The 115,343-nt window shown below is 44.7% G+C and carries 105 protein-coding genes and 2 pseudogenes (2 of these 107 running past the window's edge); 44 read left to right on the top strand and 63 right to left on the bottom strand.

The genetic code is table 11. From position 1 onward, the window contains the following. Positions 1-12, top strand: partial view of a BatD family protein gene (locus tag R7Z41_RS09090; protein ID WP_199267664.1) — the end only. 1,635 nt of this gene lie to the left of the window's left edge; 12 of the gene's 1,647 nt are visible here — the last part of the coding sequence; its start codon lies beyond the left edge, outside the window; the stop codon is at positions 10-12. Between the two features lie 125 nt (positions 13-137). On the opposite strand, the gene R7Z41_RS09085 is transcribed toward R7Z41_RS09090, so the two are convergent. From R7Z41_RS09085 to R7Z41_RS09065, 5 genes are all read right to left on the bottom strand, one after another. Continuing rightward, on the bottom strand, positions 138-2,264 hold the full coding sequence (locus tag R7Z41_RS09085) for a GGDEF domain-containing protein (protein WP_318136346.1): 2,127 nt from the start codon (positions 2,262-2,264) through the stop codon (positions 138-140). Positions 2,265-2,592: 328 nt separating this feature from the next. Continuing rightward, the gene (gene pstB, locus R7Z41_RS09080) at positions 2,593-3,342 is read right to left on the bottom strand and encodes a phosphate ABC transporter ATP-binding protein PstB (protein ID WP_005375156.1); all 750 of its coding nucleotides are present in this window, start codon (positions 3,340-3,342) and stop codon (positions 2,593-2,595) included. A gap of 60 nt (positions 3,343-3,402) precedes the next feature. Then, positions 3,403-4,266, bottom strand: coding sequence for a phosphate ABC transporter permease PstA (pstA, locus tag R7Z41_RS09075; RefSeq protein ID WP_005383923.1), 864 nt, complete (start codon positions 4,264-4,266; stop codon positions 3,403-3,405). A gap of 22 nt (positions 4,267-4,288) precedes the next feature. Beyond that, complete coding sequence (gene pstC, locus R7Z41_RS09070) at positions 4,289-5,221, bottom strand: phosphate ABC transporter permease subunit PstC (RefSeq protein ID WP_005375154.1); 933 nt, start codon at positions 5,219-5,221, stop codon at positions 4,289-4,291. A 100-nt stretch (positions 5,222-5,321) separates the two neighbouring features. Then, positions 5,322-6,143: a phosphate ABC transporter substrate-binding protein gene (locus R7Z41_RS09065; RefSeq protein WP_005375153.1), complete on the bottom strand. Its 822-nt coding sequence runs from the start codon at positions 6,141-6,143 to the stop codon at positions 5,322-5,324. Between the two features lie 331 nt (positions 6,144-6,474). Here R7Z41_RS09065 and R7Z41_RS09060 point away from each other — a divergent pair, with 331 nt between their 5' ends. Beyond that, on the top strand, positions 6,475-8,118 hold the full coding sequence (locus R7Z41_RS09060; protein WP_154203997.1) for a methyl-accepting chemotaxis protein: 1,644 nt from the start codon (positions 6,475-6,477) through the stop codon (positions 8,116-8,118). A 100-nt stretch (positions 8,119-8,218) separates the two neighbouring features. Here R7Z41_RS09060 and R7Z41_RS09055 read toward each other — a convergent pair whose 3' ends face one another. The 6 genes from R7Z41_RS09055 to R7Z41_RS09030 all read right to left on the bottom strand — a co-directional run bounded on the left by R7Z41_RS09055 (position 8,219) and on the right by R7Z41_RS09030 (position 18,320). Further along, positions 8,219-8,791 (bottom strand): DUF1566 domain-containing protein, encoded by a 573-nt coding sequence (locus tag R7Z41_RS09055; protein WP_017820503.1) that lies wholly within the window; start codon positions 8,789-8,791, stop codon positions 8,219-8,221. 1 nt (position 8,792) lies between these two features. After that, entirely contained in the window at positions 8,793-10,226 is a 1,434-nt protein-coding gene (locus tag R7Z41_RS09050) for a DUF1566 domain-containing protein (RefSeq protein WP_206970620.1), read from the bottom strand. A 25-nt stretch (positions 10,227-10,251) separates the two neighbouring features. After that, on the bottom strand, positions 10,252-12,504 hold the full coding sequence (locus R7Z41_RS09045; protein WP_206970619.1) for a proprotein convertase P-domain-containing protein: 2,253 nt from the start codon (positions 12,502-12,504) through the stop codon (positions 10,252-10,254). Positions 12,505-12,513: 9 nt separating this feature from the next. Then, the gene (locus tag R7Z41_RS09040) at positions 12,514-14,655 is read right to left on the bottom strand and encodes a TonB-dependent hemoglobin/transferrin/lactoferrin family receptor (protein WP_206970618.1); all 2,142 of its coding nucleotides are present in this window, start codon (positions 14,653-14,655) and stop codon (positions 12,514-12,516) included. After that, positions 14,656-16,653, bottom strand: a complete 1,998-nt coding sequence (locus tag R7Z41_RS09035; protein WP_206970617.1) for a prolyl oligopeptidase family serine peptidase — start codon at positions 16,651-16,653, stop codon at positions 14,656-14,658. 323 nt (positions 16,654-16,976) lie between these two features. Further along, a complete protein-coding gene (locus R7Z41_RS09030; RefSeq protein ID WP_206970616.1) occupies positions 16,977-18,320 on the bottom strand; it encodes a DEAD/DEAH box helicase in 1,344 nt (447 codons plus the stop codon). Between the two features lie 550 nt (positions 18,321-18,870). Here R7Z41_RS09030 and R7Z41_RS09025 point away from each other — a divergent pair. After that, positions 18,871-19,125 carry an Lpp/OprI family alanine-zipper lipoprotein gene (locus tag R7Z41_RS09025; protein WP_005375145.1) on the top strand — a complete coding sequence of 85 codons (255 nt, stop codon included), beginning with the start codon at positions 18,871-18,873 and terminating at the stop codon, positions 19,123-19,125. Between the two features lie 26 nt (positions 19,126-19,151). Here R7Z41_RS09025 and R7Z41_RS09020 read toward each other — a convergent pair whose 3' ends face one another. From R7Z41_RS09020 to R7Z41_RS09005, 4 genes are read right to left on the bottom strand one after another with little or no spacing between them, the layout of a single operon-like run. After that, positions 19,152-20,078: a L,D-transpeptidase family protein gene (locus R7Z41_RS09020; protein WP_005383933.1), complete on the bottom strand. Its 927-nt coding sequence runs from the start codon at positions 20,076-20,078 to the stop codon at positions 19,152-19,154. A gap of 6 nt (positions 20,079-20,084) precedes the next feature. After that, a complete protein-coding gene (gene phrB, locus R7Z41_RS09015; protein WP_053307915.1) occupies positions 20,085-21,500 on the bottom strand; it encodes a deoxyribodipyrimidine photo-lyase in 1,416 nt (471 codons plus the stop codon). Positions 21,501-21,522: 22 nt separating this feature from the next. After that, entirely contained in the window at positions 21,523-22,323 is an 801-nt protein-coding gene (locus R7Z41_RS09010) for a MerR family transcriptional regulator (protein ID WP_225477345.1), read from the bottom strand. After that, positions 22,313-23,263, bottom strand: a complete 951-nt coding sequence (locus R7Z41_RS09005) for a YbgA family protein (protein WP_005375141.1) — start codon at positions 23,261-23,263, stop codon at positions 22,313-22,315. Before R7Z41_RS09005 ends, R7Z41_RS09010 begins: the two co-directional genes overlap by 11 nt. Before the next feature lie 398 nt (positions 23,264-23,661). Here R7Z41_RS09005 and deoD point away from each other — a divergent pair, with 398 nt between their 5' ends. From deoD to R7Z41_RS08960, 9 genes are all read left to right on the top strand, one after another. Next, positions 23,662-24,372, top strand: coding sequence for a purine-nucleoside phosphorylase (deoD, locus tag R7Z41_RS09000; protein WP_005375140.1), 711 nt, complete (start codon positions 23,662-23,664; stop codon positions 24,370-24,372). 70 nt (positions 24,373-24,442) lie between these two features. Further along, positions 24,443-25,912, top strand: coding sequence for an IS1 family transposase (locus R7Z41_RS08995; protein ID WP_115386793.1), 1,470 nt, complete (start codon positions 24,443-24,445; stop codon positions 25,910-25,912). Positions 25,913-26,078: 166 nt separating this feature from the next. Next, complete coding sequence (locus tag R7Z41_RS08990) at positions 26,079-27,563, top strand: hypothetical protein (protein ID WP_005375137.1); 1,485 nt, start codon at positions 26,079-26,081, stop codon at positions 27,561-27,563. Then, a complete protein-coding gene (locus R7Z41_RS08985) occupies positions 27,547-29,130 on the top strand; it encodes a GGDEF domain-containing protein (protein WP_053307917.1) in 1,584 nt (527 codons plus the stop codon). Before R7Z41_RS08990 ends, R7Z41_RS08985 begins: the two co-directional genes overlap by 17 nt. Before the next feature lie 244 nt (positions 29,131-29,374). Continuing rightward, on the top strand, positions 29,375-29,755 hold the full coding sequence (locus R7Z41_RS08980) for a DUF3302 domain-containing protein (protein ID WP_005375135.1): 381 nt from the start codon (positions 29,375-29,377) through the stop codon (positions 29,753-29,755). Further along, positions 29,755-30,885 carry an HlyD family secretion protein gene (locus R7Z41_RS08975; RefSeq protein WP_005375134.1) on the top strand — a complete coding sequence of 377 codons (1,131 nt, stop codon included), beginning with the start codon at positions 29,755-29,757 and terminating at the stop codon, positions 30,883-30,885. Before R7Z41_RS08980 ends, R7Z41_RS08975 begins: the two co-directional genes overlap by 1 nt. A gap of 335 nt (positions 30,886-31,220) precedes the next feature. Next, positions 31,221-31,769 (top strand): ECF-type riboflavin transporter substrate-binding protein, encoded by a 549-nt coding sequence (locus tag R7Z41_RS08970; RefSeq protein WP_005375133.1) that lies wholly within the window; start codon positions 31,221-31,223, stop codon positions 31,767-31,769. 6 nt (positions 31,770-31,775) lie between these two features. Beyond that, positions 31,776-33,515: an ABC transporter ATP-binding protein gene (locus tag R7Z41_RS08965; RefSeq protein WP_225477343.1), complete on the top strand. Its 1,740-nt coding sequence runs from the start codon at positions 31,776-31,778 to the stop codon at positions 33,513-33,515. Further along, positions 33,512-34,351, top strand: coding sequence for an energy-coupling factor transporter transmembrane component T family protein (locus tag R7Z41_RS08960; protein WP_225477341.1), 840 nt, complete (start codon positions 33,512-33,514; stop codon positions 34,349-34,351). The genes R7Z41_RS08965 and R7Z41_RS08960 overlap by 4 nt, the downstream gene beginning before the upstream one ends. Positions 34,352-34,473: 122 nt before the next feature. On the opposite strand, the gene R7Z41_RS08955 is transcribed toward R7Z41_RS08960, so the two are convergent. From R7Z41_RS08955 to napG, 4 genes are all read right to left on the bottom strand, one after another. After that, positions 34,474-34,755, bottom strand: coding sequence for a YrhK family protein (locus R7Z41_RS08955; protein WP_005375130.1), 282 nt, complete (start codon positions 34,753-34,755; stop codon positions 34,474-34,476). A 206-nt stretch (positions 34,756-34,961) separates the two neighbouring features. After that, positions 34,962-36,143, bottom strand: a complete 1,182-nt coding sequence (locus tag R7Z41_RS08950; RefSeq protein ID WP_005375129.1) for an MFS transporter — start codon at positions 36,141-36,143, stop codon at positions 34,962-34,964. Positions 36,144-36,342: 199 nt separating this feature from the next. Further along, positions 36,343-37,197 carry a quinol dehydrogenase ferredoxin subunit NapH gene (gene napH, locus R7Z41_RS08945; RefSeq protein ID WP_225477339.1) on the bottom strand — a complete coding sequence of 285 codons (855 nt, stop codon included), beginning with the start codon at positions 37,195-37,197 and terminating at the stop codon, positions 36,343-36,345. Beyond that, positions 37,197-37,967, bottom strand: coding sequence for a ferredoxin-type protein NapG (gene napG, locus R7Z41_RS08940; protein WP_064376387.1), 771 nt, complete (start codon positions 37,965-37,967; stop codon positions 37,197-37,199). The genes napH and napG overlap by 1 nt, the downstream gene beginning before the upstream one ends. Before the next feature lie 395 nt (positions 37,968-38,362). Here napG and R7Z41_RS08935 point away from each other — a divergent pair, with 395 nt between their 5' ends. Continuing rightward, on the top strand, positions 38,363-38,863 hold the full coding sequence (locus R7Z41_RS08935; RefSeq protein ID WP_017820512.1) for a GNAT family N-acetyltransferase: 501 nt from the start codon (positions 38,363-38,365) through the stop codon (positions 38,861-38,863). Between the two features lie 46 nt (positions 38,864-38,909). On the opposite strand, the gene R7Z41_RS08930 is transcribed toward R7Z41_RS08935, so the two are convergent. Both R7Z41_RS08930 and R7Z41_RS08925 read right to left on the bottom strand, forming a co-directional pair. Continuing rightward, positions 38,910-39,887: a phosphotransferase gene (locus R7Z41_RS08930; RefSeq protein WP_206970624.1), complete on the bottom strand. Its 978-nt coding sequence runs from the start codon at positions 39,885-39,887 to the stop codon at positions 38,910-38,912. Beyond that, positions 39,884-40,159 carry a GNAT family N-acetyltransferase gene (locus R7Z41_RS08925; RefSeq protein ID WP_206970613.1) on the bottom strand — a complete coding sequence of 92 codons (276 nt, stop codon included), beginning with the start codon at positions 40,157-40,159 and terminating at the stop codon, positions 39,884-39,886. Before R7Z41_RS08925 ends, R7Z41_RS08930 begins: the two co-directional genes overlap by 4 nt. Positions 40,160-40,286: 127 nt before the next feature. Here R7Z41_RS08925 and R7Z41_RS08920 point away from each other — a divergent pair, with 127 nt between their 5' ends. After that, on the top strand, positions 40,287-41,033 hold the full coding sequence (locus R7Z41_RS08920; protein ID WP_042521645.1) for a flagellar brake protein: 747 nt from the start codon (positions 40,287-40,289) through the stop codon (positions 41,031-41,033). A gap of 123 nt (positions 41,034-41,156) precedes the next feature. Here the strand turns inward: R7Z41_RS08920 and R7Z41_RS08915 are convergent, their stop codons facing one another. The 3 genes and pseudogenes from R7Z41_RS08915 to R7Z41_RS08905 form a co-directional block, all read right to left on the bottom strand. Next, the gene (locus R7Z41_RS08915; RefSeq protein ID WP_225477336.1) at positions 41,157-42,116 is read right to left on the bottom strand and encodes a porin; all 960 of its coding nucleotides are present in this window, start codon (positions 42,114-42,116) and stop codon (positions 41,157-41,159) included. A gap of 397 nt (positions 42,117-42,513) precedes the next feature. Next, positions 42,514-44,142 (bottom strand): annotated as a pseudogene (locus tag R7Z41_RS08910) (methyl-accepting chemotaxis protein). A gap of 293 nt (positions 44,143-44,435) precedes the next feature. Beyond that, positions 44,436-46,796, bottom strand: a complete 2,361-nt coding sequence (locus tag R7Z41_RS08905) for a Lon protease family protein (protein WP_047102346.1) — start codon at positions 46,794-46,796, stop codon at positions 44,436-44,438. Between the two features lie 187 nt (positions 46,797-46,983). Here R7Z41_RS08905 and R7Z41_RS08900 point away from each other — a divergent pair, with 187 nt between their 5' ends. Both R7Z41_RS08900 and R7Z41_RS08895 read left to right on the top strand, forming a co-directional pair. Next, on the top strand, positions 46,984-47,481 hold the full coding sequence (locus tag R7Z41_RS08900) for a hypothetical protein (RefSeq protein WP_005375116.1): 498 nt from the start codon (positions 46,984-46,986) through the stop codon (positions 47,479-47,481). Positions 47,482-47,566: 85 nt separating this feature from the next. Next, a complete protein-coding gene (locus R7Z41_RS08895) occupies positions 47,567-49,198 on the top strand; it encodes an ABC transporter ATP-binding protein (protein ID WP_225477334.1) in 1,632 nt (543 codons plus the stop codon). Positions 49,199-49,440: 242 nt separating this feature from the next. Here R7Z41_RS08895 and R7Z41_RS08890 read toward each other — a convergent pair whose 3' ends face one another. Both R7Z41_RS08890 and R7Z41_RS08885 read right to left on the bottom strand, forming a co-directional pair. Continuing rightward, positions 49,441-51,474, bottom strand: coding sequence for a prolyl oligopeptidase family serine peptidase (locus R7Z41_RS08890; RefSeq protein WP_225477332.1), 2,034 nt, complete (start codon positions 51,472-51,474; stop codon positions 49,441-49,443). A gap of 120 nt (positions 51,475-51,594) precedes the next feature. Then, positions 51,595-52,494, bottom strand: coding sequence for a LysR family transcriptional regulator (locus tag R7Z41_RS08885; RefSeq protein ID WP_005375112.1), 900 nt, complete (start codon positions 52,492-52,494; stop codon positions 51,595-51,597). Between the two features lie 162 nt (positions 52,495-52,656). Between R7Z41_RS08885 and R7Z41_RS08880 the strand changes: the two genes are divergently transcribed. Both R7Z41_RS08880 and lldD read left to right on the top strand, forming a co-directional pair. Beyond that, positions 52,657-54,348 carry an L-lactate permease gene (locus tag R7Z41_RS08880; protein ID WP_005375111.1) on the top strand — a complete coding sequence of 564 codons (1,692 nt, stop codon included), beginning with the start codon at positions 52,657-52,659 and terminating at the stop codon, positions 54,346-54,348. Positions 54,349-54,662: 314 nt separating this feature from the next. Then, the gene (gene lldD, locus R7Z41_RS08875) at positions 54,663-55,802 is read left to right on the top strand and encodes an FMN-dependent L-lactate dehydrogenase LldD (RefSeq protein WP_225477330.1); all 1,140 of its coding nucleotides are present in this window, start codon (positions 54,663-54,665) and stop codon (positions 55,800-55,802) included. Between the two features lie 90 nt (positions 55,803-55,892). On the opposite strand, the gene R7Z41_RS08870 is transcribed toward lldD, so the two are convergent. Next, on the bottom strand, positions 55,893-56,240 hold the full coding sequence (locus R7Z41_RS08870) for a helix-turn-helix domain-containing protein (protein ID WP_005375109.1): 348 nt from the start codon (positions 56,238-56,240) through the stop codon (positions 55,893-55,895). Positions 56,241-56,541: 301 nt separating this feature from the next. On the opposite strand from R7Z41_RS08870, the gene R7Z41_RS08865 reads away from it, so the two are divergent. Continuing rightward, complete coding sequence (locus R7Z41_RS08865) at positions 56,542-57,645, top strand: mechanosensitive ion channel family protein (protein ID WP_005375107.1); 1,104 nt, start codon at positions 56,542-56,544, stop codon at positions 57,643-57,645. Between the two features lie 72 nt (positions 57,646-57,717). On the opposite strand, the gene R7Z41_RS08860 is transcribed toward R7Z41_RS08865, so the two are convergent. From R7Z41_RS08860 to R7Z41_RS08810, 11 genes and pseudogenes are all read right to left on the bottom strand, one after another. Then, positions 57,718-58,437: a carbonic anhydrase gene (locus tag R7Z41_RS08860; RefSeq protein ID WP_158156056.1), complete on the bottom strand. Its 720-nt coding sequence runs from the start codon at positions 58,435-58,437 to the stop codon at positions 57,718-57,720. Between the two features lie 141 nt (positions 58,438-58,578). Then, positions 58,579-59,493 carry a spore coat U domain-containing protein gene (locus tag R7Z41_RS08855; protein WP_225477328.1) on the bottom strand — a complete coding sequence of 305 codons (915 nt, stop codon included), beginning with the start codon at positions 59,491-59,493 and terminating at the stop codon, positions 58,579-58,581. 50 nt (positions 59,494-59,543) lie between these two features. After that, positions 59,544-61,952 (bottom strand): annotated as a pseudogene (locus R7Z41_RS08850) (fimbria/pilus outer membrane usher protein). Positions 61,953-61,969: 17 nt separating this feature from the next. Next, positions 61,970-62,725, bottom strand: coding sequence for a molecular chaperone (locus R7Z41_RS08845; RefSeq protein WP_025768578.1), 756 nt, complete (start codon positions 62,723-62,725; stop codon positions 61,970-61,972). A 20-nt stretch (positions 62,726-62,745) separates the two neighbouring features. Then, a complete protein-coding gene (locus R7Z41_RS08840; protein WP_005383978.1) occupies positions 62,746-63,243 on the bottom strand; it encodes a spore coat U domain-containing protein in 498 nt (165 codons plus the stop codon). Between the two features lie 39 nt (positions 63,244-63,282). Next, a complete protein-coding gene (locus tag R7Z41_RS08835; RefSeq protein WP_021035866.1) occupies positions 63,283-63,828 on the bottom strand; it encodes a spore coat U domain-containing protein in 546 nt (181 codons plus the stop codon). A gap of 389 nt (positions 63,829-64,217) precedes the next feature. Further along, a complete protein-coding gene (tdh, locus tag R7Z41_RS08830) occupies positions 64,218-65,249 on the bottom strand; it encodes an L-threonine 3-dehydrogenase (RefSeq protein WP_005383983.1) in 1,032 nt (343 codons plus the stop codon). Positions 65,250-65,293: 44 nt separating this feature from the next. Further along, positions 65,294-66,487 carry a glycine C-acetyltransferase gene (locus tag R7Z41_RS08825; protein ID WP_005375095.1) on the bottom strand — a complete coding sequence of 398 codons (1,194 nt, stop codon included), beginning with the start codon at positions 66,485-66,487 and terminating at the stop codon, positions 65,294-65,296. Between the two features lie 212 nt (positions 66,488-66,699). After that, positions 66,700-69,030, bottom strand: coding sequence for a putative bifunctional diguanylate cyclase/phosphodiesterase (locus tag R7Z41_RS08820; RefSeq protein WP_005375094.1), 2,331 nt, complete (start codon positions 69,028-69,030; stop codon positions 66,700-66,702). Further along, positions 69,027-69,959, bottom strand: a complete 933-nt coding sequence (locus R7Z41_RS08815; protein ID WP_005375093.1) for a transporter substrate-binding domain-containing protein — start codon at positions 69,957-69,959, stop codon at positions 69,027-69,029. Before R7Z41_RS08815 ends, R7Z41_RS08820 begins: the two co-directional genes overlap by 4 nt. Before the next feature lie 62 nt (positions 69,960-70,021). Further along, complete coding sequence (locus R7Z41_RS08810) at positions 70,022-71,431, bottom strand: aminotransferase class V-fold PLP-dependent enzyme (protein ID WP_213910488.1); 1,410 nt, start codon at positions 71,429-71,431, stop codon at positions 70,022-70,024. 541 nt (positions 71,432-71,972) lie between these two features. Between R7Z41_RS08810 and R7Z41_RS08805 the strand changes: the two genes are divergently transcribed. Continuing rightward, positions 71,973-72,488, top strand: a complete 516-nt coding sequence (locus R7Z41_RS08805; protein WP_104976434.1) for a superoxide dismutase family protein — start codon at positions 71,973-71,975, stop codon at positions 72,486-72,488. A 27-nt stretch (positions 72,489-72,515) separates the two neighbouring features. Here R7Z41_RS08805 and R7Z41_RS08800 read toward each other — a convergent pair whose 3' ends face one another. The 4 genes from R7Z41_RS08800 to R7Z41_RS08785 all read right to left on the bottom strand — a co-directional run bounded on the left by R7Z41_RS08800 (position 72,516) and on the right by R7Z41_RS08785 (position 76,272). Continuing rightward, a complete protein-coding gene (locus R7Z41_RS08800) occupies positions 72,516-73,889 on the bottom strand; it encodes a sensor histidine kinase (RefSeq protein ID WP_053303867.1) in 1,374 nt (457 codons plus the stop codon). Between the two features lie 116 nt (positions 73,890-74,005). After that, positions 74,006-74,737: a response regulator transcription factor gene (locus R7Z41_RS08795; RefSeq protein ID WP_041053947.1), complete on the bottom strand. Its 732-nt coding sequence runs from the start codon at positions 74,735-74,737 to the stop codon at positions 74,006-74,008. Between the two features lie 146 nt (positions 74,738-74,883). After that, positions 74,884-75,579: a spondin domain-containing protein gene (locus R7Z41_RS08790; protein WP_005443001.1), complete on the bottom strand. Its 696-nt coding sequence runs from the start codon at positions 75,577-75,579 to the stop codon at positions 74,884-74,886. A gap of 9 nt (positions 75,580-75,588) precedes the next feature. Further along, entirely contained in the window at positions 75,589-76,272 is a 684-nt protein-coding gene (locus R7Z41_RS08785; protein ID WP_033906705.1) for a spondin domain-containing protein, read from the bottom strand. A 551-nt stretch (positions 76,273-76,823) separates the two neighbouring features. Here R7Z41_RS08785 and R7Z41_RS08780 point away from each other — a divergent pair. The 3 genes from R7Z41_RS08780 (at position 76,824) to R7Z41_RS08770 (ending at position 78,718) form a co-directional block, all read left to right on the top strand. Continuing rightward, complete coding sequence (locus tag R7Z41_RS08780) at positions 76,824-77,297, top strand: hypothetical protein (RefSeq protein WP_225477326.1); 474 nt, start codon at positions 76,824-76,826, stop codon at positions 77,295-77,297. 77 nt (positions 77,298-77,374) lie between these two features. Beyond that, entirely contained in the window at positions 77,375-78,304 is a 930-nt protein-coding gene (locus R7Z41_RS08775; RefSeq protein ID WP_005375081.1) for a LysR family transcriptional regulator, read from the top strand. A gap of 30 nt (positions 78,305-78,334) precedes the next feature. Then, a complete protein-coding gene (locus R7Z41_RS08770) occupies positions 78,335-78,718 on the top strand; it encodes a VOC family protein (RefSeq protein WP_005375080.1) in 384 nt (127 codons plus the stop codon). 51 nt (positions 78,719-78,769) lie between these two features. On the opposite strand, the gene R7Z41_RS08765 is transcribed toward R7Z41_RS08770, so the two are convergent. The 6 genes from R7Z41_RS08765 to R7Z41_RS08740 all read right to left on the bottom strand — a co-directional run bounded on the left by R7Z41_RS08765 (position 78,770) and on the right by R7Z41_RS08740 (position 84,054). After that, positions 78,770-80,209, bottom strand: a complete 1,440-nt coding sequence (locus R7Z41_RS08765; RefSeq protein ID WP_225477324.1) for a PepSY-associated TM helix domain-containing protein — start codon at positions 80,207-80,209, stop codon at positions 78,770-78,772. Positions 80,210-80,624: 415 nt separating this feature from the next. Next, the gene (locus R7Z41_RS08760; RefSeq protein ID WP_080276971.1) at positions 80,625-80,984 is read right to left on the bottom strand and encodes a hypothetical protein; all 360 of its coding nucleotides are present in this window, start codon (positions 80,982-80,984) and stop codon (positions 80,625-80,627) included. Between the two features lie 218 nt (positions 80,985-81,202). Continuing rightward, positions 81,203-81,592, bottom strand: a complete 390-nt coding sequence (locus R7Z41_RS08755) for a cytochrome b562 (RefSeq protein ID WP_021035869.1) — start codon at positions 81,590-81,592, stop codon at positions 81,203-81,205. Positions 81,593-81,748: 156 nt separating this feature from the next. Next, positions 81,749-82,501 carry a phosphatase gene (locus tag R7Z41_RS08750; protein WP_042521750.1) on the bottom strand — a complete coding sequence of 251 codons (753 nt, stop codon included), beginning with the start codon at positions 82,499-82,501 and terminating at the stop codon, positions 81,749-81,751. Positions 82,502-82,584: 83 nt separating this feature from the next. Continuing rightward, positions 82,585-83,031, bottom strand: coding sequence for an SRPBCC family protein (locus R7Z41_RS08745; RefSeq protein ID WP_025768591.1), 447 nt, complete (start codon positions 83,029-83,031; stop codon positions 82,585-82,587). 99 nt (positions 83,032-83,130) lie between these two features. Further along, complete coding sequence (locus R7Z41_RS08740) at positions 83,131-84,054, bottom strand: DMT family transporter (RefSeq protein ID WP_225477321.1); 924 nt, start codon at positions 84,052-84,054, stop codon at positions 83,131-83,133. A 128-nt stretch (positions 84,055-84,182) separates the two neighbouring features. Here R7Z41_RS08740 and R7Z41_RS08735 point away from each other — a divergent pair, with 128 nt between their 5' ends. Together R7Z41_RS08735 and R7Z41_RS08730 are read left to right on the top strand one after the other, a co-directional pair. Next, positions 84,183-85,076 carry a LysR substrate-binding domain-containing protein gene (locus R7Z41_RS08735; protein ID WP_053307935.1) on the top strand — a complete coding sequence of 298 codons (894 nt, stop codon included), beginning with the start codon at positions 84,183-84,185 and terminating at the stop codon, positions 85,074-85,076. 73 nt (positions 85,077-85,149) lie between these two features. Further along, complete coding sequence (locus R7Z41_RS08730) at positions 85,150-86,208, top strand: S1 family peptidase (RefSeq protein WP_025768593.1); 1,059 nt, start codon at positions 85,150-85,152, stop codon at positions 86,206-86,208. Between the two features lie 16 nt (positions 86,209-86,224). On the opposite strand, the gene fliJ is transcribed toward R7Z41_RS08730, so the two are convergent. The 8 genes from fliJ to R7Z41_RS08690 are packed head-to-tail and all read right to left on the bottom strand — an operon-like array spanning position 86,225 to position 94,248. Continuing rightward, positions 86,225-86,665 (bottom strand): flagellar export protein FliJ, encoded by a 441-nt coding sequence (gene fliJ / locus R7Z41_RS08725; RefSeq protein ID WP_005384016.1) that lies wholly within the window; start codon positions 86,663-86,665, stop codon positions 86,225-86,227. A gap of 24 nt (positions 86,666-86,689) precedes the next feature. After that, complete coding sequence (gene fliI / locus R7Z41_RS08720) at positions 86,690-88,036, bottom strand: flagellar protein export ATPase FliI (RefSeq protein WP_053350026.1); 1,347 nt, start codon at positions 88,034-88,036, stop codon at positions 86,690-86,692. Next, complete coding sequence (gene fliH / locus R7Z41_RS08715) at positions 88,029-88,784, bottom strand: flagellar assembly protein FliH (protein ID WP_005375050.1); 756 nt, start codon at positions 88,782-88,784, stop codon at positions 88,029-88,031. Before fliH ends, fliI begins: the two co-directional genes overlap by 8 nt. 4 nt (positions 88,785-88,788) lie before the next feature. Then, positions 88,789-89,802: a flagellar motor switch protein FliG gene (locus R7Z41_RS08710; protein ID WP_005375048.1), complete on the bottom strand. Its 1,014-nt coding sequence runs from the start codon at positions 89,800-89,802 to the stop codon at positions 88,789-88,791. Beyond that, on the bottom strand, positions 89,771-91,522 hold the full coding sequence (gene fliF, locus R7Z41_RS08705; RefSeq protein WP_005384024.1) for a flagellar basal-body MS-ring/collar protein FliF: 1,752 nt from the start codon (positions 91,520-91,522) through the stop codon (positions 89,771-89,773). Before fliF ends, R7Z41_RS08710 begins: the two co-directional genes overlap by 32 nt. A 3-nt stretch (positions 91,523-91,525) precedes the next feature. Further along, positions 91,526-91,882: a flagellar hook-basal body complex protein FliE gene (gene fliE / locus R7Z41_RS08700; protein WP_005375045.1), complete on the bottom strand. Its 357-nt coding sequence runs from the start codon at positions 91,880-91,882 to the stop codon at positions 91,526-91,528. A 15-nt stretch (positions 91,883-91,897) separates the two neighbouring features. Then, complete coding sequence (locus R7Z41_RS08695) at positions 91,898-93,229, bottom strand: sigma-54 interaction domain-containing protein (protein ID WP_031778880.1); 1,332 nt, start codon at positions 93,227-93,229, stop codon at positions 91,898-91,900. Then, positions 93,229-94,248, bottom strand: coding sequence for an OmpA family protein (locus R7Z41_RS08690; protein ID WP_021707593.1), 1,020 nt, complete (start codon positions 94,246-94,248; stop codon positions 93,229-93,231). The genes R7Z41_RS08695 and R7Z41_RS08690 overlap by 1 nt, the downstream gene beginning before the upstream one ends. A 379-nt stretch (positions 94,249-94,627) precedes the next feature. Between R7Z41_RS08690 and R7Z41_RS08685 the strand changes: the two genes are divergently transcribed. The 9 genes from R7Z41_RS08685 (at position 94,628) to lafA (ending at position 102,838) form a co-directional block, all read left to right on the top strand. Next, positions 94,628-95,446 (top strand): FliM/FliN family flagellar motor switch protein, encoded by an 819-nt coding sequence (locus R7Z41_RS08685; protein WP_005375039.1) that lies wholly within the window; start codon positions 94,628-94,630, stop codon positions 95,444-95,446. Next, positions 95,443-95,814: a flagellar motor switch protein FliN gene (gene fliN / locus R7Z41_RS08680; RefSeq protein WP_005375038.1), complete on the top strand. Its 372-nt coding sequence runs from the start codon at positions 95,443-95,445 to the stop codon at positions 95,812-95,814. The genes R7Z41_RS08685 and fliN overlap by 4 nt, the downstream gene beginning before the upstream one ends. An 18-nt stretch (positions 95,815-95,832) precedes the next feature. Beyond that, positions 95,833-96,591, top strand: coding sequence for a flagellar type III secretion system pore protein FliP (gene fliP / locus R7Z41_RS08675; protein ID WP_005375037.1), 759 nt, complete (start codon positions 95,833-95,835; stop codon positions 96,589-96,591). Positions 96,592-96,603: 12 nt separating this feature from the next. Then, positions 96,604-96,873: a flagellar biosynthesis protein FliQ gene (gene fliQ / locus R7Z41_RS08670; RefSeq protein WP_005375036.1), complete on the top strand. Its 270-nt coding sequence runs from the start codon at positions 96,604-96,606 to the stop codon at positions 96,871-96,873. Beyond that, positions 96,873-97,649, top strand: coding sequence for a flagellar biosynthetic protein FliR (fliR, locus tag R7Z41_RS08665; RefSeq protein WP_005375027.1), 777 nt, complete (start codon positions 96,873-96,875; stop codon positions 97,647-97,649). Before fliQ ends, fliR begins: the two co-directional genes overlap by 1 nt. After that, positions 97,646-98,773 carry a flagellar biosynthesis protein FlhB gene (gene flhB / locus R7Z41_RS08660; RefSeq protein ID WP_053307938.1) on the top strand — a complete coding sequence of 376 codons (1,128 nt, stop codon included), beginning with the start codon at positions 97,646-97,648 and terminating at the stop codon, positions 98,771-98,773. The genes fliR and flhB overlap by 4 nt, the downstream gene beginning before the upstream one ends. A 31-nt stretch (positions 98,774-98,804) precedes the next feature. Then, positions 98,805-100,895: a flagellar biosynthesis protein FlhA gene (flhA, locus tag R7Z41_RS08655; RefSeq protein ID WP_005375024.1), complete on the top strand. Its 2,091-nt coding sequence runs from the start codon at positions 98,805-98,807 to the stop codon at positions 100,893-100,895. A gap of 19 nt (positions 100,896-100,914) precedes the next feature. Beyond that, positions 100,915-101,685, top strand: coding sequence for an EAL domain-containing protein (locus R7Z41_RS08650; protein ID WP_005375023.1), 771 nt, complete (start codon positions 100,915-100,917; stop codon positions 101,683-101,685). Between the two features lie 301 nt (positions 101,686-101,986). Then, positions 101,987-102,838 (top strand): lateral flagellin LafA, encoded by an 852-nt coding sequence (gene lafA / locus R7Z41_RS08645; RefSeq protein WP_005375019.1) that lies wholly within the window; start codon positions 101,987-101,989, stop codon positions 102,836-102,838. Positions 102,839-102,908: 70 nt separating this feature from the next. Here the strand turns inward: lafA and R7Z41_RS08640 are convergent, their stop codons facing one another. After that, complete coding sequence (locus R7Z41_RS08640) at positions 102,909-103,196, bottom strand: hypothetical protein (protein WP_005375016.1); 288 nt, start codon at positions 103,194-103,196, stop codon at positions 102,909-102,911. 416 nt (positions 103,197-103,612) lie between these two features. On the opposite strand from R7Z41_RS08640, the gene fliD reads away from it, so the two are divergent. The 9 genes from fliD to R7Z41_RS08595 all read left to right on the top strand — a co-directional run bounded on the left by fliD (position 103,613) and on the right by R7Z41_RS08595 (position 110,244). Then, on the top strand, positions 103,613-104,959 hold the full coding sequence (fliD, locus tag R7Z41_RS08635) for a flagellar filament capping protein FliD (RefSeq protein WP_206970607.1): 1,347 nt from the start codon (positions 103,613-103,615) through the stop codon (positions 104,957-104,959). Between the two features lie 32 nt (positions 104,960-104,991). Beyond that, on the top strand, positions 104,992-105,378 hold the full coding sequence (fliS, locus tag R7Z41_RS08630; protein ID WP_005375014.1) for a flagellar export chaperone FliS: 387 nt from the start codon (positions 104,992-104,994) through the stop codon (positions 105,376-105,378). Beyond that, positions 105,362-105,682 carry a hypothetical protein gene (locus tag R7Z41_RS08625; protein WP_005375013.1) on the top strand — a complete coding sequence of 107 codons (321 nt, stop codon included), beginning with the start codon at positions 105,362-105,364 and terminating at the stop codon, positions 105,680-105,682. The genes fliS and R7Z41_RS08625 overlap by 17 nt, the downstream gene beginning before the upstream one ends. Next, on the top strand, positions 105,679-106,752 hold the full coding sequence (locus R7Z41_RS08620; protein ID WP_206970606.1) for a flagellar hook-length control protein FliK: 1,074 nt from the start codon (positions 105,679-105,681) through the stop codon (positions 106,750-106,752). The genes R7Z41_RS08625 and R7Z41_RS08620 overlap by 4 nt, the downstream gene beginning before the upstream one ends. A 22-nt stretch (positions 106,753-106,774) precedes the next feature. Beyond that, positions 106,775-107,275 (top strand): flagellar basal body-associated protein FliL, encoded by a 501-nt coding sequence (gene fliL / locus R7Z41_RS08615; protein ID WP_005375011.1) that lies wholly within the window; start codon positions 106,775-106,777, stop codon positions 107,273-107,275. Between the two features lie 12 nt (positions 107,276-107,287). Further along, entirely contained in the window at positions 107,288-108,016 is a 729-nt protein-coding gene (locus R7Z41_RS08610) for a FliA/WhiG family RNA polymerase sigma factor (protein WP_005375008.1), read from the top strand. A gap of 10 nt (positions 108,017-108,026) precedes the next feature. Further along, positions 108,027-108,884 carry a flagellar motor stator protein MotA gene (motA, locus tag R7Z41_RS08605; RefSeq protein ID WP_005375006.1) on the top strand — a complete coding sequence of 286 codons (858 nt, stop codon included), beginning with the start codon at positions 108,027-108,029 and terminating at the stop codon, positions 108,882-108,884. Then, positions 108,884-109,879 carry a flagellar motor protein MotB gene (locus tag R7Z41_RS08600; protein ID WP_005375003.1) on the top strand — a complete coding sequence of 332 codons (996 nt, stop codon included), beginning with the start codon at positions 108,884-108,886 and terminating at the stop codon, positions 109,877-109,879. Before motA ends, R7Z41_RS08600 begins: the two co-directional genes overlap by 1 nt. 77 nt (positions 109,880-109,956) lie before the next feature. Then, a complete protein-coding gene (locus R7Z41_RS08595; protein ID WP_005375002.1) occupies positions 109,957-110,244 on the top strand; it encodes a hypothetical protein in 288 nt (95 codons plus the stop codon). On the opposite strand, the gene R7Z41_RS08590 is transcribed toward R7Z41_RS08595, so the two are convergent. The 4 genes from R7Z41_RS08590 to R7Z41_RS08575 all read right to left on the bottom strand — a co-directional run bounded on the left by R7Z41_RS08590 (position 110,241) and on the right by R7Z41_RS08575 (position 111,787). Further along, entirely contained in the window at positions 110,241-110,459 is a 219-nt protein-coding gene (locus tag R7Z41_RS08590) for a DUF6500 family protein (RefSeq protein ID WP_017634431.1), read from the bottom strand. The genes R7Z41_RS08595 and R7Z41_RS08590 overlap by 4 nt on opposite strands. 10 nt (positions 110,460-110,469) lie before the next feature. Beyond that, positions 110,470-110,847 (bottom strand): PH domain-containing protein, encoded by a 378-nt coding sequence (locus tag R7Z41_RS08585; protein ID WP_005386881.1) that lies wholly within the window; start codon positions 110,845-110,847, stop codon positions 110,470-110,472. A 112-nt stretch (positions 110,848-110,959) separates the two neighbouring features. Then, on the bottom strand, positions 110,960-111,175 hold the full coding sequence (locus R7Z41_RS08580; RefSeq protein ID WP_054576599.1) for a TIGR02450 family Trp-rich protein: 216 nt from the start codon (positions 111,173-111,175) through the stop codon (positions 110,960-110,962). A 138-nt stretch (positions 111,176-111,313) separates the two neighbouring features. After that, complete coding sequence (locus R7Z41_RS08575; RefSeq protein ID WP_064369614.1) at positions 111,314-111,787, bottom strand: HPP family protein; 474 nt, start codon at positions 111,785-111,787, stop codon at positions 111,314-111,316. 99 nt (positions 111,788-111,886) lie between these two features. Here R7Z41_RS08575 and R7Z41_RS08570 point away from each other — a divergent pair, with 99 nt between their 5' ends. Continuing rightward, entirely contained in the window at positions 111,887-112,432 is a 546-nt protein-coding gene (locus tag R7Z41_RS08570; protein ID WP_064369613.1) for a TetR/AcrR family transcriptional regulator, read from the top strand. Positions 112,433-112,516: 84 nt separating this feature from the next. On the opposite strand, the gene R7Z41_RS08565 is transcribed toward R7Z41_RS08570, so the two are convergent. Next, positions 112,517-114,955 carry a formate C-acetyltransferase/glycerol dehydratase family glycyl radical enzyme gene (locus tag R7Z41_RS08565; RefSeq protein ID WP_206970605.1) on the bottom strand — a complete coding sequence of 813 codons (2,439 nt, stop codon included), beginning with the start codon at positions 114,953-114,955 and terminating at the stop codon, positions 112,517-112,519. A 2-nt stretch (positions 114,956-114,957) separates the two neighbouring features. After that, positions 114,958-115,343, bottom strand: the end of a protein-coding gene (locus R7Z41_RS08560) for a glycyl-radical enzyme activating protein (RefSeq protein ID WP_064369611.1). The gene runs 556 nt beyond the window's last position; only the last 386 of its 942 coding nucleotides appear in the window; its start codon lies off the right edge, out of view; it ends in the stop codon at positions 114,958-114,960.

Genomic DNA, 115,343 nt, shown 5'->3' with positions numbered 1-115,343 from the left:
GAAAAGCTATAAATAACTAAATAACAATGGCAGCTCTCATGAGCTGCCAATTCTCTTATCCGGCCAAATTTTGCTTTAGCGGTTTTATCTAGAGCACCAACCGCCGCTTCTTCCCTATCAAGTTGCTCTTATGAACATCACTTACTCAACAAAACTTGGGGCTCGTATTCGTATCGCCTTACACAATTTCGCCCATGATTCTTCGCTTGATAGAGTGCCTTATCCGACAACTGATATAAATGGTCGAAATTAAAGTCTTTGCCTTTCGCTTTATAACAGGAGTAACCGACTGAAACGGTAAGTAACTCCCCTTCTGGGTTATGTCGATGCTTTATCCCCTCGCCCTCGATGCACTGACGAATGCACTCTGCTCTCAGTCGAACCTCCTCTTGCTCAGAACCAATCATGAGCAATGCAAACTCCTCACCTCCGATACGGCAAAAAACTTCATCTTCACCTTTGGTATGATGATCCAAGATATAGCCAATTCGCATCAATGCGATATCGCCTTCGAGATGACCATAGTGATTATTGAATAAGCCAAAATGGTCAATATCAATCAGGATCAGGCCAAACGACATGTCGTCTTCACACTCTAGGGCACAATATTTTTGCATCACATGTTCTAACATGCGGCGATTACCAAGACGCGTCAAAGGATCGAGCTTAGAAAGTACCTCAAGCTGTCGATTGGCTTCCTCCAACTCTTTTGTTCGGTTCTGAACCTCCAGCTCTAAGTTTTCGTTTAATTCGCGAATCGCCTCTTGAGCTTGAGTACGTTGCAATACTTCAGCTAAGCTGGACGCGAACATACGAATCACTTCACGTAACTGAGAAGTTAACGGCGCACGTGTCAGCAAATTATCAACAGCGATAAAGGCGATAGGACCACTGCTATTTGAAGTCAATACCGTCATCGCAGCCCAACCAAAGCCAACAATATTACAGTCATGATAAATAGGCATTGATTCTTCAAATGCGACTTCGTTTGGCATTGAGCGAGCCAGATTTATAAGAGAGAAATCTTGGGTTTCGCCAAAGAAGTAAGATTCATCCACCACGTTACCTTGAATATCGGTACCCCACGTTCCTTGCATGTAAGAGCAATTTTCATCAGTTAAAAACACCGCCATTCGATCAATACCAAGATTTTTAATGGCGAAAGTGACGGCCGATTTGCATACTCCACTGACAGTAGTGCAACGTGATAACTCAACCATGCTTGAATGCAACATGCGTACGTTTTGTTCTTGGCGCTTACGAATGTAAATTTGAGAGAAGAGTGAACCAAACGAGTCCAACATCTGTTTTTGATATGCCGTTATCGGCTTACGATGAATAAAGTTATCTAGCGCGAACCACCCAAACGGTTCATTGCCATCGCGTAAAATCAACATCGCATTCCAGCCCTGCCCGATGACCTTGCCTGCTGTGTATATTGGCGCGTCTTCTACAATCACTAAGTTGCTCTCAAGGCTAGATAACGCGGTGATATACTCCTCGCTAAGTTGATGTAAATCGTATTGTGTGTGAAATTCATCAATCGTAATTCCTGACTCATCCGTGCCGTATGTACCACTGAAGCTGCGCTTTTTCATATCGAGAAGCATCAGTGTAGAGCGATCAAACCCAAGTCGTTCACGTAACGCTTCGACGGCTTTGTAGTACAAGTCCTTTAAAGAATCAGGATTAGAGATTGCGAGTGCAACTTGCTGAACTAACTTCATATTTTCGATAAAGCGCTCGCGTTGGCTAATCTCATCAACATATTGCGCTTCACGAATATCTCTGTGCCTGATCTCTTTCGAGGCATTTTTTTCGGCACGAATACATTGCCAACGCGCCGCTGCAAGCTGCATTGCGTCGTAACTTTCTTCATAGATATTATGTGCCGTGCGAGCATGAACAGATTGAATCAGTAGGTAGGTACGTTTGATAGGCGTGTTGTCGAGCATCATGATGTAACTATCACCACCTAAATCTCGGGTGTGATTCCAGTTACAAGTGTTGATCGCCAGAGGTATGATGCTTTCAGAGGTGTCAAACTGACTTGCCCACTCCCAGAATGTCTCAGGATAGTTTTGGGTTGGGTAAAGCTCTCCGCGAGAGAAGCTCATCGAATGACGAGGGTTAATTGAAGGATCTTCAAAAATAGCGAGGGCTTGAGGGGAGAACAGACTCTCTAAATGATCAAAGATTGCCTCCGCTAGCAACCGATGGTCCCTCGTTGAAGACACTTTTCTTGTAAAACTTCTTAAACTCACCCTACCAACCTAATCTACTTTTTTATCCTCGATAAAAAACTACTTAGGCCATGATATGCAATCAATACGTTCAAATTTGAGCTGTTAAGTCATTCGCAAAATTATCAGACTTAGTGTTACATTCGAGAGCTCTTCAGCACTTTTAAAGCCATGTTTCACATAAGTTACATACTTTATAAACTGGGGAGGAAAGTTGTACTTATTTACAAGATTTTTTGTGTTGGTAGGCGTTATAAGCCCACGACTTAAAAAGAAAAAGGCCCCTCATTAAGAGGGGCAAAGTTACCATCGCTTATAGTTATTTAGTTATGCTTGTAAATACGGTGGATTAACCGAAATCACCATTTACGTAGCCTTGAGTACGGTCGTCTTGAGGGTTGCTAAAGATCACTTGCGTATCGTTGTGCTCGACCAGTTCTCCCATTAGGAAAAACGCAGTGCGGTCAGAGATACGACGCGCCTGTTGCATTGAGTGAGTCACGATAACGATGGTGTAGTTCTTCTTTAGCTCTTCCATCAACTCTTCGATTTTGTGTGTCGCAATTGGGTCAAGTGCCGACGTTGGTTCATCCATCAGAATCACATCAGGCTCCATCGCGATTGTACGTGCAATACATAAACGTTGCTGCTGACCACCAGAAAGACCGAATGCGTGTGATTTAAGGCGATCTTTCACCTCATCCCAAAGTGCAGCACCGCGCAGCGAACGCTCTACCACTTCATCAATTGTCTTTTTGTCTTTGATACCTTGAGCACGTAAGCCGTAAGCCACGTTCTCGTAAATGCTCATCGGGAATGGGTTTGGCTTTTGGAATACCATGCCGACTTTGATGCGAAGGTCAGCAACATCAATGTTGCCGTAAATATCTTCGCCGTCCATCGCCAATTTACCTGTAATTTTCACGCCTTCGATTAGATCATTCATTCGGTTCAAACAGCGTAGAAGCGTTGATTTTCCGCAACCTGACGGGCCGATAAGTGCAGTTACTTGGCGAACTGGAATTGGTAAGTTGATCGATTTCAGTGCTTGGTTGTCACCGTAGAATAGGTCTAGGTTTTCAATATCAAATTTGTTCATTGTCTTAATCTCTTAATTCTCGAATTCGTGTCTTTTAACGTGCGTTCTTAATTAGTGTTGTTAGTAAGTTGCGGTGTTAAAACGTCTAGCAATCAGTTTCGTTACCATGTTGATCAAGAGAACAACTACGATAAGCACTGTTGCCGTACCGTAAGCCTGATTCCATTCTTCAACGGTAAACAGTTCGGTAGTCAGTTTGTATAGGTGAACGGTTAGCGTACGACCTGAATCCAATAAAGAATCCGGAATACGTGCAACCATACCTGCTGTCAGGAATACTGGAGCAGACTCACCAATGACACGACCAATACTTAGAATGACCGAGGTTAAGATACCTGGCATTGCGCTTGGAAGAATCAAACGCCAGATAGTGTAAATCTTAGAAGCACCGAGGCCATAAGAGCCTTCACGGTAAGTTTGTGGCACTGCCATCAGCGCTTCTTCCGTTGTACGGATGATCACTGGCAGGATTAGGATACTTAGCGTCAATGCACCCGATAGAATCGAGAAGCCAAGGCCAAGAATCGCCACGAAGAAAGTCATACCAAACAGGCCGAAAATGATCGACGGGATACCCGCCAATGACTCGGTACAGAATCGGATGATTTTCACCAAACGACTGCCCACTTTCGCGTATTCGGTCAAGTAGATTGCCGTCATGATACCGAGTGGCGCTGCCACTGCGATAGAAGCGATAACCATGTAAATGGTCGCCACAATCATTGGGAAGATACCGTGCTCTTCACCTGTGCGCGTATAGTTATCAGTAATGAAGTTCCAATCTACGTGTTGTAGACCGTTTGATAGGATGTACCAGATAATCCAGAACAAAAAACCTACCGTTAGTGCTGCCGAGATCCAGACAAATGCGTTAAAGACATTATCTTTGAACTGGCGTGCTTTTTTCAGTTTTGCGCGATCCATAATAGTCACCTTTAACGAGCGATTACTTCGCTTTTTCTCGGTTTAGGTACAGTAGTACAGCGTTCAACGACATGATGAAGACCAGAAGTACTACACCTGTAGCGTAAAGTGCGTTCGCGTGAACACCACTTGCGTAAGACATTTCAATAGCGATGTTTGCAGTTAGTGTACGAGCCGAATCAAGGATGCCTTCTGGCATTGCCGGCGCGTTACCCATAACCATGATAATCGCCATGGTCTCACCCAACGCACGACCGATACCCAGTATCACACCTGTCATGATGCCTGAGCGAGCCGCTGGAACGAGCAACTTAAAGATGGTGTAGATTTTCGATGCGCCCAGTGCCAAAGAACCTTCTTTATAAGTACGAGGGACAGCGCGGATAGACGTTTCAGATACCGTAATTACCGTTGGTAGAATCATCACACCAAGAACAATGATACCGGCAAGGATAGTATTACCTGCAGGTACATCAAATACCTTCTGAATCAATGGAACGATAATAACCAGACCGAAGAAACCGTAGACCACTGAAGGAATACCGGCTAGCAGCTCAACCGCTGGACGGATGATGTCTGCTAATCGCTTTGGTGCGATTTCAGCGATAAAAATGGCGGTCAGAACACCAATTGGAACCCCAACAATGACAGCACCAGCCGTCGATACGATAGATGCCACAATCATGGTGGCGACACCATAAAGCGCAGGTGGTAACCAGTTTTGTCCTAAGACAATGCCCGATACGCCTGCTTCTTGGAATGCCGGAATACTCTCTCGAACGATGAAGTATGCAATAACGGCCAATGAAACAATGCCGATTACGGCACTCGTTAGGAACAAGCCGTGGAAGATGCGCTCTTTCCAGTCGACACGACGCTTCTCGCGTAGGCCTGACTTGCTGATAGCTCTAGCGTCAGTATTCATAAGCTTTTCACTATTTGTTGCGATGGTCATTTAAAAATCTCACGGTTCTGGGCAATGCCGTTGAACACAATGGATAGAAAAGGCTCAGCCCGAAACGTTGGGCTGAGCAAACTTTAGAGTCCCGATGGGATTAGTTAACTGAGATGTAACCTTTTTGGTCAACTAGCGCTTGCGCTTCGTCAGTTAGCATCCAGTCTAGGAATTTTTGCGTTTCTGTTGATGGCTTGCCTTCTTTGTAAAGAACAAGGAATGGACGCGCTACTTTGTAAGAACCGTTTTTAACGTTAGCTACCGTTGCATCAACGCCGTCGATTGCTAGCGCATTAACAGTGTTGTCTACAGTACCAAGAGAAATGTAGCCGATTGCGTATGGGTTAGATGCAACCATTGTTTTCAGTGCGCCGTTACCGTTTGCAACTTGAGCACGTTGAGAGATAGCTGATACCTTCTTACCAGAAATCTTCATTTTTAGAGACATGATGTCTTCAAATGCGCCACGAGTACCAGAAGCTGTGTCACGAGTAATGGCTACGATTGGCTTGTCTGCACCACCGACTTCTTTCCAGTTTGATACTTCGCCTTTGTAGATTGCAGTCACTTGCTCGGCTGTTAGACCTGGCAGTTTGTTTTGTGGGTTAACAACCACTGCGATACCATCACGAGCAACCACTTCTTCGATTAGTGTTGATTCTTTTTCAGAGTCTTTTAGATTACGAGAAGACATACCAAGGTCTGCTGAACCATTTTTCGCTGCTTTTACACCAGCTGAAGAACCAGGACCTTGAACTTCGATAAATACGTTAGGGTTCTTCTTCATGTACGTTTCAGAGAAAACTTCCATCAGTGGAGTTACGCTGCTAGAACCCACTGCAGAGATAGTTTCTTTAGCAGAAACAGGAGTCACTGCCATTGCGCCTAGAAGTGCGATTGCACCGATTACTGTCTTTTTCATCACAATTTCCTTAAGTGGCTTTATTGCCGTTGTGTTTCACTTGAACGGTGCTCACTTTAGAATTTGAATATGACAGTTGTGTTTCACTTAGTTGAACCCTCTATGACACGTTGTCATTTCTAACTATTAATTCCGCGACTTATCCCTCTCTCAATTTGAACGTAACGTTTTTATAACGTTGCCTCATGTTCAAGATGATAACCCCATCGATTTTGGTACATTTCATAACAATTAGATATGAGTAACTCATTGATTTGGCAAATATAACAATTAAAATCGAAATGCTTATTTATAAAAAAGATAATAATCAAACCGATAGAGGGTCAATCTCATGCGTCAATTTCTTAGTACGCTTTCTATTAAACTTCAGGTTTTTCTGCCTGTTCTATTCACAGTTATATTACTCATCATTGGACTGAGTGTCGGAATCGGTAAACTCGATCAAGCATTCAATAAGGTTTCGGCTTCCACCCATAAGCTAATCATTCACAAAGAGGAACTTAGCGGCATCGTAGACAACACTTACGCCATGCGCATCAAAGCCATTTATAGTCTATTTAGAGCCGAAGATGTTCAGTCTCTCAACCAAGAGCTTTCTGAGCGACAAAACAAAAACCGCGATTTTCTTAACTCCATCGACAATCTCCCTGGCGTTCAAAATGAAGTCAATGCTATGCGTAAGGCCATGAATCACTATGTTGATTTCACTCGCGTTACCATGACACCTCTGCTCACCACTAAACACTCTTCTGATTACACTACCTCTGATTTCAATCAAAAGTACGAATCTGCAATGGCTGAGTATCGATTAGCTGGCGAAGCGATGATCAACGCCATCGACAAACTATCTAAACAATTGAATCAAATCGTCACCGATGAAGTCGAAACGAATGGCGAACAACATTCAACCACGCTAACTTACAGCGCCGTCTCGCTTGCGGTGATCTTGAGTGCCGCTTCACTTATTAGTTGGGTACTCGCCAGCTACATCGTTGCGCCGATTCGTAACCTTCAAGTAACGATGCAGGAAGTCGCGAAGGGAAACTTACTAGTTAAGGCCGAAGCCATCGGGAAAAACGAAGTGTCTCAGCTGGCTCGAGATGTAAACCAGACCATAGAAAAACTGCGTGAAACTGTAAGCGCATTGGTTCGCATTAGTGAAGATGTGGCATCAGCATCAACCGAGTTAGCAACTGTTATGACTCAAAGCAGCGTCAACTCGGATCAAGAAAAGCAAGAAGTTGAGCAAGTAGCCTCGGCGATCAATCAGCTAGAGTCGACCGCAGCTGAAGTATCGACCAATGCACAAGAAGCAGATAGTGCATCAAATCAAGCACGTACGTTAACCTCACAAAGTATAAGCATGTTTGGGGAAAGTACTCGCGCAAGTGAAAAGATGGCGGAACAACTTAACGAAGCCGCTGCCGTCGTGACTTCGCTAAAAGATCAATCAGAACACATTGGTCGCGTGATCGAAGTGATTGAAGGTATTTCTGAGCAAACGAATCTACTTGCACTGAATGCAGCGATTGAAGCAGCACGAGCGGGCGAAAGTGGCAGAGGCTTTGCGGTAGTGGCCGATGAAGTACGTATGCTGGCAGCGCGAACTCAGGAGTCCACCAAAGAGATCCAAACCATTATAGAAGAGCTACAGCAACAATCTGGTCACGCAAATGAAAGTATGCATTTCAGCTTAGCCATGTTGTCAGACAACCAAGCTCTGACACAAGAAGTTAGCCAATCACTTGCTAATATCAGTAATGCTATCGCCGATCTGAACTCAATCAACACTCAAGTTGCGACCGCATCAGAAGAGCAGAAGCAGGTCACGGCTGATATCAACAACAACTTAACGAACATCTATGAACTAGTGAGCCAGAACGTCACTGGCATTACGCAATCCGCTGCTGCCGCTCAAGAGCTTTCTGGCTTAGCGGAAAACCAAAAACATCAGCTTAAGCAGTTCCAAGTTTAAATCTCTGAACAACACGATAAGCTCCAAAGGTCAGAAAAGAAAAAGCTCCGCACTGGCGGAGCTTATTAACATCTGGATTCGTGAAAATCCAACGGGGTGATTACTCCTCGTCAGTAACCAGCAGAACAGAGGAAATGTTCGTTGACTCTAGTGGGTTCCAGTTGTAAACCTCACCATTAAATGAATCAAACACCATAACGTTTGAGCCATCACCGTTTGGTGTGTTACTCCAGATGTAACCAGCATAGTCACCCACCTCTAGCGTGTAGCCACTTGCGAATGCAGTGCCGTTCATCGCAGGGCTATGGCAAGCACGTTCTGTCAACGCGACTAACTCCTTAATGTTTGGTATGCGCCAATTCTTTTTGCCAGCGAAGTCATATAAAGCATGATTACCTGATTCATTGCGGATTTGCTCAGCGGTTGATAGCGCTAACTGCCATGACATCTTAGTCGCAGCGCCATCACAAGCTTCGTTTGCCGTATTCCACGTTGAACCAACAGGGCAACGCATCCATGTTAGACCTGTTTTCAGGTCAGTTACGGTACCGCTCTCAGAATATGTATAACGCGTGTTAGGTGCCGTTTTAGCAAAGTCAGTAGAACACTCTTGTGCAGCCATTACAGTTTGAGAAGCCAAAGCAAGAGATAGTACAGTTATTAATTTCTTCATCTTATTGGCCCTTTACTGCTACTAGACGGATTGGGAATTGGAATGACGTGCCTGTGTCACGCTCTACTTTGTCAGAATAAATTTCAACAAAGCTTACGTGGCCACGGTCAGCGCCCTTCGCTGCAATCACTGCAAATTGAAGTGCACCTTCGTAGTTAGCAGGAGAGTAATTATTAAATGTGAAATCACTTAGCCAAATAGCACCTGAATTAACGTCTGGGCTGCCTTTACCCTGTTGAGGGAAGTAAGCTGTCGTCATACCATAGACATTGCCGTCGGCGTCTTTCTCTGTCTCACCTAAGTCGAGAACATCGTAGAACTCTTGGTATGTTGGTAGGCGCCAGTCACTAATGCCACATAGTGATTGCTTGTTTATATGTTCAACATATTGGCTTGTTGAACAGATGCCATCAGCAGCATCCACACAACCAACGACTTCAAGATCTTCGTAATACGGCTTAAATGTTTCAGACTCAAACGCAAATAGGCGATCTTTAAATTGAACCGAGCTCGCATCCGCACTCTTGTTTTCCCAAACAAGACCAGTACGCTCGTCCATAGTACAAGCCCAGTCAGTGGCATCTGCAGCTAAAACAGCACCTTGTGAATCTAGCTTAACGAACTTAAAGCCAGCGCCTGTCGACGTTTGCTTGTCCTCTTTGTCGAAGCCGTATTCCGCATCTTGACCAGGGTAAGACGCTTGAACCTCTACTACGTCTGCTGCTCCTTCAGCAAAATAAAGAACGGCGCCCGTATCGTTACTACCAACCGTTTGTTCAGCAACCGCTACAATTTCTTCAGCAAATGCACTTACTTCCGCTTCAGACAGAAGATCAGAGGCCAACGATTTACCTTGGAAGCTAAGATTTTGAGCAAGCAGCGCTACGCCTTTGATCATTTGCTTTGGTTGCATCGCAGCTAATAGCACAACCGTGTTTTGCTCTAGCTTGTCTAGCTCGCTAGCTTCTGCGTTAGACATCACCGTACCAGAAAGAGAAACACCGGCATCGGTGAGTTGTGCTTTCACAATCTCCTCAGCTTGAGCAACGGTTTTACCGTCAACCACAAGACCTGCGAGCAACGTTGTTACACCATTGACCGTGTTACCCGTTGCTAAGTTTTGGCCCGGAGCCGCAAGACGCAACGTTTGGTTCGAACCTTGATCAACTTGAGCAAGAATGGTGCTGGTTAGTACGTTTTTGTCGCTTGAAGTCAGGCTAAATTTACCGGCATTATCCGTTTTAGCACTCGGTTCAGTGGAATCACAAACGTAGTTTTGGTTTAAATCGATACATACTGGCGTATCAAGAAGTGTACCTACAGAAACGATGGTGCCAGCTACATCATAGGTCGGTGCCGACGTGTCACCACCAGAACCTCCGCCACAGCCAGCAAGGGCTAGTGACATAGCAACGATAGAATATTGAAACTTCATAGATTTTATCTTCTTTTGATTTTAATTAACGAGAGCGAATCACTCTCACCATTGAAAGCAGGAAAAGTCCTAACAAGGTCCAAGGCGAACCACTGCCACCTGAACCACCACCACTGCTTTCTTTAGTGGTATCAGCACTGCACTGATACTGAGCAAAGTGACTCACACCCCACTCTTTCAACACCCCAAAGTTCCCTGACACACGGTCAGACACTTCGAGACGCCAAGTACCCCAACTCGGTTGACCGACAAGTGCTTGTAACTCCTCGTCATACTGAGCGGTGAAGTAACCTTTAAATCCTTTGGTATTGCTTGATTGATGGCTAAGTAGCACGACCGATTTGCCTTGTGGAGACACTAGCGTCACTTGCAGATCTTGCAGTGAGTCATGTTCGATGTTCAGGTAAACCGCAAACGAATCATCAATCGTGCGTGACTTGTCCGATAGCGTCTGAGAGAACAGTCTGTCGCCCTGCTCCGGTAAAGCGGAATTCACTGATTGAGGCTGGATATCGAGCTCTGGCGTACCATTAACCAGCATCACCTTTTCACTCCACTGGTGAGTCTTTAGGCCTTCAGCAAATTGATAATCCAATGAAATAGAGGAATCGAATTGCGTGCCACATGTTAGACCGCTTGGTAACGCCACCTTCATTGAGGTCGAATCAGAAAGCGTTTCATCAAAGTCGAAAACGGATGCGTTATTTAGCTGCCATTGCCCTTTGATGCTCGCTTCACGGCCAGTTTGGCTCAGGCTCAAACCAACGTCTTGACCTTGTGCGATGTATCGAGCGTCATAGCGAACACGAAGAGGCGCTTTAAGTAAGTTGTGTCTGTTGAAGCTGTCCGTCAGGAATTGGGCGTAGTCTTTATTTGGGAACAAGGTGTTTGCGGCAAACACGGTCGATTCCGCCAGATCATGCATTTTCACGCCACGACCAATGCCGTACATACCTTCAAGTACAATGGCGTCAAACTCGCGGAACACGTTATCGGTATCATCACCGTATCGTTCAACCGATGCTTTAAGCGCTTGAAACAGCGGCGTTGACCATAGCTCGTCACCTAGTTCACCGCCCACACTGACATGCGCTGGATACTCTGAGCTCTCGAAGTAACGTGCTCTTTGGTTCCATAAGCTACGAGTTGTTTTGCGTGTTCCGAACACACCGTCCCAGTTGAACACCGTATCTAACTCGAATTCTTGACCACGACGCGAAGCATCCAAATATTGAGTTCGGTAGCTCGCGCTGCCCGCCCAGTAATCAGCAAAACCCTCTGCGATAGCACCAGTGTGACCGTACGCCCAATCCGGTACGATTTGGTAATGAATGCCATGCCCAAGCTCGTGTATCACTACATCAGCATCGACTGCATCCGGAGAAACACCACCGACACCCAGCATGAGTGCTTTCGGACCGTAATAGTAAGTAGAGTTATCTTTTGATAAACCGCGAGCATCAAAACGAAGCGGTTCGTCAAACAAGTCGTAAGTCAGACTTGTCAGATATTGGATCGAGCTATCAAGATGATAAAAAGCCATCAACTGTGGGAACGCATTGTCACCAAACTCGGTGCTTTGCATCTCATCAACACTGTCAAATGCTTGAACCCCTTCTGCGCTGAGAAAGTCCAACGTATCAAGTACAGGCGCTTCACCAGGTTCTGGGGCTGCAAATAAGCCCGTCGCATCCACTTGCTTCAATCTTGGGTTAGACAAATAGAACTTACCGCCGGACTGTAAAACCTCAATCGACTTGGTGACGTACTCGATCGGCTGAGGGTAATCGGATAGTGCTGACCACGTCGATTCTGGTGCCGCTTGCTGTTGCATGGTGCGAAGATCTGGGTTGAATAAAGAAACCTCAACATTAACCAGACTTCCAGAGCTCAAAGCAGGTGGCTCTTGTGCTTGCAGTTGGCGAGGCGATTCCAATTCCATTGCAACCGTTGGTTTACCGTTGCGAATGATCGTATCTTCAAGGCTCTTAAACACTCGCACAACGTGATGATTTTTATCGGTTGTTACTACTAAGGTGCGCTGTGCTTGATATTCACCGTTTACCCAAACATCAAAATTGTAATGCTCACCAAGCTGAGACTGGGTTTTGTAACGGAACTTAAGCTCGCCCGCTTCTGAGTAGTGGCTGTCTAGATAAGTTTTCGCTTGCGCTTCATTCGTTACAATAGAGTCCGTTGCGGGATAATCCCACTCTGCAGCCTGCACCGCAGGGGTACAAGCAATAAGCAGCGAAAACGCCAATGGTTTTAGCTTCATGATTTCGTCCTAGAATTCGTATTTTGCATTTAGCGTGAAGTAGCGCCCAGGCTCCGTTGAGTAACGCTTACTTTCCTCAGCGATACCCGCTACGTCTTGGTATCGGATGTACTCTTTGTCGAACAAGTTGACGATGTTTGCGCTAACACGAAGGTCTTTGGAAACGTAGTAAGTTGCGCCAATATCAAACGTATTCCACGCGCTTGTCTGCGCACACTCTGTCGCTAGGCCAAGCGTGGTCTGGCATTTAGGAACGCGATCCATAGCAGCGGCCCAGTTCCAAGCCACGTAAGCATTGAAGTCTTGGTTGGCGTATTTCAGTTGAGCGTTACCTTCGAATGGCGTAATGCTTCGAACGTATTCGCCTTCCGCGTCTTTGCCATCTACGTAGCCAAACTTAGTGCTGATGTCCCATTGTTTGGTGAGCGCGTAACCCGCAGAAAGCTCTGCGCCATATGTCTCTACGCCGTCAAGGTTTTGGTACTGTTTGATGTAATTACCAGTGCTTGAGTCAAAGCCTGTGGTCACAACATCGATGAAGTTTTCAAACTTGTTGTAGAACACAGACGCATAGACATGCGCACGACCGTTATCGAACTTGTTACCAATTTCAAATGAGTCCGAAGTCTCAGCTTCTAGGTCTAAGTTAGGTGCGATAACAAAAGGCGTCAGCGGCACGAAATCATGGTTCACGAAGCCATATGCTTTGTCATATTCCGGAGCACGGTAACCGTGGTTGTACGACACATAAACGATGTTGTTGGCAAACATTTCACGAGAAACCGACAGGCTTGGAGACACCTCTGAGCTATCCATGTCCTTTAATGGGAAGCCGCCCACTTCGCCCTCACCGTCCGGCGTTAAACGGTGCGCATCAAAGCGTAGGCCGCCAGTGATGGTCCATTTATCCAGTTCCACCATGTCTCGAACGTACAAACCAATGTTATAAGCACGAGCAGGAGCGAAAGGTTGTTTGGTCGAAGGCGTTACCCCGTTCCAATCAATCTTGGAATCGCTATCTGTGCGTTCGTAATAGTCAGTAGAAAGCTCGACACCGTAAGCCAATTGGTGCTCTGCATTTGCTGCATAAATCGTATTGGTGAAGTCACCACGGAAGCCTATTGTTTCGTCGATGAAGGTTTTGTGTTCCAGCTCGCGACGTTTGGTGATCAAACCATTGTGATCCACTTGGCGCATTAAACGATTGGTGTCTTCCACGACTTCGGTGTGACGCCAGTAAACTTTGGTATCCAACTCTTCGAACCAAGTTGGATTAATCGGTGTCACCTCCGCACCAATGTAAGCGCTGTACTCTTCAGAGGTTTCATCTTCAGCAAAGTCTTCAATATGCCAAATGCCATCAGGTTGAATGGACGGTGATCCCTCCAAACGCTCTTGATTCTGGGTGTAGAGTTCCGCTTTGGCTTTCAACATCACCTCTTCATTGAAAAAGTGGTTGATCGTATAAGCACCGCTGTAACCATCGAGGTCGCGGTTATACAAATCTTCATCAAAGTTACGTGTCTCTTGTCCTTGCCAGTATGAAACGTTAAACAAACTCTCTGTATCACCGGAACGGAAAGCTAGATTACTCGTGCCTTTGTACTTGTTGCTGATATCGGTGTAAGTACCGGAAACATCGGTGTAGAAGTCTTTGTCTTTTAAGAAATCACCCGGCTGGCTGGATTCTAAAATCACCACACCGCCGATCGCGCCAGAGCCATGCACCGAAGAACTTGCCCCTTTAATGATTTGCAGCGATTCAAAATTGGATAAATCAAAAGTATCTCGCCCAACGGCATCATTAATGTCATTCGCACCGAAGCCATCCGCAGAACGAATGCCATCACGAACGATCATAATGCGGTTACCCGTCATACCACGGATGGTAATGTTTTGCGGACGTCCTGCACCGCCCGTCACGCTTACACCAGGTTCGTTACGCAGCACGTCATATAGCTCGGTCTCGCCTCTTTCTTCGATTTGCTCGTTTGTGATAACCGCGACACTACCTGCCACTTTTGACAATGGCTGATCGATTTTATTGGCGGTTACCACCACCTCTTCCATTGAGAAAACCTTAGATTCGGCGTGCACTTGACTGGCAGCAAGTACCGAAAGTACTGCCGCTGACACTGGGGTAAGCTTCATTTACTGCTCCGCTTTAGATGTTTTAATGAGTGATAGTAGAAATGCGTATTCTTTTGCTTGTTGTTCTTGCGCTTGTCGCGGGTCCATTTGGTGGCCCGAATTAAAATTAGTTTGCAACAAGTACGGCCCGTTGCGCTCACTTAACGCTGAAACTTTAGCGAGATACTTAGCGCCTTCCCAATATGGCACGCGCTGATCGATTAAACCGACTTGAACAAACATGGGTGGGTAAGCGTCTTTATGGATATTGAGAATCGGATCGTACGCCTTCATTAACGCCAATTGTTCAGGTTTGGTTGGGTTACCCCATTCGCCATACTGCTGTGTGGTAAGCGGAAGTGAGGTATCCGACATACTTGCAACCACATCAACAAAAGGCACTTTAAGTACGACACCTGAAAACAATTTAGGATCTTGATTAACCGCTCCGGCCACCAACGTGCCACCAGCACTAGAACCGATGGCGAAAACCTCTCTATTGCCACGTTCGAATGTTTGCAGCGCCTTCGCGGCCGCGACAAAATCACCAATAGAATTGGCTTTTCGCACACCACGGCCTTGCTCGTGCCATTCATCGCCAAAGTACCCACCGCCACGGACATGGGCGATAGCGTAAATCACACCTTGGTCGAGTAAACTGATAACCTGAGGCATAAAGTACGGTTTCATCGTAAAACCATACGCGCCGTAACCGTAAATCATCACAGGAGATTGTGGGTGCAATTTGTCTTTGCGATACGCCAAAGAGACCGGGACAGAAACCCCGTCGTGCTTAATAAAAATACGTTGGGATACATAACGCTGACTATCAAAGTCTTGGTAAGCATCTTGAGAGTACAAGGATTTATTCAGCGTTTTTACATCGAACTCTTCCCACTGAGGAGGCGTAGTCATCGACATGCTTCGGATACGAATCTTGTTTGATTCAAAATCGCCCAACGTGCTTAGCCAAGCGACATGACCATCGTGTTCCAATGGCAGTATCACTTTTTCCTGACCTTGGTAAGAATACACCGTCAAAGTCGACACATTGTTTGGCTTGCTAAGTGCCACAACTCCTGCATCATAAAGGTAGAACTGTTCAAGCGGCTCACGAGGATTGGTAAAGCGTTGCCATGTTGCGCCAAGCGGTGCGAGTTCGGCTTGGTAAAGGGCGAACTTTCCTTCCAGGTTGCTTTTAAGATAAATGTAACCTTTCGCCACATCCGCGTAATATTCAACACCCACTTCAGGCTTTCGCAATGAATCTGAGACAGTGCCCGTTTCTAGATCGACAAGCTTCTGCTCTGTTGTTGACTCGTTGTTGCTTTGCAGCACAGCATAACGGCTATCTGCCGCACGATAGAAAGAAAGTAACCAATCTGACTTGGGTTCATTCCATAGGACTGTTTTTGCCAAAGATTCAGTGGAGATACTTAAGATCTGATGAGGTCGCTGAGTGCGCTTTTCCTTTGCAACGAGGAATGCCACTTTTCCGTTAGGTGATAACAATACGCCACTATCGACGTGCGTCGCCAGTTCCGTAGATTGACCGGAGAGTAAATCAACAACCACAGCACGATATTGTTCGCTGCCGTCGATATCTTCCGTGAAAAGTAGCGTGTCACCATTCACTTGCCATTGACCAAGTTGGTAGTACTGATGCGCAGATTGTCGTTCATCGAAATCGAACACCACGTTTTCTGGTGCATGTTGACTCGCACGGGATAATAGTAAGTAACGACCATCGCGACGCATTAGCGTCCACTCTCTTCCACTCACGATCGACCATGGCTTATCACCTTTGTCTGCCACCATGGTATCCCACTGCGTTAGTAGGTTTTTTGTCAACGTCTGATAACTTTTTTGGTGCTGTTCAGTTTTGTGGTTTTGTTCTGTTAGGTAGGTAAGAACTCGCTCATCTTTACGAGCATCATCTCGAAGCCAGTTGAAATCATCAGCAGCAAAGCCAGAACTAGAGGTAATTATGAGCCCTAAAAAAACATGAGTAAATTTCATATAGAGAGCGAATTCATTTATAGGATTAATACAATGGCGCGTATTCTGCCCCCAAATAAAAATGAGATCAATTATCATTTTCATAATCATGTGAGATTTTATCTAGTGTGTGAGGAAAAACGTTTGCTTTGACCGAGGTTATAAAACTTAATAACTTCCTAAATTAGCGTTCTATGCTGTTTATATACAACCAGACAGATATAAAAGCTGACTAACGAGTGAGTATGGAAAGACGCGATTTCACCTAGCGACAGACATAAAAAATCCGAGTGCGAACACTCGGATTTTTAAGAACTAAAATCAATGGGAAACTACAGCAGCTTTTACTCTTCAGAGCTCGGTGCCGCTGGTTTTTTCTTAGGGATGAAGACATCATCACCCACAGATACGTTTTTGTAGAAGCTCTTGTCACGCTTAGCTGGTTTTTTCGCCGATTTTTTCGCTTGAGGGCGAGCTTTCTTTGCGGTCGCTTTCTTATTGCGGAAATCTGGTTTAGGTGGCTTAAGGCCTTTAAACTTACCTTTCAAATCTTCGAACAATGAAAACTCAAGATCTTGTTGTAGGTATGCTTCTACACGTTTAAAGCTATCCCAGTCTTTTGGACCAACAAGAGAGATTGCATCCCCTTTATTTCCAGCACGACCAGTACGACCAACTCGGTGTACGTATTCTTCGGTATGCTTTGGCATATCGAAGTTGATGACGTGTGTCACAGTTGCAATATCCAAGCCGCGGGAAGCAACATCAGTCGTTACAAGGATCTTAAATACTGCGCGCTCAAACTGACTCATAATGGTGTTACGTTGAGTCTGGTTCAAGTTACCACTTAGTGCTACAGCCTTCAGTTTCTTTTCGTTCAGCTTTTCTGTTAGTCGCTCAGTATCATCACGCGTTGCCGTAAAGATAATAACTTGACGGTATTCAGCCTCAGAAAGAACACGAGCTAAAATTGCCTCTTTATGATCTAGGTGATCACACAAGTAAAATTTTTGCGTGATATCTTTATGTTCTTCGTTAGAAACGCCGATAGCAATTCGCTTTGGCGCATTGAGCATTTCAGCCGCGATTTCATTGACGTCTGCATGATCTAATGTCGCAGAGAACATCAACGTTTGACGACGACGATGCTTGGCTGCTTTATGAATGCGACGAAGCTCTGGTGCAAAGCCCAAATCCAACATACGGTCTGCTTCGTCAAGAATCAGCGTTTCCAAACCATCCAGATAAAGCGAACGATGATCTAAGTGATCAGCCAAACGTCCTGGTGTCGCCACGATAAATTTCGGGTAACGACGCAGAGCTTTTACCTGATCGTTAAAGTTCTCACCACCCAAAATCAGTGCTGCTTCATAAGATAGGCCAGCTAGCATAGAACGAAGCTCACCATATACTTGTTTCGCTAGCTCACGAGTAGGAGCAAGGATTACCGCGCGAGGGTCTTTCGCAGAAAACGATTTTGTCTTTAAAGACTTATGAAGCATTGGCAATACAAACGCCAAAGTCTTGCCCGAACCTGTTTTCGAAGATGCCAATAGATCCTTGCCTGCAATCGCAACAGGAATCGCCTGTTGCTGAATGTCAGTCGCTTTTTTAAAATCGTAGTGTTTTAGGTTCTTCAACAATCGGTTGTCTAGGCCTAGATCTTTAAATTGCAAAGTATTCTCCAATAAATCAGTCAGCGTCTGAGCGCTCTGTAGTGTCGTTTCCGCTCTAACGCAGCAAAAAAATAAAGCTCGGTATAATACCGCAAATCATAGGAGTATAGATAGAGATCACACAAACTAATTCCCTGTGGTAACGGTAAAACATCATTTGTGGCTCAGTTCAGAGCAAAGACTAGCCTTTTTGATGAGCAGCTGGACAGGAAGTTTAGAGAAAAGCCGTTCAAATATGCCTTCTATCCATCAACAAAACGACTTAAATAGCAGTTATTTGGGCCAATAAACTTTCATTTGTGTCAATATCGTCTAAATTATTGATATCAGGAACGTGGCAAATACACCTGCTATGAAAACTGTTGTGAGAACGAAATAAAGGATAGGTAGTTAAACTTTGTTAAGTTCAGGTAAAAGTTGACGTCAGGTACTCCATGAAATTCTTGGGTTTTTTTGACTTTTGCTACATCATGTACTGATAAAATGTAACCACATTTAACCTCGCTACTGTATAAAATAATAGTTAGTGGCGAGACTTTCACTATAAGCAAGGAGTTCTTATATGAACAAAACGTTGATCGCAGCTGCAGCAACTTCAGTACTTCTACTAGCCGGTTGTGCTTCTTCTGATGACGCAGCTACAGCAAATGCAGCAAAATTAGACGAACTAAGCAACCAAGTTAGCCAACTAAGCCAAGACGTACAAGCTCTTCAATCTGACGTTCAAAAATCAGGCGCAGCAGCAATGGCTGCTCAAGAAGAAGCTGAGCGTGCTAACGAGCGTATCGATAACATCGCTCAGTCTTACACTAAGTAAGATTTGATACCGCGTCTTAACGCCCGTTAAGGCGCGGTTATTTCGACAGGAACCCCATTCTGTGCAGCGATTGCTGCTTTAGCCTTCACGTTTTTCATACCGAATTCATCCAGCCACCACTTTAACTCTTTCGGCACTTTGAGTTCATCTTTCTCGCCATTACTACGAGTCAAAGGCTCATGTGCTTCTAAGAACACACTTCTGTCAGGCTCAAGTGTCATTTTGATAGGCTGGTTAATGATGTTAACGTCTTCGCCGTTACGAACCTTGTCAAATAACCACTCAATGTCACTTGGGTCCATACGAATACAACCCGCGCTGACTCGCATACCAATCCCAAAGTCCTTGTTGGTACCATGAATTAGGTATTCGCCATTCCCGTAAGCTAAACGCAATGCAAACATACCAAGTGGATTATCAGGCCCCGCAGGAACAACGGCTGGTAGGTCAATGCCCTTTGCTTTGTACTCGGCACGAATAGAGGCTGGAGGAGTCCATGTAGGGTTCGGTCGTTTTTGGCTGATACGCGTTGTCATTACTGGGGTATCGCGCCCTATTCGGCCAATTCCGACAGGAAATACATGGACAATATCCTCTCCTTTCGGAAAGTAATATAAGCGCAGCTCGGCTAGATTAATAACGATACCTTTATAAGGTACGTCTGGGAGGATTAGCTGTGTCGGAATAGTAAGAACATGCCCCTCTTCTGGTAAGAAGGGATCCACGCCTTTGTTTGCGGCCATTAAACCTAGCATACCCACATCGTAGAGCTTAGCGATATTTGCCATGGTTTCGCCTTCTTGAACGACGTGGTTTTCAAGGCGACCAATTAAACGGCTTCCATCCTCTGGTAATTCGTACATCTTAGCGAATGATAGACCACTCACTAAAGATAACGACACAGATAGCAGGGTACGTTTTGCGAAACTCATTGATCGCTTTTTGCTAAGCATTTCACTCTATTCCTTGGCACTTTTAAAGAGCTGTAAGGTTATCTCTCTTTCTGTCTTGTGATCAACCATCGGCTTGTGATATTCCAGTAAAGAAAAGCCCTCCCAAGTCCAAGGTTTATGGATGTATTTGTTCGGTACACTTTTGATTTCTGGTACCCAGTGGCGCACAAATTCACCATTAACATCGAACTTTTCGCCTTGGCTTATCGGGTTGAAAATACGAAAGTATGGCTGCCCGTCACAGCCCGTAGAGGCAGACCATTGCCAGCCACCATTGTTCGCTGCAAAATCGCCGTCCACCAGCTTACTCATGAAGTACGCTTCTCCCCATCGCCAATCAATATGTAAGTCCTTGGTAAGAAAGCTCGCGACAATCATACGTAATCGGTTGTGCATCCAGCCTGTTTGATTGAGCTGACGCATTGCTGCATCAACGATTGGGTATCCTGTTGTTCCTGTCTTCCATCGCTCAAAGGCTTTCTCATCATAGGACCACTGGATTTTATCCTCCCAATCGATAAATCCTTTGCCTTTGACGAGTTTTGGTTCGAAAACCAATAGGTGCTGATAAAACTCACGCCAAATGATCTCACTTAACCAAGTTGCTTTCCCTTCTGTAAGGTCATTTTGTTGATTTTCAGCATACAAACGAGCAATACACTGCCTTGGTGATAGCGCGCCAATCGCAAGGTATGGAGACAGTTGGCTAGTGCCATCAAAAGCTGGAAAGTCTCGCTCGCTTTGATACGCGTCACTGCGCTCCCGTGCAAATTCCCTAAGCTGCTTCAAAATATCATTAGTCGAAGCCAGCCAGTCTTCACTGGATTCTCGAGGATAACTAAATGTGAAGCTTGAATTAAATCGAGCCGACTCTAATTGTTCGAGTACCTTTTTATTGAGTGGCGCTTGCTCGTGAGGTTTTACTACCGTCGGCATATGGAACTGCGTTAACCAAGCACGCTTGAATGGCGTAAATACCTTAAAATATTCGCCTTGCTTATTAAGAACCGTCGTTGGCGCGTGCACACATTTGTCATGAAACAGTTCAAATTCGATATCGTGAGAAGCTAACGCTTCACTTACTTGTGTATCGAGCTCTCGTTCGTTCACCTCATAGTGAATGTTTGCCATGACAGACGTGGCTTCAAGTGTTTCCGCCCACCCACTAATCACATCTGTACAATCGGAAAACGACGGCACCTCTTTGTACAAAAAAGGAATATTAAGGCTTTCAAGCTCCTCGTTAAGACAGGCTAAGCGACGAGCAATGAGGTCTGCCTGCATCGGCGCCATGTGATGCTCCCGCCACTGCTCTGGCGTCGCGATAAAGCAAGCGACGACAGGCTGACCTGAATCCAATGCCGCTTTGAGTGCCGTGTGGTCTAACGTACGCAAGTCACGTCGAAACCATACTAAAATCATGGTAGCTCCTATCTTTTGTCTACTAAGTTAGGTGTAATTTCTCTATCACTTCAGAGCACCCCATCCGATCACCTAACTGTGCGTGAAGCATTTTGATGGACGCTACTTGTTTAGCAGCTAGTGCTTTATTGGAGAAAAGGTAGATAAACGAACCATTTTCAATGACCTCATGATCTAGTAGACCAGAAACATCATCAACCTTATCGATCAAAGTCGTGTGATACCCTTGTTCACAAAGCTTCGCTGCTTGAATCCAACTCTCAGATTCTCTGTTTTGTTCAAAACTAATGAGCAGACACTTTCCTTTGGAAGCGGCTTTGTTTTCAGAATCGATTACAAGGGCAAGTCGAGTGATCAAACAAGTCTGAAATAACCCCACCTGCAAGGATCGCAACGATCCTTTTACCATATCTAGCGCATCAAATACTGGGCTAATAAACTGATCAATAACGAGTTTTAGTGGGTACTCTCTAAGAACAGAGGCAAGTAAACTCTCTGCTTTTCCTCGATTCAGGGTAGACAGCGCAAGCAGCATGTTTTCAACTTCTTCGAGTGTGCGAACCTCGCTTTTGACTTCGACATCGGCGCTTTTTCCTAGCAGCCCCTTCACTTTACCAATCGAAATCCCCTTCGCGAGCCAGCTCTGGACTTCGCGAATCGTATCGAGATCTTGCTGGCGATAAAGTCTGTGTCCTTTTTCAGTTCGCTGAGGTTGGATCAAGTTGTATCTTCGTTGCCAAGCTCTCAGCGTAACTGGTTTTACACCCGTGATTTCTGCGACATCTCGGATCGCGTATAGTTTTTCTTCTGAACTACAAACCATAGCGTAATCTCATCTCCTGCGGATACGGTTCTAAAAACTTCTGTTTTGCTAAATACTCGTCTGGGTAAGTATTTAAGTAATGCTTAATCAATGTAAGTGGTGCTAGCAGAGGCAGCATTCCGATACGGTAGTCGTGAATCACTGTCGCTAACTCTTCTTTTTCTTCTTTAGTTAGTGAGCGTTTGAAGTACCCTTGTAAATGCATCAACACATTTGTGTTGTTTTTGCGGCTAGCCCGATTCGTTAACGCCTTCATAAGTCCTAAACGATACTCTTGGTAAAAGTCTTCAATTTCATAATTAGCGACATCGGCAACTAAGCGGCCAAGGGAGCGGTATGACTCTGGGTGGTGTGCCATTAACGTCAGTTTGTAGCGCGAATGAAAGTCGATGATTTTGCCACGAGTAGGCTCACCATCCATCGAGTCGTAAAAGTCATTTAGACAAAATACTCGAGTAATAAAGTTTTCTTTCAATACAGGGTCGTTAAGTCTGCCATCCTCTTCAACAGGCAACCAAGGCATTTTTTGCATCAATGTTTGTGTATACAAGCCAACACCTTCTTTCGCAGCACTGTTCTTGCTGTAAACCTTGACTCGCTCCATGCCACAAGTTGGTGACTTGGCACAAACGATGTAACCACAAAGCTGCTCGCTTTGAAGTTCATCTACTTTATTGGCCGAGTAAGTGAGCATATTGTCGGTATGATCATTTTCTGGATTTTTGGTTTCAACCAATGCAACACGCTCTTCATTAGAAACAAGACGAATTGTTGGACGGGGTACTGGCATACCTACGCCGACTTCAGGGCATACCGAAACAAAGTCAAAATACGGGCTGAGCTCTTTAGTCACAAAGTTGCTCACCTTATGACCAGAGTCAAAACGCACTCGTTCACCCAAAACACACGAACTGATACCTACTTTGATTGAAGATTCCATGATGACGCATCCCTATACAAAAAGTTTTGTTGTATAACTTATAGCAAGCCTTTCCAGATTGTACAAGAAAATAAGTTGTACAATTTAATCGTTTTACTTCACTCGAAAGTATTTCGATCAACCAGCTTTCAGAAAAAAGTTTGGCCCAAAAACAAAGAATTTGTGCGCGCAATCGACAAACTGCTCAAAAGCAAATCGATTGATCTTTTGGTTTCAACAGATTTAGTTATCAATAGGAGTTGCAGTTTCTAAATGCGTGGTTTTTGTGACTAAGCTCTCAAGGGGCTACTGTACGTCCCGATATTATTGCCTCAACGAAAACGAACAAGTTCAACAGAATTGGTAATAGCGTTCTATAATAGAGGCGTTTTATCAAAACAAAACTTTGGAGAGCACTTATGGCAACCCCACACATTAACGCACAACCAGGTGATTTCGCTGAAACAGTTCTAATGCCAGGCGACCCGTTGCGCGCTAAATACATCGCTGAAACGTTCCTAGAAGATGTGAAACAAGTTTGTGACGTTCGCAACATGTTCGGCTTTACTGGCACTTACAAAGGCAAAAAAGTTTCTGTAATGGGCCACGGCATGGGTATCCCGTCTTGCTGTATCTACGTACACGAGCTAATCGCTGAATACGGCGTGAAAAACGTTATCCGTGTAGGTAGCTGTGGTGCAGTACGTGACGACGTGAAACTAATGGACGTTGTTATCGGTATGGGTGCTTCTACAGACTCTAAAGTTAACCGTATCCGTTTCAACAACCACGATTTCGCAGCAATCGCTGATTACGGTCTTCTAGAAGAAGCGGTTAACCAAGCACGCGCTCAGGAAGTGCCTGTAAAAGTAGGTAACGTATTCTCTGCAGATCTGTTCTACACACCAGAAGCAGACATCTTCGAGAAGATGGAAAAACTAGGCATCCTAGGTGTAGACATGGAAGCGGCTGGTATCTACGGCGTAGCAGCTGACCTAGGCGCGAAAGCACTGACTATCCTGACAGTTTCTGACCACATCATCCGTGGTGAAAAACTAAGCTCAGAAGAGCGTCAGAAGTCGTTCAACGACATGATGAAAGTTGCACTAGAAACTGCAATCAACATCTAAGAACAAATAGTAAGTAATAATTTGCAGCCAGAGTTATGCTGGCTGCCCGAATTATCCCGAGGGGGCGATTGTGTCTAACGGCGAACTGCCAAAAGACGCAGATGGGTTACAACTCAACTTTTGTAAAACATTGGCGTGTGACAACTTTGGATTGAGTGATGCAAAGCGTTACGTTCTGCAACATGCGAACCCTAAGCGTCCGGCGATGGTATGCCGTGAATGTGGAGCTTTCCCCCCCTTACTTAATAATCGCGATGTCGTGAACGAACTTCATCGCCTGCGGCACGTCCACAGTGACGGGTTGCCTGCTTGCCGTAATGATGATTGCGACAACTTTGGACTCTCTGTCCACACTCACAAACACCTCTATCACGCTTTCGGTTACAGTGGCGATCGCCAACGTTACCGCTGTAAAGTGTGTCAAAGTACCTTTGTCGACAAGTGGTCTGGTGCCAACAAGAAGCTTCAATTTCAAGAGAACTTGATGGGTTTATTGTTTACGGGATATTCCGTACGAGAAATCTGCCGTAAGCTTAGTATTAACCCAAAAACCTTTTACGACCATGTTGACCATATAGCTAGCCGCTGCCGCCGCAAGCTTGCAACCATTGATGCGCGCTGGGTAAACCACGCGACGCATTATGAATTGGCCTCAAACTATATTGCATTGCAACCGAACAGCAATAACGGTGTATATTGGATTGTTTCTGGCGAAGCGCACTCTGGCTATATTCTTTGCCAGCACGTCAATTATTCCGCTGACGAAGAGCCAATCGCAACGCTCGATCATAATCCTTACGATGAGGTGTCTCGTTTTGTTTCCCAGGAGTACGTAGCGGAAGCAAGTGAGCCGCTTGCGGAACCTTCTCATCAACTCAGAGAGCGAATTGACCAAAAATACCAAACAATTTTGGCTCGCGGTAACGTAGAAGATCCTCTTGGTAATCTATCTGTATTTCATTACCCTTCAAAAGGGGCATTAGTCCGTCCGCCATACACCTCGTATGCACACTATTTGCACGTACTTGATATGTGCTGCCCAAACAAACGTGTATCTCTATACATGCCTCAAGATCCCCTACTACGTTCGGCTGCACTGAGCGTTTGTTTACCTCGCATTAAAGAGAAAAGTGTCGACTTGATGTACGTAGAAGAGGACGCTAGTTGGGACATGAGCACTCCCTTTGGCAAAGTCGATATCGCCTATATGAGTTGGTGGCGCGATCGTTGGGCAATCTCTAGTCAAAACGAAAACCACAAAGGCATTTGCTACCTCGCTGGCGATCAAAATGAGCCTGAAAAATGGTTTAACGTTGCGACAACTCGTCATGTGAAGTTTTATCAAAACCGCTTTCAGATTCTTTTCGAAAGCTTCATTAACGAGCCACGTCGCAAATTACGACCTGCTGGTATTTTACCTCTTTTAGATATATTCAGAGCTTGGCATAATTTGTGCTATCAGGATAAACAAGGTCTTACCGCTGCACAAAGGTTAGAAGTCTCTGATGCACCTTTGACAATCAAACAGCTCCTATCGTAGCTATTCTATTGGTAATTTAGATGTAGTAATTAGGGGTTGTAACGGTATACATTACGGCCCCTGATCGTTTACCAAAACGTTATCCGCATCGCTTTGGTAAAGAAACATGCATCTAACCACTTAATATTAGGTGTGATTTCCAGTTCGATAGTCATGGATGTGAACGTTGGATAAAAACCAAATTCAGCTAGAAGATGATCTCACTAAGCTTAAAGGCCAAATAAAATCGGCCCCTAAACATACCTTTAATATTGCGCAGCAATATCGTATCCGCGCGGAACAAATTTTATTTGTGGACGGAGAGATCAAAGCCTTACTCATCATGGCGCAATGCTGTTGGTGCCTAATGGATTACCGACAAGGCTTAAAACTCGTCAAAGACGCTTACAGCAAACAAACACAGCTTGAAACCGACGATCATCTCCCGGAAATTCTCCATCTTTTTGCACTCCAATATTGGGGCCAAGCAAAGTATTATTCCGCGCAACAATATTGGATTAATGCGCTCGAACAATCTGCTCTTGTTGATGATGTTGAAATTCAAATCGAATCTCTAATTGGGCTTGGTAATGTATGGCGCATCACTAATGAACACCAACTTGCCGCTTCAACTCATGAGTTAGCCGTTAAAGTGGCAAACAATGTTCGTATTGCTTGGTTAGAAGGCAAAGCGCGCATCCTATTAGCTTGGGACTATTACTTACTAAATAAGTTTGTCGAGATGCTTACGGTACTGGATGGAGCAACCGAAGTATTAAAAGATCATGATGACAGTACGTGGCAAGCCGAGATCTGGGACTTTAAAGGGTTAGCACTGCTTGGACTAGAACGCCTTGATGCGGCCGAAGAAGCCACCCAAAAAGCCCACCAGCTCGCCATTGAGCATGACCTCGTTTGGATGAAAGCACACTCTTTTATTAGCCGAGCAAGACTTGAGCTTTTGCGCCAAAATACAGACAGCGCTGCCAAGTTGCTACTTGCAGCAGAAGAGTCTGCACTCAGTTTCGACCACGGTGAGCTACTCAGCCAAATTTGCTTCCAACAATCACGAGTCGCTGAAGAACAAGGTGACTTTGAGTCTGCGTTTAACGCGTTCAAGAAATACCGTAAGCACGCACTCAAAATGCTCAAAGAACAAACTCATCGAATCAGCATGGATAAAGCAAGAGGCTCTAAACGCCAACTAGAGCAGCGAGCACGTAAGCTGATCAATCATATTCGCTCTCAACACGAATACGACCCTGAAAAACAGTTCTCTAATGTTGTTTCTGAGACCTACTGGTGGGAACAGTTAGTTTTGTTTAAAACGGAGCTCAAACGCTCTAACCACGCCATCATTATGATTCAGCATTCAAACCCCGAAGTTCTCGATGTTTGTACCGAGCTCGTTCATGCATTGACAACCTCCAGCGACCTCATCTCGAGAATTTCCAGTAACAGGCTAGCAATGTTAATTGCAGAAAAAGGTCAAGCAGCAGAAGAGGTCTACCGCACTGTCCAAGCGATGTTAGACATCTATCCATGGAAGCGACGCGGAATCAAAGGCCCTAAACCGATACTGTATTTGCAAGATATCCTGACCTTCCCATTCACGTTAGAACAGCTCGAAGAAAGTTATATTGAGGTAATGAAGAATGGAACAACTGCTTAGCAAGGTGACTGACGCAGGTATCGATCCTTCTTCCGTTTCAGGTGAAGAAGCGATTACGCTATGGGAACACATAGGGTTACATATTGCGTCAACAAACCGTGAGAAAGCGCATTGCTATATCATTAGCGCCGAGTATCGAAGAGAGATCAAACAGCTCAACGACAGCATTAGTGAATTGAAACAAGCGCTTGAGTTGCTTGTTTTACCAGAGGATGTAGAAGATATTCTTTCTGTGAAAGCAAGCTTGAGTGAGCGTTTAGTTGAAGTAGGTGACTACAATGCGGCATTAACCGAGTATGTTGCTTCAACCAATATCGCCGTCGAGTACGGCTATATTGATGAGTACGTATTGGCCATTATTGGAATGGGTAATTTGTGCGATGCCTATGGGGATCACCAACGTGCATTACGTTATTATCAAAAAATAGATGCTATCGATCACGCTATTGGCAGTCGATCCCTACGCCTTCGTTACAAGCTGTACATGCTTGCCTGCTATATCAGCTTGAACCGTACCGCAGACGCCAAAGAGCTATTGAGTGAATGTGAAGAACTGAGCATTCTCGTCAGTGATAAAAACCTCGCCGCACAAATTCACCTCTACCGAGCCAAATTACATCGTCTGCAAGAAGACTACCCCAATGCGTTGCTGGCTATTTCGAATGTTCAGTATACAACGGGTAGTGCCACTACATACTGGTTATCCACGATGGTCAAAATTGAGACTGCGTATTGTCTAAACGGTGTAGGGCACACTTCTTTAGCTAATTTAACGTTGGACTCCATCAGTAAAAGGATTCAAAAGCAGCTATCTCCTATCGTTACTCAGCATTTTTATAACGCGATGAGTCAAGTTTACGCCTCTCAAGGGTTGTATCAAGAAGCATTAAATTGTGAAAAAAAAGCGCATAGAATCGAATCTGATCTTGTAAAACATATTCCGATCGGTGAGTTAGGGTCTGCTCAACTACGCCGACTTTCACGCTTTGAGTTACAACTCAAACTCATTTTGTCAGAGCTAGAAAACAAAGAACTAAAAGAAACCACCAAGCAGCATAAAAATACTGTTGCTCAGCTACAGCAGGACGTCTTTACCGATCCACTTACGTCTTTACACAACCGACGCTGGTTAGAAGTTAAACTAAAAGATCTACTTCTGCACGATACTGCATTTGCATTGATGGTCATCGATATCGATCACTTCAAATCCATCAATGACGAACTAAGCCACTTGGTGGGCGACAAAGCGATCAAAAGTGTGTCACAGGAACTGGCGTCCTACTTCAGATTTAAAGGCGCATCGTGCGTACGATTTGGTGGTGAAGAGTTCCTCGTGATCCTTGAGAATACCCAACTGGAACGCGCAGAAATGCATGCCGAGAATTATCGTGAACGGATTTATCAATATGGTTGGGACGATATTCTTGGTGAACGGGGGCTGACCGTATCCATAGGGATTACCTTGCATCGAGAAGGCGAGAATACTCAGCGAACTTTTTATCGTGCAGACAAAGCTCTTTATCGCGCCAAAGCCAACGGCAGAAACCAAGTCTGTACCGAACTTTAAACCATGCCCCGGTTGACATCTGGGGCTTTGTTATACTTTTTACTTATCCTTCCTCTATCACTTCACTGTTTGTTTAAATAAGTACTCAGCAACACCTTAACTGCCAATAAACATCAGTGGATACTTACATCGCATAAACATAATTCCTACATAAAAACCGCTTGATTCATCTGTAGTTAAGACAAATACTTAAATTGTTAATTTACGTAGATTTTCCATTTCGCAATAAGCACAGGTAGGTAAGATGTTTCTAGACTATTTTGCACTTGGGTTACTCATCTTCGTTGCTTTAGTGATCTTTTACGGAATCATTGTCATTCATGATATTCCATATGAAATCGCCAAAGAGAGAGAGCACCCGCACCAAGACGCAATTCACTACGCTGGCTGGGTCAGCCTTTTCACTTTGCATGCGCTGTGGCCATTTTTATGGATCTGGGCAACATTATGGCGCAAGGAACGCGGCTGGGGTTTTAAACAACTAGAACAAGAAACACACGACATTCATCACCGCCTTGAAGAACTCATCGATGAAGTCAACGAACTCAAAAACGAAGTATCGATGTTGAAACAACAAAAGATTCAGCAAAAGCCTTTGCCTGAACAAAGTAAAGAGGACGAATAATGGACTTATTGCTGATTCTGACTTACGCAGCTCTTTGTATTGCCATTTTTAAAATTTTCAATATTCCTCTAAACAAATGGACCGTTCCAACCGCCGTACTTGGCGGCGTAGTGTTAGTGGGCACACTCGTGCTGCTTATGAACTACAACCACCCATTTACTCAATTGGGTAACCAAGTGTTCCCGACTACGCCTATCGTCTCTGGCGTGCGTGGCCGCGTGGTGGAAGTGCCAGTCCAGGCCAACCAACCGCTCAAAACGGGCGATATTCTTTTCAAAATCGATCCTGTGCCTTTTGAAGCAGAAGTTGCTCGCCTGGAAGCGAAAGTCAAAGAAGCAAGCCAAGGTGCGTTGGGCTTAGAGTCGGATCTAAGAGAGGCAGAAGCTGCTGTATTGAAAGCGCAAGCGGACAGAGATAAAGCACAAAGGGAATTCAGCCGATATCAAAGGGGCTTTGATCGTGGCGCGTTTACTGAACAAGATTTGGATACTCGACGCCAAGCGTATAAAGCGGCAGAAGCCATGTTAGACGTTGCGATTTTGCAACAAGAACAAGCGCAAATCGCTCTGGACTCTGAAATCGGAGGCGAAAATACCCAAGTCGCGCAACTTCTTGCCGAGCTGCGTAAAGCAGAGTTTAACCTAGAGCAAACCGTCGTTCGTGCGCCAACCGATGGTTACGTTACGCAATTGGCTTTGCGTCCTGGTGTTATGGCTGTGCCGTTGCCACTTGCCCCGGCAATGACCTTCGTACATACCGAAGACATTACGTACACCGCGGCATTCAGACAGAACTCATTACAACGCTTGAAGCCAGGCTTTGAAGCAGAATTTATGTTCCGCGCAATTCCGGGCAAAGTGTTCCGTGGCGAAGTCATTGACGTGATTCCAGCCATTGGTGAAAGCCAAATTCAAGCGCGAGGCGCTCTGCTTGGGACTGATGCCTTGCGCACGAGCGGACGTGTTTTTGCGAAGCTGAAAATTACCGACGACTTGAGTGGATACCACCTACCAATGGGTACTGCGGTTGAAGTTGCAGTTTATTCAGACAGCTTTACTCACGTATCAGTGATGCGCAAAGTTCTTATTCGTATGAAGAGCTGGCAGAACTATTTATACCTCGACCATTAATGAACATATAGCGCATTCATTTATCGGTAAAAATAACATCAAACAGTGTAATCAGGGGCTGACGATCAGCCCCTGATTCATTCTAGCCATCCAGATAGATAGCATTCCCACTTTTATTAATATTCTGTATAATGCGCGCCTTATTTTTAATGCTTGCTAAAACCAAAGCCAGTCAAAGGGATGCGTGAATCAAATCACACATTTCCTGAAGAAAAATAGAGCAAACAATAAGCAGCTTGGTTGTTTTGAATATATGTTACACAATCAAATAACTAACGCTTTCCGACAAAACAATTAAACGTTCTTTAAAATCGACTATTGAACTGAGGTTATCTATGAATCTTTCCGCTAAAACTGTTGTGGTTATTGCAATCGGTGCTGCTCTTTACGGTATCGGCGGCTTACCTATGTTTGGCATCCCTGTGTTTGCAAACACAACGCTAAAACCAGCAATGGCAGTATTAGCATTGTTCTCAGTACTATTTGGACCACTTGTTGGCTTCTTGGTTGGTTTTATTGGTCACTGGGTTACTGACCTATTTGCAGGTTGGGGCGTATGGCTCACTTGGGTACTTGGTTCAGGTATTGTTGGTTTGATTATCGGTCTATTCCCTTCTCTAACGCGCTACCGTTTGGAGAAAGGTGATTTCAATATGAAAGACTTCGCGTTATTCGTAGTACTTGCGCTATTAGGCAACGTATTTGGTTACGGTTGCTCTGCATTCCTCGACACGATTTTATACGCAGAACCGTTCACTAAAGTGTTTACCCAGCTTTCTATTATCGCGATCGGTAACACCATTCTTATTGCTATTGTTGGCTTCTTCATTCTTAAATCTGTCGCTAAACGTAACAAGCAAAGCCGTAACTTAACAGAGGCTTAATGTCGAATGACAATCGAATTTTCTAACTTCTCTTTTAGATATGAGTCGCTGGACAAACCGACGCTAAAAAATATCAATCTAAGGATAGAGAAAGGAGAGAAAATCGTCATTATCGGTCCAAGTGGTAGTGGTAAATCTACCCTTGGGCAATGTCTTAACGGACTGATCCCACACGCAATCAAAGGGGAAACCAGTGGAACATTGACCATCAATGGTCAAGACACCGCCCCTTTCGACATGCACCAATACACTGAGCAAGTTGGCACCGTACTGCAAGATACGGACAGCCAATTTGTCGGTTTGAGCATTGGCGAAGACATTGCATTTGCGCTGGAGAACCAGCTAACTTCAAATATCGACATGTACCCATTGGTCAAAGCCACGGCCAAAATGGTCGACTTGGAACAGATGCTAGAACGCTCACCCCACGATTTATCTGGCGGGCAGAAACAGCGTGTTTCTTTGGCGGGCATTCTCGTCGATGATGTCGATATCCTTTTGTTTGATGAACCACTAGCTGCGCTTGACCCTAAAACGGGAAAAAAAACCATCGAGATCATCGATGATCTACACCGCGAAACGGGCAAAACCATCGTAATCATTGAGCATCGTCTTGAAGACGTTCTGCATTGCTCAGTTGACCGTATTATCTTGATGGAAAGCGGCAAAATCATTGCCGATACAACGCCAGATGAAATTTTAGCGTCGCCTCTGCTAGAAGATTACGGCATCCGTGAACCGCTTTACATTTCAGCACTGAAAGAAGCAGGCTGCGCGATTGAGGGCGATGCAAAACCTTCTAGCTTAACTACCTTGCCGTTGGAGCAATATAAACCGGCAGTACAAGCATGGTTTGATGGTTCAACAGCACAACCACCTAAAACGCCAGCCGAGACTTTGCTTGAAGTCCGTGGCCTCACCTATTCTTACGACGGTGAGAAAAACGCTTTAGAAGACGTGAGTTTTGACATCAAGCGTGGCGAGTTTGTCTCTGTACTTGGCAAAAATGGCTCGGGTAAATCGACCATCACCAAACTGATTATGGGCGTTATTGAAGCGGATAGCGGCTCAATGAGTATGAATGGTCAAGATCTTAACGAACTGACCATCTTCGAGCGCAGCCAGAAAGTGGGCGTGGTGATGCAAAACCCGAATCACATGATTTCCCATCACATGATTTTCGACGAAGTGGCCTTCGGCCTCCGTAATCGTGGCGTTGAAGAGAAACAAATCGAAGCTAAAGTACTTGAAGTCCTTGAGCTGTGCTGTTTGAGCAAATACCGTCACTGGCCAATCGAAGCATTGAGCTACGGCCAGAAAAAGCGCGTAACCATTGCGTCAATTTTGGTATTGGAACCAGAGCTTCTGATCCTTGATGAACCGACGGCAGGTCAGGACTATCGAAACTACACGTCTATGCTGAGTTTCATCGAAAAGCTCAATCGCGAGTTGGGCGTAACCGTGATGATCATCTCTCATGACATGCATTTAGTGCTGGAATACACCACGCGCTCTATCGTGATTGCAGACAGTAAATTAGTCGCGGATGCACCAATGACGCAGGTATTCAGCAGTCCAGAGCTACTAGACCAAGCAAACCTCACCACAACAAGTCTGTTTGAGTTGGCTACAAAAATTGGTATCGAGGACACCAATGGCTTTATGCAGCACTTTATCAATGTAGAAAAAGCGCACCGCCAACAAAAAAGCGACGACGTAAACCAACTAGAGAAAGCGGTGGCATGAAAGACAATAAGATGAAGTTTGGTATCAACTACATCGATACCCAATCACCACTTCATAAGTTGAATGGCATTACTAAGTTCTTGCTTTTCATTGCTTGGGTAACGGTGGTGTTGACCACATTTGACTTGCGAATCATCGCGCTGTTGATCGTGCTTGGTTTAGGCTTACTGAAAATGACCAAAGTGCCCTTTCATGTCTACAAACCGCTGTTATTCGGTACAGGCACGGTATTACTGATCAATGCCCTGTTTATGTTCGCGTTAGCACCGCAACAAGGTACTGAATTCATGGGCTCATCAACGGTTTTACTCTCGTTACCCGGTAATTACTCGCTCACTCAAGAGACGTTTTTTTACCTAGTAACAGTGACGATGAAATACTTCAGCATGTTTCCAATCGCGTTGGTGTTTGTATTTACCACTCACCCGACGGAGTTTTCAGCCAGCTTGAACCGCTTGGGTGTACCTTACAAAATCGCCTATGCCGTAAGCTTAACGCTGCGCTACTTGCCGGAAGTGAAAAAGGACTTTGTTAACATCATGCACGCGCAACAAGCACGCGGAGTAGAACTGAGCAAGAAGGCTCCGTTGTTCACTCGTATGAAGAACGTCGCGAAGATTCTTGGACCTCTGATTTTCTCTAGTTTAGACAGAGCCGATCAAATCTCAAACGCGATGACGCTACGTGGTTTTGGCCGCCACTCCTCTCGCACTTGGTACAGCTTAAAACCCCTGACCAAAGCCGATATGATCTGCATGGCGGGGATTGTAGTGATAGTGATTGCGGCGATCAGCAAGCGTGTTATCGACACACAACTGTTCTGGTATCCGTTCTAAATTCTTAAGCTTCAAACAGAAGATAACGTGCTTAGTATTGCGAACACGTTATCTTCCCGCTTTCCCCTCGATAACTCGCCTGCTGGCTTCTTGCTCGCAAGTATTCAAAAGAAGCGGTGATTTCAGCGGCTCACTGATGTGCCAGAAAGTTGCTTATTCAAACGACCAACATGAACTAAACTCATCAGTTTTATCAGGGGCTTAATGATCAACTGCGCACTGCCTACAATGAAAAGCCAAGTACCACTTTCAATCAACGAATCATTCAAAAAGAAAAAGCTACCAATTAAAAACCAAATAGCAATGAGTAGGTCGTTTGCAGCACCTAACGCCTCATAGCGGCGCTGAATAACGATGTGACGGCTTCCTAGATCTAAATCCAACTCTCTGCCATGTATCTGCACTGTATAGCTCCCCTCTTATTGTTTCGCGTCAGTTATGCCCAAGTTATTTCGAAATACTTAGTTCTAAACCCTAACGGACGTAGCATGCATTGACAACCATTGGAGGGATTATCTATTTGCAATAAAAAGAAAAGGGCGCATAAGCACCCTTTTTAGCGAGTCTAATTACAGGTATTCGCTTTAATGATTAGATAGTGAGTACCAACTTAACTCCACTTCAACAAGCGAGTTTCGTTGCCTTCTTCCGGCTTCGCTGGAATATTGAGTGACAACAGCAAGCTCACTGCTGCCATACCAGCGCCGATGTAAAATACGCTCGCAGGTGAAACAAGCCAGATGACACCAAACGTAACAGGTATTACAACTGCAGCAATATGGTTAATCGTAAACGCAACGCCTGCGGTCGACGCCATATCGGCAGGATCGGCAATTTTCTGGAAGTAGGTTTTAATCGCAAGCGCTAACGCGAAAAATAAATGATCGACAACATACAATGCTGCCGCCCACTCTGCCGTTTGCACCAAACCGTACCCGACGAACACGAAGATCAAACCGACGTATTCAAACATCAACGCTTTGCGCTCACCAACAACGCCGATAAAACGGCCTATTCGCTTCGCAAACAAGAAGTTAAAGACATAGTTAATCAGGAACAGCAACGTAATATCTGCGGCGGAGTAACCAAACTTTTCTACCATCAAGAAACCAGCGAACACCGTAAAAATTTGACGGCGTGCTCCACTCATAAACGTAAGCGCATAGTATAACCAGTAACGTTTACGCAGGATGAGCTTCTTGTTCTGAGGCACTTTTGTCTTAAATTGTGGGAAGGCAAATGCCATCACCAAAATGAGCACAAAACCTAAACCACCAGCCATTAAATAGACCGTTTTAAAATCAAGTTTGAGCTGTTCGAGCGAAACCCAAATGGCGCCGTAGGTAAACAGAGAAGCCAAAGCTCCAACAGAAATAAACTTACCCAGCATTTCTGGCGCTTCTTCTTTAGATAGCCATTGTAAAGACAAAGACTGCTTGAGTGTTTCAAAGTAATGGAAGCCGGTGGACATTAACAAGGTTGTAAAAAGTAGACCGTACAAAGTGGGAAAATAACCTGTTAATGCCGTACCAAGCGTAAGCATCGCCAAAGAGACGAGCATAAAGCGTTGCTCTCGGATAAACAGCAATACAAACACGGCGGTAAAGGCCAAAAAACCCGGAATTTCGCGCACACTTTGCAATAGGCCTATGTCGGCACCATCAAAGTTTGCTTTCTCTATAACAAAGTTGTTCAACAACGCCATCCAGGTAGAAAAAGCAATGGGCACGATAATGGAAATTAACAGGAGGAAATTTTGCGGCGTTCTCCAGCCGTGCGATGAGGTAGTCATGATGTTTCCTTTAAATATGAAGGCATCATCATAGCTTTAAATGTAACAAATTCGCAATATCATTATTATTTTCAACCCAGAGCAAGCTGATATGGCTGAGGAATATTGTTATGAAGATAAACATCGCACTCAATTCCTTGGCTAAGCGCGATGTTCAAGTATCAAGAGAACTAAAGCATGAGTAAATGTGCTCAGTGGCTTAATCAATGACTTTTACTGATAGGCGATTTTTAAATTCAAACACATGTTCTGGACACACATCCAAACAACGGCCACAGCTAATGCAGTTTTGATCCATAACTCGACGATCTCCCTCTTTCAAAGGCTGCCGAAGCACTTCTGGTTCTGGGCAAACGTAAAAGCAATCCATGCATTTGGTGCAATCTTCGCGCCGAACAGCAGTAACGCGCAACAGGCTTTTTCGGCCTATCACGCCATAGGTAGCCCCCAGTGGACATAAGTGCCCACACCACCCATGCTCAACCAAGAGTAAATCCAACACAAACACTAGGGCGATTAGCACCCAACCTGCGCCCATACCAAACACCAACCCGCGATGCAGTGCCGCAACTGGATCTAACCATGTCCAAAGAATCGCGCCAGATAGCGCACTGCCCAATATCAAAACAGGGATCAGCCAATAACGAATCATGGGAGACCAACGATAGCTCGCTTTAATGTTGAACTTTCGACGCAACCACGCCGCCAAGTCTGTCACGATGTTCAACGGGCACACCCAAGCACAAAATGCGCGCGGCGCCAAAATCGCGTAAAACACCACGACAATCACTACGCCTAACAACGCATTAAACTCCGGAACATGCCCTGTCGCCAAAGCTTGAAGCACGATTAACGGGTCACTTAACGGCACGGTATCGAGCAACATACTTGATGACAGATTACCAGTTAGAATTCCCAGCGTCGGCCCAGCCATAAATAGCGCAATGATGGTGAACTGACATAGCCGACGTAAAATCAAAAACCGATGCGCGCGCCACCAACCAAGCTTTTCAAGCGCTTCTTTGCCAGCATTTTGAGCTAAATTCTTTGCCATTACTTACCTCCTTTTAGCGATTCAAGCGCACCTTCCGGCACAGGCGTCTCACTAGGGAGGATATTTTCGAGTGGTTTGTCGAGCTCTTTCCAACCAAAATTGTAGTGGCTGCCCACTTTGCCTTTCGCCAAATCCGTCGGGACGACTTTAATAGCAGCGACATCCAACACGCACGCTTGTTCACACTTACCACATCCGGTACACACTTCGGAATTCACTGTAGGGATAAGTTTGGCGTGATAGCCAGTTCGATCGTTGTGAACCATCTCTAACGTGATGGCTTCATCAATCAGCGGACAAACGCGATAACAAACGTCGCATCGTAACCCTTGCCAGTTAAGGCAAGTTTCATGGTCAATAAGAACCGCTGTACCCATTCGAGCATCATCAATATCGGTTAGTTTCGGATCCAGCGCCCCACTCGGACAAGCGACAACACAAGGAATGTCTTCGCACATTTCGCAGGGAATATCGCGTGCAGTAAAGTAAGGTGAGCCAGTCGCGACGGGTGAAAGTAATGTCGCAAGTTTCAGGGTATCGTAAGGACATGCCTGAACACACAAGCCACATCGAATACAAGCTGATTCGAAATCGCCTTCCGGCAGTGCACCAGGCGGACGAATAGGCACACCTTTGGTTTCTCGAGCTTGGCTTTGTAGCGATTGTAGGCCCAATACACACGCAGCTGCGCCAACACCAGCCGCAGTTCGAGCTGTATCACGCAAAAATCGGCGCCGACTTTGCGATATTTTAGACTGAGAGGATTTCATGCTATTTCCTCAACAAAACTCCCTTATCAAGTTAAGCATAAATAGCCCTAAACGTGTCGTTTCCCTATACCTCATAGGAGGTAACCCCATCCTCTATTGATTCAAGTCAACTGACGCACAGTGCCGTCGTCACAGTTTGACTAAATGCGTTTATTTACTGCGACATGAAATTCACCACGATACTCTGCAGTACGCGCCATTCTCAGTACAATAATTCAACACCTTTTCAATCTACTCGCTCAATTCGATGATAAATCACTACTAAAAATTCAAAAAATGACATCATAACAAGCTAATTTAAAAGGCATTTATCCATTAAACATAAAAAAACATTATCCAAATAAGAAAACTGTGGTTAGATTAAAAATTAAAACTAAAAAGCGAAGGAGAGAGGCATGGAAATTATCGTACGTCCAACGACCGTCGAAGACGCAGCGGCACTCGTAGAAATCTATTCACAACCAAAAGCACAACGTGAAACCCTGCAACTCCCAAAGCCTTCGCTCGCGATGTGGGTGGAAAGGTTGTCAAACATACCTGATGGTGTTTATAGCTATGTCGCTGAAATTGATGGTAAAGTCGTCGGAAATATTGGCTTTCACCACTCTCTACGTCCAAGAACGATGCACACGGCATCGTTTGGCATCGGAGTACATGATAGTTTCCATGGACTCGGTATTGGTAGCAAATTGATAGAAACAGTCACTGAACTAGCAGATAACTGGTTAAATGTGAGAAGAATTCAGATAGAGGTCAATGCCGATAACGACGCCGCCATTGGGCTTTATAAAAAGCATGGATTTCAAATTGAAGGTGAAGCGATTGACGGTTCCTTCCGTGATGGTGAATTCATCAATACCTATTACATGGCGCGCATCAGACCAGGCCAAAGATAAAACAAAGCCTCCTACTAATTGGAGGCTTTTCTTTTTAAACTTCGACTCACTTTCGTAAGTAAGCCAACGCTCTGCGAGTCAATGCTTCTGTGTAGGGATTGATCTTCCAGTGGTCGGGACTCCAACCTTTCACAAATCGCTGAAAGTCTGCCCAAGCCACAGCAAACAAAGGACGCCACTCACGCTCGACTTCATTAGGGTCAAGATTCGGTTGATAGACAATTAGCGCGTGTTGCAACTGAGCAAAATACGTATCCAAAACCCAAACTTCCATCTCTGCACAACGTTCTGGCTTAACGGCACTACTCATAAACAGTGCCACATCTTTCATGGCACACCCACATCCAACGTATTGAAAGTCAACCGCAGCAACGTTTGATTCTTCTTCATCAAAACAGAAGTTCGCCAATTTGGCATCACCGTGTACTAGTGTTTTAAACTTAGCTTGCGAAAGCGTTTGATCAATCAATTGAGCCGCATTTTGTAGCTCAGTGTCTTGCAATGCTTCAAGCTCGTCGGGTCTGGTTGCTAAGTGCCAGTATGTACCGATATGCCACAACTTATCAGAACGAACATTGATGTATCGCGCATGAAAGTTCGCCAACCAAGTGAGGCAGGCTTGTAGATGCTTTAGCTGTGCATCTGTGATGACTTTTGGAAAGCCCACCTCGGCGAGATCTTCCATCACAATGAGCCATTCATTCTCCGATTGGAACGTTTTTAGACCTTGTGGTACTCGGCAGCGAGTATCCACCCCTCCGGAAAAATACTCATACCAATTCACTTCCACCTGATAAGAGTGCAACTTTCTTTGATGAGAACGGTCCGTATTCCAGCCTCTAGGATGCTCTGAAGGCTTAGGGAGTTTTACATGCTTAATGATCACCGAACGAGTAGAATAAGTAACTCGGACTAACTCCCCATAGCCTCCCCATAGCGATTGTATGACTTCTACAGAGCGGTAATTACCGAGATTGAGTTCCTGGCCAATATTTTGGTAGCATTGGTGGTTGTTACTCATCATGCGATCAGATGTGACCACGTTTGGTTCTTCTCCATATAGTGAATAACATATGGGCAAACTGGTTTGATTTGATAACCGAGTGACTCAATTTCTGGCAACACCGCTTCCATCATCACTTTTCCGTACCCCTTACCTCGCAGTGCTTCAGGAACAACCGTTGATGTAATGTGCATGACATTACCCTTAAGCTGATAAATCACCTTGGCTTTATAACCCAGCTCTAAATCAACCCAGAATGTACTATTCGTGGTCTCATGAGTTACTTTATGCATATCTTGCTCTCTAATTTTTGTTACAGATTGATTGAATCAAACTATATCACTGAATAAAATCGATACCATGCGAGAGTGCTGCTTCGCCTCACGCGATTACCTTCTTACATCAGGTACGACAATTATAATGAGAAATATGAGCCCAATTGCCAGAGACGGCAAGCTACCTCTGCAAAGCAAGAAGGCACCAGAACGTCAGGCAAGTACATTAAATAGCACCGATGCAATGGCAATGGTCGAACATGGCAGTGAAGTGAGCTTAAACGTCACCACCCCCGTTGGTACAAAGTTTATTACAACCAGCACATTTGTTGGCTGTCACTCAAATAATACTGCATTGATAGAGGTTCCGAACATCTCCGATGAAGACTTGAAGTTCTATTTTCAAGAAGGCTTTTGGATCAATGTAAAAGCCTACTCTCATCGAGGTGAAGGGGCCGTTATCCCATTTCGGGCCCAATTACAGCATCGACTGGGCGATCCGTACCCAATTTTGGTGCTAGACCTACCCAACACTATGCAGGTCTTTCAGCTTCGCAAAGAAGTGCGTTACGAAGTAAATTTGAGAGCGCGTGTTTGTTTAGAAGCCTATCGAACTGAATGCGAAATAAGAGATTTATCTCGTAGTGGCTGTCGTTTTGTAACATCACCAATGAGCCGACCACTTCAGGTTGGTGACCACGTTTCATTGGATCTAACGATGCCCGGAGAAAGTCGTATGCTAGCGCCGTTGCGAGGTCGTATTTGTAATTTACAAAAATCAACGCACTATGCTCGCTACGGAATGGAGTTTGATGAGGTTGGTAAAAACAACGCTAAAAACCTCCTCAGTCACCTCAAATTTGATGGTACTAAGCTCACACTAAAAAGATAGATTTGATAACCCCTATCGCTTATCAAGAAGCTTTGAAGTGCTAGAAAACAAGAAACCCCTTACTTTTCAGTAAGGGGTTTTATTTACTAAGAATAAGGCAGTATCTTAGATAAGAGTCATGACTTAAAAGTCGTAACGTAGACCTAGCGCTAGCTCATCTTTTTCATCAGCGCCTTCGTTATCCATTAGATCGAAGTTGTATGATGCGTAGCCACGGAAGTTAGGCTTGAAGTAGTAAGTTACATCAACAGCTAGGTTTTTTACAGTATCTGCGTCTTCTAGTTCACCTTTGTTGAACGTAGAAGTGAATACAGTTTGACCCATAGTGTAAGCAGCGGCTAGTTCGTAGCCTTTGTAATCAAGAGTCTTGCCTGCAACATCTATATCCGCGCCAGTGTAGTTACCAGCGAAGTAGAAGTCACCTACAGAGTATGCAGCTACCAGCATGAACTCATCGCTGTCGTTTTGATCTGCGTAACCAGCACCTAGTTCAAAACCAGTGTTAGCAAACGCGTAAACACCAGATAGAGAGAAGCCATCTTCCTCGTTGTCTGTAAAGCCTTGTGCATCTGTTGTGCGATCAGCAAAACGGTAGCTAGCGCGTACAGCTAGTTGCTCGAATTGGCCTTTGTAAGACAGCATGTTATCTGTACGGTCAGAAACAGGCAGTTTAAGTGCTGCTGTGTTACCGTGGTAAGCCATAATGTCAGTAAAGTCAGTAAGAACCACTAGTGCGCCGTCGTTTTTACCGTAAGTTACTTCACCGTATTTGCCACCCAGACCTGCATAAGCGTAACGAGTTTCAAGATCACTATCGTTATCTACAGCACCTTCTTCTTTTGTTTTGAACTCACCTTCCCAAAAACCAACACCGTATAGGTTTTCATTGATTTCCTGTTTGCCTAGGAAGTTAAGACGGATGCGAGTACGGTCTTCTGCCTTACCATCCATCATAGAAAGACGCGCTTCAGCGCGGCCGCCCATCTCAAGAGAAGTGCCATCTTGGTTGTATAGTTCTGAAGCGACAACTTGAGATCCTGATGCCATTAGCGCCACTGCTACAGCTAAAGTTTTTAATTTCATTTTTATTTTCCATATCATTGTTTTATATGTGCTTTCTCACCAGAAAAACAGGACTTTTCTGTACCAACGAGAAAACTGGCGGCATAGTAGCAGCTGTTATTTTTCACGCAACGTGTTGAATAAACAGCGCTTATAGAAGAAAACACCACTTAAAATGACGATATGAATACCTCTCAACCATCAAGTTATCGGTTGAGTTAAAAAAAATGTTCGCGTCAAAAAAAAATTGACGAAAAAAATGTAAAAACAATATCACAAAACGTGATATTGCCCGCAAAAAAATCTTGTTAACTGACTGTTTTAGATAGACTTATTGATAATAAATCCGATTGTTACAAACAAAAAAATCCCTGAGCATTCACTCAGGGATTTAGAGATTTGATAAGTAGATGATGAATTAAAGCTTAAAGAAACTTAATTGCTCTTTCTGCTTCTCTGCAAGTAATGAAAGCTCAGTACTCGCACTTGCACTCTGGCTGATGCCCGCTACGTTTTGGTTTACAAGCTCCGACATGTTAACCACGTTGCGATTGATATCTTGAGTAACTTGAGACTGCTCTTCGGCTGCGGTTGCTACTTGCGTGTTTGAATCGTTGATGTTGGCGACCGACTCGGTAATTCCAACCAACGCCTCATTCGCTTGTTGCGTCAGCTCGTTGTTGCGGCTAAGCATATCAAGGCTGACTTGCATACTGTCATTCGCAAGCCCAGACTGCGCTTGAAGCTCTTCAATGATCGTTTGGATCTCTTGTGTCGAGTCTTGAGTACGCGCTGCTAGCATGCGTACTTCATCAGCTACTACCGCAAAACCACGACCAGACTCACCAGCTCGCGCCGCTTCAATCGCAGCATTCAATGCTAGCAAGTTGGTCTGCTCAGATACGCCGCGAATCACTTCAATAACATCGTTGATCTGTACAGATTGCTCTTTTAGACGCAAAACAACTTGCGCTGCATCGTTCAATGCTTGAGACATTTGCGCACTTGCTTCCGCACTTTCTTGGAAGATAGCCAAACCTGATTGAGCAAGTCCATCAGCTTCACGCGCTGTTGCGTCAGCAGAGGTCGCGTTATCACTCACATTATTCGCAGTACTTGCAAGCTCGTTAACCGCAGATGCAACTTGCTCGATCTCCGCCAACTCTTGTTGAGCGTTCGCTTCCGCTTGCGTCATTACTGCAGCTAATTCGGTCGATGCAGATGCAACTTCCTCACTAATACGGGTTAACTGGTCCACAGTGTTGTATAACTGCTATGCGGTTTGGTTTACATCTTTGCTCAGCTTAGAGATCTCATTGTCCCCATCGACATCTGCACGTACTGATAGATTACCCATTGCTAACTGACGCATCACTTCTTGCAGCTTTTGGATTGGTGTAACAATCATGCCAGATAGGAACCAAGCGCCTATCAATGAGAAAGCAAATACCGCTAAAACCGTCAACATAGCGTTATTTTGCACACGCTCATTTTGCTGATGACTTCTGATAGTAGATTGTTCAGCTTGCTCGTTTACATGCTTTGATAGCGTGTTAATTTGTTGGACCATTTCTCGACCAACATTGCGATACTCTTTGACAAATGCACGGTACTCGCTATCCGATTTCAAACCTTGATCGTATTGGTTGAAGAAAGCAACTGAGCGCTCTGAATATCGCACATAGGATTCAATTGCTTGGCGAACTTTAACGGCATCGTCACGGAATAGGTTTCGGGCTTCAATTGCGCTTAAATCGGCATCAACTTGCTTTAAGCCTTCTTTCAATTCGGTTAGAAAATTCTCACGACGAGAAGCATCGTAAATAGCGTAAACCGCGCTTATGCGCAGAGGGTAAATTTGGTCGTCAATACTCGCCAATGTGTCTTTGTGAAAAACCAAAGATTCTTGGTTGGAAGCAATAACATCTTGCTCTGCTTGAAGATTGTTTTTAGTAATCCAAAGAGCAATAAACAAAACAATCGCGGTAAATAATACCGGAACCAAAATTTGCGTTCGTACTGACAAATTTTTCAGTGATAACTGCATGACAGGGCCTCAGTTGTATGCGTGATGTCTATATCCAAACAAACTCGAGCAGTGCCTATAACAACGTTACTTTTCGGCAGTTTGAATATCTATGCTTCCTTGCGACGGGATAAATCCCAGACGAATAAACAAGTGGCGAATATTAGAGGTCGATCACACTTTTGTCTAGTGCAAAAACTCTCCATTTTCAATCTGTTATTGACAATATCCCGACAGTGGCGTCGGGATATTGTCGTTATGATAAATTATGTTCACTTATGATGAGATACATTCACATTTAGGACGGTTTTAGCCTATTTTCTCAACGAATTGAGCTTAGCTTGAGCAAGGCCAAAAATAGTATCGATTGGATAAGAACCTTCATCGGTTGGCTCACCAGCAACTTTCCCCGTAAACAATTCGATAGCTTCAGTAACATGGTCAATCGCCCAAATATTAAACTCGCCTTTTTCGACTGCTTTCACGATGTCGGAACGAAGCATTAGATTGTGAACATTAGAGCGCGGAATAATGACCCCCTGCCCGTCATGACGACCTTTAATTACACACACATCATAAAATCCTTCGATCTTTTCGTTTACGCCACCAATAGGCTGAGCTTGACCAAATTGATTCATCGACCCTGTTATCGCAATGTCTTGTCGGTTTGGTTGCTTTGAAAAAGCAGACACAACCGCACATAACTCAGCCATGCTGGCACTATCACCATCAACACCACCGTAAGATTGCTCAAAGGTAATGGTTGTCGTTAATGGCACTCGTGCCGTTTTACCAAATACGGAAGATAAGTAGGCAGACAAAATCATTACGCCCTTAGAGTGAATACTGCCACCCAAATCCACGCTGCGCTCGATATCGATAACATCCCCATCACCGTAACACGTCGTCGCTGTGATGCGATTCGGTGCACCAAACATGTAGTCACTAGTGCTCAATACCGAAAGTGCGTTCACTTGGCCTACGGCTTCTCCTTCGGTGCGAATCAGCGTTGTGCCGTTAATAAAGGTTTCCATTACGTTATCGCGTAATCGGCTTACTCGCATTTCTTGGTTATTGAGCGCCTCTTCAACATGCCCAATACGGATCATGTTAGAGTTAGCTTGACGAGCCACGTAGTTCGACTCTCGAAGCAAGTTGGCGATATTAGCCGAATGTAGAGATAGCTTGGATTGGTCGCCAGACAAACGTGAGCTGTATTCGATGATCCGAGCAATGGCTTTGCGATCGCAATGCAACATATTGTTGTCATGCACCACGCTAGAGATAAAGCGCGCGTAATGCAGCTCAGACTCCGGCGTACGTTTCATTTCGTCTTCGAAATCTGCCGTCACACGGAACAACTCGCTGAACTCTGGATCGTAATGTTGGAGTAATTGGTAAGTTCGGTAATCACCAAATAAGATAATTTTGATATCAAGCGGAATCGGTTCAGGATCGAGTGATACCGCCCCCGTCAATGTGACTTCTTTTTCTAGAGACGTAAAACTCAATTGACGAGCACGCAATGCGCGCTTCAAACCATCCCAAACGTAAGGCTGTTCAAGTACTTTCTGAGCATCCATTAATAGAACGCCGCCATTCGCCTTATGCAAGCTCCCTGCGCGAATCAGCGAGAAGTCGGTAAACACCGTTCCCTTGAAAGTGGCAGTCTCAATCGACCCGAAGAGTGAATGATAGTTGGGATTTTCTTCAACAACGATAGGAAATTCGCTGCTTTTACGGCTTACCAAGACGTTCACTTTATAACGACGTGGCAATTTTTTATCCAAGGATGCCGTCGCAATTTCGCCTTGCTCGCCACTTTGGTCAAGGAAGATATCTGCGTTTTCAACAATATCTTTTTGCAGCTCAGTTAAGTAGGTTTTGATTTCGGAATATTGCGCGTAATCCACTTTGAGTTTTTTGATGAAGTGAGTAATCACATCAAGCGTCACTTCATCATTGAGCTTTTTGATTTTATCGCTGTATGTCTCTTCCCACTCCGTAAGCTCACGAACCATCGAGCGCAATCGCACTTCGAGTTCATCAATAGCATCGCTGAATTGCTCTTGTTCTTTTTTGCTTAGTACATCAAAAGACTCTTCCGTATGAAGCTCATCACCGTTCATGGCGACAAACTGATAATCCCCCTGTGTAGTCAGTGTTAGGCTGATGCCTTTTTCTTTTGCCTCTCGGCTAATACGATCCAGCTCGTTTTGTTGCTTAGCTGCCAATTGATTTTTTAATCGCTCAGCGCGGCTAAAGTACATTTCATTGTCGAATGCTAGGGGTAAAGCATTCAATAATTTGCCCATTAAAGCTTCAATATCAACACGTAGCTTATTTCCGATACCACAAGGCAGCTTTAATACCTTTGGTGTACGGGTATCCTCAAAGTTCGCAACGTAACACCAATCAAACAGGGCTGCTGCATCGTGCTGGTGACGATTCAGATAGCGCAAGATCATGGTGCGTTTACCTAGCCCATTCTGACCAATGGCGTAGATGTTATACCCTTTCTCTTTGATGGACATCGCAAACTCGACCGCTTTTTGCGCGCGCTCTTGGCCCACGATTTCATCAATTGGAGGTAACTCCTTGGTCGACTTACATGGCATATTCTCTAGATCTGCTACAGAATATAGCTGCTTAGCTTTCAATCTTAGTATTGCCATATCCACTTCCTTTTTTCTTATTTTCGTTATTTGAGTGTAGAGATTATTTGCTTAATTTTAAGTGATTTACCTTCCACCCTAGATTGATTGGACATTTTATGAACACATAAGTGATATTAACACGCACTTGCAATTGATAATCAATTTCATTTAATATCTAAACAAATCAAATGTTGTGGAGATGGATATGAATATTGAGCAATGCTGGATGCGCTACTTAAAAGCGGAGCAACTGATGGAACAAGGCCATTGGCCAGAAGCTCATCGTTTATATGACGACGTGCTCAACAATCTACCCAACCACATTCATTTAGCGCTAGAAAATGCACAAACTAAACCTTGCCAATTTGTATGTCTCATTACGGGACTTAGAGATGCTAGCGTGACGCAATCAGAGATTCTCAACAAACTCGGCTTACAACATGATGCGTTCTCAATACTCAATCAAACTTACGCGCTATTTCAATTTTTGCAGCTAGAGAGCCATGAACTGATTGAGCGCGTAGGTCACCTACTTGGTCAACAGAGCGAAGACTTATTAGCTCACATGGCGGCATTTTGCTCTGCCCAACGTAATGCTCAATGGATGATAGAACTCGAGCACGTAACGCGGGCGCATGAGCAGTTCTTACATTTGCAAGCAATGAGTTCGGCAAAATCTTCGCCTTCTCACCTGTATAATTAATCTAAAGCTCAAGCATTGAGGCCAGCTAGATTTATGCTGTCCATTGCTTGAGTATCATTTGCTTTATCAACCACAAGGATCTGTGATGTCTTCTAAAACCATTCTTTCGGTGAACAACCTATCAGTCAGCTTTACGACAAACGATGGGATCGTCGATGCAGTAAAGAATGTTAGCTTCGATTTAAAAGCAGGCGAGACGCTGTCCATCGTTGGCGAATCTGGCTCTGGCAAGTCAGTATCAACCAATGCACTGATGAAACTATTGCCAGACAACGCTATTTTGCATGAAAGCTCATCCATCATGTTTGAGGGTAGCTCCATCTTGGATAAAACAGAGCGTGAAATGCAAAGTATTCGCGGTGATCGCATTGGCATGATTTTTCAAGAGCCGATGACCTCACTAAACCCGTACATGCGGGTGGGTATCCAAGTCGCTGAGGCCATCATGTGTCACCGCCCGGTCGACAGACGAACAGCAAAAGCAAAGGTGTTAGAGCTGTTTGAATTGGTTCATATGCCAAACCCAGAAAAAGCGTACAACAAGTACCCACACGAATTTTCTGGTGGTCAATTGCAACGCATCATGATTGCGATGGCACTGATTAACGAGCCCGATATTTTGATCGCCGACGAACCTACAACAGCGTTGGATGTCACGGTTCAAGCAGAAGTGTTGCACCTGATTAAAGAAATTCAGGCTCAGATGGGCATGGCAATCCTATTTATTACTCATGACTTAGGCGTCGTAAAACACTTTGCAGACCGTGTCATTGTGATGTGTAAAGGAGAAGTCGTCGAAGAAGGCGAAACGCAAACACTCTTCGAGGACCCAAAGCACGAATACACACGTATGCTAATCAACTCGATTCCTAAAGGCAGTAAGGAGCCTATTAGCGAAAGTGCTACACAGCTTTTAAAGGCCGACGATATACGAGTCAAATTCTTGGTAAAGTCGCATTTTATTGCGAGCAAGAATGAGTACTTCGAAGCGGTAAAAGGCATTTCTCTTGAGCTTAAACAAGGAGAGACCCTCGGGATCGTTGGGGAGTCCGGTTCAGGTAAGTCTACACTCGGCCGAGCTTTGATAGGTCTACTGCCCTCAACTGGCAAAATAGAATATAAAGGCCAAGATATGGCCTTGCTGACAAACAAAGAACGTTTTGAGCTGAAAAAAGACGTTCAGATGGTATTCCAAGACCCTTATGGTTCGCTTTCTCCTCGTATGACTATCGGCGAGATCATCACAGAAGGATTAACTGTCCACCAACCAATGTTGAGTAAAAAAGAACGTATGCAGAAAGCGCGCGACGTGCTCCGTGAGGTCCGCTTAGATCCCGCGTCCATCAACCGTTATCCGCACGAGTTTTCAGGAGGCCAGCGTCAGCGTATTGCTATCGCGCGAGCACTGATCCTTGAACCTTCGTTTATTCTGCTTGATGAGCCAACCTCTGCATTAGACCGCTCGGTGCAACTGACAGTGATTGACCTTCTGAAAGATTTGCAGAAAAAACACAATATTGGCTACTTGTTTATTAGCCACGATCTATCAGTAGTTAAAGCACTCTCTGATCGTGTTCTAGTCATGCAAAAGGGCGAGGTCATGGAGCAAGGTACGGCCGAAAAGATTTTCCAAAACCCTAAAAATGACTACACGAAAAAACTGATAGATGCCTCATTTGATCTTGAAAACAATGAAAATCAGCACAATGCGGCTTAGGTTCATCACAGTTTCATATTCATAAACTAGGATTAAGAAAAGGTGATAAATTCATCTTGTCTTAAGAATGGCGTAGCTGCCTTTCGGTTTGGCCGCCGAGACTGGTTGGTTCAAGAGTCAGACTTAGTCAACCTGGCTCAAATACTGGCAAACAGTATGAATTGAGTTCCCCCAACCATGAAAAATGCCGCGACACTGTCGCGGCATTTTTTTATTCTCAGAAGCTTCGAACAACTAGGGCATTAAATCGACTCAATACCCATATTATGTAACGTAAATGCATACACGTCTGTGGTGAGGTCAATTTGCTTACTCAGCGGCATTCCTGCACCATGACCGGCATTAACATCAATGCGTATCAATACTGGATTAGCGCCTTGCTGCTTGTCTTGCAGCTCCGCAATAAACTTGTACGAATGTGCTGGAACCACACGATCGTCGTGATCGGCGGTTGTCACCAATGTCGCAGGATATTGCACGTTTTCTTTTACATTGTGAACAGGAGAGTAGCCAAGCAAGTATTGGAACATCGCTTCGCTTTGCGAAGACGTGCCATAGTCATACTTCCAGCCTTCTCCAGACGTAAACGTGTGGTAACGCAGCATATCAAGCACGCCAACCGCAGGCAGCGCGACTTTGAATAGTTCAGGGCGTTGCGTCATACACGCTCCAACTAACAAACCACCATTAGAACCACCGCGAATCGCTAGGCGATCCGAGCTCGTGTAGTCGTTTTCAATCAGGTATTCCGCCGCCGCAATAAAGTCATCAAACACGTTTTGCTTTTGCTGCTGAGTGCCTGCGTTGTGCCAAGCTTTACCGTATTCACCGCCGCCTCGCATGTTGGCGACAGCGTAAATACCACCCAGTTCTAGCCAGTTGGACACATTGTCAGAAAACATTGGAGTGAGGCTGATGTTAAAACCGCCGTAACCATACAACATGGTTGGTGCTCTACCATCAAGTGCAATTCCCTTCTTGTATGAAATGATCATCGGAACTTGCGTGCCGTCTTTTGAGGTATAAAACACCTGTTTTGATTCATACTCATTACGATCGAACGGTGCCTTTGATTCCTGAAACAGTGTCGATTCACCAGATTCGACATCAAATGAGAAGATCGTCGGAGGCGTCACGTAGTTAGTGAATGTGTAATAAAGTGTGGTTTCTTCTTTTTTACCCGCCAGACCATAAGCCGTGCCTTCTCCCGGCAATTGTACATCTCGAATCCACTCACCTTGGTAGTTAAACTGCTGCACTTTAGAAAGCACATCTACCATATAAGTCGCAAACAGATAACCGCCACCTTTGCTGATTTCTAACGGCTGTTCTTGTTCAGCAATCACGTCAGCCCATTGTTCTGTCTGAGTGTTGTAGCTGACAACTTTGCCATTCGGCGCGTCTAGGTTGGTGTAAAGCAGCAAGGTTGCGTCTTGGCTATCAATTAAGTAGGTGTCTCCTTGCGTTGTCTCGCGCAGCGTCACAATTGCCTGTAACTCAGACTGTAAATCAATATAAAACAGACGATTACCCGATGTAGATTCTGCGCCAGAGATAATGAGGAAGCGATCATCTGTCGTCGTCGTACAAGACACATAACGATGAACTTGCGTATCCAACTCACCGAAAATCACTTTATCTTCAGATTGAGGTGTACCAAGTTCATGATAATAAAGCTTGTGATGCTCAGTTCGAGCAGACAACTCGCTGCCTTGCGGCTTATCGTAGCTTGAGTAATAGAAGCCTTTGCTGCCCAGCCAAGAAATCGACGTAAACTTCGCATCAACAATCTCAGGCTCTAGCTGTTCTTTGGTTTCCGTATCAATGACAAAGATCTTACGCCAATCACTGCCCCCTTCTGAGATGGAATACGCGACCAAACGGTAGTCTTTAGAGAAGCTGACTTCGCCAAGAGAGGTCGTGCCCTCTTCGGAGAAAGTATTTGGATCAAGGAAAACCTCGGCTTCTCCCTCGCCTTTACGTCGATACAATACACTTTGGTTTTGCAAACCGTCGTTTTTGTAGAAGTAGGTGTAGTCACCACGTACAAATGGCTGGGAATATTTTTCGTAGTTTTGACTGTTCGCCACTAAGTCACGGATTTGTTGGCGGTACGGTATCTGACCAAGGAAATCGAAGGTGACCGAATTTTGACCCGAAACCCATTGTGCGGTTTCTTCACTGCGATCATCTTCTAACCAGCGATAAGGGTCGGCAATGTCGTGACCAAAATAAGTGTCCACGACAGAATCTTTACGTGTTTTTGGGTAATGCATAACGTCCGTGTTACTCCGTTGTTTTTATTAAGTTGTTTATCTTCAATCGTTTTATTGCGGTGATTACCTTAGAGCACCCAATTTTGATTTCAACGACATTGTTTTAAATCTATGAAGAACCTAGAAATAATGAGATATCGTTAAGTACCGGTCACGAATGTGCTCAATAAGCAGCTTCACTTTGTTCGGTGGTTGACGAGTAAACGGATACACCGCGTAGATACCCAACTTTTTACCTACTAGTTCAGGAAAAATATCCACCAGTTGGCCATTGCGAATATCATGATACACCAAGCATCGCGGGACGTAAGCTATACCATGGCCGCCCAGAGCGGCTTTACGTAATGCGGTCGCGTTATCAGTAGAAAAGCAGCCCGATACTTTGACGATGTAATTGCCATCTTCTCCTTTAAACTCCCAATCCGTTGCACCTGTGGTTTGGTAAGCGTATTGCAGACAATTGTGCGTGGTGAGATCAATCGGCTCGATCGGTTTCCCATTTTTAGCGATATATGAAGGGGACGCGCATACCACCCATTGGGAATCGAGAATATGTCGTGCGATCAAACTGGAGTCGGCTAGGTAGCCAGTTCGAATGACTAAATCGTAACCATCAGCCACTAAATCGACAAAGCGGTTATCCAATGACATGTCCACAGTCAGACCCGGATGAAGGTTACAAAACTCGGCAACCGCATCAGCAAGTATCAAATCTCCAGAGATACACGGCACGGACATTTTTATATGACCGCTCACATTCTCTCCAAAGCCTGCAACAGCATCCATAGCCTCCTGAGTGGCCTGCTTCACATTTTTAGCACTGTGGAGTAACACCTTACCTGCCTCAGTCAAGGTTAATTTGCGCGTTGTTCGATATAATAGCTGAGCCCCTATTTCTTCCTCCAACCTCGCCATTCTTTTGCTAACTACCGAATTTGTAAGGTTATTTGCCTCTGCAACCTTGCTAAAGCTGCCAAGTTCGATTACTTGAGAAAATAGAATTAAGTCGTCTGCTCTCATACCATTATGTCACTTTTGGAATTAATTATTTTCATTATTTCCCTATATCAACAAAAAATAAAGGAGTAAATTCACGCCAAATTAACAAAACCATTACAACAAAAAGTCACCTCTACAGCGGATTGACACCGTTCGAGAAGTCAGCGTACGAAGGATGTACAAATGAGTGAAACCCTACTTGCCCTAGTGGCATTTTCGCCAATTGTTGTTGCCGCCATCTTATTGGTTGGTCTCAACTGGCCTGCTAAAAAAGCCATGCCTGTTGCGTTCGGTCTAACCGTCGCTATCGCACTTATGTTTTGGGATATGTCAGCCAATCGCGTACTGGCCTCCGTATTCCAAGGACTCGGCATTACTGTCTCTGTTCTATGGATCGTGTTTGGTGCCATCTTCTTGCTCAACACTTTAAAACACACTGGAGCGATCACCACAATCCGTAATGGATTTACCGATATTTCGGCTGACCGCCGTGTACAAGCCATCATCATTGCTTGGTGCTTTGGCTCGTTCATTGAAGGCGCATCTGGGTTCGGTACCCCGGCAGCAATCGCTGCACCACTACTGGTTGCAATCGGCTTTCCTGCGCTAGCCGCTGTCCTTATGGGCATGATGATTCAGTCAACGCCTGTTTCATTCGGCGCGGTAGGCACGCCTATCATCGTAGGTGTAAACAAAGGTTTAGACACCCATAACATCAGTGAGTCGTTGGCCGCACAAGGTGCAACGTGGGAAATGTACCTGCAAGATATCACAGCGCACGTTGCTGTCATTCACGCAGTCGTAGGTACGATGATCCCAGTATTAATGGCGATGATGTTAACACGTTTCTTCGGCAAGAACAGAAGCTGGAGTGAAGGTCTGGATATTCTACCATTTGCACTATTCGCTGGTGTCTCTTTCACCGTTCCATACGCGTTAACCGGTGTTTTCTTAGGTGCAGAGTTCCCTTCACTTATCGGTGGTTTGGTTGGTCTGTCTATCGTTGTTACCGCAGCGAAAAAAGGCTTCTTAGTACCAAAGACTAAGTGGGATTTCGAAAGCGAAGACAAGTGGCCTGCAGAGTGGTTAGGCTCGCTAAAAGTCGATCTAAACGACAATCCGGGCAAGCCAATGAGCATCGTAAAAGCTTGGGTTCCATATGTAATGCTGGCAGTTATTCTCGTCGCAAGCCGCGTAAGCCCTGAGCTGAAAGGCTTTGTACAAAGCGTAAGTTTGTCGTTCAGCAACATTCTTGGTGAGACTGGCGTTAGCGCTGCGATTCAGCCGTTATACCTTCCTGGAGGCATTCTGGTGTTTGTCGCACTACTTGCTGCAATGTTACAAAGCGGTAGTGTAAAGCCATTGCGTGAAGCGTTTGGCGAGTCAAGCAAAACACTGATTGGGGCGGGTTTTGTCTTGGTATTTACCATTCCGATGGTTCGTATCTTTATCAACTCAGGCATCAACGGTGCTGACCTAGCAAGTATGCCCGTCACAACCGCAAACTTCGCCTCTGACCTTGTTGGTTCTGCGTTCCCAGCGCTGAGTGCCACCGTTGGTGCACTGGGTGCGTTCATCGCTGGCTCAAACACGGTATCAAATATGATGTTCAGCCAGTTCCAATTCGAAGTGGCACAAACGTTGTCTATTTCGAGTGTGATTGTTGTATCACTCCAGGCCGTCGGTGCTGCCGCAGGTAACATGATTGCGATTCACAACGTTGTTGCCGCATCAGCCACGGTAGGTTTGCTTGGTCGAGAAGGCGCAACATTGCGTAAGACGATTATCCCTACGTTCTACTACATTGTAATGACAGGCATTATTGGATTGGTGCTGATTTATGGCTTCCAAATGACAGATGTCTTAATGAAGTAACGCGAAACGCAGGGTTTGCAGCCCTGCCTAATTTGACACAGCTGTCTGCACTACTACCCCGACATGTTGATTTAGCTTGCTACATCAATTCCCCCGACAGCTGTGTCACTCTTTCCAGTTTGCATAACTGATTGAGTGATTTAAAAAATTTTTCAACCAATTATGTAAATGGGTTACCAACATCACCGGTTCAAACGTAAGTGAACCATAGGTAACTATACTCATTTTGATGTCTTCACTGCTTTGCGATGAAGGCTCAACGAAAGAGCAAATTGCTCCACAACTTTGCTTAGAATAACCGCTAGGACACCATTATGATTATCTCAGCTTCTACTGACTACCGCGCTGCCGCGAAAGCCAAGCTTCCCCCGTTTCTATTCCATTATATTGATGGCGGCTCTTACGACGAACGCACGCTGAAGCGTAATACTGACGATTTAGGTGATGTCGCTCTTCGCCAACGCGTCCTACGCGATATGACAGATTTGAGCCTCGAAACCGAGATCTTCGGTGAGAAACTGGCAATGCCAATCGCGCTAGCTCCTGTTGGTCTAACTGGTATGTACGCGCGCCGAGGCGAGGTGCAAGCAGCAAAAGCAGCCGAGAAAAAAGGCATCCCATTTACTATGTCGACTGTTTCGGTTTGTCCGATTGAAGAAGTCGCACCTGCAATTGAACGACCAATGTGGTTCCAGCTTTACGTGCTTAAAGACCGTGGCTTTATGAAAAACGTACTTGAGCGTGCAAAAGCAGCAGGCGTAACAACGCTGGTGTTTACCGTTGATATGCCAGTTCCTGGCGCACGTTACCGTGACATGCACTCAGGTATGAGTGGCCCTAACGCGGCCATGCGTCGTGTACTCCAGGCGATGCGCCACCCAAGCTGGGCGCTGGATGTGGGTCTACTTGGTAAACCGCACGACTTAGGTAACATCTCAACTTATCGTGGCGAACCAACAAAGCTAGAAGATTACATCGGCTGGTTAGGCGCAAACTTCGACCCTTCTATCTCCTGGAAAGATCTTGAGTGGATTCGTGATTTTTGGGATGGTCCAATGGTTATCAAAGGCATTCTGGATGAAGAAGACGCGAAAGATGCGGTACGTTTCGGCGCAGATGGCATTGTGGTATCTAACCATGGTGGCCGTCAGTTAGATGGCGTACTTTCAAGTGCTAAAGCACTACCAAGCATTGCGGATGCGGTAAAAGGTGATCTTAAGATCTTCGTAGACTCTGGTATTCGTACTGGTCTTGATGTCGTTCGTATGCTCGCACTTGGTGCAGACTGTACGCTTCTTGGCCGTTCATTTGTGTACGCATTGGCAGCACAAGGCGGAGCAGGCGTTGAAAACCTACTGGATCTGTACGATAAAGAAATGCGTGTAGCAATGACGCTGACTGGCGCTAAGTCTATCGTGGATCTTTCACGCGATTCGCTAGTGAAAATCCCATAATCTTTGCAATCGAGCAAAACAGAAACGAAAAAACGAGCCAACAGTGGCTCGTTTTTTATTGCTCTTCAACCCGATAATTTGACGAGCAAGCTAGCTAACTTGGTGAACGTACTCGATCACAACTTGGTTTCCGTCGATAAACACGTTACTGATATCGCCATCCACCGTCACACGATTTTGTAAATAAACGGTACCAGATGCAGATAGATCACGCTCCGTCAAAGACGGAATCACCTGACCAGGACGTACATGTAGCTGCTCGCATAGCTGTTTTACAAAACCTAGCGTCAGTGGAGAATTACCACGTAACAAGCCAGAAAACTCGTGTAGACTCAAACCAAGGCGCTTCGCCATTTCCATTTGAGTGATGTGCATTTTGGCTTTTTGTGACATCCAGATGTCGTAGAGCGCGTTTCGATCCAGCTCTGTAAATTCCATATCTGCCTCCGCTAATTCAAGAGCCAATACACTCTCACACTTACTTAAGATAAATGTTAGCGATAAGTCAGAGAAGTTATAATTGATCGTCCAAATATCAACCCTCAATCATTGGTAGCGTACCTCTGAACATGCATGAGGCGGTCGCTCAACAGAACATTGAGGTGACTCTCTTGTCATCGGAAGGAAAAGTCCATCTCGGACGGTTTAGACATAAGTAAATGATTTAAAGGAAATCACTGGGGTGAAGGAGTAATATCTGCTACCTTTCCTTCCATGGTTCACTAGAAATAAGTTACATATGCCACAGTGGTTTACCGAATTACAAAGCTACATTGAAACGTCTCATCAAAATTGGAGTGGAAGCGTCCTTTTCATTACGCTCGCTAGCTTTATAGCTTGGATAGCTTGGCGGCTGATCCGCTCTCGCCTCGCTGCGCTCGTAGAGAAAACGCCCTTCCACTGGGATGACATGTTGCTTGATGCGCTAAAAGCGCCAGTCAGTACACTCATTTGGTGTTGGCCAGCAACCGTCTCTATCGGCATCATATTAGAGAGCGAGCTCAACGATAAAATAAACTGGTTAAGTACGCTGAAACTGATTTTAATCATCAGCATCTTCGTATGGACCGTTATGCGGCTCATTACCAATGTTGAAGAGCATGTTCTCGAACAAAAGAACCGAGATGAAACAACAGTACAAGCGATAGCTAAGGTCGCGCGCCTGTTCTTTATTACCGTCGGAATTCTAACCGTAATGCAGGCATTTGGTCTGTCACTATCGGGCCTACTTACCTTCGGTGGTGTTGGTGGTTTGATCGTCGGTTTAGCGGCGAAGGATTTGCTGTCTAACTTTTTTGGAGGTCTTATGATCTACTTCGATCGTCCATTTAAAGTTGGCGATTGGATCCGTTCTCCAGACCGACAAATAGAGGGGACGGTAGAACGCATTGGCTGGCGTATGACCATTATCCGAACTTTCGATAAGCGTCCACTGTATGTGCCAAACTCAGTGTTTAGCAGCATTGTCGTAGAAAACCCATCTCGCATGCTGAACCGACGTATCTACGAAAAAATTGGACTTCGTTACGACGATGCTGAAAAAATGCCGCAAATTATCACCGCGGTAAAAGAAATGCTGAAAAATCACAAAGACATTGATGCACGCCAAACACTTATCGTCAACTTCGATACATTCGGTCCATCATCATTGCACTTCTTTATCTATACCTTTACTAAAACCGTGAATTGGGTGAGATACCATGAGGTTAAGCAGGACATACTGCTTAAGGTAATCAACATCATTAAAGAACACGATGCAGATATCGCGTTCCCTACTCAGACGCTTAAGCTTGATCCTATACAAATGGTAAAAGCGGAAGAGCAAGAAGATCACGGCTTCTAGTTCTCACCAATACCCAAATAATCAAGCCCGCTGTGTTTAAGCGGGCTTTTTATTTTTCTTCGCATGAAGTGGTTATTGTTGCGTTAACACTATACGTGCATTCAGCGGTTGGATTGGGCGATTGTTTTTCCCCATTACTTCCGAAAAAGATTTTATCTGCTCAGGAGAAATAGTTTGTGCTTCTTTCATCACCAACCAACGCACACCTTCAGAGCATGGTGGTGTCGTTAGTGAGCCGTTAAAGCGGTAGTAGTCTTTATCACTTGGGATAAGGGCATCAGCATCAAATGGAACCTTGATGGTAACATCTTGATCTTTAGTTGGAATGTTAGCTAGCATCTTAGCTAGATCTGGGTTCGCGTCACCCAGTTTAAAGAACACCGCGACAACAGCTAGATGACCTACTTTGTCGGCATGCACAAAGTGTGCTTCTAGAGGGTATTCTTTACCGTCCACATGGTTTTCAGATGGCGTATGGAAGTGGAATTGTTTCAACGTAAACTCTTTACCATCAATGGTGAGTGTGTTTTTACCTTCTAAACCAGTCTGTAAAGTGTGACCGTTGTTCAGCAGTGAAATTGCCTTACCTTCGTAGTCGAAATTCAATTTTTCTAGCTTCGCTTCGGTCGCCGATTCAATGTTGATTGGGCTCTGGTTTTGACCTTTTGCGCACTCAGATGCAAACTCACCCCAATGAGCTGGCCCATGGTTTCCCTCGTAGCCCCAGCTTGCTGCATAAGCTGTTCCTGTAAATACCAGTGCCAAACCTAGTGTTGTTAGTGACTTCTTCATCATTTTCCTTATTTCTGAAAGTTAAATTCCGTGAGAATAAAGCCATACTAATCTCACAAAATTAAGCAGTGACAGAGTGAAAACTATGATTACAAAAGATTTTTGGAATAGAAGCCTCTAATGATGTAATTGACATGATGCTCAAAATTGAACGTCAACGATTATTGAATCGGTGTAAGTACCTGCAGGAGGGGTCGTTTGGCTGGTTAGTATCTGCGCGCGATAATTATAATTCTGTGGAGTGATACCATCCGGAATGGAGCCGCCAGTATCGACGTCACCGTGTTCACGACGTTCAGAACTGGTGCCTCCCCAGCGCTCCATCGTTGATGACTTATAGATTTCATACTCCAAATAGTGACCACTAGAAATCATTCGCCGCTGACCGCCGGACGCATTTAGGCCGTCATTCAAGCCAATGGAGAAGGAACTATTCTTGGTACAAGTTAACGATATAACCTGACTGACTGGTTCAAAACCGGCCACTAATGGGGACGAACCAAAATCAATATCTGGCGCTGTGATCATACAATCAGGGGTCACTTCCAACTCAACCGTAATCACGCTTTGAGCGCTGCCATTGGCGCGGCCAATGCATACCCCTAGAACCCCGATACCCTTACAGTAATCCCAAATCCAGGATACGGTGATTTGGTCTTTATAAGTCCCAGCGGAAAGATTACTACCCACTCCCGTCCGAGCATAGAGCGGAAACTCGGCTTGAGTGCCAAACAACCCGAGTAAATCGAGTAACCCGATTTCAAAAAAATTGTAAGTTTGGCCGAATACATACTCTTGTGAAAAACCTGGATCGCCAAAAATCTGATAGCTGAGCTCCGAACTCGAATCATCCTCATTTAATAGCAAACCATTATTTATACTGTTAAACGTTGCTGATACGTAGTCGCCACTTAACAAAGACACAAGTGTAGAAAAGTCACACGTAATCCCCGCATGAGGCTGAGCTGAGCTTTGCTGCTGAGAGCTTGAAACAGTAAACGAAGAAACACTGCCAAACAAGATTAAAGGTGCTGCCGCCGTGAGCTGACAAGCCATTGTCGAGCACGAGAAAAAGAGAAGTAGGCTAGCAAACCAGCTGCGCAAAATCATAGTGCGGTCTCTTCTTCGGCTTTGATACAAACCTGCTCAGGCAATGTTTGTATTTTTTGACTGTCACGCTGATACAACCCCTCAATAAACACTTTACATGGCGACTGTCCTTGAGGATAAAACTGAATATAGCGGCCTGGGTCAACGCCTTCAAAGTACGTAAAACCATCCCAACCAATTTGGCTTGTTAAGCCCGTTTCTGAGCGGCCATATGTACCAATCGGAAGGAACAAATGATTTTCGTCTACCACCGTCATGCTCAGTGCAATTTGTAGCTCTATTGGGAACTCTAACAGGTAGCCGTAGCCCGAATGTATCGAAGCAAACTGCTCTGTTGCAGAAAACGCAGCATTGGCAGGTAAATTAAGTGGATCGATTTCATATTTGGCGGTGTAATACGCCGTAGCCCAAGGAACAAGTAAGTAACCTTCATCATCTGTCACTCCGACAATTTGATTTTCATATTTAACCGGAATACCTTCAAAACCACTGGTGCTCACCACAGCGAAGCTGTCATACACTTCATTCGCTGGGAATATTTCTCCATCCAACGTAGAGACCGAACCTGCCATTTCCGCAAAATAATCATAGTCGCCACTGGTGCCATTTAACCCCGCTCTGAACTGCGCCCATGACGCACGGTAGGTCAAATCAGCCTGTTTACGGTTTTCTGGGTGTTCGTTAATATCATGCGCTAAATTGACGCCCCATCCACCTCGTATTGGCGCAAGGCGGCTGTAACCCACTCGCCCTCGCACATCGCCATCATCCTCTCTTTTCAGCGTTAGCCCCGAACTTCCCCCCAAAGAACTGAAAGGTAGAGAGAATTGCGCCAACGTAACACTCTGACCACCAATACTATGGTTGTAAGACAGGGACATATTGATATTAAAAGGCAGAGCGTAGCTATAAGTAAGATTTAGGGTACGTGAATCTGAGTCGGATTGTTGAATATCAAAGTACCCACCAGAAAGTGAGCCTCAATCTCCCAAACGGACTCCCATATTGATTTGTGATAGATGGCGCGACGCGAGTGAAGCGTCCTTGCCGTCATCGAGCATTTCGTAATTTGGTAAATGAGATAAGGTATAAAAGTCGGCTTGTTCTACTTGAGTTCGAGCAGCGAAGCTAAACCGCCGAGACTGATAACTATAACCTAGCGCATATGAGGTAGATTGATCCTGAAAATTACTCACACGAAACGAGGCATCCACCGTACCTAAATTGAAAGCATTGGTGACAAAGCCCAGCCCCGCAACGATCAGGTCATCTTTTGCTTCGGCTTGAGCTTCTAATGTTAACCAATCAGTCATGCCATGACGCAGAGCGGTAACCACGCCACCGTCTCCATAGTCGTTAGATGCATTACCGAAATTTTCTCTGATCGCACCAATACTCGCACTGTAAGATGTAAATCCGGTCTTGAGTAGATCGGAAGAGAGAAAAAATGGGCTGGTCATGACCGTTTGCTTACCTTGAGCATCCGTTGCAATTACCGTTGCTTCCCCAGCACCAGAGAGCATTGGAATATCGTTAATAATGAAAGGACCGGGCCCAACATTCATTGAGTCAGTTTTAAAGCCATTGATAAACAAATCTAACGTAGTGGGCGCTGTGACCTCACCGTAAAATGCAGGTAACGGCGTCGTCACGACATCCGGACGCATAGAGAAATCATGCGACAACTGAATACCCGCCAGTCTTACTGGTTGGCTCCAAGATAAAGGGCGAACAATATAGTCCCCTACCTCTATACGAATTCGCTTCTCTTGATTGACGTACTCGTAACTCGTATCAAAACGAGTGTACTGGCTGCTTTGCTGGGACTGAACATCGCGATGAAAGTTAGATTTAAATATCCCGGTAGTAGAAAAAACGCCAAACTCAGAAAAGGCTCTGACTTCATGATTTATAGAAACCTCCTTTTGTCGGCTTTCGTTCTCGTACACACCAAATACGTTGTAGTTAAGCAGGCCACCACGCCCAAACTGAGCCGGGGAAAATCGCCCCATATCCTGCGCTGATAAGCTCTGCATCGGTAACCAATTAGGCGGTACGTCAATTGCGAGTTGCAATGACGATTGCAAGTAACGCACGTTAACACCTGGGATAGACGTAACCTCAAGTCTCTCTTCGGTTCCAGGCAACGACGTGGCGGTAACCCCAACTGAAATGAGGTCCTCCCGGAGCAAAAAGAACTGATCGCCAACTCGCTCAACTTTCGCAACAAGCCCTGTTGCTCTTTGATTGATCACCAACTCCAGATTGAGGCTAATATTCTCAAACTTTTCTAATGAGAAATTTTCAGGACTCGGTAGCTCAGAGAAGTGGTTTGCTGAATTTGCACAAAGACCAATACTGCTCCACGTTACGCTAAGTAATACCAACCACAAGAAAGCATTCATTGTATTAAATCTATTCATTATTGCTTCAATGGTATTTGGTAACGTTTACCTCCAATATTCGCGCTCAAACTCAAGGGCCTGACATTACTATGGGGAATAGACCAAACCTTATACTGTTCAGGAAGAATATAGCCAGCTAGTCCATCGGAAATAACGACAGGATCTTTATTTGGTAGATTCAACTGTAAATTCACTAAGCGAACATGGTGTTTTCCTGAATTTTTAATGTGAACAAAACGCTGATTATTTTTCTTAATAAACTGTGCCTGTAAATCACCCCATAATTCACTGTCACGGTTTGGTTTTTGAGTATCAGTCAGCCCTTTCCCGTAAATAAACAAAGGTATCGAGTAACGCATTCGGACTTTGACAGCGAGTTCATTTTCCGTCAATTCTGTTTGAGGGTTTTGAGTTGGCGGTAATTCATCTATGATCACTCGGTATGCATACTCCTTACCCGCAGAGGCCTCATCTTGGTTGATGATGCGGATTAACTGCTTTTCACCTGGTTCAATTTTGACAAACGGAGGGGTTGCAATTAACTGGCTTTGACTTGAATAGCTATCTTCTCCTTCGTTTTGTTCCCACTTAAAAATTCTCACCTGTAAATAAGAATCAACACTGCCTTTATTTACCATCCAAAGTGATGTTGCATTACTCTCCTCTGATATTTTGGGGTAAATCGGCCAAATTAATAATGAGTTAGCGTTGGCATTTGAGAAAAAAACAAAAAGGAAGGTTATTAATAATAGTTTTTTGAGTATGAATTCCATTTCACCCCTCCAAAGTTCACTTACCACTCTAATGTCAGCGTAAGCGTATCCATATAAATTCCAGCCATTTCATTCCCATTTATTGTCGCCTTTGCCCAGATAGGAAACTGAATATTATCTGGGTCTTGGTCAGTATCGACGGAATATTGCGTGTCAATATCAAGCACCTGCGTATAATTTAGATCCTGAAACAAAAAGTAATCTACCGTTGTCGCTTCTTCACTGTGCTTTAGCTTACGTACACCATCCGATGCATTCATCCCGCCATTTACGGAAACATTCATCGTAATACCCGGAGTACAACTTAATGTGAGTGATGAACTGTAAGTGATGCTGCCTTGTACTTCCGTCACGTAAACTGAAGAATGCTCACCAAAATCTAACGTGCCTATTTGCCCGGCTTGGGTTGCGCTTTCTTCTTGTACTGCGCCGTTAATCAAACAACCTGTATCTACGGTGGCAGACACCTGAAAAGTTTGTGTCGCATCAGCCAGCACAGTTAAAGAACACAAACTCATCGCGACAAGTGAAAAGCCCCTAACAACCAGCGTCACGTTTTACCAGCTTAGCGTCACACTGATGGTATCGGAGTATGTACCGGCAATGCTGCTCGTACCGTAAGCTTTCGCAAAAAGCTCAATAGTTTGCGATGTTGCACTAGTAAATTCAGACAGAGCTACCGTCCCACCTTGTATAATTTGTGTGCTTCGGTCTGAGTCGGTAAACAACGTATAATCAATAAATTGCGCGCCATTTGACATCGCGTAGGTACCAACGGTCGCACTTGCATCATACAATCCGGTGCCCAATGTAAACGTCGGTGTCACACCATTACTACAAAGCACTTCAATACCCGTCGCACTACCACCATTTACCACACCATCTTGTTCACTGAAGATTGCAGGCACGTCTCCAAAGGCGAGTGAGCCAAAGCCAACGCCAGAAGCTGCATCTACCGCATTATTTCCATTAATCACACAACCTTGTACAAGGTTAATTGAAACATCAATCGTACCGCTCACTGACGCTCCATTCGCTTGCCAACTAAATGAGGTTAAGAGCAGAGGCATCATCAGATAAAATCTTTTCATATAAAGCTCCATTTTTACATTCCACTGTATATCGGTAACCTTTTTATTAGTTATAGCTCAATTATGACAAACCAAATGCATATAAAATGTAAAACAATAAAAAGAAGCAGGATAAGGATAAAGACGAACGGAAAATAAAAACATTAAACTTAAAAATGACGATTTTTAAGCATGTAATGCTAAAAAGTAACCACTAAAAACAAATGGTTATTATCTTATTCCAAATACAGAATTGACAATTAGTTAGAAGGTAGGGTGAAGTTGAGTGGAAAAAATCTAAAAAAAGTAGCAGAACGATACGAGAAGTTTAGAAAAGATTGGCGACCATTTCTTCCCGAAACAAAAATCTTCATGAAACAAAAATGCGCCCCAAAAAGGAGCGCATTTCTTACTTGAATAAGTTATTCCCAATCAAGAATAACTTTGCCTGACATACCGCTGCGCATTACATCGAAGCCTTCTTGGAAGTCATCAATCTTGTAGTGGTGCGTGATGATTGGCGATAGATCCAGACCAGATTGGATCAGTGAAGCCATCTTGTACCAAGTTTCGAACATTTCGCGACCGTAGATACCTTTGATCACCAAGCCTTTGAAGATAACTTGGTTCCAGTCGATACCCATGTCTGACGGTGGAATACCTAGTAGTGCAATGCGACCACCGTGGTTCATTGTGGTTAGCATTGAGTTGAATGCTGCTGGGTTACCAGACATTTCTAGACCAACGTCGAAGCCTTCTGTCATGCCTAGCTCAGCCATTACGTCTTCTAGCTTCTCTTCAGCCACGTTTACTGCGCGTGTTACACCCATCTTACGAGCAAGTTCTAGACGGTATTCGTTCACGTCTGTGATCACTACGTGGCGAGCACCAACGTGTTTAGCAACCGCTGCTGCCATGATACCGATTGGGCCAGCACCTGTGATAAGCACGTCTTCACCTACTAGGTCGAAAGAAAGTGCTGTGTGTACTGCGTTACCAAACGGGTCAAAGATAGACGCTAGATCGTCAGAGATGCCTTCAGGGATCTTGAACGCGTTGAACGCTGGGATAACTAGGTATTCTGCGAATGCACCTTCGCGGTTAACGCCCACACCAATCGTGTTACGGCATAGGTGAGTACGGCCGCCACGACAGTTACGACAATGACCACACGTGATGTGACCTTCGCCAGATACGCGGTCACCGATTTCAAAGCCACGAACTTCCTGACCAATCGCAACCACTTCACCCACGTATTCGTGACCAACAACCATAGGCACTGGAATTGTCTTTTGTGACCATTCGTCCCAGTTGTAGATGTGTACGTCTGTACCACAGATAGCGGTTTTCTTAATTTTGATCAGAATGTCGTTATGGCCAACTTCAGGTTTATCAACCTCAGTCATCCAGATGCCTTCTTCAGGCTTTAGCTTTGATAATGCTTTAATTTTCATAATGTAACCTTAATTAAAGGCCCTATTGTCTAAGGCCTAGAATCTTAAATAAGACCCATGTCCTTACCAACTTGGATGAACGCGTCGATTGCACGGTCTAGTTGCTCGCGAGAGTGCGCCGCAGACATTTGAGTACGGATACGTGCTTGACCTTTTGGTACTACAGGGAATGAGAAGCCGATTACGTAGATGCCTTTCTCCAGCGCACGCTCTGCAAATTCTGCTGCTACTTTTGCGTCGCCAAGCATGATTGGGATGATTGCGTGGTCAGCACCACCCATTGTGAAACCAGCGTCCTCCATACGAGTACGGAAGTGTGCTGCGTTTTCCCATAGACGATCACGTAGGTCACCGCTCTCTTCTAGTAGATCTAGAACGCGGATAGAAGCGCTTACGATTGCTGGTGCAACAGAGTTAGAGAATAGGTATGGACGAGAACGCTGACGTAGCCAGTCAATCACTTCCGCTTTACCAGATGTGTAACCGCCTGAAGCGCCGCCCATTGCTTTGCCTAGCGTACCAGTGATGATGTCTATACGGTCAACCACGTTGTGGTGCTCGTGCGTACCTGCACCTGTTTTGCCCATGAAGCCAACAGCGTGAGAGTCATCAACCATAGTCAACGCGCCGTACTTCTCTGCCAGGTCACAGATAGCCGGAAGGTTTGCTACTACGCCGTCCATTGAGAACACACCGTCCGTTACGATAAGAATGTGGCGAGCACCTGCTTCTTTCGCAGCGATCAGTTGTTGCTCTAGCTCTTCCATGTTGTTGTTTGAGTAGCGGAAACGCATTGCTTTACATAGACGAACACCGTCGATGATTGACGCGTGGTTTAAAGCGTCAGAGATGATTGCGTCTTCTTTGCCTAGAATAGTTTCAAATAGGCCCGCGTTTGCGTCGAAACATGATGTGTAAAGAATCGTATCTTCTTTACCTAGGAACTTAGAAAGCTTCTGCTCAAGCTCTTTGTGGATGTCTTGCGTACCACAGATAAAACGTACTGAAGCCATACCAAAGCCGTGCTCGTCCATGCCTGCTTTACCCGCTTCGATAAGTGCCGGGTGGTTAGCAAGACCAAGGTAGTTGTTCGCACAGAAGTTTAGTACTTCTTCACCAGTAGAGATTTTAACAGCCGCTTGCTGTTGAGACGTGATGACACGCTCTGATTTGTAAAGGCCTTCCGCCTTTACTTCTTCGATTTGCTGCTGAATCTGTTGGTAGAATGCAGAAGACATTTGAAATTCCTTCCTAGTTATTTTGGCGAGTATTTACTCGTTTAGAATTAGGCTTAGCCTTTATGTGACGGGCGTCACGGGCTATCACTCATCAATTAATTGTAGTGTAATTCAAGGAAGGAGGAAGGATTATACCTTAAGGTGGAAAAGCATTAATGAATCCTAGGCACAAATTCGATTAATGCTTTTCTATGAGTTTGTTATAAAAGGAATTATAGCCAGGTAGGCTTAGCCAAAAGTGCTTCAAAGTCCTTAGCAGGTAATGGTCGGCTATAGTGGAAACCTTGTCCGAACTCACAGTTTAGGTTTTTCAGGTAATCCACATGACGCTGTTCTTCGATGCCTTCTGCGACGATCTTAAGATCCAGCGCTTTTGCCATTGCTATGATTACGTTCACAAGCTCGCGGTCTGAGTCGTTCTCGAACATATTTTGCATAAAGCTACGATCAATTTTTAAGCGGTCGAACGGAAACTTCTGCAAGTAACTCAGCGCAGAATAACCAGTACCAAAATCATCAATAGTAAGTTTGGTGCCTAACGCTCGTAAGTTATTAAGCATGTCTAATAGCTCAGAATCGTGATTGAAGAGGAGACTTTCTGTCACTTCAATATCGAACTTATCTGACGGAAGACCAGACTCCTCAAGGCTGTGTTTAATAAACGTAAGTAAGCGCTCGCAGTACCTAAATTGAACACTAGAAAAGTTTACAGAAACAAACAACGGAGTCAGACTCTGCCATTGTGCCGCTTGTCGACACGCTTGTTGAATAGCAAACTCACCAATTTGATGAATTAAACCATTTTTCTCTGCAATAGAGATAAACTCTTCAGGGTTTACGAATCCGTACTTGTCATCATTCCAACGCATTAGCGCTTCTGCCCCTACGATTTTACCACTACTCAGCTCAATAATTGGCTGATAATACAGCTCTAACAACTGATTGGAGATCGCACTTCTCAGACGATTTTCCAGATCTAAGTAGCGTTGCAAGTCTTGGTTCATATTATGGTTATAAAAACAAAAGCCATCACGCCCATCTTGTTTCGCCCGATACATTGCCATATCTGCACATGCAAGAAGCTGCTCAGCGTTGTCTCCATCATCCGGGAACACAGACATTCCGACGCTGCTACTCAAGAAGAATTCATGGTTGTTCCAAACAAACGGATCGTTAAACGCCGAAAGTACACTTGAAGCAACTCGCTTTGCAGTATCATTATCAGGCAAATCAGGGATGACGAGTAAAAACTCATCCCCACCAATTCTCGCCAATAAGTCTGTTTTTCTCGCGACTTGATACAGTCGCTGAGCACTGAGTTTAAGGATTTCATCCCCAACAAAGTGTCCCATTGAATCGTTAATCTGCTTAAAGTGGTCTAAGTCGATGAACATCACCAAAACTTTAGACCCACTACGCGATGCCCTAATTAACTCCAAAGCCAATCGCTCGGAACCATAACTACGATTAGGTAAATTGGTTAATGTGTCATATTTAGCTTGGAAGGCGAGTTCTTTTTCAGACGCTTTTCGACGTTCAATTTCGTTCGTTAATTTTTTATTCTGTTGAGAAAGAATATCTTTACGCTTTTTTTCTTCCTCAAGCTTAATTTTCAATTCAATCCTATTATTGTTCGTGATGAATGCATAACATAAAGCAATGACGATCATAACGGCCAGAATACTCAAACCAATAATAAAGAGCCGTGATGTAAATATATCTCTTTCACTCAAAGGCTCGAACCACGCCATCAATTTGAAGTGATGTTTATCCACAGGAACTTCAAAGTAAATTTTTCCGTCTACAGCCTCAGAAACGAAATAATTCTCATCCTTATTGTGAGAAGGTGTTTTATTTATGGTATCCCATACAACCATTTCCACGTCTTTTATTTTTAGCACCATTCGGCTATAACTATCTTCGTGTTCTTGGTTAGTAAGTTGGTCAATAACAATATTCTTATTAAGATCGGCAATTAAAAAGGCAACAGGCTTTCCGGAGAACTTAACTTGCTTAATGACTTGAATGCGAACGTCATCATTGTATCGCGTCGCACAAACCTCTTCGGGATGCCCGTGTTGAGTCATTAAGGTCTGTATGTCCATTTTGTGCTCGGCAAGGTTTTCAGATCCAGTGGTGACAATGGTGACTCCATCACTGCCTACCAGCGTGAGCTTCTTATAGATTTGGCTGCTATTAATTAGCTTACTGTCTATCTTCTCATCGAAGCGACGCTTTAAATTAATTAAACTTGCACCTAACCCATACTCCATTGACATGCCAGAAGCTAAATTACCAAAGAATGTTTGTATTGTTTTATCTGTAGCTAGATTATCAACATCTTCACTCGCTATGGTAAATAAATTATCGAGTGTGCTTGCATAACTTTTTACTTTTAAATCTAGTTCTCTGTATTGAGATTCTTTTAACTTATTTTGACCTACGCTAGTCACAGTAATAAGCATAGCTAAGTAAATTGAAACTAATATTGCGCTTATTGTAATAAATCTTTTACTGGAAAATTTTTTAACGGCCTTATTCATCGGACTTTCTTTTTATCTTCTATAAAGTAATCGTTATAAAAGTAGTAAATAGATGGATAGTATTTTTTTACTAGTTTTTCGTATGAACCGTCTTTTTTTATCGAGTCTAAATAACGATCAAATGCTTTGCGTAATTCAGGGGAATTTTTACGGAATGCAACAGCCATTTTTTGATTTTCAGATATAGGGCCAATGACTTTTATTTCACCCGGCCATTTTTCGAGGGCAATTAGCGTATCCGCAACATCTAATAATGTGCTTTCCGCATCATTTTTCATTATCGCTGGAACCATCTCATTAAGGAGACGCGCCCCATCAGGTAATATAACTTTTGCACCTGTGTCATATAAGTCATAAAGGTTAGGATCCAAGCAAGAATGTTCTAAAGCTAACACTTCGCGACCATCGATCAGCTGCTTGACGTTTTTAACATCTTCATCGACCGACCCACTTGGTTTAATCGGGCTCAGACTAGAGTCGGATCTGGAAACCAACCATACACCTGAAGGAAAATAATCTTGTGAAAAATCGACAACCTCAGAGCGCCAATCAAGAATAGTAACGCCATTTGCGATCAAATCGCCTTCAATTGGAACACTTTCTCCGACAACAGCCTGCTTGTTGTGATATTGCACATTTTGCCCTGTCAACTTACCAACCACGTCGCTCCACTGTGCTGGAACATACTGGTACTGAACACCTAACGACTTGGCAAAACCTTTTATTATCTCTACATCCAAGCCAGTCAAAGTTTCCACTTCACCTTGTTCAATATAGGAGACAAAGTTAGCGTACGGGACACCAATGTGACGCAGTACACCGCGTTCACGGATTTGTTGTAAATCGTCTGACCAAGCGGCAGACGACGCAACAGAGGTAACCATGAGCGCCACCGTCGCTAAAGTTCTTTTGAATGTTATGACTGACATAATAATATCCTTACCTTTCACAAAGCGCCCAATAATGGGCGCTTGAGTGATAAACAACGATGTTAGAACGACGAGTAATACAAATTCGTCATCGCCACTACGAGCCCTTCCACATCTTGTTCGTCATGGAACAAATGCGTAGAGATACGCAGCGCGTAAGTATCAAAGTCATCATCCTTATGCAGCTTAAAGCTAGTCGTACGGATGATGTAACCATACTCTTCACGTAAACGATCTCGGAATTCCGTCAGTATCTCTTCATTAGTTACATCGGGGAACGGGTTAACCGTCGTTAAGCCACTGGTTAAGCCTTCCACGTTTGGTGAATACATTTTGGCTTGTGGTAAGTACTCTTGAAGCAAGGTTTTACATAAACTACCAAGGCTTACAACTCGCTCTTCGATACGGTCTCGACCAATCTCATCCCACATTTTGCAACTATCAACTAGTGCTTGTTTCGCAGGATAGTTATCGTTACCAATGTATTGCATTTGCAGCTGTTTACCTAGGTAATCAGCATGAGAAAGTGAGGAGTTGATCAACCATAACGGGTTCTCTCGGTCACTCCAATACTCATTCAAACGGTTACCGTTATCACGAACATACAGAATACCTGTCGCGCCCGGACCACACTGCCACTTATGACCAGATCCTGCATAGAAATCACAATCCATATCGTGGAAATCAAGGTCAAACATACCGACCGTATGCGCGCCATCAACAAGAGTAGGTACACCATACTCTTTTGCTAAAGCACAAATGGCTTTTGCTGGTAGCGCGGTTCCTGTTTTGTATGTGATATGAGAGAAAACAATTAGGCGAACGTTTTGATTCGCATCAAGCGCGTCTCGGAACGCTTGAATGTAATCTTGCTCAGAAACGTTTTCGGTACCAGTAAATACTGGTAGTTGAATTTCTACCACATCCACACCAAAACGATGTTTCGCTACGTTCATAGGTGATGTTGCAGCAATATGTTCATGGTGTGTCGTTAGAATCACATCACCTGGTTCAAAGTGTAAGCCATTAATGATCGAGCATAAGCCATCAGTAGTGTTGCGGCTGAGAATGATCTCTTCTGGGTTAGCACCAAAACCTGGTGCGACGTCTTTAACCATCTCAGAAACATACGGCCAAGAGCCAAATTTGCCTTTCATATCCCAAGGGTATTTAGCCACCAGCTTGTTGTTATGCTCGTAATCTTCAAGAACATGTTTTGGCATTGAACCTGTTGTACCAATGTTCATGTAAGTGGTTCGTTTATCCAAAACGAACTGTCTTCGCACTTTACGCCAGAAGCGCTTATCGTGTTTTCTACCTAGCCCGCGGCTGCTCCAATCAATTTTCTGTTCTCGTGCTTGAGCTACGCCTGAGAAAGCGGAAGCACTCACACCAGCAACAACAGCTCCTGTTGCGCCTTTCAGAAAATTACGGCGGCTGCTATTAGTCTGAATAGATTCCTTGTCTTTCATCTTTTTCAATCCTTGTCGGAAATTAGCCATATTATTAATTTTAAGTGCGTAACTATCTGTTACTAAAACATTATTACCCATTACAATCAGAGTTTAATTTTTTCCTCTGCCATTAAGTGACTTTAGTTCCAATTTTTTATCTTATTTGATGATATAAGCAACAGTTTGACCACAAATCTATAAACAACAATGTTCACATTAATATATTCGTTAATTTGATTATTCTTTATTGCGGACAATTCCACCAAATTCTTTATAAAACAATTATGAGCTTTGTTATAAAGTCATTAAAAATTTAACTTTGCGTTAATTTAAAAATATTCAGGCTATTTTAAGATTGGCGTCTATTCTTTTTATATCTTAACGATCTCAACATGTTAAGACTAAATAAAAGAAAGCTGATTTCGGATCGAGATATCAGTTTAAGACCATAAAGTGATACACATCACTCTATGACATAAACTCACCGCTCAACAGACATAAGTACAACAGGTTTTCACTAATATGTGCTTGAGCGTACACCCTAAAAGAAGGAGGTCCCATGTTAAAAGGATTGCTATGCATTTCAGTTGCATCCGCTCTTGTCGCCGCCCCTAACGTGCTAGCGAAAACGGTAGAAATGACTGCTCTCAACACCAATGAGAGTGCGGGTACCATTGAGATTTCACAAAGTGATTATGGCGTTGTTTTTACGCCTCAATTATCAGGTTTGTCAGCAGGTGTGCACGGTTTCCATGTTCACACTAATCCATCTTGCGATAGCATAGAAAAGGATGACAAAACCGTATTAGGCGGCGCAGCAGGTGGCCATTATGATCCTAACAACACAGGGAAGCATGGCTATCCTTGGACCGATGACAATCATTTAGGCGACTTGCCTCCACTCTATGTGGACATGGACGGCAATGCCAATCAGCCCGTTGTCGCGCCTCGCCTAAAATTATCAGATTTAAAAGGTCGAGCGTTAATGATCCATGCAGGTGGTGACAATCACTCCGATCACCCAAGTAAGCTAGGTGGTGGCGGCGCTCGCGTCGTATGTGGTGTTATTGAATAAACATTAACTTATGTCTCACACTTCTCTTTAGATTGCGAGAAGTGTGAACTTCTGTTGATATTGAGAGGATGTTGCATTGGTCTCAAGGTAGCTGTGGTGAAGCATTAAGATCGATTGAACAATCTTCGTCCCGATCCCCAAAGAACCGCCCTCCGCTTCTTCCTCGATGTGATTGACGAAGGTAAAGTGGATACGCGACTTATCCTCACTCAAATGTGCTTGGCAATGCACTTCCGAGCCGATTGGGCTGTGGCGCAATGCATTTTCAAGCAGGTTCAATACCAACCGCTCCAATAGCCCCTTGTCACCCACGGTTTGGATTTCGCTATCGATATCCACTTTCAACACCACTTCTTTACGAGAAAACTGGCTCTGCATCGTTTCGGCACATTCTGCCATCAACGCGCCAAGATCTACGGGGCGGTACTCGTAGTTTGGCATTGGAGCTTCTTTGCGCGCGGCGTCTAACAAAGAATGCAATTGAGTTGAGAGCTTCTCACAATTTCGGAAAGCGACGTCAATCAAAGGATCGGATTCCGGATGTTGCAAACGCCACGTTTCCAAATAGCCAAGCACGCTCGATAACGGCGTTTTTAAATCATGGCTAAGCTGCAACAAGCTTTGACGACGATGAGACGATTGATACTCCAACTGTAAAAACTGCTGCTGAATGTGCTTCGCCATCATCTGATAAGAGTGCGCAATCGGCACGAGCTCCGGCACTTGGTGAGTAAAATCAGGTTGCAGGCGGAAATCATGTTCAGCTTGTTGTTGAAGTTGCTTGGTCACACGTTCAATCGGATTCAATAGGCTACGTTTGACCAGCACATAAGCCCCAAGAGCAAAGCCTAAAATGGACACTAAGACCAATCCTGCCAGCGCGATGTAAGGAGTATCGACTTGAGCATTGGCAATGGCGTCATGTCGGGTACTGCCAATCACCACGTAGAGATAACCGATCGTAGAGCCTAATTCTTCTATCGCGGCGACAGAAAAGACTTTGTGCTCACCACGATTACGTGGGTCTTCACCCAAAATAGGAAAAGGTTGGTCATTTAAGAATTGCTTAATGGGATTGAGATCCACCTTCCCCATGATCTCCGCCCCTTCCGGTGCTGCATGGGTGGTGATGTTACCTTGGCTATCGAGGAAGTAGATTTCAAAATCAGGGCCGATCAGCATGAGCGTGTGAAAAATCGACTTGAGCGCTTTCGGATTGTAATCCGTCCCGATCATCAGCGGGTTATCATCACGCATGTGGCTAGCTAGCTCTTTATGCAGGCTTTGTTTAGTGCGTAACTCGATGGTTTCTTTTTGCCAATTGTAAGTCAGTGCAATCACCACCGCCGCGAGGCAGAACCACAAGCTAGTAAATACTACCAAGCGAGATTTGAAGCTCATCCTATCGCCTCCTTAAACAGCGGTGTTTCCGAAACACCCGTGATGATTGAAAAATGACGGTGAAAACAACTGCAGACTTACTGTCTTGGCTTGATGTTTTGACTTACTTTCTTGCATTAGTGTCTTGGTTGAAACTTATACCCAACACCCCAAACAGTTTGAATGAAGTGATGATCAGAATCAGACAACGACAATTTGCTGCGTAAACGGTTAATGGTGCTACACACCGTGTGGTGATAACCAGAATGACTAGTGTTCCAAACGTGATCGAGCAATTCATCTTTACTGTAAACTCTGCCCGGACGAGTCGCGAGAAACTGCAGCAAAGTAAACTCTGTCGCGGTAAGAGTGACGTCTTTGTCGTTTAGGGATACTTGGTGCAACTCCGGAATGATTCTTAGCGGACCAAAATCCATCGCATCGTCGAGGACTTCATTTGCCACCTTTGCTTCTGCGGTTTGGCTGACTCTGCGTAACACGTTTCGCACTCGTGCTTGGAATTCTAATACGCTAAATGGCTTAGTGATGTAGTCATCAACGCCCGCTTCTAAACCGTCAACCTTGTCCATTTCACCGTCTCTGGCTGTCAGCATGAGCACTGGGCTCCAATCTTGTTGCTGACGCAAATAATGGCAAATGTCTAGACCATCACCATCTGGTAAACCTCGGTCAAGGATCAATAAATCAAAGGGTTGTTGCTGGTATTGCGTTTTAGCATCGGCGACATTTGTGGCTCGCGACACTTGGTGTCCTTGAAACTTGAGATGCATCTGAACCAGCTCTGCCAAATCATCGTCATCTTCCACCAACAAGATGTTCGCGACTAAATTGATTGCCTGTTGTTCCATGGTCCTTTCCTTGCCTTCGAGTATCCTCACTTTGCACATGACCGGAACAAATTAGAAATTCTTTCAAAAAAGGTTCCGATGACGCCATGAGGGATAAAGCGCTCGGCTACAAGCGCTTTGGAAAGGAGACGTCATCGGAGCCTGTGTTACTCGACTCGAGTGATGGTGACTTTCGCACCTGGGTTCAAGAAACGATGGTTCGCAGAGAGTGCTGAGTTTGCTAATCCATCATCTTGGCTAACAACACCCGCATGGAATGCAACAACGTCACTGCTGTCATTACGAGCGGCATTGAAACCCTCACCGCCACCTGCTGGGCCCGGAATGGTTGCGGCAAGCTCATCATTCAGTTCCGTGCCGGAATCCCAAACGTTCATGCTCATTTCATAGCTTTCACCCACTGCGAGCGATTTGAGCGATAGCCCCGTTTCACCAACAAAGGCATCATTGGTATTCACAAACATAGACGCCACAGACAAGTAACCGTAACGACTAGGGTCAACCGTGATGGTGACTTCGTCCGATGCACCCGGCAACACCAATCCATTGCCCGAAATGCCTTGGTAAACACTGTCATTGCTGTTCATCAACTCAATCAGCTCAGCGTTACTCCCGCCTTCGGCAAGATGCTCAAGTTCAACAGATGCGGCTTGTCCAATTTCAAACAGTTGGTAGTCACCATTGTGAGTGAGTACCGCGAGCGGAGACATAGGTTGATTCGCAGTCAAGTTCGCCACGTTGACGGTGTAGCGGTACGATTTCACTACATCGTTATCATCATCGCTTGGACAACCGGCGAGCAAGCCGACTGAAGCTGCAACTAGTAAGATTCTGTATTTCATACATCCCCCTTACTTCACAACGATTGTGATGGTTGCAACTGGGTTTAACCAACGATGGCTGCTGCTGTCTAGGTCACTGATGCCGCCGGCTGGATCGCTATCACCAAGGTTACCCGGATGCACGTGAACTTTGTCGTTAGTTACCGTTGCTTCAACGCCTGTGCCGCCAGTACCAAAGGTAATGAAAGGTGGGTTTGGCATGCTAGACGCAAGTTCATCGTTCGCTTCTGTACCGGCATCGTAACTTCTTAGCGTTGCTCGGTATGTACCCGCTTCCGTTGGAATCTTCCAGCTATCTAGACCGACGAAACCATCATTGGTTGGCAGCAACATCGCGCTCAGAGAAAGATAACCGTGGTCGCCACTATCCAAGGTGAAGGTGGTTGCAACACCTGGATTCAAAATGCCACCAGCAGGGTTCTCAACCACCGCACCACCAGCGTTACCAATCACACTAGCAAGCCCAGAGATATCACCACCTTCTGCCATTGCTTCTAGTTCTGGCGTTGCTGCTTGACCCGTTCTGAACATTTGAAGATCAGAGCCATGTGCAGCAACAATAAGTGGCGTAAAGTAGATGCCTTTGGTTGCGTTTGTCACGGTGATTTCCAATTCCGCCGCATTCACTGATGCAGAGCCTAGTGCCATAGCGACTGAAGTCATGACGAGTCCGAGTTGGGTACGTTTTTTCATTGTGATTCCATCCTTTAATGAGGGTTGAACTACCCAAGCCCATGTGTACGGCTTTACTTCTTTGTTCGTGACTTGAGTAGGTTAAGCATTACGTTTCGAACGTTTTGCGTTCTTGCCTCTAAGAATGACGAGCAAATCTATCAGCAACTTCATCGAATTCTCATAAAATTCTCACAAGTTCTGTTCGAATTCTGTCAGCAGCACTTTTTTATTTATACTCAAGTAACCTCGAGATGCTTGGTTCAGCGAGGATGACTTGGTTTGAAGGCGAGGCAACAATTTGAAAATCTAGTGGTTCTAAATCGAAAATTGTTAACGAAGCATGCGAACCAAGGCAACTCGCCCTTTGGGAGCGTGCCACTGAAGCAATTTCTTCGTCAAACAACTTGGAAAGAGCTCGCTATTCCGCTTCGTTGTTTTCCTTGAACTTGAATCAGTGACAACGCTCTGAACCATGTATCTTGAAGTCACTTGAGTATATTCAGGTATTTACACTTCGCGCTTTCCCCTCCTAAAATGCAGTATTCCCTGTTTAAATCACGATTCTCACCATGATTCATAACGTTCTGTCTGCCTACTATGGCGAAATTTACGGCATCGCTTTTTTCAACCACTACTTGAGCCATTACGCCCAAAGTGAACAACAAACACTGTGGAAAACCTTGATTGAAGTGGAAGAACTCACCGCAGAAAAGCTCAAACCTGTACTGCTGACAAATGGCATGGATATCGAAAGCCGACACCAAGAGATGTTTGATAAAGGCTTGGCAGATGCAACCAAGTGGATTGGTTTACCATGGCAAGAGTTGGTGGCGACTCTTCTGAAGTGGGTAGAACCTTATGAGGTCAAGTATCGAGAGTGGTATGAAGAAGTGAAAGCTTCACAGCAGTATTCAATCGCTGAGCGAGAAGCTATCGAGTTAATTGCAGACCATGAAACGGCCATTTATCACTGTTGGCAGCAATACCATACTGGTGAATCTGGCTTGCCTGCACTCAATGCATTTTTGGCAAAATATCGTTAAAGCGAGACGGTGACACTTGAACCTCGTGAAACCGTACCAGACAATATCGTTATTCCGCTGCGCAGAACTGAACAATTATGGTTAATCCAAAACTCATTGCCCTACTTCCTGATCTTGCTTCGTTTATCCTAGTGGTAAACGAAGGCAGTTTTACCGCTGCAGCCAAACAACTCGGCGTAACGCCATCGGCTTTGAGTAAGTTGATCACACGGTTGGAACAAGCCCTCTCGGTCAAACTGTTTGAGCGTACGACTCGTAAGTTGATCATCACTCAAGCTGGGCAAAAGGTTTACGACCAAAGCATTGCAATGGTAAATGCCGCGCAGCAAGCCGTTGAGCTATCTGCGGAAGATCATGCCGAGCCAACAGGCGCACTCACTGTGGCAGCCCCTGAAGCATTTCTTAATTCGGTGCTTCAACCGTTTGTGTTGCCATTCCTAGAACGTTATCCAAATATACAGCTTAAGCTGCGTGCAGCAGATGGTGAGATCGATCTGTTCCGCCAAGGTATTGATGTCGCCTTTAAGCTCACCGACAAACCCGATGAGAATCTAGTGCTCAAAGAGATCAGCAAGACCAATCTCGTTTTATGTGCCTCTCCAGATTACCTAGCCAAACATGGTATGCCTGAGCACCCAACCGAGCTTGAGCAGCACGATTGTATTTACCTTGCCGAGAACGACAAAGACAACATCTGGTCATTCTTTAAAGAAGAAGCGTTCCACTCCATTGCCGTAAGTGGACGCTACGCCGTCAACCATTCTCAAATGCGCTTGAACGGGGTTAAGTCTGGCTTGGGAATTGGGATCTTCCATGACTTCGTGATCAAAGACGCATTAGAGCAAGGGGAAGTGGTTGAGGTTCTGTCGGATTGGATGATTAAGAGTAACTACCACGGCGCTATCGCGATGCAGTATGCACAAACCAAATACATGCCTGCTCGCCTGCGTGTGTTTATCGACTTCGTTAAGGAGCATTTAGTCTCCGAGGACACTAACCATGCTTGAGGATACGAGCCATGCTTGAAGAGGCTAACCATGTTTAATGCTATTCATCACGTCGCGATCATTTGCAGCGACTACCCAAGATCAAAACGCTTTTACACTGAAGTGTTGGGATTAAAAGTCATTGCTGAAAACTATCGTGAAGCCAGAGACTCCTACAAGCTTGACCTCGCTTTACCTGACGGCAGCCAAGTGGAACTGTTTAGCTTTCCGGGCGCACCAGAGAGACCGAGCTTTCCTGAAGCACAAGGGCTACGACATCTCGCGTTTTTGGTTGATAATGTTGAGCAAATAAAAGCCTACCTAGAATCGAATGACGTTGAAGTTGAGCCAATTCGTATTGACGAATTCACAGGCAAAGCCTTTACCTTCTTCCAAGACCCAGATGGCTTGCCGCTGGAGATTTACCAGAAATAAAAAGAGCCAGCACTTCGCTGGCTCTTTTACTATTTCATTCTTTGTCTGTTACTAATTCAACGCCGTTTTCAGCTTCTCAACGCGGTTGAACAACAGCCAATCCAGTGCGAGAACCGTAACAATTGCCAAACCGCCCATCGGGAACGCCAGACACAATATCACCAGCGTTACTAAGCCAAGCTTCCAAATACCGCCCTGCTGAAACTTAGGTGGCGCGCCCAATGTGGCACTGCGACTTGGTCTACGAATCCACCACATCACCACACCTGTAATTGAGATTAAGATGAACGCCAAACAGAACACCACGTTGAGCACTTTGTTAAGCACACTGACATCACCTTGATGCAATGACACACCTGCCGCCATGAACTTGGCAAACAAACTGTAATCTTGCCACGTGACGTCCACCAACAAGCGACCGGAATATTGGTCAAAGTGGCTGGTGCGATCTTGTCTTGGGTCGGAAATATCGCCACCCATAGAGTTAGCTGCAACGGTGTAAACGCCCGTCTCAGAGCGCGGCAAAAACAACTTATAACCAGTGAAGCCCAACATTTCAGCCTTGAGGATGATATCATCAATAGAGAGCGCATCATGGCTGCCTGCGTATGCCATCTCTTCCTTCATGTTGGCATGATCATGAGCGGGTTTGTCTTTCGACTCTGGCACAGCAGCGAGCTCTAAGTTCCATGGCATCTCTTCTGAAGCACCGTGGTTAAGATCTTTATGTGTCAGTGTGGATTCCGGTTTCTCACCCCATGTATAATAGGTTGGGAAGGTATTCCAAGCTTGCACCATTTTCGCACCCCAGATCCCTGCCCAAGATAAACCTGAAATCAAAAAGAACAACAGAACAATCGACAGCACACCACCTAAATTCGCATGCAGGTCACGCATCAAAATCCGAGGGCCATTGTTAAAGCGAATTTTCAAAAAGCCAGCGCGGCTTGCGTTGTCTCTCGGTACCCAAAGGTACAAACCAGACACCAATAGCAAAATCCCCAAACTTGCGGCGATTTCAATCAAACGGTCGCCTAGGTCGCCGATGAGCAACGTGCCGTGAATGCTGTTCATCAGTTCATAGATGCTATCACCACGATTAATGGTGCCTTGTACGTCTCCTGTGTAAGGATTTACTGCAACAATCAGAGAGCTGCCTTCTTGGTTTTGAATCGAGAATCGGTTGGCAATATCGGCCGTTTTGGCAGGTACAAATTGGGTGACATTAAAATCGGGATACGCCTGCTTTACGGTTTCTAATTGTGCAGAGACAGGAACCATTTGCTCTTGTGGTGAAACCTGTAATGTCGCTTCGTATCGAGCCAGTTCGATTTCATCATCAAACAACATCACCAACCCCGTTAGGGAAAGCATCAGCATAAATGGAATGACGAACAAACCTGCGTAAAAGTGCCATCGCCACGTCATAAAGTAGATGGATTTTGCGCGTGAGGCTTCCTTGAGTTGAGGCTTTGCCGAGTTTCTCAACATGTGTATTTTCCTTTTTTCATTGTTGAACACCCAAATGCAGCCAAACGCATCCTGCACATACACATTCGTATGCGGCGTTATTTGACTTAGATTTGGGAGTACCACTGCTCGAAGTGGCAGTGTTGCTGACTATATACCCAAGTGACTTCAAGATGCTGGATTCAGAGCGTTGTCATTGATTCGAGTGCAAAGAAAACAACGCTGTGTAATAGACCACTCTTTCCAAGTTGTTTGAAGCAGCAATCGGAGCAATGACACGCTCCCGAAGGGCGAGTTGCCTTGGCTTGTATACTTTGTTGTCGATATCTTGATCTAGACCCACTAGACCTTTAAATCGCCGCCGCGTCTACAAACCAAGTCATTCTCGCTGAACCAAGCATCTCGAGGTTACTTGGGTATCGTGTAATTGTTTTCGTTATGAGAAAAGGGAAACCGGCGGCGCTCTAGGAACTGGTGTTTCAAATCGCACACTTAGAGCCAAATAAGCGTAGCTGTCAGAAGTCACCAAGCTCTGTCTTGAAAGTATCGGTGTCGTTGGAAGTGTATCGTGATGAAAAGTCGAGAAGTGGCTAAACGGACAAGGCTTACCTTTGTGGCTAACCGAATTGTCGCCCTCTTCTATTTGAACCAATTCAAAACCGTTAAGCGTACATAGCGTCGCCCACACGCCCATGCTGTTACCATGAGCATTGATAACAGGCATCAGCGTCACTAGCACCCAACTGAGAGCACTAGCAAATAACATTGAGCGGTAAAAAGGAATTAATCTACGCATAACGGTGACTTAACAAATTTCACACAGCGTAACCAATTCTGAGTGGTAGCTCAAAAACAGGATCAATAAGTGCTTGCTACCTCACAGGTTTTCTTGAATGCATCGATTGACAGGCGCAAAAAAGCCCGCCGAAATGGCAGGCTGATAATGTGTTCATTCATTACTTAGAAATAACGCGTAACCCACTGCCACGAGCAAATGCTCCGCTCAGTAGATAATTAGCCGAACAACTTGCTCCAAATGCTTGGATTGCGCTTGTCGTGGTACTCTTCACGAAGACTATCGATTTCACGCAGTTGAGCTTTTGCTTCTTGTAGCTTGCCCGCATCAAGATCCGCTTCAATCTTATCTAGCGTTACCGTCAGTTTGTTAAAGCCTTCTAAGTAAGTATCAAACTTCTCTGGTGGGTAATTACCACGCTTAGATTGTTCAACAATCGCTTGCAAGCTATCAATCGCAGATTTCATGGTTTCGACATCAGATGCTTCTGCCGCCTGTTTGAATTCCATCTTCATCTGTTTCATGTTTTGTTTTAAATCAACCGCTTCTGCCATTGCGTATGTTGAGCCAAACGCAATCGCACACCCTAGGACTAAAGGACGTAACATTTTTCACTTCTCCATTTATAGTGCCGAATTCTGTGTCGGCTTTATTCACCCAAATAACCTACGCCATAAAAGGCGAAAAACTAGCTTATTTGAGTATTTCCGGGTCGCAGTGTAAAGCAATCTGGCGTCAGGTGCATACCTTAAATGTAATCAAGTTTATGCGTTGAGAATGCTGTCATATTCTGCAATTGGTTTACGGCCTCTCAAAGCTAAGAAAGACAAAAACTGCTGAGCGGTGCGAGTAATCACTTTCTTGCTATCAATACCCACTTTGTCCATTAACTCTCCAACCAACTCCAGATTACCAACATCGTGACAGAAGTGCGCGTCACTGCCCGTGGTGAAGAAAACACCGAGATCTTTCCCGATTTGTGCAATCTCGTGGCAACGGTCTACGCTGCCTACTCGGCTGTTACCTTTCAGCGTGGTGTTATTAATTTCAATCGCGACATTGTGCTCTTTCGCGCACGCTAAAACGGTCTGAAAATCAAAGTCGAAATTTGGATTACCAAGATGACCGAGCGCATCAATACGACCACTCTGAATGACATTAACAAGTGCTTCCGTGTGAGTTTGCTTGTTTGCTGGACGAAAAACGGGTTCATGAAAACTCGCGATCACCCAATCTAAGTTGCGGTCCACACTCAGTGGAATATCAATGTCGCCTTCGGTATTCATAATGTTAGATTCAACGCCGCGAATAATCGCAACGCCTTCAAGAAAACGAGGCAGAATTTTCTGGTTAGAGAAGAACCAGTAATGAGGCGCACCCGGCATTAATTCTGCGTGATCGGTCGTGCAGAACATATCCAGCCCGTTCTCTTTTGCCAACTTTGCATTTTCAATCAAGGTACTGTACGCGTGACCACTGGCGTACGTATGTGTATGGGTATCAACTTTAAATTCCATCATCCACTCTCTTAGGTGCGCTATCTTGCGTGCTATTGTATACCTTCAGGCAACGCATCGTCAGCTCAAGATAAGCAAGAACCCTAAACTTGCTCTTCACTAATGGCTTTTATCAAGGGTAAAGCTTTTTCCCATCCGTGATTAAACATGGAAACAAAGTCATTGTGAGTATGAATGGTAACATTGAGTAGTAAACGATCGTTGTTGGTATCGATCTGGTAGATCTCTCGCGATCCGATCCACCTAGATGCTAGGTCAGCATCGAGTTGTTGACGATTATCCGGATTAAAAATGGCAACATGATGAAATTCAAGTTTTTGAAGCGGTAGCACCGTATCTATGATCGCCCTTGTCCCGCCCATATCTGGATCAAAAAAAGTGATGCCACCTCCTTCTTCCCAAGCTCCTTCAAATTGAGACTGCGGTGAAAAGGCTTGTGCCCAACGTTTATACAACTCAACATCGGTTAGCACTTCCCACACTCGTTGCGGTGTCGCCGAAATTTCGACGTAATAATTTAGCGTAAGCATGATTTCTCTCCCTGAACCTTTCTTGACGCTAGCCCATACTCAAGAAAAATCAAACCACACGACCAATTTATCTACCTGCCCCCTTCATTTTCCGACAGACTAAGAAGTTCTCGCTTGTAAACCACCACTGCGATACGCCGTAAAACGAACCCAACATGTGTTCAGTATGATTGCGAGCACTATTAAACTCATCCCAACAATTTGACTTTGACTCATTCGGTCTTCAAAAAACAGGCTCTGCCAAACCGCAGTGAACAATAAGTTAGTAAAAATGAGTGGCGCAAGTTGAGAGCCACTGCTTGCCAGTTTATATGCTTTGGAGCGAAAAACTTGGGTGTTAATGATCATCAGAGACATCATACCGATCCACAGCGTATTTGAAGAAATCTCAGGCGCCATAACACTCATATTAAGTAACACGTCGAAGTCGTTAAACAAAGTTAGCGGCAACAGAAATACGGCAGCAAAACCAAACGCCCAAAAGTTGATTTCTAGCGGCGACATATTTGTTTTACTCACTTTATATAACGTAAGCTGAGAACCAGAATTGAAGAGTCCACCAGCCAAGCCGAGCAATAAATCCGCTCGCCATGTAATCTCACTTCCACCGCCCGCCAACATAACCACACCAGTGAACGCCATTGCTAAAGCCGCCAATGTTGAAACACGAATGCGCCCCCTCATGAACAGCTTTTCAACCAAGGGAATAAATAATGGGCCAGTAGCAAACAAAACGACCCCCTCAACGAGCGTTAACGTTTGTAATGACGCGATAAAGCAAAGTTGTGACAAACCGATACAAAGAGCACGCAATAAAATAGGCTTTAGCGTGCCCGCTTTAGGAAAGGTAAGGTTTTTCACACGAAGTAAGATAAGCAAGATAAGCGCAGGCACTAAAAAACGTAAGAAGCTAAATAGTGTGACGGAAAGTTCGCCTGACAACTGCTTTGCTAACAGTCCAGTAACAGATAAGCTTAACGTAGACATCAACATGAAAAGGATAGATTTATTTACAGCATTCATTCAATACTCCTTAATATATGGAGCATTTTAAAAGACATCACTTATCGTAAATAGCGAGTAATATTAACCATTGATGTAAGAAAAACTTACAGTTTAACTTATCTATCACCAGCTACGGTTTTTAAATTATGCGGAAACTAGTCCCCTTAAAGTCCATCTACGCATTTGTTGCAGTAGCTGAGTCTGGCAGCATGACAGAAGCAGCACAGATATTAAGTGTGAGCCACTCAGCCGTAAGTCAGGCAATTAAATCGCTGGAGAGTCAAGTCAACAAGCCTCTATTTGATCGCATAGGCAGACAAGTTCAACTCAACGCGGACGGTAAAAAGTATTACAGGAAGGTGGCACCCGCTTTAGAGCAAATTGTCGATGCAACGGAAGCACTCATCCAAGATCAGAACTTGCAGCGTGTTACGCTCAATATGGTGAATTCATTGGCTCTTCACTGGTGGATTCCTCGAATGTCAGATTTACAAGGGTTTGCTCCTCAATTAGACGTTCGTTTATCAAACCTGTCTGGCAGATTCAATTTAGAACAAGAAGGTATCGACGCGGCCTTGGTGCATGGAAATCCCGAAGAATGGCAGGATTACTACTGCGAAAAGCTCAGTGAAGATGAACTGGTTTTGGTGTGCAGTCCTGAATTGATAGCGAAGACAAAGGACTCAAACATCACTCAACTCTTAAAGCAATATCCCATCATTGAAGTTACTAACGAGCGAAGAAAAAATGACTGGAACGTGTGGCAGGACGCGACGGGTATCCAGCGACCTAAAAATAAAAAACCAATCACTTTTAACATGTCGATACAAGCCGTCCAGGCCACAACTCGTCGTTTGGGGTTATTGGTCACTCATCGCTTGTTTGTGAAGGATGACATCAAATATGGTCAGCTAATCGAGCTGGGTGAACCCGTCATTAATCCTCATCAACAGCTTTACTTTGTATGCCCGCCACACAAGCTAAAGCTTGAATCGTTTCATCTGTTGCGATCTTGGCTACAACAATCATTCAACTATTAGAAACTTTTGTTAAGCACATTCACTGAAAAACTAGTATAAAGTTAGAAGAGCACTTTTCATCCAAGGATGGTTTATGAAGCAGTATCAAATATGGCTAAGCGCACTCTGTTTTGCAGTATCTTTGAGTACGACCGCTGAAGTAGAAAATGATAACCGCCTTTCAGAACAAGGGATCTCCACGGCAATTATTGGGGGTCAGCAGGCTACCCAAAACCAACTTCCTTTTTTTGCACGTCTTATTCTACATAAAACTGGCGCTAATCAGTTTGCCAATATTTGTGGGGGAACCATTGTAAACGACCGCTTCATTTTAACTGCGGCCCACTGCGTAGAACCAAGCGTTTTTACTGATGGCTGGACAATCAACGATCTACGAGTGCTAGTCAAAAACCCTACGATGAATGACGTGTTTGTTGAAGAATTCAAAGATGTTCGCTCTATCACGATTCATCCTGATTATGTGCCTAGCGATTTATGGATTAATGACATCGCTGTCCTTGAATTGACTAGACCTATCACCGATAACGTCCAATCCATCACTTTACCGCAAGACTTTGGAGACTACAGCAGCAAGTCAGTTTATCAGATATTCGGTTTAGGTCAGACCTCAACCAATGATGAAAGCCCCCCTAACTATTTACGCTGGGCAGAAGTAAAACCCCTTACCGACACCCAATGCGCTTCGTTGGTAACAGGGTTTAACGCTCAGGAAAGTTTATGTGCGAATGGATTTCCTGAACGAAGCTACACTGGCATCTGTCGTGGTGACTCAGGCGGTCCTCTCACCTATCAAGACAATAATGGCATGTATCAGCAAATTGGCATTGTGAGCTACGGTTCTTCAGTTTGCGAATCCGCTGCGATTCCAAGTGTGTTTACCGAGATTTTGAACTATGCAACATGGATTGAGACCCAAACCAGCTCAGGTGTAAAAACCAGTTATAACGCCCTCTTAGCAAGTTCGGAAGATTATCATAGCGAAGGGGACTCTGGCTTTGAGCCTGTCGATACCAACACATCTGGCTTTGGTAACAACGGCAGCAGTGGCGGCGGTGCTCTCGGATCAGGGTTGATCATGCTTGGAGGCTGGTTTGGTTGGCTAAGACACCGCAGAAATTATTCGCGCTCCTAGTAGCGTCAACAAGACATCATAATATCTTGCGCTTAACGCGAGAGTTAATGATGTCTTCAATCATCTTTTGCTCTTTTTTCGCTTTTTCATAGTTCTGCTTAGTACGCCAACGTTCAAGCACTTTTTCTAACCCTTGAACGCGTGCGTGCTTGTGTTCTAGCGTTTTCTGTACAGATGCACATTCCGCTTGCATAACGGCTTGCTCTTGCTCGTGGTGACGAAGCATTCTTTGTAGCATTTGGTCAACACGATTAAAGTTCATCAAAGCCGCGCTCGTCAGCGTCGGGCCGGTTCGGGTTGATTGTCCAGCGTGGCCTTTCAACGCCGACAACTGTTCCAATTGCATTGAAAGATGGGAGTGACGCTGACGCATGGCATCAAGTTGTTGACCCACACGGTCACGCTGTTTTTCTTCCATTTGCTGTAACTTGCCTACGGCTTTTAACTTGGATTTCATTTCAGCCTTGTCACTCCCATTTGATTAAGCACTTTGAAAAAGCTGCGCGAGCTCGGTCAAACTGGTTGGGTAATCTACAGACTCGTTGGCAGCTTGTTGTAGATATGCACGCAAATTTGGATACATAGCAACAGATTGATCTAACTCAGGATCTTGTCCTGGTTGATAACCCCCTAATGGCAGTAACTCTTTAACCTGAAGGTAGTTGGAGTACATTTGACGGAAGTTATTCGCAATCGTGCTGTGTGCGTCCTGCGTACAAGTATTCATACAACGGCTAATAGACGCGTTGATATCTATCGCGGGATAATGCCCTTGCTCAGCCAGTTGACGCGATAAAACGACATGCCCATCTAAGATGGCGCGCGCGGAATCCACGACAGGATCTTGTTGGTCGTCCCCTTCTGCCAATACGGTATAAATTGCCGTTAAGCTACCATGTTGATTTTCACTGTTACCCGCTCGCTCTAGGAGTTGAGGTAACACGCTGAAGACTGAGGGCGGATAACCACGAGAAGCTGGAGGCTCACCGAGCGAAAGAGCGATTTCGCGCTGTGCCATGGCGTATCGGGTTAGAGAGTCCATCAGAAGTAGAACGTCTTTGCCTTGGTCTCGGAAATACTCTGAAACGCGATGACAAAGTAGTGTCGCTCTTAACCTCATTAGCGGGGATTCATCAGCAGGAGCCGCGATAATGATCGCTTTCTTGCGCGCTTCTGGGGTTAAGTTTCTCTCGATAAACTCACGTACTTCTCTGCCTCGCTCACCGATAAGCCCGACCACAATTACATCGGCCTCCGTGTTTTTGGTGATCATCCCCATTAACACACTTTTACCGACGCCACTGCCAGCCATCAAACCAATACGTTGGCCTTTGCCTACCGTCAATAGTCCATTAATCGCACGCACGCCTACGTTGAGTGGTGTATCAACTGGGCGTCGCTTCAGTGGGTTAATCGGTTTTGGTTCAAGTGAAACTCGCTCTCCCCCCTTAAGCGGTGCCCCGTCATCTAACGGCTCACCTAAACCATTCAGTACGCGTCCTAACCACTGAGAGCTTAGCTGCACGGTACTGTCACCATCAAGAGGGATGACTTTTGCACCTGCAAACAGACCGCCTAAACGGCGGATAGGCATGAGGTAAGCAATAGTGTGTTCAAAGCCCACAACTTGCGCTTCGATCATATCGCCTTCCGCGGTTTCTACGAGACAACGCTGCTCAAGCTTAAACCGACACCCTACGGCTTGTAACATTAAGCCGTTTACTTTTATCAATCGCCCTGTTACGCGAGCAACAGGGATTGAATCGAGCGAAGCCAAGGCTTCGCTCAAACGCTCACTTAATAGTTCATGGCTTAGGGTATTACTCATGCTCAGACTCTACCTGTGGAATACTGACTTCATCCAAAAGGTGTTGCTTTACATTGTCCATACAGGCTTCCAAACGAGAGTCGCAGCTCGCATCCGCTTCTGCGTCATCAGTCACTAACTGACAGCCACCAATAGGAAGCTCCGTATTAGGGACCAGTTTCCAAGATTGCGGCAAATCAGCATTGATGTGAGTAATGCGCTCTAAATCTTGCGGATTTAAATGCACAGTTACTGTTTCCGCTTTACCAGGCATGGCAGACAATGTCTCGTCCACCAAAGCTAGGATCTGCTGAGGCATTAAAGTGAGCTCGGCACGAATCACTTGCTGAGCTACCTTTTGTACCAGTTCACAAATCATATGGCGTTGTTGCTGTTCTTTTTCATCTTGCCAACGAGAAAGGGCGTGAAAAAGTTCATTGACAGGCTTCGCCGCCTCCAAAAAGCCTTGCTTTCCAGACTGCTCACCGGAAACAAAGCCTTTTTGGAAACCTTCTTTTTGGCCTTCCAACAGACCTTGTTGCTTGCCCTGTTCGATACCTTGGCGTAAGCCTTCCTCATGTCCTTGTTGCAAACCTTGTTGAAAACCTTCTTCAAGTTGCTGTTGGATATCTATTTGAGGTTCTTGCCAGCCTTGGTTATCTAGCCCGAATTCGTCTTCGATAGTCTTAGGTTGCGCTAAAGGCGGAAAACGGTGTAAACGATACCCGCTCGGAGGCAATCGCATAGTACTTGATTTTGTCTCTAGCATGACCTTACTCCACCGTTGGCTCTTCATAGAGAAGCAGCTGAACTTCACCAGATTCATCCAGCTCACGTACCATTTGCATGATGTCTTGACGTGCTTTTTGAACTCGACTTAACGCAACAGCGCCGCGTGCGTCCATGTCATCTTCTAGCGCTTTCACCATACGTTGCGGCATTGAACGCTTAATAGCTTGTTGTAAGGTAATATCGGAACCTTTTAGCGCAACTGCCCACAACTCTAGCGGGATTTGCTGCACCAACATGTCCATAGTTTCTTCGCGTTGTCGGCCAAGAACCATAAAGTCGAACATGTTTTCTTCGATTGCATTAACAACATCTTCATCATGCAACTTCAGCATTTCCATCAATGAACCACGGTCACCTTCAAAGCGGTTAATGATATCTGCTGCTTGCTTAACACCTGATAACGGCGTGCTTTGACTTGCGGATACTTTTTCGATGCAACGCTCAACGAGTTCATGCAAATCAACGGCAACTTGATGATCGATATCTTGCAATTGAGCAATACGGAACAATATTTCGTCATGGTAATCTTGTGGCAAGTGCTTCAATACCGCTGAAGAGCTGTCCGCTGGCAAATACGCTAGAAAAATTGCTTGCATTTGTGGGTGCTCATTCACAATGAAACGAGCGAGAGTTTCTGCTTCCACCCACTGTAAGCGCTGCATATTGTTGCGAATTTCATCGCCATATAAGGTATTTAATAACCCTTTTGCCAAATCGTTACCCAACGCTTTGCGCAATGTATTAGATAGGTATTCCTTAGAGGCTCCTCGAATACCGCTGTGCTCACGGAAATCTTCAAAGAAAGTTTGAATAACACCACGAGCAGAATCGCTCTTAATGCCATTTAACTTCGCCATTGCACGAGTCACACGCTGGGTTTCATCACGGCTAAAGTGTTGCAAAACCTTCGCTGCGGCATCCTCGCCCATGCCTAATAGCACGAGCGCGGTTTGTTCAACATAACTAAGCGTCTGCTTTGATAGAACTGTGTTCATTGATGTTTACCCATTGTTTCAGTATTTCGGCTACGCGCTCTGGCTCTTCATTAGCAATAAGCTGTAGGTGTTTCAATTGAATTTCTAATGGCGAACCTGCTGGTGGTAGCATGTCGCTGTTTACATCTAAACCTGAAGAGGCTGAGATGCCTTTTTCAGATAGGCGGCGATCAAGTACTTCTTCATGCTCGCGTTCTTCACGCGTTTGCAAGTTTTCGTAGTCAGGTTCTTCCTGAGGCTCAGCAAAATTTAGCTCAGGCACAGGTTTATCAACGCCAGTTAGGTGCATGATTAATGGACGCAGTACGAAGAAGATCATCGCCAAGCCTAACAAGCCACCAATAACGTAGCGTATTGGCTGCTGTACTGTAGGGTCTTGCCACCACGGCAGTGCAGGAGGAGCATCAATTTCAATTGGGGTGAAGTTGAAACTCATTAAACTTAAGCTGTCACCACGTGTGGCAGAGATACCAACAGCATCCATGATCATGTTTGAGATTTGCTCTTTATCGGCTTCACTCCACGCCACACCATCTGGCGAAGCTTTGGAGTTCAACAGAACCGATACACTAAGCTTTTCTATTTGGCCTTGTTGGTATTGAGTACGACGAACACTGCTCCCTACAGCATATTGACGATTCACTTCAGATCGCGCATTCGTGTTTTGGCTATCGTTCGTTTCCACTTCACCAGATCCTGTCACTGGCGGTTGGTTACTTAGAGAACCAGGAACACCCAACGCAATTTGATCAACCGAGTTGTTATGAATGGTGTGCTCATTACGCACAACCGGTGCGTTATCCAAAATTTCTTGTGTTTCTTCAACTTGGCTAAAGTCCAGATCGGCAGCGACTTGTACTCGGAAGTTACTCGGCCCCACAATCGGCGTAAGCATATCTGCTGCGCGTTGGATGATCTGTTTTTCAACACTCTTCTGGTATTCAAGATATTTCGCGTTTACTTTGCCGGCTTCCGCAGAAGCGACATCCGCACTAAGAAGACGGCCATACTGGTCAATGACAGAAACAAATTCTGGCTTCATTGCCGTGACACTGCCGACCACTAGGTTAATGATCGCTTCAACTTGTTCAGGCTTTAAGTCTTCACCAGGTTTGAGCTCAAGCATGACAGATGCTGAAGGATTCTCACTGTTTTGGCGGACGAATAGAGTTTGACGAGGTATTGCTAAATGAACACGCGCGTTCGCTACTGAGTTCAAAGACATGATAGTACGTACTAACTCACCTTCTAAACCATGACGATAACGCGCTGTTTCCATAAATTGGCTCGTACCAAGAGAGCTATCTTCCTTGAGCGAATCCAAACCTGTCGGCAGCTTAGCTTTAACACCTTTTGATGCAAGCAACATGCGCACCTTCGCAACCTCACCTTCTGGTACAAGAACTTGTCCATTTTGCTCTTGCATGCGGTAGCTTACGCCTTCGCTTTCTAATACCGACACAATTTCGCCGATATCAAAACGCTCTTGCTGGCTATAGAGCGGACGAAAGCTCTGCGAGGAACTCCATAGTGCAACCACAATAATCGCTGCAACAATCGCAGCTAACACCGCAGATAGCACTAAGTTTCTCTGACTGCTAGACCAGATTTGCTTCAGCTTCGTTGTCACATCGTCCATGCCGTTGGCAGTAGAAAATGTCTGTGCTGTGCCGGTAGCCATAGCTGTGTTTCCGGCGACTTGGGGGGTTAGTTCTGACATGAATTACACCGGCATCTTCATAATATCTTCAAATGAGGTCACGACTTTGTTGCGCACTTGCATCAAAGCATTAAAGGACAAGCTGGCTTTTTGGCTCGCGACCATTGCACCAACTAGGTCATCACTTTTTCCTGTTTCTACGGCCGTCATTTTTTGACTAGCCACTGATTGATGTTGATTCACTGTATCCAACACATTTGTCATCGCTTGTGAGAACGATAAAGGTGCGTTTAGTGATTGTTGATCTAAAGGATTTGCACTCACGATAAACTCTGGCGGCTGCACTTGTGCCTGCATCGCCTGCATTTTTGACAACATAAGTTGCTCTGCCGAGACCGCATGAGTAGGTTGACTTGCCATCTATTTTTTCTCCTATTAGGCAGCCGAGCCTAGTGCCGACTGTAAATCAATACCATGTTCTCGCATTGCTGCGAGCTTGTAGCGTAGCGCTCGAGTAGAGACTCCAAGCGCGTTTGCGGTTTTCGTTCGGTTTCCACCAAACTGACGTAACTTTTCCAAAATAAACTGATATTCAGCTTGCTTCTTCGCTTCTACATGACCAAAACTTGAAGTTGGCTCTGCTGTAGGAACTGACGCGACAAGCTCAATAGGCAGCATCAGGTCATGGGCTGTAATGTAATCACCATGACGCATGACCAAAGCGCGTTGAATGACATTTTCCAACTCACGAATATTGCCCGGCCAGTGATACTGACTCAGCGCACTAATCGCATCTTGGGATAAGTGACAGCGGCTGCTATCTTGATACTTTTCAATAAAGAATTGGCTAATCGGTAGAATGTCCTCTTTTCTTTCACGCAAAGGCGGCCAGTGCAGAGGCAGCACATCTAATCGATAATAAAGATCTTCACGGAACGTGCCTTTTTGAACTTCCTCACGTAAGTCTTTGTTGGTTGCCGCAATAACACGAATATCGAGCTGAACGGCTTTATGGCTACCAACACGTTCTACTTCACGCTCTTGAAGGACGCGTAACAATTTAGCTTGAACCGCAGGTGACATTTCACCAATCTCGTCAAGCAGAATCGTCCCGCCATTTGCTTCTTCAAACTTACCGCTTTGAGAATTTGTCGCTCCGGTGAACGCGCCTTTTACATGACCGAATAGCACAGCCTCTAACATTGACTCTGGAATGGCGGCGCAGTTAACCGCCACAAATGGACCATTGATACGCGGAGAGTGCTCATGCACATATCGCGCCAGCACTTCTTTACCCGTTCCCGATTCACCTGTAATAAGCACACTCGCGTTAGTACATGCTGCACGATGCGCTAATTGCAGAACTTGTTTGCTTCTCCAAGACTCCGCAACAATGTTGGCCATTGGCTTACCTAACGCTTCAACACGTTTAAGCAGATTAACCAACTGATTAGATTCAAATGGGCGTAATAGATAATCAGTAGCGCCCGCTTTCATCGTCTCAGCAGCCAAGATGCCTTGTTCTTGATCGACAATCGCAATAACAACACCCGAATTTCGCTGCTTTTGGTGACACGCGACAAACTCACGAACACACATATCCGGCAGCGTAGAGCTCACTAAAGTGATTTCTGCTCGCTCTTCAAGCAAAGCGCCTCGACCAGTACGAGTGTGTTTCGCGGTGTAACCTGCATTTTGCAACACATCCAATACTGGTTGAGCAAGAGCTTCATTTGGCTCAACCAACAAAATTTTCGTTTTCGTCATCATTGAACCTTAACTTTCGTTTGTTGATTTTGTGATTGTAGATCTGGGTGGTGTTTCGTAGCCGTATACTCGTTGTCCCTAACTAAACGCAGGGTGACACGTCGGTTTTTTGCTTGGCCATTAACCGAGTTATTGCTGGCAATTGGGTAACGTGAACCATGAGCTCGTGTTTCGATCATCGACTCGTCGACCCCAAGCTCAATCAAAGCATTGGTGACTTGCTCTGCTCGAGTACGTGACACAGAAAGGTTCGTTAAACTTGAACCAACGTTATCGGTGTGACCGTCGATGAGGATTTTGGTCACTCGATCATCCACAGATACATAGCTATACAGCGCTTCTAGTGTTGCTTTCTGTCCACGACTTAACGTCTTCTGACCAAACTCAAATGAGAGCGCCATATCCCTTGCCTCTGAAAAAGACAATTTAGGCAATCGCGCGCGACACGCATTAAATGATTTCAATGCGTTTTGAATTTGAAGAGTAGGAATCACAATCTCTGAAACAGAGGAAGCATTACTTCCTTTAAGTGACAGCGTCACCCAACTACCCGAAGCAATTGAATCCATGAATTCTTCAGCGCCTTTATTAAAGATGAAACGCTGAGACGGCTTAGTAAATTCAAGGGAACCAAATTCTTTTCTATAAAGCTCATCACCCCAAGGAGCATTTTGAGTTGTTAAAGCAATCGTTTTCCATTTATTGTTTTCATATTCTATATCGGAAATAAAATAGAATTTATTATTAGGTTCCGCTAGGAAATAAAACTTCCCATAGTCTTTATTTGATTGCAACAAGTTGCATTTGAATTTATTTCCCTCATATGTCCATTTAGAGAGGTCCATAGGGATTGTTAAGACTTCTTCTGAATATGACACTTTTGAAAAAATAAAACTGATAACAATAATTGTGTTACAAATTATCAAACGGACATGATTCATGTATATCTTACATTCCCATGACTTAAACCGTTTAATTAAATATGCCACCAAGCCGAGAGAACTGGCATAGCTAATCATTTTAATTACCTATTCTGAATATTAAAATTGGTTACAAAACGCTCAAGAGAGCACGCTTAGCCTCCAACGGAAGCTTTAAGCATAAAAAACAGTATCTTATAATTTATTTATTTGAAGTTGTTGTTACGCCATAAAGGCAATTTAAAAAATCTATAACAACTAAAACGCTCAACATTGTTATTTTATTTATTAAGCGATTTATAAAGAAAACTAACTCTTTTTAAATTTCATTAAAAGATTATGACTATATGAACAAAGCAACATGTGAACTAAAGTCACAATCTTAGAGTTTGGAGCTAAAAGATCATTAAAATTTCTGTGTAGACTACACGCCATTAAGTTAAAAAACTTTCGATTGTTAACGCACGGTAAAATATAAATGGAAAATAGAGTTAGCGAGCCTATTTCTGATAGTCAACTACTTGATGTAGAATTATTAGGCAAACCTATTCATATCATTCGTGAGAAGCTCGATAATTTAATTTCAGAATCTTGCTCAAACCTTACGACTGAATTACAAAATTGGCTCAGCACAGGAAAAGTGGAAGCTAGCTTAACCTCAGTAGACTTGCACCGCTTTACATCGGTTGAGATGGACAAAGAGCAAACGTCGACCTATCAACATCAGGAAGGCGGCATGGTATTCATCCATGGTAACCCCCACACGCTAATAAAGTTGGCTGATAGATTTTATGGTGCAAGTGCAGAGCGCTCAGCCGCTACTCTGACGGCCAGTGACTTACGTTTACAAGAGCGCATCAGTCGAATCATCATCGGTTGGCTTGCTCCTGGTGAAATGTGGGACACGGGTGAGTATGAGACCCCTAGAGGTATTGGCATTAACGTTCAATTAAACATTGCGTTTGACGATCATCAAGGCTCAATTCATCTCAAGCTAGATGGTCATCTTATTCAAACGCTAATCGAGCAGCTTGAACTGCAGCCTGATACCGATTTGTTTCAACCTTTCTGTCGTTCTTTAGAGACGACCCCCGTTCGACTGAACGTTGTTCTAAGTAAAAAGAAGATGCCTTTAAGTGATGTGGTTGGCTTACAACCCAACGATATTTTACCTATTGAGCTTCTTAACACGGTTCCAGTAAGCATTGGCAACCAATCTCTATTTACAGGTCGTATTGCCGAGCAAGACGGCCAACTTGTTTTGATCTTTAACCCTGATAAGGAACCGCAGCGATGAGCGAAGCGCTAGAAACTAATGCATTCGACGCAGAAGAACTGAACTTTGATGATTTTCAATTAGAAGACTTTGAAGCCGAAGATACGCTCCAACAAGAACCAGCCACTGCGGAACGTGACCTTAGCTTTTTCAAAAGCATTCCTGTCACAGTCACGCTGGAAGTTGCGAGTAAGGAGATCCCACTTGGGGACTTAATGAAAGCGGGTGAAGGCACGGTTATCGAGTTGGAAAAGCTCAATGGCGAGCCTTTAGACGTGAAAGTAAACGGTTCTCTTATGGGCCACGCTGAAGTTGTCGTTGTCAATGATAAGTATGGACTTCGTCTGATCGATGTACATGACTCTGCATTGAGTGGCGTTGGTCAATAATCTTAGGTAGGCATCACAATGAAAAATCTGAGCGCTTGGCACCGTTGGTTACCTCTTTTGGTATTGGTGTCACTTTTGTTTGCTTTCCCAACAATGGCGGCTGACAACGGCTTAACTATCTTGTCCGTTTCTGATGGCGACACACAACAAGAATACAGCGTTAAACTGCAAATTCTGTTGTTGATGACGGCGCTCAGTTTTCTTCCAGCATTTATTTTGATGGCGACGAGCTTTACTCGAATTGTCGTTGTCCTTGCGATTTTGCGCCAAGCTCTTGGTCTTCAACAAAGCCCACCTAACAGAGTGTTGGTCGGGATCGCTCTCGCATTGACGTTACTGATTATGCGCCCTGTCTGGAGCGATATTTATGAAAATGCGTTTCAGCCATACGACAACGGCGAAATCACGCTAATACAGGCTTTTTCTGTTGCAGAGAAACCAGTGAGAGAGTTCATGTTGGCACAGACGCACCAAAGCTCTCTTGAACAAATGTTACGTATTGCCAATGAGCCTCTCGACCAAAACGTTGAAGATATTTCATTTGCCGTTGTCTTGCCTGCATTTGTCATTAGTGAACTAAAAACCGCCTTCCAAATTGGTTTTATGCTTTTCATCCCGTTTTTGGTCATCGACTTGGTTGTCGCCAGTGTCCTGATGGCAATGGGTATGATGATGCTATCACCTTTAATTGTCTCACTTCCCTTTAAGTTGGTGGTATTTGTACTCGTGGATGGTTGGGCAATGACAGTTGGCACCTTATCTGCCAGCTTCGGTTAACTAGGAGCAGTTATGACCCCAGAACTAACCGTAACGTTATTTTCCGATGCAGTATGGCTGATCATTTTGATGGTTGCCGTATTGGTTGTTCCAGGCTTAATTGTCGGTTTGTGTATCGCCGTATTTCAGGCTGCCACACAAATCAACGAGCAAACACTCAGCTTTTTGCCACGTTTGCTCGTTACCTTATTAATGGTGATTTTTGCAGGTCACTGGATGCTCCGTAAGATCATGGAACTGTTTGATTTCTTGTTCCACAACATACCAGGGATGATTGGCTAATGGCCATCACATTTGCAGAGCTCTCGGCGATACTCGGTCAACTCTGGTGGCCGTTTTTTCGTGTGGGAGCCGTATTTATTTCAATGCCTTTCTTTGGTGATGCGATTATTCCTGTTTGGGTTCGTACTTTACTGGCCCTCTCGATCGTTGTCATTACTGGACCGTTAATGCCACCCATGCCACAAGTCGAGTTATTCTCTATGACTTCCCTGTTCCTTGCTTTTGAGCAAGCTATTTGGGGGGTAATGTTTGGGTTAATTTTGCACATGCTCTTTAACGTTTTCACCATGCTTGGTCAGGTGATTTCTCTGCAAATGGGCTTAGGTATGGCGATGATGAATGATCCTATTAACGGGCTTTCTGTCGCCATTTTGGGACGCATATTTCTGATTTTCTCAACCTTGTTGTTTCTTGCGCTAGAAGGACACTTACTCGTCATAGATATCGTGATTCAAAGCTTTGTTGTTTGGCCAGTCGGATCTGGTATCACATCGCTTTCTCTGCAAGGTGTTGTCAATATTTTCGGTTGGATGTTTGCCTCTTCACTAGCTTTGGCTTTGCCCGCTATTGTTTCCATGCTTCTAGCCAACATCAGTTTTGGTGTAATGAACCGAGCCGCACCATCACTTAATGTCTATGCGTTAGGTTTTCCTATGACGATGCTGCTGGGTCTATTCAGCGTATTAATCTCAGTTTCTGGTGTTCCTGGTCGCTACACGGCGCTCGTTCACGACACCATTAGACACTTGAGTAACTTTATGTTGGGGGGAGCATGAGCGATCAATCTTCTCAAGACAAAACTGAAAAAGCCTCACCGCAGAAGGTAAAGAAAGCCCGCCAGGAAGGACAAATTCCTCGCGCGAAAGAGTTTACTACTGCGGTTATATTTCTAGCGGTGGCGCTCTACTTTTACTCTCAACTTAATAGTATTTGGGAAAGCATGTCGGGGATCTTTCGCTACAACATGATGCTGACGCGAGCCGACCTAGAAAATCCTAAACAACTTGTCGAGCAATTGGGACAAAGTTTAGCGGTCATCATAGACATGCTATTACCATTGTTTACCGTCATTATTATCGTGACCTGTGGTAGTAGCCTTGTGCTAGGCGGCTGGATGTTCCGTCCCGCGAACGTGATGCCAAAGCTCAGCAAAATTAATCCTTTGAGCGGGATAAAGCGCATTTTTTCGACCCGCTCAGTGGTTGAGCTCTTAAAGTCGACGTTCAAAGTAGCCGTGATCTTCAGCATCTTATATGGCTATTTAGACAACCACTTACAGCCATTACTTGGCATGCAAAACCTCCCACTCAGCCAAGGTTTTTCTCTAGTAATGTCCATTCTGTTTGAAGGCTTACTCTTAATGGGCTTCGCCTTGTTGTTATTTGGGGTTATCGACATTCCTTATCAGCGTTGGGAACACCTAAAAGAACTCCGCATGACGAAACAAGAATTGAAAGAGGAATTTAAAAATAATGAAGGTCGTCCGGAAGTAAAACAACGTATTCGTCAAATACAGCAACAGTTTGCGCGCCGTAAGATCGATAAAATGGTGCCGACGGCTGACGTGATCATCACAAACCCAACGCACTACGCAGTCGCACTGAAATACGAGCCTTCGCTTTCTGACGCGCCCTTTGTCGTCGCAAAAGGCGTAGACGAAACTGCTATGCACATTCAACGTATCGCCCGAGAAAACAAAGTGGAAATCATTAACTCCCCGCCACTTACCCGTTCGATTTATCACACGACGGCGATTGAACAAGCAATCCCAAGCCAACTGTACATCGCAGTGGCACATATTCTTACTTACGTTTTGCAATTGAAAGCCTTTCGTAAAGGTGAGGGAAAAGAGCCAATTCCTTTACCTCATTTTTCGATTCCAAAACATTTGCAGCACTGATTAACCCGCGTTTATCCAAGGACACGAAAGTATGCTTAACCGGTTAAAACAACTTCAAACATCAACCAAAGGCTACGTTGGCATTCCAATCGTCTTGCTAATGATATTAGCAATGGTGATTCTTCCTTTGCCTCCTCTGCTACTGGATGCGCTGTTTACCTTTAATATCGTCTTAGCAATCCTAGTATTGCTGGTCAGCACAACCGCAAAGCGACCATTAGATTTCTCTGTTTTTCCAACTATTTTGCTGGTCGCAACATTATTACGTCTCACATTGAACGTGGCTTCTACGCGAATTGTACTCCTAGAAGGACATAATGGTGGTGACGCAGCGGGTAAGGTCATTCAAGCATTCGGTGAAGTCGTCATTGGCGGTAACTACGTCGTTGGTATGGTGGTGTTCGTCATCTTGATGATCATCAACTTCGTCGTAATCACCAAAGGTGGTGAACGTATTTCTGAGGTTTCAGCCCGCTTTACGTTGGATGCTTTACCAGGCAAACAAATGGCAATTGATGCCGACTTAAACGCTGGCCTTATCGATCAGGAAACGGCTCGCTTACGCCGTAAAGAAGTCGCCAACGAAGCCGATTTTCATGGTTCGATGGATGGTGCATCAAAGTTTGTGCGTGGCGATGCCATCGCAGGTTTGTTGATTCTGTTTATCAATATCATTGGTGGTATCAGTATTGGTGTCTTCGAGCATGGACTCGCTGCGTCTGACGCCTTTAAAACTTATGCCCTACTCACAATCGGTGATGGTCTAGTTGCTCAAATTCCTTCACTACTATTGGCAACGGCTGCCGCGATTATCGTTACGCGAATTAATGATAGCGATAATGGCATGTCGGAAACCATGCAAAAGCAATTACTGGCAACTCCTGCAACGCTATTTACTGTCGCAGGTATTATGGCGGTAATCGGTATGGTACCGGGTATGCCACACCTAGCCTTTTTTGCGTTTGCTGGCGCATTAGCGTTCGCAGGGTGGCGTCAAACCAAGAAGCCAGTGCAAGACTCCCAGATCGAAGAGGTCGAAGCACTTTCACAAGCAATGCAAGACGATGATACACCGCTGACATGGGATGATATTCCTCACGTCCAAACATTATCACTTGCGCTTGGTTACCGACTCGTCCATCTAGTCAACAAAGAACAAGGGGCACCTTTATCACAACGAATTCGCGGTGTGCGTCGAAACCTTTCTGAACAAGTTGGCTTTTTATTACCTGAAGTTCGTATTCGTGACAATCTGAGCCTCAAGCCAAACCAATACACAATTTCTCTAAATGGCGAAGTCATTGAGCAAGGCTTTATTGAACCAGAACGTTTAATGGCGATAGCGGTTGGCGAAACTTACGGTGAGGTAGATGGCATTTTGGGTAGCGATCCTGCTTATCAGTTGCCAGCTGTGTGGATTGAGCATCAAGATAAAGCAAAAGCACTTAATATGGGTTACCAAGTTGTCGATGATGGCACTGTTATTGCCACTCATATTAGTAAAATCATGAAGACAAACCTTGCAGAATTGTTTACGCACGACGATGTGGAAGCAATAACCCAGCGTTTGACACAACAAGCCCCGAAACTAGCAGAAGCATTAGCAGCAGCACTTAATCCAGCACAGCAGCTGAAAGTATATCGTCAGCTTTTATTGGACCAAGTGCCACTAAAAGATATTCGCACGATTGCCAACACAATGTTGGAATCCGCGGAAAATACAAAGGACCCGATCCTACTTGCATCTGATGTACGCTGTGCACTAAAGCGTACGCTTGTTAACTTAATTGCAGGACAAAAGAACGAATTAAATGTCTACGCACTGTCTGATGAGTTAGAACAAATGCTACTAACTTCACTGCAACAAGCACAATCTTCTGGTACGGTAACACTAGATAGCTTCCCAATTGAGCCAAACATTCTTGGTCAGTTCCAACAAAACTTGCCATTGATTAGACAACAGCTTAAACAACAGGGGCTACCTCCGATCCTTCTCGTTATGCCACAGCTGCGCCCTCTTCTAGCGCGTTACGCTCGCACATTTACGCAAGGGCTGGCAGTATTGTCTTACAACGAAATCCCAGAAAACAAACAAATCAATGTGGTAGGAAACCTTGGTTAATCTTATTTCAACACATGCGATGTACGAACATTTGGTTGGTCTCGCAGTACAACATATCGTCACGGATGACGATCAATTAGTCTTTGATGCTTTAAAACACAATGATGTCCAACACGCATGCCAAGCAATTAGGGAAGCTCAATCAGGAGAAGTAGAATTCCAACACCTGACGTTGAGATTTGGTATGCGTGGAGAACAAAGTGTCTATCAATTCAAACTCTCTGAACAAATGCAGTACTGCCTGGATTTGTTCAGTCTTTACCTTGCACTAAGACAAACACAGTTTCAGTTAGAAGCCTTTCACCACGACTTGATTAGTAATGTTGTCGTACCAATTCGCGTGGATGCATTACTTTGGGAGCCTGGGGTTTATTTTCTCGAACAGACTATTCAGTTCCACTCTTCTGCTTTTCAACATGTGATTCCTTCTCTTCAAGCTGATGAAACGTTATGTGATCGTGATAAAGTCGCCACACTCACCAAAAAGTTAAAAGAGAATGCATATTCACTTTGGTTTGAAGTCGCGACATCGCAAGTGAACTTCGAACGCGTCGCAGACTTTAGTCCCGATATGATCAAATTGTCAGTCACACTAGAGGATAAAGAAGAAAGACACGCTTTCCTACCTATTGCTAAGTTCTTAAGAAAGCATAAATATACTTGGGTTGCCGGACGTGTAGCGAGTCAAACGGAACTTAACCGTTATCGTTTATTGGGTGCCAGTTATTATTTTGGTTATTTCAGCGATATCCCAACCTCTCTCTCCTTTCAGTCTTTTGATGAGGAATAGTTGAAACTCAACCATTTATATTTAAAACAGCACGATTTATTCGTGCTGTTTTTTTATTTATAACGGATAACCACAAGATCATTGGGCAATAGTTTCTTTAACTTAACTAAAAAATTTAGGCTTATATGATGATTTTCCCGGTTTTCATGGAATACAAATCACTAAAAATCATCAATTTTTATCTTTTTTAGAAATTTTTTAATTTTCAAATTAATCATTAAAGCCGACCGACCGCCTCTAGTTAGTGACAAGGGAATATCCCGAGGCCTGAAAGATATAGTGACTAACTAAGGAGACTAAGATGGCTTTATCAATGCACACTAACTACGCTTCGCTTGTAACTCAAAACACAATGAACACAACAAGCGGACTTCTAAACACAGCAATGGAACGTCTAAGCACAGGCTACCGTGTGAACTCAGCTGCTGATGACGCTGCTGGTCTTCAAATTGCTAACCGTCTAGAAGCGCAAACACGCGGCATGTCAGTAGCAATGCGTAACGCACAAGACGGCATCTCTATGATGCAAACTGCTGAAGGTGCGATGGATGAAATGACAAACATCGTTTACCGTATGAACGACCTTGCTACACAATCGTTGAACGGTTCAAACAGTGCAACAGACCGTGCGTCTCTTAACAAAGAGTTCACACAGCTTACTGCAGAACTAAACAACATCGTAGACAACACTAAGTTCGGTGGTCAAAACCTTCTTAAAGGCGGCGGCTTCGGTGCAGGTGACGTAACATTCCAAATCGGTGCATCTTCTGCTGAAACATTGACTGTAAGCGCAAGCGCAGGTATCGGTGAAATCACTACTATTCTTGCTGATGCAGCAATTACAGATGGTATCGATGACGCGACTAAAGCAAAAGCAGCACTAGACAAAATCAGCGGCGCTGACGGTCTAGTAGAAAAAATTGGTAGCTCTCGTGCAGACTTCGGTGCGAACATCAACCGTCTTGAGCACACTATGGCTAACCTTGGTAACATGGTAGAAAACGTTACAGCATCTAAAGGTCGTATCATGGATACAGACTTTGCAGTAGAGTCTTCAAACATGACTAAGAACCAAATGTTGATGCAAGCAGGTACAACTGTTCTGTCTCAAACTAACCAGCTTCCAAGCATGGCAATGTCACTACTACGCTAATTACTTAGTTAATAGTGCGCTTAATTTAAATCGTCTTAATTATAAAGCCTTCCTATGGAAGGCTTTATTTTTATCTACGAATATAAATAGAGCTCGTATTATCTTTGTGAGATTCAGGCACTCTGAATCCGAACTTCAACATAATATTAAATAAAACCTTATTAAACAGTTCTAATTCTATCGTCTCTAATTTGCTTCCTATTTTACTATCTCTAAGTTCAGGAAAATTGAACTTAGCTTCCTTTAAGATACTAGCTATCTCATCAGAATTGATGCTCTGTTTACTTAATAGTTTTTTGTTAATGAACTCTTCATATGCACGAGCACACTTCATCAATCGTAACGCAAATTCATTCATAACTGACATTCTTTGAAACGTAAAAAATTTAATTTTTAGTGAGAACACTTGCACGTCACACTATCAAAAATAATATCAAAACGTAATTAATGTACTCTGTAAGAATTATCTGAATCAAGCTGAAGTAAAGGCTGAATATAACGTCTAATTAAAACATCTCTCCTAATTAGAACCGTCAATACAATTAAATATTTTCTTTGTTTAGGTCGCCTTTTCTTATAAGGAAATTACTTTTTCCATGGAGGAAGGCGGAACAAACAAGGTGGAAACACCACTTCCTCCCAAGAAAACAAAATAGCTTTAAACCTTTGTTTTAATTGAATTTAATATACGGCACGTATCTTGCCACTGATAATTAAACTAAGGCGTAGCATTCAAAGTATTCAAGCCAATAAGAGATGAGAGGAGCACACCTCATGAGTTCTTTAGACCCAGTAAAAATGGCAACCCAATTCGCACAATTGGACACAAACCCATTCAAAAACCGTTACCAAGCGCAAGCTAATGTGTACCAGTCACAACTGTCAGCTTTTAATAAAGTTGAAAGCGCACTACGTGATTTTCGTACTGCAATGAAAGAGATGAATAACAGCACAAACAGCATCATCAAAAACAGTGCGACACTCTCTCAAGAAGGTAACTTTACTGCAAACGCGGATGCTAAAGCGCTAACGGGTAACTATCAGATTTTTGTAGAAAAAGTGGCAACGGCGCATCAAGTATCTACAGGTATGCCTGCAGACCTTGAGGCAACGACAGAAGTACCAACAACTGGATCTTTAGAATTCACCATCAACGGTGAAACAATGACTCTAGACTTGTCCTCTGTTGATGTTAATGGTGACGGCACTGCAACGATCAGCGATTTAGCCAGTGCGATTAACAATCACACGGATAACCCTGGCGTTAACGCCACTCTAGTTCGCTCGAATGGTCAAACACACTTTATGCTATCGAGCACTGAGACTGGTGTCGAAAATAAGATCAACGTATCTGCATCGGGTACTGGCCAAGCGTGGTTTGAAGACGCCTTCACCAGCCTCAAGCAAATCAACGCTCCGCAAGATGCGGTTATGTGGCTAGGTGCAAAAGACTCAGGCCTGAAACTAACCAACGCAAGTAATACTTTTGAAGGTGTCATCGACGGTGTTGACATTACCGTATCTAAACCGCAAGCCACGGGAGATTCGCCAATCGGTTTAAAAATTGGAGCTGATAGCGAAGGCACTAAAGAACAACTAGATAAGTTTGTGGAAACCTACAATGCCCTTGTTTCGACTATCGATCAGTACACCCAAATTGGCGGTGAAGATCAGAAACGCGGCGTGCTCGCTAGCGACTCGACATTGCGTTCTATTGAGAGTCAGTTAACGGGGTTAATCCGAGGTGAACACAATGGTATGCGCCTAAGCGAAATCGGCGTGAGCCTAGACCGCAACGGTAAAATGAAAGTTGATCAAGAAAAGTTCAAAGAAGCTCAACAAACAAACAGCGCAGGCTTAGAGGCGTTGTTTAATGGGGATGACGCTTTGCTAGATTCTCTTGACGCGATGGTAGAGCCTTTCTTGAAGTTCTCATCAGGTACCTTCAGCACGCGTAAAGACGCAATACAGTCAAGCTTAGACCGAATCAAAGATAAACAAACCAATTTAGAGCGTAAGTACGAAATGTCGTACAACCGCTATCTCAAACAATTCACTCAAATGAATTCAATTATGACCCAAATGAACCAAACCATGTCCATGTTTAATGCTCAAAAATAAGACATTTGGTTCCAAATTTAGGAGAAATATTCATGCTTATGGATTCTGGTTACGATTCGTACCAACAAGTCGATCTCGACGCTCAAGCGGCAGCAGCAAATCCACACCAATTAGTCATCATGTTAATCGATGGCCTACTCGATGAAGTTGAACGTATTCGCGGCCACCTAGCCGCAAATCGTTTGGCCGAGAAAGGGAATGGAATCAACAAATGCATGAACATCTTGATTGGACTAACAAGTGCTCTAGATGATGAAAACGGCGGTGAAATTGCGGAAAACCTACGCCAGCTTTATGACTTCTGCCAAGTCGAACTTTATTACGCTAGCGTGCAAAACGATGCAAATCGCTTGGTTAACGTTGAGCGTGTAATGGGTAACATTCGTGAAGGTTGGATGAATTTTGGACAACAAGCATAAAGTATCGCCAGAGCGATTCCGTCATTTATCTCAGCTCATCCAGTTCGCCGCAAAAACGGCCGATTGGCATGCGCTCAAGCGGTACGACTTGCAGTTGCGAGAGCTTTTGATCAGTCACAAGCCTTTTTTGAAAGATCCTAAGCTTGCACCTGAAATCCAGCGAGCGAAAACAGTGCACGCTAATGCCTTCGCAGTATTAGAGAAGTCGACCAACGAGTTGAAAAAAGAGATGAACATGGTCAATGACCATCAAGAACGCGCTATGGCCTATCAATTAGCAATGACCATGGAGCTAACTCAATGATCATACCTTCTTCAACTCAGCACTCGGGTAATTCGCCAGCTAACAATGAGGGTCACATCAAGCAAGCGAACTCGGTACACGGCTTTTCTCATGGTTTTAAATCAGGGAACAAGCAGAATGGTGAGCAAGACTTTAACTCTGCGTCAGCGGTACCGAGTTTTCACCTTACGGCCTCTACTTTGAACAGCGCAAACAAAGTACAAAGTCATGGTTTTGATACTGATGACCGCTCAGCTTCAGATCCGGATGCCAACTTGACCAGTACACTAGGGTTAACAGAATCGACTGATCTTGCAGCGCAAGCTCAAGCTTTAACCCAGGGTATGATTACCATGGCAGAGAAGCAGGCTGAGAAACTAGGAAAAGCGTCATCTTTAATGACTGCGAGCGAAGTTAAGTCTGTTACTCAAGATTCGTCTAACGCTATGTTAAACACATCATCAAAACAAGATGTGAAGCAAAGTCTGCCGACTTCATCGAGTTCGCGTTTGCCTATCTCCGGTGCTGAGTTTCAAACTCTTTTGAATCAACCTGTTCAAGGGCAACCAACCGCATCTCTACTTCAAGCACAAGCTCCTACAACACAATCTGCACATTCACCGGTTGCGACGAGTCATGTTCAAGCTCAAGGCTCTGAGTGGGCAGCGGTGCGTGTTGATACCACTGCCGGAAAGTGGGGGGAGCAAATGATGCAAGTTTTACATGATCGCGTGACGCTCCAAGCTCAACAAAATGTACAAGAAGCAAAAATCCGCCTAGACCCACCAGACTTAGGGAAATTGGATTTACTTGTACGTGTTGAAGGTGACCGATTGAGTGTCCACATCAACGCCAATGCCGCAGCAACACGAGAAGCTTTAATGCAAGTTTCGGAACGATTGCGTACTGAGTTACAAGAGCAAAACTTCGTTCATGTCGATGTCAATGTTGGCTCTGATCAAAACCAAGGTCGAAATGACCCACACGCAAACGAAGAAGACACCAATATTTTCGCCGCACGAGAATCTGGTGCATTCCAAACCACGACAACAACTAACTATTCAGAACACTGGCTAAGCACTCAAGCTTAGTGAATCTTCGAGGAAAAAGGTTATGACCAAACAACAAATGATCGCCCTGTTTATCGCCATGATCATCACCAGTGCCCTCGTTTCGGCCGTCACAATTATGGGCGGAATCTGGTACTTAAACAAACACGCTCAAGAGTCACCTGACTCTGGTTCACTGATCGAAGACTCTCCACTGTCTTTTTTGGTCACAGAACAACCGACAAGTAAAGGTCCTAGCTTCCATCCTTTGGACAAAGTCGTTTTGACCGTTAAAGGCAAGAAACAGACTCACTTTGTGATGCTAGAACTGGCAATTGAGACACGCCGCCCAGAGCGTATCAAAGAGATCGATGAATACATGCCTATGGTACAAAACTCTCTATTAAAACTGTTTAGCGACAAAACGTTTGATCAGTTACAGCAAGCGGGTGCCATCGATATTCTGCAAGACGAAGTGAAGCAAACGCTTCTACTCGCTTTTGCTAAAACAGACATCGTCCGAGAAATCGACGATGTTTTGTTGACTAAATATGTTGTGCAATAACGGAGCACAACCATGTTAGACATGAATGTACAAGACACTTACACCACAGAAGAGGAAGTGACAACACCGTCACGACCAATTGATGAAAACGCATTGCTACAACGTCATCAGGTCATGGTAAAACGCGTAGTTAACCAGCTGCGCGTTCATGCCACTTCTCACTGTAGTATTGAAGATATGCAGCAGATAGGCCTTATCGCTCTAGTCGAGGCTGGACGCCGATATGGCGATGTTGACGATCCTCACTTTCCTGCTTTCGCCGTTTGTCGAGTTCGGGGAGCTATTTTAGACGAATTACGCCGACTAGATTGGCGTTCACGTAAGACTCGTCAACAAGCCCACGAGCTCAACGACGTGACTCGAGATCTCACTCGAACGTTAGGTCGAATGCCAACGGATGCCGAAATCATCCAGGCTTTAGGGACGAATGAGCAAGATTATTACAACCGCCAAAATGCCGCTCTCGCAGGCGAGATGCAAAGCCTTGACCAACTGATGGAGAGCAGCGGTGATAGCTACATTGGCGGGCAATACGATGGCATGGAACATGAACATATTCGTCGTAGTTTAGACAGTGCTTTGGGTAAATTACCTAAGCGCGATCAACTGCTCCTGACTCTGTTCTATCAACATGAACTCAACTTACACGAAATAGCTCTGGTATTGGATCTGACACCACCTCGTATATGTCAGCTTCACAAACAAGCGCTGAAACAACTCAACCAATTAATGTCCTCTTAGGAGTCACAAGATGCAAAAGTTTTTTGGAGTGCTCACTATCCTGGTGTGCGTCTTCGGTGGATATATGTGGGCCGGTGGTAGCTTAGGTGCTATCTGGCAGCCAGCCGAATTCCTTATCATTATTGGCGCCGCTGCTGGTTCTTTGATCATCGGTAATCCGCCTCATGTACTGAAAGAAATGCGTCGCCAAGTGCCAGCGACCATTAAAGGTCCAACAGAAGAGCATGAGTACTACATGGAATTAATGGCACTACTCAACAACTTGCTAGAGACAGCGAGAAACCGCGGATACAAGTTTCTGGATTCTCATATTGAGGCTCCGGAGCAAAGCTCTATGTTCCTCGCTTACCCGACGATCGCAGAAGATCATCGCCTAATTTCTTTCATTACTGACAATTTACGTTTAATGGCAATGGGACAGATGTCGCCTCATGAATTAGAGGGACTGCTAGAGCAAGAAATCGAAGCAATACAGAACGAAATGCTTTTACCTTCACGCTCACTACAGCGTACAGCTGAAGCACTACCTGGCTTCGGTATTCTTGCAGCAGTTGGTGGCATCATTATCACCATGCAAGCTATTGATGGCTCAATCGCTATGATTGGTTATCACGTTGCGGCAGCTCTCGTTGGTACATTCATTGGTATTTTCGGTTGTTACTGTGGCTTAGATCCACTAAGTAACGCCATGGCTCAGCGAGTAAAACGTAATATGACTGCTTTTGAGTGCGTTCGTGCAACCTTGGTTGCCTACGTAGCGAAAAAGCCGACATTGCTCGCCATTGACGCTGGTCGTAAACATATTCAGCTAGACATCAAACCAACATTCAACCAAATGGAGAAGTGGTTAGCTGAACAGGAGGGATAATGCAAAAACAAGAGCATGTAGTGTTCAAACGTGCCAAAGTATACAGCCATGATGAGTCGTCTCATGGCGGCGCGTGGAAAGTCGCGTTTGCTGACTTCATGATCGCCCTAATGGCGCTGTTTCTTGTACTTTGGGTTATGCAGGTGGTAGACAAAGAAGAGCGTAAAGCGATTGTTGCCCACTTGCATAGTTCAAGCGTATTCGACAAGAGTTACGGCAACCCATTTGATACGTCACAAAGTATTTCTCCTATCGACTTGGCACAGGACTCTTCTGTGCCAAGTAAACACAACTCCAACCATGTAGTAAGCTCTTACTTTAAAGGTGATGGGGATGGACCAGAAATTGATTCTTTGATTCCTGGTAACTTCGATACTCAAGAGCAACTTGCCGCACTAGCAAAAGTAATTGAGCAAATGACTGCCCAAATTAATGCGCAGGGAAATGTAAACGTCACGGTGACACCACAAGGTTTGCGTATCGTCCTTCAAGATGATTACAAACAGCATATGTTCAGCCGTGGTGGTGCAGAACTTACTCCTTTTTTTGAAGATTTACTGCTCGCACTAGCACCTGTATTTCATCGTGTTAACAACCCTCTGATCATCAGCGGACACACAGATGCAATTCCATTTAAAAAGCGTTTTGGTCGTCAATCTAACTGGGCGTTATCAGCCTCTCGAGCAGACGTAGCAAGAAATACGTTAGTTGAAGGCGGTATGCCGGACGATAGAGTAATGCAGGTAACGGGTATGTCAGATAGAGCGCTGCTTAATCCTGATGAGCCAGATTCTAGCGAAAACCGTCGTATTGAGCTGTTTGTTTTAACGACTCCTGCCGCTAAAGTGCTTGAAACCCTTTTTGGCAACCACCAAGAAAGTGAACTGCAAAAAGCGAAAGATAAGGCTGAATTTAACCAACCAGTCATTCGTCAAGAAGTCATCAATTACTCCGGCGATACCGCCACCAGCGAAGTAAAAATTCAAGAATTATAATCTTAAAAGGTCACCACTCTGATGGTGACCTCTCTAACCAAAGCCTCTGTTACTGTGACTTTTTAGTTGAGTTCTATATGCACATAACATCATCCGAAAAAAGAAAAAGCGACTTACTGAAGAAAGCCTTTTTATGGCTCATTGTCTTCGATTACCTTTTATTGGCGTTTTTCTTAACTCAGCTATCAAGTATGACACTAAACAGCGGAACCATGATCAGCTTGTTACTTGTTGTTTATAACGTCTTACTTGTTTCGCTATGTTTTCAACGAACCAACAAGCAGGACTCTTACATTATCTACCCTGTTTTGTCCGCAACGTTATTAGCATTTGTCTGCTTTCTTTACTTCTTTTTTTTAATTTAGCTCCCCGACTCGACCATTGATTTTATTTTTACTGCTTTTTCGAAGTGGTCGAGCTGATGAGTCTGAATCCACCACGTAGCCGCTTCCATCAACAGCTCTGGGTCGTCATTTTTATTAGCGAAAAACGCATAAAATGAGAGACCAACCAATTCACCTTTACTCGCGATCTTTTTGTCACAGACCTCTATAATTTTGTCTCTCAGCGAAGCTCTCATTTCTAACCCCTTAACCTAGTACATACTCACTAACCATACGGTTGAAAGAAATCAAATCAAACGAGCCTTTAATTTCAAAACGCACTCTTCCCACCTCACTCATGAAGAACTCGATTTCACAATCCAAATCAAAAGTACCAGAGGTCTCGATAGAAAATGCATTGATCTTACTGTAAGGCAAAGAAGTGTAATCCACTTTTGAGCCGGTAATCCCTTGCACATTTGCCGCTATCACTCGCTTGTTCGTAAACACCACTTGGTCACGAACTGTTTTAAAAGCAGCGAAAATAGTCTCACCATCAATCAAGAACTTAAGGAAGTCTTCTCTGGCATTAGAAACGTCAATCGGCTTAAGCTTAAATACAGAGGAATTGTCGAAATCAATCATAATTAATCCTTTGAGTGGGCGTTAGAACGAATTATCAACGTATCAGATAGCACCACTTTTGCCTACTCGCAACGCACGTTTCTGCTTGATTCGCCCAACAACGAAGCGTCACTCACTTCCACCCTTGCATCCATTGCTCAGAGTCTTTTAGGTCTTGCCAGTTCATCTCTTGGTCGCGTTTACTCATGACTGCCTCGATGACACATCTCACAACGTTACCATCTTCATCTAGTTCCATTTCCGTCACGACAAAATGCTTCTCTTTGTTTTTAGGTGAAATTGCCGTCCATTTACTGTGCAATAGTTTCTTAGGGTGGATTCTGTTCATCGCATTGTACCAATTTAACTACCATGTTGATGTATACGACTGAATACCAAGAGAGAATCAGATTTTGTTTTTGCAAACCGACAAAAGATAAAACCGCAAAAGAGATCACTCCCTTTCGCGGCTCTAACTACAATCCGACTAGGTCTTCTGACCATTCAATCGAGGATTTAAGTACTGACTTTGTAGCAACTGTAACCCTTTACCGACCAGAACAATCACTATCGCGCCAATCAGGACAGGCGTGAAGAGAAAACTCCATCCCTGCCCAGACGCCATGATCAAAATTGGATTTGCACCCGCAGGTGGATGAGTGGTCTTCGTAATCAGCATCGCAGACACACCCAGCCCCGTCGCAATCGCGAGCGTGACCGGCGTGACGTCAACATACTGGCTAAACGCAATACCGATAGAGGCCGTGATGAAGTGACCAATGATCACGTTTTTGGGTTGAGCAAGAGGGCTGCCTGGCACCCCAAACACCAGTACTGCGGTAGCACCAAATGGTGCCATCAGGAGTACTACCTCAGTAAGAGATACCTCGGCGTAAGACAACACACCAATAGCCAGCGTAGCGCCAAGTCCGGCAACCAACGATAAAATTAAATTATTCATAAACACCTCAAAAGTAGACCAAATTGTCTACAAAATAAAATAGACAAACCTGTCTACCTTTGTCAATATGTGTTTATGGAACTTTTTGAGGACGTAGTTATGAACAAAAAGAAACAGTTATTGATCGACACAGCTTTGTCACTGTTTTACAAACAAGGCATCAACTCTATTGGCATCAATGAAGTTCTCAATGTTTCCGGCGTGGCTAAACGCACGCTATATAACCATTTTGAGAGCAAAGAAGCGCTTATCATCGCCGCATTAGAACAACGCCACCAAATATTTATGGAATGGTTGGAGGAAAAGCTTTCTTCAGCACAAACGTGCGCGGAGGTGATCGATCAGTTATTTACTGCACTCAACGGCTGGTTTCATGGCTCTGAAGAAAAATTGGGCGAGTTTCGCGGTTGCTTTTTCATCAATACGTCCGCGGAATTCAGTGACGACAGTGGCGAGATCGCAACGTATTGCCGCTACCATAAGCAGCAAGTCAGAGAGCTAATTCAACGCTATCTCAAATCAGACAACGCTGCATTACTCGATGCCATTTGCATCATGAAAGAGGGCGCGATCACTACCGCTTACATGACGAAAGAGTACGACAACGTCACGAAAAAATGCGTGACCATTTTGCACAAGCTGTAATGCGGTCAGGTATAGTCATTTGCGGATTAAGTATTCAAACGAAAGGCACCAATCGGTGCCTTTTGTTTTACTTAGTGAGTGTACTTACAGTTCGTGCTCAGTACGTGCGATGATGTCGTCTTGCGCATCTGGTGATAGTGCAGTGAAGAAGGCTGAGTAGCCTGCGACTCGCACAACAAGATCACGATATTGTTCAGGGTTCTTCTTCGCAGCTAGCAAGGTCTCACGAGAGACGATGTTGTACTGCACGTGCCAACCTTTGTGGTGGTTGAAGAAGGTGCGAATCAACATAGAAAGCTTGAGCTTATCCCCTTCAGACTCAACCGCTGCCGGGCTTAACTTCTGGTTAAGCAGCACGCCACCAAGGATCTTATTCGCTTGAATCTTACCAACCGAGTTGTACACAGCCGTTGGACCTAAACGGTCTGAGCCAGATGACGGGCTTGCACCTTCAGCTAACGGCGTTTTCGCTTTACGACCATCTGGCGTTGCCATGGTTGAAGCACCGAATGGGACGTTTGCCGAAATACTTGATGTACCTGCGTAGTAACCGCCGCCAATTGGACCACGCCCATGACGCGTATTAACGAACTGCTCTAGCTCATCAATGTACACTTGGTAAGCGTCTGCCAGTAGTTGGTCTACTGCGTCATCATCATTACCGTATTTTGGTGCAAAGTTGATAAGACGTTGGCGAAGCTGCTCGTTCTCCATGCCGTCGAAATCTTCTGCCAATGCTTTTGCTAGCTGTTGTTGTGAGATAAGGGGCTGAGTGATTTGCGCGTCATCGAAAACAAGGTGCTTGATGGCAGCTAGGCTGTTACCCAAGTTTGCGATACCGACTTGCAAACCAGATACCCAGTCGTATTTAGCGCCGCCTTCTTTCACGGTTTTACCGCGAGCCAAACAGTCATCCACCAGCGTTGAACAGAAGATGTCTTGTGCCTGCTGTTCAAGCACACAGTCAACTACCGTATCAACCTCAATCGATTTACGGGTGTAGTAGCGGATTTGCTCAGCCCAAGAAGCCGTCACTTGCTCAAAGTTCTCAAAGTTACCTTTTGCTAATGACTTATCGTGCGGCAAGAAGGCTTTACCCGTTGTTGCATCCACACCTTCGTTCAATGAAGCGAGCAGGATACGAGCGAAGTTAATGAAGCTCATGCCCGTACAACGGTAACCCCATTTGCCCGGAACCGCCGTCTCGATACAGCCGATAGAGGCGTAGTTGTAAGCATCTTCTTTCTCTACACCAAGCTTGATGAATTCAGGAATAACAATTTCATCGTTGTTAAACGCAGGCATACCGAAGCCGCATTTAATCACTTCGATACAACCCATTAAGAACTCTTGGTTCAAACCTTCGTGGTAGCGCACACTCAAGTTAGGTTGCGTCGAACGTAACTGGCCACAAGATTCCAGAATCGCCCAAGAAAGGGGATTCACTGCGTCTTCAGGCTCACCCTTTTCATTCAACTTCTGACCGCCGATACACACATTTTGGTACAGCGGAGAACCTGCGGAGGCTTTTGAGTGCGCGCCAGAGCGAATCTTGTTTACTTCAAGCAGCTTCAACCAGCAGCTTTGTAATAGCTCTAGTGCAAAGTCTTTTTCAATCGCGCCGTTTTCGATATCGCGAACATAAAATTCGTTTAGGAATTGGTCCATACGACCGAAAGAAACCGAGTGACCATTCGATTCGATTTGTAGCATCAACTGAACGAAATAGCTCAACTGCAGTGCTTGCCAGAAGTTTTCTGGTGCGTGGCTCGCGACATGACGACAGTTTGCCGCAATGCTTTCTAACTCAGCTTTGCGCAGCGGGCGTGTCTCTTCTAGCGCCATTTTTGACGCCAATTCAGCGTAGCTCACTATGTGATCTTGAATCGCAAGCAGTACGATTTCGACCGATTTGTAGAACTGCTCTTTCTTCAAGCCTTCAAAGGTCGAAACATCATTGTTAGCACGGTGCTGACGAACATCCTCTAACAAACCGTTCATGCCTAGCTTCAAGATTTTCTCGTTGTCCACCGCAAGGTGCGCGTCACCCGAAGTCATGTTGCCTTCGGCTTTAATGATGGTGCTGGCTAAGATTTCTTGCTGCTCATCAGTAAACAAGCCATAACAACGGTCTTGAACGGTTTTGCCACGCCAGTACGGTGTGATGCTGTGGATGCTTTGTTTATCTTCTTCAGTGACCGCAAAGCCTGCACCAGGACGGTCGGCTAGCTCATCAATTTCCGCTTCAATCCAACGTACAGTGTATTCCGGGAAAATAGGCGCAGCGCGTACTTTGCTCGCTTGGTTACCGACGATTAACTCATCATGCTTAATCCAAATCGTACGAGTGCGTAAGTGCTCTTGCAGTGCTAGCGCACGTTGGACAATTACAGGTTTGTCTTCGTTCGCTTGATAAGCACGAGTGTATGCCTCTGCACGCTCGGTACAGACAGGTGGCGTTACGATATTTACCAGTGCCGATTTGTGCGCTTTGATACGCTCAGGAAGGTAATTCAGGTCCATAGTTAACCTCTTACAATCACGTTAAGTTGGGTGTTTTCGCTTGCGTATTGCATGGCGCTTTCTAGCAGTTCTGGTTTGTTTAATGGCTTGTCAGAACACTCGTAAGGCATATCGAGCAAACGGTATTTATTGATGCCGAGCGTGTGGTACGGCAGCAAGTGAAGTTCTTGGCAGCTCTCTAGTGAAGCCGCAAAATCGATGATGTCTTTCAACTCTTCGATGGTGTCATTGAACCCCGGCACAACGGGAACGCGAATCACAATGCGTTTCGCGATAGGTGCCAGTTTTCGGAAATTGTCTTTGATGCGTTTTAGTGAACCTTTCGCCCAGCTAAGAAACTTTTCTTCGTCGGTATGTTTTAAATCCGCCAACCAGCAATCAATATGCG

It is taken from the genome of Vibrio sp. 1457, assembly GCF_033340195.1.
Classification (GTDB): domain Bacteria; phylum Pseudomonadota; class Gammaproteobacteria; order Enterobacterales; family Vibrionaceae; genus Vibrio; species Vibrio alginolyticus.
This window is presented reverse-complemented; position numbering and strand designations above follow the sequence as displayed.

Coding starts and splice junctions, on each gene's coding strand:
- pstB (WP_005375156.1), bottom strand. CDS start 3,342: ATGAACAAATTTGATATTGAAAACCTAGACCTATTCTACGGTGACAAC.
- pstA (WP_005383923.1), bottom strand. CDS start 4,266: ATGGATCGCGCAAAACTGAAAAAAGCACGCCAGTTCAAAGATAATGTC.
- pstC (WP_005375154.1), bottom strand. CDS start 5,221: ATGACCATCGCAACAAATAGTGAAAAGCTTATGAATACTGACGCTAGA.
- R7Z41_RS09065 (WP_005375153.1), bottom strand. CDS start 6,143: ATGAAAAAGACAGTAATCGGTGCAATCGCACTTCTAGGCGCAATGGCA.
- R7Z41_RS09060 (WP_154203997.1), top strand. CDS start 6,475: ATGCGTCAATTTCTTAGTACGCTTTCTATTAAACTTCAGGTTTTTCTG.
- R7Z41_RS09055 (WP_017820503.1), bottom strand. CDS start 8,791: ATGAAGAAATTAATAACTGTACTATCTCTTGCTTTGGCTTCTCAAACT.
- R7Z41_RS09050 (WP_206970620.1), bottom strand. CDS start 10,226: ATGAAGTTTCAATATTCTATCGTTGCTATGTCACTAGCCCTTGCTGGC.
- R7Z41_RS09045 (WP_206970619.1), bottom strand. CDS start 12,504: ATGAAGCTAAAACCATTGGCGTTTTCGCTGCTTATTGCTTGTACCCCT.
- R7Z41_RS09040 (WP_206970618.1), bottom strand. CDS start 14,655: ATGAAGCTTACCCCAGTGTCAGCGGCAGTACTTTCGGTACTTGCTGCC.
- R7Z41_RS09035 (WP_206970617.1), bottom strand. CDS start 16,653: ATGAAATTTACTCATGTTTTTTTAGGGCTCATAATTACCTCTAGTTCT.
- R7Z41_RS09025 (WP_005375145.1), top strand. CDS start 18,871: ATGAACAAAACGTTGATCGCAGCTGCAGCAACTTCAGTACTTCTACTA.
- R7Z41_RS09020 (WP_005383933.1), bottom strand. CDS start 20,078: ATGCTTAGCAAAAAGCGATCAATGAGTTTCGCAAAACGTACCCTGCTA.
- phrB (WP_053307915.1), bottom strand. CDS start 21,500: ATGATTTTAGTATGGTTTCGACGTGACTTGCGTACGTTAGACCACACG.
- R7Z41_RS09010 (WP_225477345.1), bottom strand. CDS start 22,323: ATGGTTTGTAGTTCAGAAGAAAAACTATACGCGATCCGAGATGTCGCA.
- R7Z41_RS09005 (WP_005375141.1), bottom strand. CDS start 23,263: ATGGAATCTTCAATCAAAGTAGGTATCAGTTCGTGTGTTTTGGGTGAA.
- deoD (WP_005375140.1), top strand. CDS start 23,662: ATGGCAACCCCACACATTAACGCACAACCAGGTGATTTCGCTGAAACA.
- R7Z41_RS08985 (WP_053307917.1), top strand. CDS start 27,547: ATGGAACAACTGCTTAGCAAGGTGACTGACGCAGGTATCGATCCTTCT.
- R7Z41_RS08980 (WP_005375135.1), top strand. CDS start 29,375: ATGTTTCTAGACTATTTTGCACTTGGGTTACTCATCTTCGTTGCTTTA.
- R7Z41_RS08975 (WP_005375134.1), top strand. CDS start 29,755: ATGGACTTATTGCTGATTCTGACTTACGCAGCTCTTTGTATTGCCATT.
- R7Z41_RS08970 (WP_005375133.1), top strand. CDS start 31,221: ATGAATCTTTCCGCTAAAACTGTTGTGGTTATTGCAATCGGTGCTGCT.
- R7Z41_RS08965 (WP_225477343.1), top strand. CDS start 31,776: ATGACAATCGAATTTTCTAACTTCTCTTTTAGATATGAGTCGCTGGAC.
- R7Z41_RS08960 (WP_225477341.1), top strand. CDS start 33,512: ATGAAAGACAATAAGATGAAGTTTGGTATCAACTACATCGATACCCAA.
- R7Z41_RS08950 (WP_005375129.1), bottom strand. CDS start 36,143: ATGACTACCTCATCGCACGGCTGGAGAACGCCGCAAAATTTCCTCCTG.
- napH (WP_225477339.1), bottom strand. CDS start 37,197: ATGGCAAAGAATTTAGCTCAAAATGCTGGCAAAGAAGCGCTTGAAAAG.
- napG (WP_064376387.1), bottom strand. CDS start 37,967: ATGAAATCCTCTCAGTCTAAAATATCGCAAAGTCGGCGCCGATTTTTG.
- R7Z41_RS08935 (WP_017820512.1), top strand. CDS start 38,363: ATGGAAATTATCGTACGTCCAACGACCGTCGAAGACGCAGCGGCACTC.
- R7Z41_RS08930 (WP_206970624.1), bottom strand. CDS start 39,887: ATGATGAGTAACAACCACCAATGCTACCAAAATATTGGCCAGGAACTC.
- R7Z41_RS08925 (WP_206970613.1), bottom strand. CDS start 40,159: ATGCATAAAGTAACTCATGAGACCACGAATAGTACATTCTGGGTTGAT.
- R7Z41_RS08920 (WP_042521645.1), top strand. CDS start 40,287: ATGAGAAATATGAGCCCAATTGCCAGAGACGGCAAGCTACCTCTGCAA.
- R7Z41_RS08915 (WP_225477336.1), bottom strand. CDS start 42,116: ATGAAATTAAAAACTTTAGCTGTAGCAGTGGCGCTAATGGCATCAGGA.
- R7Z41_RS08905 (WP_047102346.1), bottom strand. CDS start 46,796: ATGGCAATACTAAGATTGAAAGCTAAGCAGCTATATTCTGTAGCAGAT.
- R7Z41_RS08900 (WP_005375116.1), top strand. CDS start 46,984: ATGAATATTGAGCAATGCTGGATGCGCTACTTAAAAGCGGAGCAACTG.
- R7Z41_RS08895 (WP_225477334.1), top strand. CDS start 47,567: ATGTCTTCTAAAACCATTCTTTCGGTGAACAACCTATCAGTCAGCTTT.
- R7Z41_RS08890 (WP_225477332.1), bottom strand. CDS start 51,474: ATGCATTACCCAAAAACACGTAAAGATTCTGTCGTGGACACTTATTTT.
- R7Z41_RS08885 (WP_005375112.1), bottom strand. CDS start 52,494: ATGAGAGCAGACGACTTAATTCTATTTTCTCAAGTAATCGAACTTGGC.
- R7Z41_RS08880 (WP_005375111.1), top strand. CDS start 52,657: ATGAGTGAAACCCTACTTGCCCTAGTGGCATTTTCGCCAATTGTTGTT.
- lldD (WP_225477330.1), top strand. CDS start 54,663: ATGATTATCTCAGCTTCTACTGACTACCGCGCTGCCGCGAAAGCCAAG.
- R7Z41_RS08870 (WP_005375109.1), bottom strand. CDS start 56,240: ATGGAATTTACAGAGCTGGATCGAAACGCGCTCTACGACATCTGGATG.
- R7Z41_RS08865 (WP_005375107.1), top strand. CDS start 56,542: ATGCCACAGTGGTTTACCGAATTACAAAGCTACATTGAAACGTCTCAT.
- R7Z41_RS08860 (WP_158156056.1), bottom strand. CDS start 58,437: ATGAAGAAGTCACTAACAACACTAGGTTTGGCACTGGTATTTACAGGA.
- R7Z41_RS08855 (WP_225477328.1), bottom strand. CDS start 59,493: ATGGCTTGTCAGCTCACGGCGGCAGCACCTTTAATCTTGTTTGGCAGT.
- R7Z41_RS08845 (WP_025768578.1), bottom strand. CDS start 62,725: ATGGAATTCATACTCAAAAAACTATTATTAATAACCTTCCTTTTTGTT.
- R7Z41_RS08840 (WP_005383978.1), bottom strand. CDS start 63,243: ATGAGTTTGTGTTCTTTAACTGTGCTGGCTGATGCGACACAAACTTTT.
- R7Z41_RS08835 (WP_021035866.1), bottom strand. CDS start 63,828: ATGGAGCTTTATATGAAAAGATTTTATCTGATGATGCCTCTGCTCTTA.
- tdh (WP_005383983.1), bottom strand. CDS start 65,249: ATGAAAATTAAAGCATTATCAAAGCTAAAGCCTGAAGAAGGCATCTGG.
- R7Z41_RS08825 (WP_005375095.1), bottom strand. CDS start 66,487: ATGTCTTCTGCATTCTACCAACAGATTCAGCAGCAAATCGAAGAAGTA.
- R7Z41_RS08820 (WP_005375094.1), bottom strand. CDS start 69,030: ATGAATAAGGCCGTTAAAAAATTTTCCAGTAAAAGATTTATTACAATA.
- R7Z41_RS08815 (WP_005375093.1), bottom strand. CDS start 69,959: ATGTCAGTCATAACATTCAAAAGAACTTTAGCGACGGTGGCGCTCATG.
- R7Z41_RS08810 (WP_213910488.1), bottom strand. CDS start 71,431: ATGAAAGACAAGGAATCTATTCAGACTAATAGCAGCCGCCGTAATTTT.
- R7Z41_RS08805 (WP_104976434.1), top strand. CDS start 71,973: ATGTTAAAAGGATTGCTATGCATTTCAGTTGCATCCGCTCTTGTCGCC.
- R7Z41_RS08800 (WP_053303867.1), bottom strand. CDS start 73,889: ATGAGCTTCAAATCTCGCTTGGTAGTATTTACTAGCTTGTGGTTCTGC.
- R7Z41_RS08795 (WP_041053947.1), bottom strand. CDS start 74,737: ATGGAACAACAGGCAATCAATTTAGTCGCGAACATCTTGTTGGTGGAA.
- R7Z41_RS08790 (WP_005443001.1), bottom strand. CDS start 75,579: ATGAAATACAGAATCTTACTAGTTGCAGCTTCAGTCGGCTTGCTCGCC.
- R7Z41_RS08785 (WP_033906705.1), bottom strand. CDS start 76,272: ATGAAAAAACGTACCCAACTCGGACTCGTCATGACTTCAGTCGCTATG.
- R7Z41_RS08780 (WP_225477326.1), top strand. CDS start 76,824: ATGATTCATAACGTTCTGTCTGCCTACTATGGCGAAATTTACGGCATC.
- R7Z41_RS08775 (WP_005375081.1), top strand. CDS start 77,375: ATGGTTAATCCAAAACTCATTGCCCTACTTCCTGATCTTGCTTCGTTT.
- R7Z41_RS08770 (WP_005375080.1), top strand. CDS start 78,335: ATGTTTAATGCTATTCATCACGTCGCGATCATTTGCAGCGACTACCCA.
- R7Z41_RS08765 (WP_225477324.1), bottom strand. CDS start 80,209: ATGTTGAGAAACTCGGCAAAGCCTCAACTCAAGGAAGCCTCACGCGCA.
- R7Z41_RS08760 (WP_080276971.1), bottom strand. CDS start 80,984: ATGCGTAGATTAATTCCTTTTTACCGCTCAATGTTATTTGCTAGTGCT.
- R7Z41_RS08755 (WP_021035869.1), bottom strand. CDS start 81,592: ATGTTACGTCCTTTAGTCCTAGGGTGTGCGATTGCGTTTGGCTCAACA.
- R7Z41_RS08750 (WP_042521750.1), bottom strand. CDS start 82,501: ATGGAATTTAAAGTTGATACCCATACACATACGTACGCCAGTGGTCAC.
- R7Z41_RS08745 (WP_025768591.1), bottom strand. CDS start 83,031: ATGCTTACGCTAAATTATTACGTCGAAATTTCGGCGACACCGCAACGA.
- R7Z41_RS08740 (WP_225477321.1), bottom strand. CDS start 84,054: ATGAATGCTGTAAATAAATCTATCCTTTTCATGTTGATGTCTACGTTA.
- R7Z41_RS08735 (WP_053307935.1), top strand. CDS start 84,183: ATGCGGAAACTAGTCCCCTTAAAGTCCATCTACGCATTTGTTGCAGTA.
- R7Z41_RS08730 (WP_025768593.1), top strand. CDS start 85,150: ATGAAGCAGTATCAAATATGGCTAAGCGCACTCTGTTTTGCAGTATCT.
- fliJ (WP_005384016.1), bottom strand. CDS start 86,665: ATGAAATCCAAGTTAAAAGCCGTAGGCAAGTTACAGCAAATGGAAGAA.
- fliI (WP_053350026.1), bottom strand. CDS start 88,036: ATGAGTAATACCCTAAGCCATGAACTATTAAGTGAGCGTTTGAGCGAA.
- fliH (WP_005375050.1), bottom strand. CDS start 88,784: ATGCTAGAGACAAAATCAAGTACTATGCGATTGCCTCCGAGCGGGTAT.
- R7Z41_RS08710 (WP_005375048.1), bottom strand. CDS start 89,802: ATGAACACAGTTCTATCAAAGCAGACGCTTAGTTATGTTGAACAAACC.
- fliF (WP_005384024.1), bottom strand. CDS start 91,522: ATGTCAGAACTAACCCCCCAAGTCGCCGGAAACACAGCTATGGCTACC.
- fliE (WP_005375045.1), bottom strand. CDS start 91,882: ATGGCAAGTCAACCTACTCATGCGGTCTCGGCAGAGCAACTTATGTTG.
- R7Z41_RS08695 (WP_031778880.1), bottom strand. CDS start 93,229: ATGACGAAAACGAAAATTTTGTTGGTTGAGCCAAATGAAGCTCTTGCT.
- R7Z41_RS08690 (WP_021707593.1), bottom strand. CDS start 94,248: ATGATTAGCTATGCCAGTTCTCTCGGCTTGGTGGCATATTTAATTAAA.
- R7Z41_RS08685 (WP_005375039.1), top strand. CDS start 94,628: ATGGAAAATAGAGTTAGCGAGCCTATTTCTGATAGTCAACTACTTGAT.
- fliN (WP_005375038.1), top strand. CDS start 95,443: ATGAGCGAAGCGCTAGAAACTAATGCATTCGACGCAGAAGAACTGAAC.
- fliP (WP_005375037.1), top strand. CDS start 95,833: ATGAAAAATCTGAGCGCTTGGCACCGTTGGTTACCTCTTTTGGTATTG.
- fliQ (WP_005375036.1), top strand. CDS start 96,604: ATGACCCCAGAACTAACCGTAACGTTATTTTCCGATGCAGTATGGCTG.
- fliR (WP_005375027.1), top strand. CDS start 96,873: ATGGCCATCACATTTGCAGAGCTCTCGGCGATACTCGGTCAACTCTGG.
- flhB (WP_053307938.1), top strand. CDS start 97,646: ATGAGCGATCAATCTTCTCAAGACAAAACTGAAAAAGCCTCACCGCAG.
- flhA (WP_005375024.1), top strand. CDS start 98,805: ATGCTTAACCGGTTAAAACAACTTCAAACATCAACCAAAGGCTACGTT.
- R7Z41_RS08650 (WP_005375023.1), top strand. CDS start 100,915: ATGTACGAACATTTGGTTGGTCTCGCAGTACAACATATCGTCACGGAT.
- lafA (WP_005375019.1), top strand. CDS start 101,987: ATGGCTTTATCAATGCACACTAACTACGCTTCGCTTGTAACTCAAAAC.
- R7Z41_RS08640 (WP_005375016.1), bottom strand. CDS start 103,196: ATGAATGAATTTGCGTTACGATTGATGAAGTGTGCTCGTGCATATGAA.
- fliD (WP_206970607.1), top strand. CDS start 103,613: ATGAGTTCTTTAGACCCAGTAAAAATGGCAACCCAATTCGCACAATTG.
- fliS (WP_005375014.1), top strand. CDS start 104,992: ATGCTTATGGATTCTGGTTACGATTCGTACCAACAAGTCGATCTCGAC.
- R7Z41_RS08620 (WP_206970606.1), top strand. CDS start 105,679: ATGATCATACCTTCTTCAACTCAGCACTCGGGTAATTCGCCAGCTAAC.
- fliL (WP_005375011.1), top strand. CDS start 106,775: ATGACCAAACAACAAATGATCGCCCTGTTTATCGCCATGATCATCACC.
- R7Z41_RS08610 (WP_005375008.1), top strand. CDS start 107,288: ATGTTAGACATGAATGTACAAGACACTTACACCACAGAAGAGGAAGTG.
- motA (WP_005375006.1), top strand. CDS start 108,027: ATGCAAAAGTTTTTTGGAGTGCTCACTATCCTGGTGTGCGTCTTCGGT.
- R7Z41_RS08600 (WP_005375003.1), top strand. CDS start 108,884: ATGCAAAAACAAGAGCATGTAGTGTTCAAACGTGCCAAAGTATACAGC.
- R7Z41_RS08595 (WP_005375002.1), top strand. CDS start 109,957: ATGCACATAACATCATCCGAAAAAAGAAAAAGCGACTTACTGAAGAAA.
- R7Z41_RS08590 (WP_017634431.1), bottom strand. CDS start 110,459: ATGAGAGCTTCGCTGAGAGACAAAATTATAGAGGTCTGTGACAAAAAG.
- R7Z41_RS08585 (WP_005386881.1), bottom strand. CDS start 110,847: ATGATTGATTTCGACAATTCCTCTGTATTTAAGCTTAAGCCGATTGAC.
- R7Z41_RS08580 (WP_054576599.1), bottom strand. CDS start 111,175: ATGAACAGAATCCACCCTAAGAAACTATTGCACAGTAAATGGACGGCA.
- R7Z41_RS08575 (WP_064369614.1), bottom strand. CDS start 111,787: ATGAATAATTTAATTTTATCGTTGGTTGCCGGACTTGGCGCTACGCTG.
- R7Z41_RS08570 (WP_064369613.1), top strand. CDS start 111,887: ATGAACAAAAAGAAACAGTTATTGATCGACACAGCTTTGTCACTGTTT.
- R7Z41_RS08565 (WP_206970605.1), bottom strand. CDS start 114,955: ATGGACCTGAATTACCTTCCTGAGCGTATCAAAGCGCACAAATCGGCA.